The organism is Flavobacterium sp. XN-5, from assembly GCF_008033395.2.
GTDB lineage: Bacteria > Bacteroidota > Bacteroidia > Flavobacteriales > Flavobacteriaceae > Flavobacterium > Flavobacterium hiemivividum.
Genome location: NZ_VOGZ02000004.1, coordinates 230686 through 318511, shown reverse-complemented (window position 1 = coordinate 318511; position 87826 = coordinate 230686). Strand labels below are relative to the sequence as shown.

At 35.5% G+C, this 87826-nt stretch carries 63 protein-coding genes; 41 read left to right on the top strand and 22 right to left on the bottom strand.

What is annotated here, in order from left to right; all coding sequences use genetic code 11:
• Positions 1 to 391: 391 nt before the first annotated feature.
• On the bottom strand, positions 392 to 574 hold the full coding sequence (locus FQU23_RS09875; RefSeq protein WP_245181098.1) for a hypothetical protein: 183 nt from the start codon (positions 572 to 574) through the stop codon (positions 392 to 394).
• 480 nt (positions 575 to 1054) lie between these two features.
• Between FQU23_RS09875 and FQU23_RS09870 the strand changes: the two genes are divergently transcribed.
• Positions 1055 to 2077 (top strand): chemotaxis protein CheB, encoded by a 1023-nt coding sequence (locus FQU23_RS09870; RefSeq protein ID WP_147673660.1) that lies wholly within the window; start codon positions 1055 to 1057, stop codon positions 2075 to 2077.
• Between the two features lie 466 nt (positions 2078 to 2543).
• On the opposite strand, the gene FQU23_RS09865 is transcribed toward FQU23_RS09870, so the two are convergent.
• The 3 genes from FQU23_RS09865 to FQU23_RS09855 all read right to left on the bottom strand — a co-directional run bounded on the left by FQU23_RS09865 (position 2544) and on the right by FQU23_RS09855 (position 6699).
• Positions 2544 to 3056, bottom strand: a complete 513-nt coding sequence (locus FQU23_RS09865) for a PRC-barrel domain-containing protein (RefSeq protein ID WP_147673659.1) — start codon at positions 3054 to 3056, stop codon at positions 2544 to 2546.
• A gap of 118 nt (positions 3057 to 3174) precedes the next feature.
• Positions 3175 to 3330, bottom strand: coding sequence for a hypothetical protein (locus tag FQU23_RS09860; protein WP_165425753.1), 156 nt, complete (start codon positions 3328 to 3330; stop codon positions 3175 to 3177).
• Between the two features lie 1110 nt (positions 3331 to 4440).
• Positions 4441 to 6699, bottom strand: coding sequence for an acyl-CoA dehydrogenase (locus FQU23_RS09855; protein WP_147673658.1), 2259 nt, complete (start codon positions 6697 to 6699; stop codon positions 4441 to 4443).
• A 216-nt stretch (positions 6700 to 6915) separates the two neighbouring features.
• Here FQU23_RS09855 and FQU23_RS09850 point away from each other — a divergent pair, with 216 nt between their 5' ends.
• Positions 6916 to 7917: an LLM class flavin-dependent oxidoreductase gene (locus FQU23_RS09850; RefSeq protein ID WP_147673657.1), complete on the top strand. Its 1002-nt coding sequence runs from the start codon at positions 6916 to 6918 to the stop codon at positions 7915 to 7917.
• Between the two features lie 6 nt (positions 7918 to 7923).
• On the opposite strand, the gene FQU23_RS09845 is transcribed toward FQU23_RS09850, so the two are convergent.
• The 6 genes from FQU23_RS09845 to FQU23_RS09820 form a co-directional block, all read right to left on the bottom strand.
• On the bottom strand, positions 7924 to 8856 hold the full coding sequence (locus tag FQU23_RS09845) for a transglutaminase (protein WP_147673656.1): 933 nt from the start codon (positions 8854 to 8856) through the stop codon (positions 7924 to 7926).
• 21 nt (positions 8857 to 8877) lie between these two features.
• Positions 8878 to 9729 carry a substrate-binding domain-containing protein gene (locus FQU23_RS09840; RefSeq protein WP_147673655.1) on the bottom strand — a complete coding sequence of 284 codons (852 nt, stop codon included), beginning with the start codon at positions 9727 to 9729 and terminating at the stop codon, positions 8878 to 8880.
• Positions 9729 to 10256 carry a GNAT family N-acetyltransferase gene (locus tag FQU23_RS09835; protein ID WP_147673654.1) on the bottom strand — a complete coding sequence of 176 codons (528 nt, stop codon included), beginning with the start codon at positions 10254 to 10256 and terminating at the stop codon, positions 9729 to 9731. The genes FQU23_RS09840 and FQU23_RS09835 overlap by 1 nt, the downstream gene beginning before the upstream one ends.
• Positions 10257 to 10406: 150 nt before the next feature.
• Positions 10407 to 11279, bottom strand: coding sequence for a nucleoside phosphorylase (locus FQU23_RS09830; protein WP_147673653.1), 873 nt, complete (start codon positions 11277 to 11279; stop codon positions 10407 to 10409).
• 108 nt (positions 11280 to 11387) lie between these two features.
• Positions 11388 to 11717 carry a translation initiation factor gene (locus tag FQU23_RS09825; protein ID WP_147673652.1) on the bottom strand — a complete coding sequence of 110 codons (330 nt, stop codon included), beginning with the start codon at positions 11715 to 11717 and terminating at the stop codon, positions 11388 to 11390.
• A 163-nt stretch (positions 11718 to 11880) separates the two neighbouring features.
• Entirely contained in the window at positions 11881 to 12831 is a 951-nt protein-coding gene (locus FQU23_RS09820) for an isopenicillin N synthase family dioxygenase (RefSeq protein ID WP_147673651.1), read from the bottom strand.
• Positions 12832 to 13003: 172 nt separating this feature from the next.
• Between FQU23_RS09820 and FQU23_RS09815 the strand changes: the two genes are divergently transcribed.
• From FQU23_RS09815 to FQU23_RS09805, 3 genes are all read left to right on the top strand, one after another.
• Entirely contained in the window at positions 13004 to 14980 is a 1977-nt protein-coding gene (locus FQU23_RS09815) for a thiamine pyrophosphate-dependent enzyme (protein ID WP_147673650.1), read from the top strand.
• Between the two features lie 69 nt (positions 14981 to 15049).
• Positions 15050 to 16798, top strand: a complete 1749-nt coding sequence (locus FQU23_RS09810; RefSeq protein WP_147673649.1) for a DUF885 domain-containing protein — start codon at positions 15050 to 15052, stop codon at positions 16796 to 16798.
• Positions 16799 to 17238: 440 nt separating this feature from the next.
• Positions 17239 to 17463, top strand: a complete 225-nt coding sequence (locus tag FQU23_RS09805) for a hypothetical protein (protein WP_147673648.1) — start codon at positions 17239 to 17241, stop codon at positions 17461 to 17463.
• Positions 17464 to 17541: 78 nt separating this feature from the next.
• Here the strand turns inward: FQU23_RS09805 and FQU23_RS09800 are convergent, their stop codons facing one another.
• Positions 17542 to 19086 carry a hypothetical protein gene (locus tag FQU23_RS09800; protein WP_147673647.1) on the bottom strand — a complete coding sequence of 515 codons (1545 nt, stop codon included), beginning with the start codon at positions 19084 to 19086 and terminating at the stop codon, positions 17542 to 17544.
• 154 nt (positions 19087 to 19240) lie between these two features.
• Between FQU23_RS09800 and FQU23_RS09795 the strand changes: the two genes are divergently transcribed.
• From FQU23_RS09795 to FQU23_RS09730, 14 genes are all read left to right on the top strand, one after another.
• Entirely contained in the window at positions 19241 to 20416 is a 1176-nt protein-coding gene (locus FQU23_RS09795) for a 2-isopropylmalate synthase (RefSeq protein WP_147673646.1), read from the top strand.
• 12 nt (positions 20417 to 20428) lie between these two features.
• Positions 20429 to 21547: a 3-isopropylmalate dehydrogenase gene (gene leuB, locus FQU23_RS09790; protein ID WP_147673645.1), complete on the top strand. Its 1119-nt coding sequence runs from the start codon at positions 20429 to 20431 to the stop codon at positions 21545 to 21547.
• Positions 21548 to 21822: 275 nt separating this feature from the next.
• Positions 21823 to 23496, top strand: coding sequence for a dihydroxy-acid dehydratase (gene ilvD, locus FQU23_RS09785; protein ID WP_147673644.1), 1674 nt, complete (start codon positions 21823 to 21825; stop codon positions 23494 to 23496).
• Between the two features lie 38 nt (positions 23497 to 23534).
• Positions 23535 to 25229, top strand: a complete 1695-nt coding sequence (gene ilvB / locus FQU23_RS09780) for a biosynthetic-type acetolactate synthase large subunit (RefSeq protein WP_147673643.1) — start codon at positions 23535 to 23537, stop codon at positions 25227 to 25229.
• Positions 25230 to 25233: 4 nt separating this feature from the next.
• Positions 25234 to 25761 carry an acetolactate synthase small subunit gene (gene ilvN, locus FQU23_RS09775; RefSeq protein WP_132110944.1) on the top strand — a complete coding sequence of 176 codons (528 nt, stop codon included), beginning with the start codon at positions 25234 to 25236 and terminating at the stop codon, positions 25759 to 25761.
• A gap of 10 nt (positions 25762 to 25771) precedes the next feature.
• On the top strand, positions 25772 to 27241 hold the full coding sequence (gene ilvC, locus FQU23_RS09770; RefSeq protein WP_132110943.1) for a ketol-acid reductoisomerase: 1470 nt from the start codon (positions 25772 to 25774) through the stop codon (positions 27239 to 27241).
• Between the two features lie 522 nt (positions 27242 to 27763).
• On the top strand, positions 27764 to 29671 hold the full coding sequence (acs, locus tag FQU23_RS09765) for an acetate--CoA ligase (protein WP_147673642.1): 1908 nt from the start codon (positions 27764 to 27766) through the stop codon (positions 29669 to 29671).
• A gap of 103 nt (positions 29672 to 29774) precedes the next feature.
• A complete protein-coding gene (locus FQU23_RS09760) occupies positions 29775 to 30902 on the top strand; it encodes an NAD(P)/FAD-dependent oxidoreductase (protein WP_147673641.1) in 1128 nt (375 codons plus the stop codon).
• Positions 30903 to 30908: 6 nt separating this feature from the next.
• A complete protein-coding gene (locus tag FQU23_RS09755; protein ID WP_147673640.1) occupies positions 30909 to 31622 on the top strand; it encodes a methyltransferase domain-containing protein in 714 nt (237 codons plus the stop codon).
• Positions 31619 to 32671 carry a type III polyketide synthase gene (locus FQU23_RS09750; RefSeq protein WP_147673639.1) on the top strand — a complete coding sequence of 351 codons (1053 nt, stop codon included), beginning with the start codon at positions 31619 to 31621 and terminating at the stop codon, positions 32669 to 32671. Before FQU23_RS09755 ends, FQU23_RS09750 begins: the two co-directional genes overlap by 4 nt.
• A gap of 19 nt (positions 32672 to 32690) precedes the next feature.
• Complete coding sequence (locus FQU23_RS09745) at positions 32691 to 33119, top strand: 3-hydroxyacyl-ACP dehydratase FabZ family protein (RefSeq protein WP_147673665.1); 429 nt, start codon at positions 32691 to 32693, stop codon at positions 33117 to 33119.
• A 228-nt stretch (positions 33120 to 33347) separates the two neighbouring features.
• Entirely contained in the window at positions 33348 to 34622 is a 1275-nt protein-coding gene (locus tag FQU23_RS09740; RefSeq protein ID WP_147673638.1) for a beta-ketoacyl-[acyl-carrier-protein] synthase family protein, read from the top strand.
• A 10-nt stretch (positions 34623 to 34632) separates the two neighbouring features.
• On the top strand, positions 34633 to 34881 hold the full coding sequence (locus FQU23_RS09735) for an acyl carrier protein (protein ID WP_147673637.1): 249 nt from the start codon (positions 34633 to 34635) through the stop codon (positions 34879 to 34881).
• A 2-nt stretch (positions 34882 to 34883) separates the two neighbouring features.
• Positions 34884 to 35372 carry a 4'-phosphopantetheinyl transferase superfamily protein gene (locus FQU23_RS09730; RefSeq protein ID WP_147673636.1) on the top strand — a complete coding sequence of 163 codons (489 nt, stop codon included), beginning with the start codon at positions 34884 to 34886 and terminating at the stop codon, positions 35370 to 35372.
• A 4-nt stretch (positions 35373 to 35376) separates the two neighbouring features.
• On the opposite strand, the gene FQU23_RS09725 is transcribed toward FQU23_RS09730, so the two are convergent.
• From FQU23_RS09725 to FQU23_RS09715, 3 genes are all read right to left on the bottom strand, one after another.
• On the bottom strand, positions 35377 to 35973 hold the full coding sequence (locus FQU23_RS09725) for a PolC-type DNA polymerase III (protein ID WP_132110931.1): 597 nt from the start codon (positions 35971 to 35973) through the stop codon (positions 35377 to 35379).
• Between the two features lie 2 nt (positions 35974 to 35975).
• Positions 35976 to 37892 carry a DUF294 nucleotidyltransferase-like domain-containing protein gene (locus FQU23_RS09720; protein ID WP_147673635.1) on the bottom strand — a complete coding sequence of 639 codons (1917 nt, stop codon included), beginning with the start codon at positions 37890 to 37892 and terminating at the stop codon, positions 35976 to 35978.
• Positions 37893 to 38039: 147 nt separating this feature from the next.
• Complete coding sequence (locus FQU23_RS09715; RefSeq protein ID WP_209282335.1) at positions 38040 to 38249, bottom strand: hypothetical protein; 210 nt, start codon at positions 38247 to 38249, stop codon at positions 38040 to 38042.
• A 49-nt stretch (positions 38250 to 38298) separates the two neighbouring features.
• Between FQU23_RS09715 and FQU23_RS09710 the strand changes: the two genes are divergently transcribed.
• On the top strand, positions 38299 to 38538 hold the full coding sequence (locus FQU23_RS09710) for a hypothetical protein (protein ID WP_245181097.1): 240 nt from the start codon (positions 38299 to 38301) through the stop codon (positions 38536 to 38538).
• Between the two features lie 214 nt (positions 38539 to 38752).
• On the top strand, positions 38753 to 40240 hold the full coding sequence (locus FQU23_RS09705; protein ID WP_147673634.1) for an aminotransferase class V-fold PLP-dependent enzyme: 1488 nt from the start codon (positions 38753 to 38755) through the stop codon (positions 40238 to 40240).
• Positions 40241 to 40322: 82 nt separating this feature from the next.
• Here the strand turns inward: FQU23_RS09705 and FQU23_RS09700 are convergent, their stop codons facing one another.
• Together FQU23_RS09700 and FQU23_RS09695 are read right to left on the bottom strand one after the other, a co-directional pair.
• A complete protein-coding gene (locus FQU23_RS09700) occupies positions 40323 to 41888 on the bottom strand; it encodes a protein adenylyltransferase SelO (RefSeq protein WP_147673633.1) in 1566 nt (521 codons plus the stop codon).
• A 79-nt stretch (positions 41889 to 41967) separates the two neighbouring features.
• Positions 41968 to 42837 carry a lysophospholipid acyltransferase family protein gene (locus tag FQU23_RS09695; RefSeq protein WP_147673632.1) on the bottom strand — a complete coding sequence of 290 codons (870 nt, stop codon included), beginning with the start codon at positions 42835 to 42837 and terminating at the stop codon, positions 41968 to 41970.
• Positions 42838 to 42952: 115 nt separating this feature from the next.
• Between FQU23_RS09695 and FQU23_RS09690 the strand changes: the two genes are divergently transcribed.
• The 4 genes from FQU23_RS09690 to FQU23_RS09675 all read left to right on the top strand — a co-directional run bounded on the left by FQU23_RS09690 (position 42953) and on the right by FQU23_RS09675 (position 50000).
• On the top strand, positions 42953 to 43591 hold the full coding sequence (locus FQU23_RS09690; protein ID WP_147673631.1) for a rhomboid family intramembrane serine protease: 639 nt from the start codon (positions 42953 to 42955) through the stop codon (positions 43589 to 43591).
• Positions 43592 to 43644: 53 nt separating this feature from the next.
• On the top strand, positions 43645 to 44334 hold the full coding sequence (locus tag FQU23_RS09685) for an SIMPL domain-containing protein (protein WP_132110907.1): 690 nt from the start codon (positions 43645 to 43647) through the stop codon (positions 44332 to 44334).
• A 610-nt stretch (positions 44335 to 44944) separates the two neighbouring features.
• Entirely contained in the window at positions 44945 to 48067 is a 3123-nt protein-coding gene (locus FQU23_RS09680) for a SusC/RagA family TonB-linked outer membrane protein (protein WP_147673630.1), read from the top strand.
• A gap of 19 nt (positions 48068 to 48086) precedes the next feature.
• Positions 48087 to 50000, top strand: a complete 1914-nt coding sequence (locus FQU23_RS09675) for a SusD/RagB family nutrient-binding outer membrane lipoprotein (RefSeq protein ID WP_147673629.1) — start codon at positions 48087 to 48089, stop codon at positions 49998 to 50000.
• Between the two features lie 296 nt (positions 50001 to 50296).
• Here the strand turns inward: FQU23_RS09675 and FQU23_RS09670 are convergent, their stop codons facing one another.
• Positions 50297 to 51007, bottom strand: coding sequence for a LytR/AlgR family response regulator transcription factor (locus tag FQU23_RS09670; RefSeq protein ID WP_147673628.1), 711 nt, complete (start codon positions 51005 to 51007; stop codon positions 50297 to 50299).
• Between the two features lie 54 nt (positions 51008 to 51061).
• Positions 51062 to 51853, bottom strand: coding sequence for a sensor histidine kinase (locus FQU23_RS09665; protein ID WP_317165196.1), 792 nt, complete (start codon positions 51851 to 51853; stop codon positions 51062 to 51064).
• Between the two features lie 492 nt (positions 51854 to 52345).
• Between FQU23_RS09665 and FQU23_RS09660 the strand changes: the two genes are divergently transcribed.
• From FQU23_RS09660 to FQU23_RS09605, 12 genes are all read left to right on the top strand, one after another.
• Positions 52346 to 54613, top strand: coding sequence for a GH92 family glycosyl hydrolase (locus tag FQU23_RS09660; RefSeq protein ID WP_147673626.1), 2268 nt, complete (start codon positions 52346 to 52348; stop codon positions 54611 to 54613).
• A 6-nt stretch (positions 54614 to 54619) separates the two neighbouring features.
• Complete coding sequence (locus FQU23_RS09655) at positions 54620 to 56497, top strand: sodium:solute symporter family protein (RefSeq protein ID WP_147673625.1); 1878 nt, start codon at positions 54620 to 54622, stop codon at positions 56495 to 56497.
• Positions 56498 to 56501: 4 nt separating this feature from the next.
• On the top strand, positions 56502 to 57467 hold the full coding sequence (locus FQU23_RS09650) for a glycoside hydrolase family 130 protein (RefSeq protein ID WP_147673624.1): 966 nt from the start codon (positions 56502 to 56504) through the stop codon (positions 57465 to 57467).
• An 8-nt stretch (positions 57468 to 57475) separates the two neighbouring features.
• Complete coding sequence (locus FQU23_RS09645; protein ID WP_147673623.1) at positions 57476 to 58546, top strand: carbohydrate-binding family 9-like protein; 1071 nt, start codon at positions 57476 to 57478, stop codon at positions 58544 to 58546.
• A 41-nt stretch (positions 58547 to 58587) separates the two neighbouring features.
• A complete protein-coding gene (locus FQU23_RS09640; protein ID WP_147673622.1) occupies positions 58588 to 59709 on the top strand; it encodes a glycoside hydrolase family 18 protein in 1122 nt (373 codons plus the stop codon).
• A 24-nt stretch (positions 59710 to 59733) separates the two neighbouring features.
• Positions 59734 to 60846 carry a family 10 glycosylhydrolase gene (locus FQU23_RS09635; RefSeq protein ID WP_147673621.1) on the top strand — a complete coding sequence of 371 codons (1113 nt, stop codon included), beginning with the start codon at positions 59734 to 59736 and terminating at the stop codon, positions 60844 to 60846.
• Between the two features lie 86 nt (positions 60847 to 60932).
• The gene (locus FQU23_RS09630; RefSeq protein ID WP_147673620.1) at positions 60933 to 63179 is read left to right on the top strand and encodes a GH92 family glycosyl hydrolase; all 2247 of its coding nucleotides are present in this window, start codon (positions 60933 to 60935) and stop codon (positions 63177 to 63179) included.
• A gap of 88 nt (positions 63180 to 63267) precedes the next feature.
• A complete protein-coding gene (locus FQU23_RS09625) occupies positions 63268 to 65598 on the top strand; it encodes a family 20 glycosylhydrolase (RefSeq protein WP_147673619.1) in 2331 nt (776 codons plus the stop codon).
• Between the two features lie 3 nt (positions 65599 to 65601).
• Complete coding sequence (locus FQU23_RS09620) at positions 65602 to 66951, top strand: alpha-L-fucosidase (protein ID WP_147673618.1); 1350 nt, start codon at positions 65602 to 65604, stop codon at positions 66949 to 66951.
• Between the two features lie 4 nt (positions 66952 to 66955).
• Positions 66956 to 69277: a GH92 family glycosyl hydrolase gene (locus FQU23_RS09615; RefSeq protein ID WP_147673617.1), complete on the top strand. Its 2322-nt coding sequence runs from the start codon at positions 66956 to 66958 to the stop codon at positions 69275 to 69277.
• Between the two features lie 4 nt (positions 69278 to 69281).
• On the top strand, positions 69282 to 71507 hold the full coding sequence (locus FQU23_RS09610; protein ID WP_147673616.1) for a GH92 family glycosyl hydrolase: 2226 nt from the start codon (positions 69282 to 69284) through the stop codon (positions 71505 to 71507).
• Positions 71508 to 71589: 82 nt separating this feature from the next.
• Positions 71590 to 72771 (top strand): PNGase F N-terminal domain-containing protein, encoded by a 1182-nt coding sequence (locus FQU23_RS09605; RefSeq protein ID WP_147673615.1) that lies wholly within the window; start codon positions 71590 to 71592, stop codon positions 72769 to 72771.
• Positions 72772 to 72920: 149 nt separating this feature from the next.
• On the opposite strand, the gene FQU23_RS09600 is transcribed toward FQU23_RS09605, so the two are convergent.
• On the bottom strand, positions 72921 to 73076 hold the full coding sequence (locus FQU23_RS09600; RefSeq protein WP_165425752.1) for a hypothetical protein: 156 nt from the start codon (positions 73074 to 73076) through the stop codon (positions 72921 to 72923).
• Positions 73077 to 73272: 196 nt separating this feature from the next.
• Here FQU23_RS09600 and FQU23_RS09595 point away from each other — a divergent pair, with 196 nt between their 5' ends.
• From FQU23_RS09595 to FQU23_RS09580, 4 genes are all read left to right on the top strand, one after another.
• Entirely contained in the window at positions 73273 to 76389 is a 3117-nt protein-coding gene (locus tag FQU23_RS09595) for a glycoside hydrolase family 2 TIM barrel-domain containing protein (RefSeq protein WP_147673614.1), read from the top strand.
• A gap of 84 nt (positions 76390 to 76473) precedes the next feature.
• On the top strand, positions 76474 to 77721 hold the full coding sequence (locus FQU23_RS09590) for a glycoside hydrolase family 27 protein (RefSeq protein ID WP_147673613.1): 1248 nt from the start codon (positions 76474 to 76476) through the stop codon (positions 77719 to 77721).
• Between the two features lie 29 nt (positions 77722 to 77750).
• Positions 77751 to 80222, top strand: a complete 2472-nt coding sequence (locus FQU23_RS09585; protein WP_147673612.1) for a DUF4982 domain-containing protein — start codon at positions 77751 to 77753, stop codon at positions 80220 to 80222.
• 5 nt (positions 80223 to 80227) lie between these two features.
• Positions 80228 to 81832 (top strand): sulfatase, encoded by a 1605-nt coding sequence (locus tag FQU23_RS09580; protein ID WP_147673611.1) that lies wholly within the window; start codon positions 80228 to 80230, stop codon positions 81830 to 81832.
• A 96-nt stretch (positions 81833 to 81928) separates the two neighbouring features.
• Here the strand turns inward: FQU23_RS09580 and FQU23_RS09575 are convergent, their stop codons facing one another.
• The 3 genes from FQU23_RS09575 to FQU23_RS09565 all read right to left on the bottom strand — a co-directional run bounded on the left by FQU23_RS09575 (position 81929) and on the right by FQU23_RS09565 (position 87793).
• Positions 81929 to 83695, bottom strand: coding sequence for a DUF4091 domain-containing protein (locus tag FQU23_RS09575; protein WP_147673610.1), 1767 nt, complete (start codon positions 83693 to 83695; stop codon positions 81929 to 81931).
• A gap of 123 nt (positions 83696 to 83818) precedes the next feature.
• Entirely contained in the window at positions 83819 to 86113 is a 2295-nt protein-coding gene (locus FQU23_RS09570; protein ID WP_147673609.1) for a family 20 glycosylhydrolase, read from the bottom strand.
• Between the two features lie 48 nt (positions 86114 to 86161).
• Positions 86162 to 87793, bottom strand: coding sequence for a beta-N-acetylhexosaminidase (locus tag FQU23_RS09565; protein WP_147673608.1), 1632 nt, complete (start codon positions 87791 to 87793; stop codon positions 86162 to 86164).
• Positions 87794 to 87826: the final 33 nt, after the last annotated feature.

Sequence of the window (87826 nt, the reverse complement as noted above, 5' to 3'; positions counted from 1 at the left end):
TTTATACAAGAGATAACGACTCCTTGCCAGTAATTGTTTAAGAGTATCGCCATTAGAGAGTGTTTTAGATTTGAAATTTACTTTTGACTTCCTTACTCGTTCTATTGCGTCATTTTCTTGATCTATGGCTTCCCAACGATATTTGACCCGATAGCGCGGATTTGCAATCCGTGCCCACAAAGATTAGCAATTTCAATTTTACAAAAAAGCTACAGAGATTATTTTCTTGTAGCTTTTTTTATGTATTAACTTTATGGCTTATTGTTGCGGGCACATATTACTACGTCAGTTCACTTCACTCGTGTCTGCGTTATCTTACTAAGAAACTTTTTTTACCTATCCAAATCGGATATCTTATTCTGCTTCTAAAAGATCTCTATTATGAGTGGCACTAGTGATTGTCAAATTGGCTGCGTTTGTAAAAGCTGTCATCATCACTGTCATCATTATGACTAGAGTCATTTTCAGGGTAGTACGACTTCATTACACTTCGCTCATAATTTCTGTCAAAATTCTGCTGACTGTTAAATCGGTTCGTGTTTCTAAAAGTATGATACCCTATACTGTTCGCCATGAAAATCTTCGTGTCTTTATTTATGCTTACAGATCCAATGGGTATAATAATATGGCTGTCTCCGTCTTTATAGATGAACTCAGTTGTGAGAAGGCTATTAAAAACTTTTTTGAAGAAGGGGTTATTAACTATTTTAGTAGTTTCAATAATTTTAATGACAATTCTTAATTTAATAGTAATTGCACATTCAATCCTTTAGATAAGCTTATGGAAGCTATTGAAGAAAAAGAAAGACTTTATGAACGTTTACTAGCGGCAGAAAAGGACAAATTGGCTCTATTGGAGAAACTTCTAAATATATAGATTAAATATTACGAGATACGGAGGCTACTTTTAAGTAGCTTTTTTTTGTTGTATATGTAAAATACACAAAATTTAAGATCGCCAATTGGGTCAATAAAATCATCTCTTATTTACTTATTATCTAATATAGCTTTAAAACTGTATCTTTATAGATATTAATCTGAAAACAAAAAGCTGATGCCATATCTTCAAAAACAGAATGCTGAAAATCAGGTAATTGTGATTGGCACGTCGGCGGGGGGAATGACCGCCTTAAAAAAATTATTGTCCCAACTACAGCCAGAGTTTCCTGTTCCTATTTTGGTAGTCCAGCATATCTCAGCGGATGCGGCGGGCAATGCCCTGATCGACAGTCTGAACAAAGCGTCAACACTTACTTGTATTCATGCTACTAATGGAGCAGCTCTTTTACCCGGTCATGTCTATATTGCGCCGTCAGACCATCATATGATGATTGGTATAAATCAAAAATTATTGATCACCAAAGGGGCACACGAGAATCGATCACGCCCAGCAATCAATCCTTTATTTCGTTCTGCCGCCGTTGCATTTGGCTTCGGAGTGATTGGCATATTGCTTACTGGCTATCTTGACGATGGAACCGATGGACTGCAGGTTATTCATGAATGTGGAGGGATTTGTGTTGTACAGGAACCTGAAGATGCTGACTATCCTGATATGCCAAAAAATGCGATTAATCAGGTTCAGGTCGATCATGTTGTTCCGATAAGTGAAATGGGAGGGCTGATCTATCAGTTGATATCCAGAAAAATTAAAAAGAGTGCTCCGGTCCCAAAAAACATATTAATAGAAACAAAAATCGCCCAGCGTGTGACGAGCGATTTACAATCTGTCAATACGCTTGGGGTACAAGTACCATTTAATTGCCCGGGATGTGGTGGAGTGCTCTGGAAAGTTGAAGATGGTAAAGGAGCAAGATACCGTTGTCATACTGGCCATGCTTACACATCCTCTACGCTCCTGGCAGACCAGACAATGAAAATTGAAGAAACTATGTGGACTGCTTTAAGAATGTTTGAAGAAAGAAAGAACTTATTAATGACCATTTCGAAAGACAACAAAGGTGCTACTTCAAAGTCAGCCTTGGAGCGTGCAAAGCTGTCGCAAGTGCATATTGACCGAATCAGAAAAATATTGCTTGCTGACGATAAAGGATCATCCGGTGATGTTCCTACTTAATAAATTTTATAAATTCTTATTCAAGGCTTCGTCATGCTCTACAATCATACATTACAATAATGATAATCAAAAAGTTAATACTTTTTATTTTTTTAATATCTTTACTCAATCTTTAAATTAAAGGAATTCTATTTTGATTTTTACCCACTATTTCGAAAATAATTCTAATTGAATTAAAAGGGAAAGTCAGGAAGTTTTCTCCTCTGAAGGAATAACCCGATTGCGCGGATTAGTAATTCGTGCCCGCAAAGAGAATTAATTTCAATTTCATAAAAAAAAGCTACAGGAATTATTTCCTTGTAGCTTTTTGTGTGTATTAATTTTATGGCTTATTGTTGCGGGCACGGATTACTGCGTCAGTTCACTTCGTTCGTGTACAAATCTGCCTATCTTTCTAAGAAACTTTCTTTCACCTATCCGAACGATATCTTATTCTGCTTCTAAAAGATCTCTATTAAGAGTGACACTAGTGATTGTCAAATTCCCTGCGTTTGTAAAAGCTGTCATCATCACTGTCATCATTATGACTAGAATCATTTTCAGGGTAGTACGACTTCATCACACTTCGCTCATAATTTCTGTCAAAATTGTTCTGACTATTAAATCGGCTCGTGTTTCTAAAAGTATGATATCCTATACTGTTAGCCATGACAATCTTCGTGTCTTTATTTATGCTTACAGATCCAATGGGTATAATAATATGGCTGTCTCCGTCTTTATAGATGAACTCCTTTCCATTGTCGTTCGCTATCGCATCATGCACCTCATTACGGCCGTCCTCAATCAATGCTTTATCTACATTTACATCCAGATAGACAACGCGCTGCATATCTTTATTAACCCACAGATTATCAATTTTACCTATAGTCCGGTTATCAGCGTCCACTATTTTCCATCCTCTTATATCAGAATAATTTGAAGCAATCTTATAATCCGAAAGCTCATCCAGTTTGTATAAATTTCTATTTTTATTTTCCATAATTTCTTTTTTACTATTATATCTTCATTTTCTGTTGCGTACCAATGCGGGAAAATATAGATTGCATTTCATCAATAGGTAAAATAACACTATTATCCCGTTGTTTATCTGTTACTTTCTAACGTACACTTGTACTGTTTTCGATTTCTACGTTACTTTCACTTTGAGTTTCCGTATTACTCAAAAGGAGGAAGTATAAAAGTGCTGCGATTATCAGCCCTACAACAATCCACGGCCATACCGATTTTTTTTTCTCAATTTTAATTTCTGCCATGACTTTATTTTTTTTGATTATAAAATAGTTTTAATGCAATACTAAAGATACAAAGGAGACTAGACTAAGATTTATTTAATTTCAGAAAAAAGTTATATAATTCCCACCAGACTAATTATTAAAATGCGAATGGGGAACAGAGTATTAACACCCCCTCTGGTTTTCGTTTGCAACGAGCACCTACTTACTTGTGCAAAAGAAACAAAGCGTTTCCAACGGGGGTCTAATAAATAAATTACTCGATAGCGTAGAATTGCACACGAACGAAGTGCACTGACGAAGCATTCTTTGCCAACAAAGAGTAGTAATTTCAATTTTATAAAAAAATCACTTCCTCATAACTTGAAGCTAATTGACAACTATCTAAATAGCATTAGAAATGATGGAAGACAAGTTTTTATAGAAAATCCGCCTGATAATTTCAGTAGAATACTTCACGATTATTCCACCGATAGAAAAGGTTTTGTAATTTGGAAAGATTTGATCGAAGAGAGACTAACTTAAAAGGGACACAAAGTATAGATAAGGCATATCAAAGCCATGGATAGTGTATGGATAGTGTATGAAAAAGCGGGAAGTAATATTTTAATATAAAATCGTGACCACAGTGTGATTCGAATACCCGATAGCGCGGATTTGTAATCCGTGCCCACAAAGATTAGTAATTTCAATTTTATAAAAAAATCACTTCCTCATAACTTAAAGCTAATTGACAACTATCTAAATAGCATTAGAAATGATGGAAGACAAGTTTTTATAGAAAATCCGCCTGATAATTTCAGTAGAATACTTCACGATTATTCAGCTGACAGAAAAGGTTTTGTAATTTGGAAAAATTTGATCGAAGAGAGACTAACTTAAAAGGGACACAGAGTATAGATAAGGCATATCAAAGCCATGGATAGTGTATGGATAGTGTATGAAAAAGCGGGAAGTAATATTTTAATATAAAATCGTGACCACAGTGTGATTCGAAGTACTAGGCAACCTACTTTAAGTTATCAAAAAATGTCAAAATAGGTATCAAGTGTTCGATTGTAAACCCTGACAGCCCACAAAACTTCTCAAGAAATTGAGAAGTTTTTGTCTTATTTCTGTGAAATATTGCATCTAAACTGCAATTGGCGCAGCTAGACAACTATCAGGAATGTCAAAAGCTTTTACCAGAGAAACAGCATCCGGCCTAATTTCCCAGCATAGCTGATTGACTATTTTACGTATGGCTTTTGTTTTTACAGCTTCCATGTAGCCATCTTCTAGATACCATCCTTTATTTTTTTCAATCTGCGAAAGTGCATACAATTGATATAATCGTATAATGACTTCCTTACAATTTTCGTCTTCTATGGTTGGAATAGCCTTTTGAAACTGCTCTAATACAATTCGTTCGAGATAGGCTTGTGCTACATCAATCATTTGATGCTGTGCAACATTATATGCATCATAAGGATCTAGTCCGCTATCAATAAGTTTTTTTAATCGTTTTGCTGCAGATGCCAAAGTTGTTTTTTCTCGGTAATGGAAAGCTTGCAAATGAAACTCCTCATCAATTAAATGAGACTCATCCGTTTTTCTCGTTATAAGTGGATTCTTTTCAGAAAAAGCGGTTTTTGCATTCTCAAAAACATAATTTATTATTCCCATAGCATCCATTTTTCCAAAAGATTTTCGAAATTCTGACAGGCGGTTTTTAGCAACTAACTGCATTAATACAGTATTGTCACCTTCAAAAGTGGTGTAGATTTCAGTATCATTTTTCAAAGCATCAATACGATTTTCCGACAAATAACCTTTTCCACCGCAAGCCTCGCGACATTCTTGCAAAATATTAGTTGTGCTCCAAGTAGAATAGGCCTTCATTCCCGCAGCGAGCGCTTCAATTTCGGGCATTTCAGATTCGCTTTTATTAATGAATCGTTTCGTGACATATTGTAATGCAAAATGGGTTGCGTATGTTTTAGCCAGCAAGGGAAGGAGTCTTCGTTGATGAATACGGTAATTTAATATTGGAACTTCGGTTCCTCCTTCGGGGCCAAATTGCCTGCGTTGATTGCTATATTTTATAGCTATTGTTAATCCAGATTTGGCTGCAGCCAAAGCAGATCTCGGAATCCCGATTCTTCCACCAACTAAAGTTCCTAGCATGGTGAAAAATCGTCTATTATCACTTGGAATCGGACTTTCGAATTCTCCTTTGTCATTTACCGAAGCAAACCGATCGAGCATGTTTTCTTTTGGGATCACCACATTGTCAAAACTTATTGTTCCATTATCAACACCGTTAAGTCCCATTTTAAGTCCGCAATCTCCAATAGTTATGCCTTTTAGAATAAAATTGTTTGCATCGCGAAGCGGAACAACAAATGCATTAACACCATAATCAGTTTTGCCAATAATTAATTTAGCAAAAACCGTAGCCATTTGTCCGTGAACAGCAGCGTTACCAATATATTCTTTTTGTGCCTTTTCATGCGGTGTATGGATCGTAAAAGTTTGGTCTTCGTGATTATAGGTCGCCGTGGTTTCCAATCCTTTCACATTCGAACCGTGATTGGTTTCTGTCATTGCAAAGCAACCCGGAAGTTGGAGTGTTCCAATATCTCTTAAATACTTGCTATAATGCTTTTCTGTGCCAAGAGATTGTATGCTCATTCCCCAAAGCCCAAATTGTACTCCAAATTTGATTACTAAACTTAAATCGTGGTAGCTCAATGCCTCCATTATGGCAAAATAATCTTCAATGTTTTCGCCACCGCCATATTCTTTTGGATACGCCATGTTTCCGAGGTTCTCTTGTGCTAGAATTTTACACCAATCATAGACTTTCTCACGATACACAGCAGTGTCAGTCGATGTTTCAAAAGCAAACTCAGGTCTGCTGATAATAGATTTTACCTTTTTAATAATTCTCGCCTGATTTCCATCCAGAATTTCAGTCAGTTTTTCGACTTCAAAGCTGTCATTCGTTTGATAATTTGCGGTGAAGGTATTGGCAATTGTTTTGAAATCGGCTAAAGCCTCTTCGCCAGAAATTCCTAAGTCATTTTCGACTTGGACGAAAGCTGATCTGTTATCTTTGATCATTTCATCGTTTTCAGAAAGTAAAATTGAAATGTCAAAAATAGATTTTACCAAAGAGTTTTTCTGAATAATAGTTTCAATTTCAGATTTCCAATTAGCCACTACTTCTCTAGAAGGCGGTGATGAAATAGCAATTTTTGAAAGTATAGTTTCTTTTTCCTCTTTGTAAAGCCAGTTCTGGGAAATGATAAACTTTTGTAAAGTCAAAAATTCCTTTTTGCTCAACAGGTCGTCAGACCACACTAGATAGAAAAGAGGTATAAAGGCTTTAAGTTTTGAATTTTCCATATTAAATTTGAATTGTGTTTTAAAATTTGTTAAGATAACTAAATTTTACCATTGAAAAAGAGAGCCAAAAAGAAAATAGATAATGTTAGTAAGGATTAACACATGGAGCGAAATTGAATATGTCGAATGTACTCTTTTTAACTTCCTATTAGTATTTGTTTGTGTCATAAACGTTAATACAATCCTTACTTTTGCAGTCACAAAAAAAAGTAGTTTATGAGTACAAATAATCTCTCCCAAACAAAAATATCAGTTCTAGATTTAGCAATAGTTAGAGATGGAGGTACCGCAGCTGATACCTTTAAAAATAGTCTCGAACTTGCTCAGCAGGTGGAGAAATGGGGGTATAAACGCTTCTGGTTAGCTGAACATCACAACATGCCAGGAATTGCTAGTAGTGCAACTTCGATTTTAATAGGGCATATTGCTTCTGGAACATCGAAGTTGAGAGTGGGATCAGGAGGTATTATGTTGCCTAATCATGCACCGCTTGTCATTGCGGAACAATTTGGCACACTTGCTACACTTTTTCCTAATCGAATAGATTTAGGTTTAGGTCGAGCGCCTGGGACAGATCAGTTCACTGCTGCTGCTTTGAATAGAGATCAACATGCGGCTCAGGAATTCCCTGCTAATGTGGAAGAATTACAGATGTATTTCTCAGAAGGGAATAAAAAAGGACGTGTTCGAGCTATTCCTGGAGAAGGATTGGATATACCTATTTGGATTTTAGGTTCAAGTACAGATAGTGCTTATTTAGCAGCTGCAAAAGGATTGCCTTATGCTTTTGCGAGTCATTTTGCTCCTGCACAATTATTAACTGCTTTATCAATATACCGCAATAATTTTCAGCCATCAGAATACTTGAAGGAACCTTATGTGATGGCTTGTGTTAATGTAATTGCCGCCAATACTGATCAAGAAGCTGAGAGATTAGCGACTTCATTCAAGAGGTTGTTCCTCGGAATTATTACTGGAAACAGGCAGCAGCTTAAACAAGCAGTTGATCCTGGCGAAGGTTTTATGGATCCAATGGAAGAGGCAGCGTTGCAACAAATGATTGCTTATACTTTCATAGGCGGACCAGAAAAAGTAAAAAGAGAATTAGATTACTTTCTTGAAAAAACAAAAGTTGATGAATTGATGGTCGCTTCTGCTATTTATGATCACGAAGCGAGACTTCATTCTTATGAAATATTGGGACAGATCAAAAGCTAGTTGTATTTAATTAAGTGTAAGTGCTCCGAGGATTTCCTCAGACATAAATGGCCCTCCAGGATATTTAGCGGTATAATCTAAGTTTAGCCATACTTGACCTCGCTCATCAATATGGTAATGAAGTTGTTTTTTGTAGCTGTCTTTTTCGAATAATACATTTTTAATCAGGAAATTTATTGATTCCAAATCATTTACGGAACCTATCAAAATTTCAGGATAAATATGACCTTTGGTATGAATAAGTCGGGGAGTACCTCCAATAGCACGAACAGCGGCGGCCATAAGAATAGAATGGTCGTCACAATCTCCCGAAAAATAATCTAATGATTCACTCGCCGTGGCGATATAGTCACGGTCTGATGGATCACTTACATAGTTCCAACGCTTGTTTATTTCTTTAAATACTGCAAAACATTGTATTAATGTTCTATAATCAGCGTATCCTTTTATATCCTTAAAGTGTTTTGAAGTGGCCATAATCGCAAAGTTCCTCACTTTTGGGTTTTGATATTCTATTGCCGCAAGAATTTTAGATTTATTGGGAAATGGTAACAGTTTAGCAATGATAATATCTTGCGGAAATGGATTGTCAGACATGGTGTATAACATAGAATCATAATCTTCATAGATGCTATTAAATCCATAATTTCCAGAGGCTGACCCATAAAATAAAACTAGAACATATAAGAAGATGCATATAATGATAATGGTTCTTAAGAGCCTTAGTATTAATTGTATTACGATGATTATTAATAGAAAAAGCAGGATTCGATCCAGATTAAAAACCCAGTTAAACTCTATCAAATTTTGATGGACGATGATGAAAAGAGGAATCGCAATTAAAATATTTAGAATAAAAATAATAACGTCATCCCAGGGTTTTTTAACCCGAAGTTTTTGAATACTATTATTAAAAGAAAATTTTTTAATGTTTATCATAGAGCCCACAAAAATCTAAATCTAGATTTGTTTTACAATTTCATCAAAAGTACCTATTTTATTAATGAGTTTCAGTTGAAATAGTTGATTTTGAACATTGTTTAACATTTCTATAGTCAATGGCTTTGCTGACCATTCCGTTAAAGATAACCATTCTTGAATATCTGCATTTTTTTGGTTAAAAGTAGCAGCTAGGGATTGATCTATATTCGGAATATCCTTAAAAGTATTTGTAGTTTTATTGATGATGCTCAATATATTTTTAATGATCTCTGGATTCTTTTCTAATATCTCGTCACGTACGGCAATCACAAAACAAGGCCATGGCGTGGGACAATCATCAATTCGTCTGAATATTCCTTGATCTACCAAAGGTTTGGTCATAAAGCGCTCCCACATAAAATAATCTGCAGTTCCCGCGGTCAAAGCTTCGACTGCTCCGTCGATCGTATTTACAATTTCGAACTGAAGATTGTCTGTTTTCCAACCTTGATTATTTGCATTTACGTACGCCATTAACTGAGAGCCGGAACCCAAACGGGAAATCGCTGCTTTAGTATTTTCAATATCAGCAAGGGTTTTGTAACTGGAATTTGCTGCTACGTGAATTCCCCATATTAAAGGAGATTCTACATAAACTTGCACTATTTTACTGGAATTTCCAGCAACAATGTCTTTAACAATTCCTTCCGTTAGAATTACCGCAATATCAGTGGTTCCATCACGGAGCATCTGACACATTTTTCCAGTTCCTTCAGGAACACTAGTCCATTGTAAGTTTATATTTTGGGCTTCAAAATCGCCGTTATCTATGGATAGTTGCCAAGGCAAATTGAAATGTTCCGGTACACCGGCAATTTTCACTGTATTCATTATAAGTTAGGATTTTTTAATTCGTACCAATTCCAAGAAATGCCGTTTTCTAAATATTGTTCGGTCATTTTTAGTCCAATTTTTTCTAGTATTTTGTTTGAGCCAACATTATTAGTATGTGCTGCGGCTTCCATTACTTTGATTTTCATTGTATTAAAACCGTAATCTAGCCAAGCAAAACTGGCTTCACTAGCGTATCCTTTGCCCCAGAATTTTTCGCTGAATCGATACCCAATATCATAGAAATGAATTTTGTTATTTACCATTTCGGTGTTGTATTTTAATCCGGCCCAACCAATTAGTTCATTGGTTTCTTTCAAAACAACTACAAATCGGCCAATATTGTTTTGAATGTACTGTTCTCTTACGGATTTGATATACGACTGCACTTCGCTAATATCTGTCAATGGTTTCTTCCAAAGATATTGATGTACCTTTGGATTACTGTCCATTTCAAATAACGATTCGGCATCTGAAAGGAGCATTTCTCTTAGTAATAATCGGTCGGTTTCTAAAATTAAATTCATGATGTTTGTAAAAATGATAAATATGTACTGATTTAGCCCTGATCGAAACGGCATCCTTTTATGCTGTCATTGCGAGGAACGAAGCCATTTTTAGAAGGCATAAAAGATACAGTGGAGAGCAGGAAATAGCTCCAAAGTAAAATATATTTCCTAGTGTTGATTCGCTAATTTATTTAATGTATACGCAATCAATTCATCAACAGCTTTGTAGGGATCTGCGCTAAAAGTTCCCGAAGCACGATTAGCGATAATGGCGTTTAGTGATAAGGCATTATGACCTAAAAGTGCCGAAAGACCATATATTGCTGCTGTTTCCATTTCAAGATTTGTGATTCTATTATCTTCAAATTCAAAATTATCCATTTTAGAATTTAAAGCCGCATCTTGAATATTTAAACGCAGCACACGACCTTGTGGTCCATAAAAACCTCCGGCTGTAGCAGTGATTCCTTTGTGCATTTTATCACTTTCGATGATTTTTTCTAGTTTTTCTGAGCAGGCAATTACATAGGGTTTTCCTTTGCGTATATCCCAGTTTGTATGTTTTACAAAGGCATCTTCCATTGTTAAGTTTGAAACTTCGTCGATCAGATAAGAGCGAAGCATGTTGTCAAGTCCCAAACCAAATTTAGACAACACAAAGCTATCGACGGGAATATCAGCGTGTAAAGAACCTGAAGTTCCAATACGAATGATATTTAGCGAAGTCAGTTTTTCTTTTGGTTTACGCGTTTCTAAATCAATATTAACCAAGGCATCCAATTCATTGATTACAATATCAATATTGTCAGGGCCTATTCCCGTTGATATTACTGTTATTCTTTTTCCTTTGAATATGCCTGTTTGGGTTTTAAATTCCCTTTTTTGCGCCGAAAATTCGATACTGTCAAAGAATTGGGTAATTTTTTCCACCCGATTTTGATCCCCTACAAAGATGATGTCGTGAGCAATATGTTCTGGTCTTAGATTCAAGTGGTACACACTTCCATCTGGATTTAGTATTAATTCTGATGATTGTATCATTGAGTATTTTTTTTTTAAAATTTAAGGTTTAAAAGTTTAAAGTTTTTCCGTTCGATTAATATTCATTGCTTATTCTGAACACTACTTACTGAATATTGACAACTACTTTTATCCGCCGACGCGTTTTACTTTGAAGCCCTTCACTTTAAGTATTTCCATAATCTTATCACGATAATCACCTTGAAGGATAATCGAATCGTCTTTAAAAGTGCCACCAACGCTTAACTTGGTTTTAATTTCTTTAGCAAGAATCTTAAAATCGGCATCAGAGCCTTCATACCCTTCAATTATTGTTGTAGCTTTTCCTTTTCTTTTTTCGAATTTGCAAATCATAGGTTCTTTTTGAACGTATAATTCATGAGGAACTTCCTCTTTAGCTTCTTCTGGAGCTGGTTCGTGATCTGGAAAAAGGTTTTTTAATTGGTCTTGTAAGTCCATGTTGTATTTGATTTATTAAATGCTGATTGGCGAGAGTCGTTAAAATTGCATTTTATGTCTCATTAATCGTTTATCATTAATCGTTATTTTCTAAATGATAAAAAAGTAAAAAGACATTAAGCATACACCTAATGTCTTTTTACAGATAGGATAAATTTAAAGATTATTTTTTAATCAATCCTAAATCTACTAAACGTTCGTATAAATAATCACCAGCAGTAATATCTTCAAACTGTTTTGGGTTTTCTGCATCAATACAGTTTTCTAAACAATTTAATGGCATATCACTCACAGGGTGCATAAAAAACGGCACTGAATATCTTGAAGTTCCCCACAATTCTCTTGGCGGATTTACCACTTGGTGAATTGTAGATTTCAATTTATTGTTAGTGTGACGTGATAACATGTCTCCTACGTTTATTACTAATTCATCTGGTTCAGCAATGGCGTCAATCCATTCTCCGTTGTGGTTTTGAACCTGTAATCCTTTTCCTTGAGCTCCCATTAAAAGGGTAATCAAGTTAATATCTCCGTGAGCAGCAGCGCGAAGTGCATTTGCTGGCTCTGAGGTAATAGGTGGATAATGAATAGGTCTTAAAATAGAATTTCCGTCTTTGGCATAATTGTCAAAGTAAAATTCGTCTAAACCTAAACGCAATGCTAAAGCTCTCAATACATAAACCCCTGTCTTTTCTAGCATTTGGTAGGCTTCTTTTCCTACTGCATTGAAACGAGGTAGTTCTTTAACTTCTACATTTTCAGGATATTCAGAAGCATATTTTGAATTTTCACTCACGTACTGACCAAAATGCCAAAATTCTTTTAAATCGCCTTCTTTTCTTCCTTTGGCATGTTCTGTTCCAAAAGAAACATAGCCTCTTTGCCCTCCAATACCTGGAATTTCGTAGCTGCGTTTTGTTTCTACGGGTAATGCGAAAAAATTTCTTATTTCACCGTACAACTCTTCTACCAATTGATCATCTAAAAAGTGACCTTTTAGTGCCACGAAGCCAATGTCTTCAAATGCACTTCCGATTTCATTTACAAATTTTTGTTTACGTTTCGGGTCGTCCGAAAGGAAATCACGCAAGTCAACACTAGGAATGTTTTGCATAGTATACTTATTTTTTAATAACTTAGAAGGCGTTATAGGCCTGCAGTTACAAATATATTAAATAATTTTAGACTAGAATTTTTAAAGAGATAAACAAGTTGAAAAAATATAACAAATTTAATCAAAACTGTTATATTTTTTTATCTTTGGATGATCTATTAAAACCAACCAAATGAACTTTGACAGAAAAAGTCTTACTGACGAAACCTTATTAGATCTCTATAAAAGAATACTTAAGCCCCGGCTTATCGAAGAAAAAATGCTAATCCTGATTCGGCAAGGAAAGGTATCCAAGTGGTTTTCAGGAATTGGCCAAGAAGCCATTTCGGTAGGAGTGACCGCAGTTTTGGATAGAGATGAATACATTTTGCCGATGCATCGAAATTTGGGTGTGTTTACCGGACGCGATATTCCCTTGTACCGCTTGTTCTCGCAGTGGCAAGGAAAAGCCAATGGTTTTACCAAAGGAAGGGACAGAAGTTTTCATTTTGGTACCCAACAATATAAAATAATTGGGATGATTTCGCATCTTGGACCACAATTAGGTGTTGCTGACGGAATCGCATTGGCAAATAAACTAAAGAAAAACGGAAAAGTTACAGCAGTTTTTACAGGCGAAGGCGCTACCTCTGAAGGTGATTTTCATGAGGCTTTGAATATCGCTTCGGTTTGGGAATTACCTGTTATGTTTGTCATAGAGAATAACGGCTATGGTCTTTCGACTCCTACAAACGAGCAATATCGTTGCGAAAACCTAGCTGATAAAGGAAAAGGATACGGAATGGAAAGTCATATTATTGACGGTAATAACATTCTCGAAGTATATAATTTATTGTCTGAGTTGAAAACTTCGATGATTGAAAAACCGCGTCCGGTTCTACTGGAGTTCAAAACCTTCAGAATGCGTGGACATGAAGAGGCTAGTGGTACTAAATATGTTCCGCAAGAATTAATGGATCGATGGGCAGCGAAAGATCCTGTTGAAAATTACCGCAGATTTTTAAAAGAAAACAGTATACTAACGGATGACTTTGATGCCATGCTGATAAGCGAAATCAAAGTAGAAATTGAAGAAAACCTAGCTATTGCCAACGCAGAACCAGAAATCGAAGCAACATTAGAAGGGGAATTATGTGATATATACAAACCATTTGATGCTGAGTTAATCAGTCCTTCTGAACAAACGGAAAAAATAAGATTTATTGATGCGATTTCTAATAGTTTAAGGGAATCTATGGAACGTCATGATAATTTGGTTATTATGGGTCAAGATGTTGCTGAGTACGGTGGTGCTTTTAAAATTACCGATGGATTTGTGGCACAATTTGGGAAACAAAGAGTGATTAATACACCTATTTGCGAGAGTGCCGTGGTTTCTGCGGGAATGGGATTGTCTATCAATGGATATAAGGCAATTGTCGAAATGCAATTTGCTGATTTTGTCTCAACAGGTTTTAACCCGATTGTGAATTTATTGGCCAAGTCACATTATCGATGGTTAGAAAATGCGGATGTTGTGGTTCGAATGCCTTGCGGTGGAGGAACACAAGCCGGGCCTTTTCATTCACAGACTAATGAAGCTTGGTTTACTAAAACTCCGGGTTTAAAAGTGGTTTATCCGGCCTTTCCTTATGATGCAAAAGGATTATTGAACGCTGCTATCAACGACCCAAATCCTGTGCTGTTTTTTGAGCACAAACAATTGTACCGCAGTGTCTATCAAGAGGTACCAGAAGATTATTACACTTTACCATTAGGAAAAGCAGCTTTGTTGAAAGAAGGAAGCGAGGTTACTATAATTGCTTTTGGAGCAGCGGTGCATTGGGCATTAGAAACTTTGGATAAAAACCCAGCAATTTCAGCAGATGTTCTCGATTTAAGAACACTTCAGCCTTTGGATACCGAAGCTATTTTTGCTTCTGTAAAGAAAACTGGAAAAGTAATTATTTATCAGGAAGACTCCATGTTTGGTGGAGTTGCCAGCGATATCTCAGCGATGATTATGGAGGAATGTTTTAAGTATTTGGACGCTCCCGTAAAAAGGGTAGCGAGTTTAGACACACCCATTCCGTTTACAAAAGCACTCGAAGATCAATATTTGCCGAAAGGCCGCTTCGAAAAAGAATTACGGGAGCTTTTAGAGTTTTAGTTATCGATTTTAAAATGCTGTTCATTGAATAGCATTTTTTTTTTATCTTTAAAATCTTAAAAAATACCAATGAAAAAATCTATCGTCTCCATTTTGTTCCTTGTTTTACTTTTTTCTTGTCAGAAAAAAGAGGAAGCAGCCGCTCCGCAAGATTTGAATAAGAAGTTCGAAAATTACAAAGAAAACTTTGTCACTTCTCTATGGGAATTGTATCCAGATTGGGCTGCTAATCAAGGTTATCATAAGCTGGATAGTGTTTTGGTGGTTTCGGATTCAATTTACAAAAAGCGACAGTTAGATTTTGCTCACGCGCACCTGGATTCTCTTCAAAATTATCCTTTGAAAAATCTTTCGGATAATAATATCATAGATTTTTACATGATACAAAATCAATTAAAAAGCTCCATATTTTATATAAATAAACTAAAATCATACGAATGGAATCCCGCCGAGTATAATGTTAGCGGTGCTTTCGCTGAAATCTTAAATGGAAAGTATGATGATTTAGATGTTCGTTTGCATAATTTCAATATTAAAATGGATGCAATTCCTGCTTATTATGAAGCAGCAAAAGCAAACATTAAAAATCCTACTTTAGAGCATACTGCACTTGCGATTTCTCAGAATTTAGGCGGGATATCGGTTTTTGAAAAAAATTTGATTGCTGCTTTGGCAAAAAGTAAATTATCTAATACTGAGAAAAAGGAAATTAGAGGAAAAGCAAAAACAGCGGTGAATGCGATTGTGGTTTATACAAATTGGTTGAAAGATTTAGACAATAAAACACCACGTTCTTTTCGATTAGGCAGTAAATTATATGCTGAAAAGTTTGATTTGGATATTCAGTCCAGCTATAGTGCTGATACTATTTTTAAAAAGGCAGTGGATCATAAAAAAGATTTGCACGGAAAAATGTTTGTCTTGGCCGAAACTTTGTGGCCAAAATATATGAAATCAACGTCTAAGCCAGAGGATAAATTACAACTTATCAAAATGGTAATCGATAAGATTTCGCTTCAGCATACGACGCCAGCTAAATTTCAATCGGAGATAGAGAAACAAATTCCGGAGCTCGAGGCCTATGTGAAAGAGAAAGATTTACTTTATATCGATCCTTCAAAACCATTGGTTGTCCGTAAAGAACCAGCTTACATGGCGGGAGTTGCCGGAGCATCTATTTCGGCGCCTGGACCTTATGATAAAAATGCTAATACGTATTATAATGTAGGAAGCATGTCAGGTTGGAGTGCAGAGAAATCAGAAAGCTACTTAAGAGAATACAATGATTATATTTTACAAATTCTAAATATTCATGAGGCAATTCCAGGACATTATACGCAACTAGTTTATAGCAATCAATCACCAAGCTTAATTAAAGCGATTTTTGGGAATGGAGCGATGGTAGAAGGCTGGGCGGTTTATACCGAAAGAATGATGTTAGAAAGCGGATACAAAAACTCAGACGAAATGTGGTTGATGTATTACAAATGGAATTTGAGAACAACTTGTAATGCAATTTTAGATTATAGCGTGCACACAAAGAACATGACTAAGGAAGAAGCTATGAATTTATTGGTCATTGAAGCTTTTCAACAAGAAGCAGAAGCAGAGGGGAAATGGAATCGCGTGAATTTATCACAGGTTCAGCTTTGTTCTTATTTTACGGGTTATACTGAAATATATGATTTTAGAGAAATGCTTAAAAAAGAGCAAGGAGCTACTTTTAAGTTAAAACAATTCCACGAGAAATTCCTGAGCTACGGTAGTGCTCCTGTAAAATACATTAAAGAACTAATGCTGAAAGAGATAAAAAAGTAAATCGATGCAGCATTTAGTTGTTTTTTAATATTCTAAAACATCCCTAATATCCAATAGATGATTATAAACAGGATAATGGTTCCAATACATCCACCACCCATTTTTTTTGCTCCGTAACCAGCTATTATTGTTTTGAAAAATCCGTTCATGGCTTAAATTTTTTTAATTAGTTTTTCTTTTTATTATCTTTTATCAAAATTAATCTATTAAAACGGTGCAATTACTTTTACAGCAAAATCTTGAAACTAAAACTTTTAATTTTGAAAACCTAACACACTGTATCGATGTTAGTTTTTGGGAAAATTGTTGTAAATACTACATTCTCAGAAACGTTTCCTTTGTTGGGACGAATAAATAATTTCCTTTTACGATAATTTGGGAACTAGGCTTTGATCATGTAGTTTTGTAAAAAAAATAGAACCTTTTATTTTACTCCAAGAATGAAGCCTTTAAATGAAAAATTAATACTGAAAGACGCCACAATAAATAAAGTGCAATTTGATAGAGAATGGTTTTATAAACTGGATGATATGGCATTTTATCTAAAAGAAGATTTATCTGAAGTGGAGTTTATCTTTTTACCATTTACGATAGATGGCGAGCAAGAATTCGTAAAATGCAGTTCTTTTGAAGATATAATAAGGGCACGAAAAGAATTTAAATAGTCCTAAAAAACGAGTCCGCTTAAAATCAATTTAGGCGGACTTTTTTTTATTGTAAATATTTGCTATTCTTCTTAATTTTTAGCGGTTACTTAGTTTTGCTTTTTCTCTAATGATATCAGCAATTTTTCTATTTTCTATTTTACTTTCTAACCAAGAAATAATATCTAAATAGTTAAAGGCTCTTTTTTCATAGGTGTTTTTCTCTAATTCAATAAAGTGCGCTCTCATTTTTACAAATTCCTTCTTAATGTCACTTGGATAAAGCGAATTTAAGTTTTTCATGAAACGAATGATTTCTTTCTGGACTTCATGCATGTCATTCATTTTCAATAAGAATTTGTAGGTGCTTTTTAGTTGGGACTCTAAATTAAAATCATTCCCTATTTCATAATGTACAATTAAGTACAAGAGTCGGGCAAAACACATTAAATCCTCACGCATAATGAGGTTTTTGTTGTTTATAATTTTCTCTAAATAGTGAATTGATTCGGCATACTTTTCAGTTCCAAAATAGATACAGGCAATTTTATAGTAAAACATCATTTCGTGATGTTCGTCAAGATGCTCACTATGCAGTTTAATCTTCTCTAACACTTCTGGAATTAAGTATTCGCTTTCTTCGAATGTACCATCCATTATGTGGTAGTTTAATTTATTATTATATAGGTAAAGGAAAGACAATGACGCTATATTATCGTTAACTGGAAAACGTGGGTCTTGGATTGTCTCTTCGAGTTTGATAAGATACTTTTTAAATTTGGATTTGTATTTCAGCATAAATAAGGACTCCAGTAAATAGTGATTTCCTTTTATGAAAAATACAGGATTCAAATAAATCATGTTTGGATTGTCATAAAACAGCGTTACCCATTTGTAGGCATATTTGTAACTCCCTAAAAAGTCCTGAACTAAAAAACTATGCCATAGGTTAGCGTTGTAAAACCAATATTTCTCGCGAAAACCGAATTTATTTTCATCAAACTTAGCTATATGCTTATGGAAATAAGTGTCGATATACTGCTGGTCTTCATCACTCTTTACATAACCTGTTTTTAGCATGATGCCGTAAAGCTGCAGAGACAAATTAGATAGCTTACTTGAAATGGTGTTTCGATAATTTAATTCTTTGGCCTGAATTACTAATTCATCTGCACGTCCTTGAATACTTCGGGTGATGTATTGTGATTCAATTAATTTTTCGAATTCAACAATTTCAAAAGCGATATATTTTTCGTCGTTTTCTAATGCGATAATCTTTGTCTTGTCTAAAATTTTTAAACTCTGTTTATACAAGCCTTTATTGTATAAAATTGTCGCAAAATCAATTTGTTCTCGTAGTTGATAACGAACGTTTTGACTTGGAATATTCAATCGAATGCTTACTAGGATTTGTTTGTATAAATACGATTTTAGATTTGATAGCTGTACTTTTTTGATGATTCCACTCTTTAAAATAAGTTTCTCATCATAGGCTTCAGATTTGTCTAAGATATTAAATAATTCGATAAATTTTGTATTCGAACTTGCTTCAAGTCGGCTTGCAAAAATCTTAAATTGTCGTTTTTCTGACTTAGATAATGATTTAATTAATACGAATAAAAAATCTTTTTGATGGTTAGCCATTGTATAATATTGGAGCTTATTTGTATGTTTTTCAGTAGTTTACAAAGTTTTTACTGGCTTTATAAACAGTATATTTCATTAAATGGAGTTTTATTTCGCTCCAATGAAATCTAACTTTGTTATCGAGATGTGAAATTACATTAAATAAATGAAAATGAATAGAGAGAAAGTCCAAATATTTGATACTACTTTAAGAGATGGAGAACAGGTTCCTGGATGCAAATTAGATACCAAACAAAAACTCGTTATAGCAAATCGATTGGATGAAATGGGTGTTGATATAATTGAAGCCGGATTTCCTGTTTCAAGCCCTGGTGATTTTTTGTCTGTTTCTGAAATTAGTAAGATTGTAAAAAACGCTACTGTTTGTGGTTTAACGAGAGCTGTAAAAAACGATATTGACGTTGCTGCAGCTGCTTTAAAATATGCCAAAAGACCTCGCATTCATACAGGAATCGGTACTTCTGAGTCACATATTGTTCATAAATTAAATACAACACGAGAAGATATTATTGCCAGAGCAAAATTTGCAGTTTCTCATGCAAAATCTTATGTCGAAGATGTAGAGTTTTATGCTGAAGATGCTGGAAGAACTGATAATGATTTTTTAGCGCGAGTCTGTGAAGAAGCAATTAAGTCAGGAGCAACCGTTTTAAATATACCAGATACGACTGGATATTGTTTGCCAGAAGAATACGGAGCAAAAATTAAATATTTACGTGAAAACGTAAAGGGGATAGAAAATGTTATTCTTTCATGCCATTGTCATAATGATTTAGGAATGGCGACAGCTAATTCTGTTTCTGGTGCGATAAACGGAGCCAGACAAATTGAATGTACAATTAACGGAATAGGAGAAAGAGCAGGAAATACCGCACTTGAAGAGGTGGTTATGATTTTTAAACAACATCCTTACTTGAATTTATATACAGATATTGACACCAAACAATTGAATGAAATGAGTCGTTTGGTTTCTGAAAGTATGGGAATGATAGTGCAGCCTAATAAAGCAATTGTTGGAGCGAATGCCTTTGCTCACAGTTCAGGAATTCACCAGGACGGAGTTATTAAAAATAGAGCTACCTATGAGATAATGGATCCATTAGAAGTTGGTGTTAATGAGTCTTCAATTGTTCTTACTGCGAGAAGTGGTAGAGCTGCATTAGCTTACAGAGCTAAGAAAGTGGGTTACGAACTTACAAAAGTGCAATTGGATATTGTGTACATTGAATTTTTGAGATTTGCTGATGTAAAAAAAGAAGTGCTTGATGATGATATACATCAAATCATTGAAGTTTGTAAAATAGAAAGTGATTTAATAAGAAATTAATAACCGTACGCCATGAATTTAAAAATAGCAGTATTATCAGGAGACGGTATCGGTCCTGAGGTGATCTTACAAGCAAAAAAAGTATTACATGCTATTGGTGCTGTGTACGAGCATGAAATTGTTTTTGAAGATGCATTCATTGGAGCTATTGCTATAGATAAAACGGGAAGTGCACTTCCAGAGCAAACACTAAACCTTTGTCTTAATACAGATGCGGTTTTGTTTGGTGCTATCGGCGATCCTAAATACGATAATAATCCAGATGCAAAAGTGCGTCCTGAGCAGGGTTTATTAAAATTGAGAAAAGAATTAGGTCTTTTTGCTAACATTAGACCCATAAAACCATACACAGCTTTATTAGATTCTTCTCCTTTGAAAAAAGAAATTATTGAAGGAACTGACATTGTGATTTTTAGAGAATTGACTGGTGGTTCTTATTTTGGAGAGAAAAAATTAAATGATTCAGGAACTATAGCTTCTGATTTATGTGAGTATTCAGAAGTAGAAATTTCGAGAATTGCTCACTTAGCTTTTAAGTCGGCTCAAAACAGAAGAAAAAAATTGACTTTGATTGATAAATCTAATGTTCTTGAAACTTCCCGTTTATGGAGAAGAGTCGTGAAAACGGTTAGTGAAAATTATCCTGATGTAGTTTTAGACTTCTTGTATGTAGATAATGCCGCGATGCAAATTATTCTTAATCCAAGACAGTTTGATGTTATTTTGACAGAGAACTTATTTGGAGATATTTTATCAGATGAAGCTAGTGTAATAACTGGTTCTATTGGATTATTAGCCTCAGCATCATTAGGAACTACTAATGCTTTATTTGAACCAATACACGGATATAATCCGCAAGCTAAAGGGAAAAACACTGCAAACCCAATCGCTTCCATATTATCTGCAGCGATGTTGCTAGAGCATTTTGGTCTTCATGAAGAAGCTAAAAAAATATATGAAGGTGTCGAAATTGCTATAGGTTATGGCGTTTTAACAACTGATTTGAATGCGGATTCTAAATTTGGAACAAATGAAATCGGAGAGTTTATTTCTAATTTTATTTTCAATAAAGACGATTTACTGTATTTCAACAACGATAATGTACAAATAGGTCAGTCCACAATTGTTTAACGGTATAAATGTTAAATAGTTGCAATTAATAACAGAAAAACTGATAAAATATTGAATTTAAATTTTTTTAGAACTAAAGGTTTTTATACTTTTGCAGTATCAAAAAAAGAAAATGAAAAATTCAATTATTATAGTATCTGTCATTAATGTCATTGTTGATTCAACAACTGCATAGGGAAGGTATTAATATAATTGAAAGATAATATTATAAAAGCTCCCAAGAAATTGGGAGTTTTTTTTTGGAATAAAATTAAAGTTACAAAAATATATCATAAATGGAATTAAATAAATATAGCAAGACCATAACTCAAGATGAAACGCAACCTGCAGCGCAAGCGATGTTGTACGGAATTGGTCTAACTGAAGAAGATTTAAAGAAAGCGCAAGTTGGAATTGTAAGTATGGGTTACGAAGGAAATACCTGTAACATGCACCTAAATGATTTGGCTAAAGACGTTAAAAAAGGGGTCGGGAAAGAAAATTTAGTTGGACTTATTTTTAATACTATTGGTGTAAGTGACGGTATTTCTAATGGTACTGACGGAATGCGTTTTTCTTTAGTTTCAAGAGATGTTATTGCAGATTCTATTGAAACAGTAATGGGAGCGCAATGGTATGATGGTTTGATCGCGATTCCAGGTTGCGATAAAAACATGCCGGGTTCTGTAATTGCTATGGGTAGAGTAAATCGCCCTTCTATTATGGTTTATGGTGGTTCCATCCATTCTGGTAAATGGAAAGGGGAATCATTGAATATTGTTTCTGCATTTGAGGCTTTAGGGAAAAAATTTAGCAATACAATTGCTCCAGAAGATTTTAAAGGAGTAATTCAAAATGCTTGTCCTGGAGCAGGAGCTTGCGGAGGAATGTACACGGCAAATACGATGTCTTCGGCTATTGAAGCTTTAGGAATGAGTTTGCCTTATAGTTCTTCTAATCCCGCTTTAAGCGAAGAAAAGAAGCAAGAGTGTATTGATGCGGGAAAAGCGATCAGAATCTTATTGGAAAAAGATATCAAACCAAGAGACATCATGACGCGTAAAGCGTTTGAAAATGCGATCACTATGGTGGCTGTTTTAGGTGGTTCTACAAATGCTGTGATGCACTTAATCGCTATGGCACATTCGGTTGATGTCGAAATCACACTTAAAGATTTCCAAGATATTAGTGATAAAACACCTTTACTTGCTGATTTGAAACCAAGTGGTAAATACCTAATGGAAGATTTACATGAAGCTGGGGGAGTTCCTGCAGTAATGAAATATCTATTGAAACAAGGATTGTTGCACGGAGATTGTTTAACTGTAACTGGGAAAACATTAGCTGAAAACTTAGCTGCAGTTCCAGATTTGAACGATGGTCAAGAAGTGATTCACGAAATTCAAAAAGCGTTAAAATCTACAGGAAATATTCAGATTTTGTACGGAAACCTTGCAGAAGAAGGTTGCGTTGCAAAAATAAGCGGAAACGAAGGAGAATATTTTGAAGGAGATGCAATTGTCTTTGAAAATGAGCATGATGTGATAACAGGTGTTCGTAATGGTGACGTTAAACCAGGAAACGTAGTCGTCATTAGATACTGCGGACCAAAAGGAGGACCTGGAATGCCAGAAATGCTAAAACCAACATCGGCAATTATGGGTGCCGGACTTGGAAAAAGCGTCGCTTTAATTACAGATGGTCGTTTTTCGGGTGGATCACATGGTTTTGTGGTAGGTCACGTTACACCAGAAGCATTTGATGGAGGTGGAATTGCACTCGTCAAGAATGGAGATATAATTACCATCGACGCCGTAAAAAACACGATAAACCTGAAAATTTCAGAGGAAGAGTTCGCATCGAGAAAAGCAAATTGGGTACAACCTGATTTAAAAGTAAAAAAAGGAGTATTACTAAAATATATAAGATCAGTTTCAAGTGCCTCTACAGGTTGTGTAACTGATAACTAAAGCCAAGAGCGTTTGCGCTTTCGAATAAATAAATACCGATGGGAACAAAAAAAATATCAGGCGCCGAAGCCATTATTAGATGCTTATTAGAAGAAGGAGTAGACTTGGTTTACGGGTATCCAGGTGGAGCAATCATGCCAGTTTACGATGAATTGTATAAATTCAAAGACCAATTGCACCATGTTTTAGTTCGCCACGAACAAGGTGCTACACATGCAGCACAAGGATTTGCAAGAGCAACTGGAAAAGTTGGGGTGGCAATCGCAACTTCAGGTCCTGGAGCGACAAACTTGGTGACTGGAATTGCCGATGCGCAAATTGATTCCACTCCAATGGTTTGTATTACAGGCCAAGTTGGTAAACACTTACTAGGATCAGATGCTTTTCAAGAGACCGATATCATCGGAATTTCAACTCCGGTGACCAAATGGAATTACCAAATTACCGAAGCTTCTGAGATTCCAGAAATTATGGCAAAGGCTTTTTACATTGCCAGATCAGGACGTCCGGGACCAGTTTTAGTAGATATCACTAAAAATGCACAATTTGATGAACTCGATTTCAGCTATAAAAAGTGCACCAGTATTCGAAGTTATAATCCAAAGCCAACTTTAAACATTGAAAAAGTAAAGGAAGCGGCGGAATTAATCAACAGTGCTAAAAAGCCATTTATTGTTTTTGGTCAAGGAATTATTTTAGGAGAAGCTGAAGCTCAACTTAAAGCATTCGTTGAGAAATCAGGTATACCGGCAGCTTGGACGATTTTAGGTCTTTCGGCTTTGCCTACTGAACATCCTTTGAATGTAGGAATGTTAGGAATGCATGGGAACTACGGTCCTAATGTATTAACTAATGAATGTGATGTTTTAATCGCTTTAGGAATGCGTTTTGATGATCGTGTGACTGGAAATTTAGCTACTTATGCAAAACAAGCCAAAGTAGTTCACTTCGAAATTGATCCTGCTGAAGTAGATAAAAATGTAAAAACAGATGTGGCTGTTTTAGCAGATGTTAAAGAATCATTAACTGCTTTACTTCCTTTTATCGAAAGTAAAACGCATGAGTCTTGGCATAATGAATTCAAAGAGCTATACAAAGTTGAGTTAGAAGCAGTAATCAACGACGAGTTGAAACCTAAGAAAGAAGGTATTTCTATGGGTGAGACGATTGAAATGATTAATAAGCACTCAAAAGGAGATGCAATCATGGTTTCGGATGTGGGGCAACACCAGATGTTTACCTGCCGTTACTCTAAATTTAACCAGACCAAAAGTAATGTTACTTCTGGAGGATTAGGAACAATGGGATTTGCTTTACCAGCAGCCATTGGAGCTAAGATGGGAATGCCAGACAGAGAAGTGGTTGCTATCATAGGTGACGGTGGATTCCAGATGACTATTCAGGAATTAGGAACTATTTTTCAGACGAAAGTCCCAGTTAAAATTGTAATACTAAACAATGAATTTTTAGGAATGGTTCGTCAATGGCAACAATTGTTTTTCGACAAGCGCTATGCTTCAACTGAAATGATCAATCCTAATTTTGTTGCAATTGCCGAAGGCTACTATATCAAAGCTAAGAAGGTAACTAAAAGAGAAGATTTAGACGCTGCAGTTGCCGAAATGATGGCTTCAAAAGAGTCTTATTTCCTTGAGGTTATGGTAGAAAAAGAAAATAATGTATTCCCAATGATTCCAACAGGAGCTTCTGTTTCTGATATCAGATTAAGTTAATATTATGGAAAATCAAACATTCACGATTTCTGTTTATTCAGAAAATAACGTTGGTCTATTAAATAGAATATCGGGTATATTCTTAAAACGCCACATCAACATCCTTAGTTTAAATGTGTCAGAATCTGAGATTGAAAATGTTTCTCGATTTGTGATTGTAGTACACACTACAGAAAAATGGGTGCATAATATTGTTGGCCAAATCGAAAAACAGATTGAAGTTATTAAGACTTTTTATCACACCGATGAAGAAACTATATTTTTGGAAAATGCCATCTTCAAAATCGAATCTGGGTTGTTATTCGACGAAAAACAAATTCAGAATATAATAAAAGAAAGCAACTCCGAAATTGTAACTGTATCAAGAGACTTTTTTGTGATTTCAAAGTCAGGAAGACGTTCAGAGATTGAAGACTTATATAACAAATTAAAACCTTTCGGAATCATGCAGTTTGTGCGTTCAGGAAGAATATCGGTTTCCAAAGAGAAAATGGAAATATCAACACTATTAGAAGAACTAAAAAATAAATAAAAACGAGACAATGGCAAATTATTTCAATTCATTACCACTTAGATTACAATTAGAACAATTAGGAGTTTGTGAGTTCATGGACCAATCAGAATTTACAAATGGCATCGAAGCTTTAAAAGGAAAAAAAGTCGTTATTGTAGGTTGTGGAGCTCAAGGTTTGAACCAAGGTTTAAACATGAGAGACTCAGGTTTAGATATCTCTTATGCGCTAAGAGCTGAGGCAATCGCACAAAAAAGAGCTTCTTTTATGAACGCTGCCGATAATGGTTTTACAGTGGGAACGTATGAAGACTTAATCCCAACGGCTGATTTGGTTTGTAACCTAACGCCAGACAAACAACATACTGCGGTAGTTACTGCAATTATGCCTTTAATGAAAAAAGGTTCGACATTAGCTTATTCTCATGGATTCAATATCGTAGAAGAAGGAATGCAAATTCGTAAAGATATCACTGTCATTATGTGTGCTCCAAAATGTCCAGGATCTGAAGTACGTGAAGAGTACAAAAGAGGATTTGGTGTACCAACACTAATTGCGGTTCACCCTGAGAATGACCCAAATAATGAAGGTTTCGAACAAGCAAAAGCTTATGCAGTTGCTACAGGTGGACATAAAGCGGGAGTTTTAAACTCTTCTTTTGTTGCCGAAGTAAAATCGGATTTAATGGGAGAGCAAACGATCCTTTGTGGAATGTTGCAAACAGGATCTATTTTATGTTTTGATAAAATGGTCGAAAAGGGAATCGAACCTGCTTATGCTTCTAAACTAATCCAATACGGTTGGGAAACAGTAACGGAAGCCTTGAAACATGGTGGAATTACTAATATGATGGATCGTTTGAACAATCCTTCAAAAGTAGAAGCTTATAGATTAGCAGATGAATTAAAAGACATTATGCGTCCTTTATTTCAAAAACATATGGATGATATCATCTCTGGTGAGTTTTCAAAAAACATGATGATTGACTGGGATAATGATGATGTTAATTTACTGACTTGGAGAGCAGCGACTGCTGAAACTAATTTTGAGAAAACTGCGCCTACTGCTGATGCAATCTCTGAGCAAGAGTATTTTGACAACGGAGTTTTAATGATTGCAATGGTAAAAGCAGGAGTAGAATTAGCTTTTGAAACAATGACTGAAAGCGGAATTATCGAAGAATCAGCTTATTATGAATCTCTTCATGAATTGCCTTTAATTGCAAATACAGTAGCTAGAAAAAAACTATATGAAATGAACAGAATCATTTCTGACACTGCAGAATATGGGTGTTATTTGTTTGATCACGCTTGTAAACCGTTATTAACTGAGTTTATGAAAACTGTCGAAACAAATATCATCGGTAAGCCATTTTCTACTTCAAATGGTGTAGATAATGCTGTACTTATTGCTGTAAATAGAAGCATTCGTCAACATCCGATAGAAGAAACTGGTGAGTGGTTGAGAGAGTCTATGACAGCGATGAAAAAAATAGGATAATTAAAAATAAGGAAATTGCCACACAAGAGGGTGTGCTGTAATTTGCTCCATATCAAATCTCTTTTTGTATTTTGAGTTAGTTAACAAGGTATTTAATCATTTGAATTGGGTATGGAAGCGTGCTACATTCACTTAAGTTTTAGCGAGGGAAAATTAAGTGAAGTAGTTCCTTATTTTACATAGTGAAATTTGTACCGATTTTCAATTCGAAGATTGGTCGCAAAAAGGCTTTAGAGTCCGTAATATGTTTAACACGAATCTGTTAGTTCAAATACGTTTTATCTAATTCTTGGGTTGCTAAATAAATTGTTATAATTATTGTTAATGAGAAAAGGCGGGGTAGAAAATCTACTTCGTCTTTTTTGCTTTTTATCATTTTGTTGAAAAACAGCCAGTTTTTAAGGAATACGTAATTATTTTGCTGTATTGTTAAATAGTATTTGATTTATTGGGGTAATTAATCAATTTATTTTTTTTTGGAATAGGGGGAATTTTAATACTTTTATAAAAAATTTAAAAAGGATGAGCTACTACAAAATTCAAAACTTCGAACAATACTTCAAACATTATAATAAATCAGTTCGTGAGCCTAGAAAATTTTGGGGAAAAATAGCAGAGGAGAACTTCACTTGGTACCAATTATGGGATAAAGTGGTGGAATTTGATATGGCTGAAGCCGATATAAAATGGTTTACCGAAGCAAAAGTAAACATTGCTAAAAACTGTATAGACAGACATTTAAACAAACGAGGAGATAAAACGGCCATCATTTTTGAGCCTAATGACCCTAGCGAAGAAGCCTTGCATATCTCCTATAACGCGTTGCACCAACGCGTTTGTAAAATGGCAAATGTTTTGCGTGAGAAAGGCATCACTAAAGGGGATCGCGTTTGTATTTATTTACCTATGATTCCAGAATTAGCGGTTTCTATTCTAGCTTGTGCGAGAATTGGAGCCATCCACTCCGTTGTTTTTGCAGGTTTTTCAGCTTCGGCTGTTGCTAGCAGAATAATTGATAGCGAGTGTAAAATGGTCATCACCTCTGATGGTAGTTTTCGTGGAAATAAATCTATTGAATTAAAATCCATTGTGGACGAAGCCTTAGAAAAATGTCCTTCGGTAGAAAGTGTTTTGGTTGTAAATAGAACCAATATTCCAGTAAACATGCAAGAAGGAAGGGATATTTGGTTACAGCCGTTGCTGGACGAAGCCTCAGATAATAGTGTAGCCGAAATAATGGATTCTGAAGATCCTTTGTTTATATTGTACACTTCCGGTTCAACAGGAAAACCAAAAGGAATGGTGCATACTACTGCAGGATATATGGTGCATACGGCTTATACCTTCAAAAATGTATTTAATTATGAAGACAATGATATCTTTTGGTGTACCGCTGATATCGGTTGGATAACAGGACACTCTTATATTCTTTATGGACCACTATTAAACGGTGCTACGACTGTTATCTTTGAAGGAGTTCCTTCTTATCCTAATTACAGTCGTTTTTGGGAGATAATCGAAAAACATAAAATAACTCAATTTTATACGGCTCCTACAGCAATTCGTGCCTTGGCAAAAGAAAGCTTAGAATATGTACAAAAATATCAGTTGAGTACTTTAAAAGTGATTGGATCTGTTGGGGAACCTATTAATGAAGAAGCATGGCACTGGTTTAACGACCACGTGGGAGGAAAAAGATGCCCAATCGTTGATACTTGGTGGCAAACGGAAACTGGTGGAATTATGATTGCACCTATTTCATTTGTAACACCTACAAAACCAACCTATGCTACCTTACCATTACCAGGGATTCAGCCCGTATTGATGGATGAAAAAAGAAATGAAATTGAAGGAAATCAGGTAGTGGGAAGTTTGTGTATCAAGTTTCCGTGGCCTGGGATTGCAAGAACTATCTGGGGTGATCACGAGCGTTACAAACAAACTTACTTTTCTACTTTTCCAGGTAAATACTTTACAGGAGATGGTGCATTAAGAGACGAAGTAGGTTATTATAGAATTACTGGACGTGTAGATGATGTGGTAATCGTTTCAGGTCATAATCTAGGAACGGCACCTATTGAGGACGCTATAAATGAACATCCTGCAGTGGCCGAAAGCGCTATTGTTGGCTTTCCTCATGATATAAAAGGGAATGCTCTTTATGGTTTTGTCATTTTGAAAGAATCTGGAGAATACCGTGATAGAGAGAATCTTACCAAAGAAATCAACCAACACATTTCAGATCACATTGGACCTATTGCAAAACTAGATAAAATACAGTTTGTTTCCGGTTTACCAAAAACGCGTTCTGGAAAAATTATGCGTAGAATTTTACGCAAAATAGCAGAAGGTGATTATTCTAATTTTGGAGATACTTCTACCTTATTAAATCCTGAGATTGTAGACGAAATTAAAAACGAAAGAATTTAAGACCACGTAATATTAACCAATTGAAAACCGCTCTAGAATATGGAGCGGTTTTTTTGTTTTTCAGCTCTTTTCTTTGCAAGAAATTACCTAAATTAGCTGAACTATGGAAAAGGAAGCGTCTGTTATTATCGTTGGTGGTGGATTAGCTGGACTTACCGCAGCCATTCATTTATCAAAAATAGGCGTTGCTGTAATTGTGATAGAAAAGAACGAGTTTCCAAAACACAAAGTGTGCGGAGAATATATTTCAAATGAAGTGGTGCCTTATACCGAATGGTTAGATATAAATCTTTCTCTATTAAAGCCTACGAGCATTAACCAACTTCAGTTTTCGACAGAAAATGGAAAATCAATTACGATTGAATTGCCACTTGGAGGTTTTGGAATCAGTCGATACGCTTTAGATGCGTTTTTGTACAATAAAGCCGTGGAAAACGGTTGTAAAATTATTCAAGATACTGTAGAAAGTATTGATTTTAAAGAGAATGAATTTACAATAAGGACAGCTGGTAATACTGTGTTGCAAGCGGAGATCGTGATTGGTGCTTTTGGGAAACGTTCGAATATTGATCAAAAGTTGAATCGAAATTTTATTCAGAAAAAGTCATCTTGGCTGGCGGTAAAAGCGCATTACAGCGGAGATTTTCCAGACAATTTGGTTGGCTTACATAATTTCGTAGGCGGTTATTGCGGTGTTTCAAAAGTGGAAAATAATGCGATAAACATTTGTTACTTGGCCGATTATTCTACTTTTAAAAAACATAAAAATATACAGGAGTATCAGAATGAAGTGATTTGTAAAAATCATCATTTAAAAACGATTTTTGATAACAGCACTCTGATTTTTGACAAGCCTCTAACCATCAGTCAGATTTCTTTCGAGAAAAAAAGAGTTGTAGAAAATGGAATTTTAATGATAGGAGATACTGCCGGAGTGATCCATCCTTTGTGCGGCAACGGAATGGCAATGGCAATTCACAGTGCTAAAATTGCTTCTGATTTAGTTGGTGCTTATTTTTCGGGCGAAATTAAATCGAGGGCTTCATTGGAAAAAAAATATTTAGAGCAATGGAATTATAATTTTAATAAGAGATTGAGAATGGGACGACTTTTATCGAAAATCTTACAGCAGCAAAAACTGTCAGAAGTTGTTTTGAGTATAGTAGTTAGATTCCCTTTCATTTTAAAAGGAATAATTAGAAAAACGCATGGTAAACCTATTATACAGTAATCACTGATGATGCTAAATACTAAATACAGAACTGATGCATCGGAAATTATGGACGATTTTGCTCTCGAAGGCGAAGTTTTGCGTGAAGCTTTAGATAAAATCGCTAAAATAAATCAGCTATTGGGTGGAAACAAGCTAACTTTACTTGGAGTGCAGGAACTAATTGCCCGTAATCCTAAAACGACTGAATTTACGATTGTAGATGTGGGTTGTGGAAACGGCGATATGTTGAGAACGCTGGCAGAATATGGTGTGCAACATCATTTAAAATTCAAACTAATAGGTGTTGATGCTAATAAATTTACAGTGAATCATGCGATTGACTTATCAAAGAAATATCCAAATGTAACATACCGTTGTGAGGATATTTTTGAAAAGCCTTTTGGACAATTAAAATATGATATTGTCTTGTGCACCTTGACTTTACATCATTTTAAGGAGAATAAAATTATTGGTTTAATGAATTTGTTTTATAGGAATGCAAGTCTTGGAGTTGTAATTAATGATTTACATCGAAGTGCCGTCGCGTACCGATTATTCCAAGCTTTATGTTTTGTTTTTCGATTGAATGATATGTCAAGAGAAGATGGTTTAGTGTCAATTTTAAGAGGATTTAAGAAAGAAGATTTAGTTGGCTTTTCGAAAGAATTAAATTTTAATAAATATACAATCCAGTGGAAATGGGCTTTTAGATACCAATGGATAATTTCAAAAATATGAGTGTAAAAATACATACAGTTTCAAAACAACTTCCGAAATATTCCAGAACCACCGAAGAAATCATTCCTTTTCTAGATGCTTGGCTTGTAGGGCAGGACGAGCGCTTCATTAGAAAAGTGAAGAAAATATTTGAAGGTGCGGCAGTGGATAAACGCTATTCTATAATGGATCCTATTGAAGTTTTTACAAAAACCTCATTCGAAGAAAGAAACGATATTTATGTTCGCGAAGTAATTGATTTAGGAGAGAAGGTACTGGAAAAAGCCTTATTGAAATCCAAATGGAAACCAGAAGATTTAGATTATATCATTACAGTAAGCTGCACCGGAATAATGATTCCTTCGCTAGACGCTTATTTAATTAACAAGTTGAAATTACGTCAGGATGTTGTACGTCTACCGGTAACTGAAATGGGTTGTGCAGCGGGAATTTCGGGAATTATTTATGCTAAAAACTTCCTACAATCCAATCCTGGCAAACGCGCAGCAGTAATCGCAGTTGAAAGTCCGACAGCAACTTTCCAACTGAATGATTTTTCGATGGCTAATATAGTTAGTGCAGCGATTTTTGGTGATGGAGCGGCCTGCGTTTTACTTTCTTCTCATAAAGACGACGAAGGGCCCGAAATTCTGGACGAAGAAATGTATCATTTTTATGATAATGAGCACATGATGGGTTTTAAATTGACCAACACTGGCTTGCAAATGATTTTAGACATCGAAGTTCCCAATACTATTGCTTCCCATTTTCCGGCTATCATTCATCCGTTTTTAGAAAAAAATAATCTAAGTATTGAAGATATGGATCATTTAATATTTCATCCCGGCGGTAAAAAAATAGTGCAAACGGTCGAAGCTTTATTTTCTGATTTGGGTAAAAACATAGATGATACAAAAGAGGTGTTGCGTTTGTACGGTAACATGTCGAGTGCGACTGTATTATACGTTCTGGAGCGATTTATGGACAATATGCCTCCAAAAGGAGATAAAGGTTTAATGTTAAGTTTTGGCCCGGGATTTTCAGCACAGAGGGTTTTGTTGCAATTTTAGTTAAAGATGATAGAAAATGATGAAAAGCCAAGAAATAATATTAAAATTACCATATTCTAAGCCGTTTCTATTTGTGGATTATATCTCCAAAATCGATGAAAGCGGTGTGGAAGGCAGCTTTACTTTCGACGAAAATTTAGATTTTTATAAAGGGCATTTTAAAAACCATCCCGTGACACCCGGAGTAATTTTGACGGAGACTATGGCTCAAATAGGTTTAGTTTGTTTGGGGATTTTTTTACTAGATACTTCTTTTAATGAAAATACTTCAATAGCTTTAACATCAACAAATATGGAATTTATTAAACCAGTGTTCCCAAATGAGAAAGTTACAGTGGTATCAGAAAAAAAATACTTCAGATTTGGTAAACTAAAGTGCAAAGTAAGTATGAAAAATGAGAACGGAATTGTTGTTTGTACTGGGGAAATTGCGGGAATGATTGTTTAAATATTAAAAACGATATAAAGGACATTTTTCAAAATGTTTATGTCTGCTAAATAGTCATAAAAATTGTATTTATATTAGTTGTCAGTGAAAATTCGCTTACTGTCATTCCGAGGAGCGAGTAATTTCTATTAAGTCACTAGTTTGATGAGATTCCTCCTTCGTCGGAATGACAAAAAGTACTTGGTTACAAAAAAACATACTGATCTTAATTGTTCAAAAAACCGATAAATGAGTATAAGAGTAGTAATCACTGGACTCGGAGTCGTGGCTCCAAATGGAGTAGGGCTTGACGCTTTTACCAACGCCATTAAAAACGGAATTTCTGGTATTCGGAAAGACCCTGATTTGGAACGCCTACAATTCTCCTGCCAGATTTCGGGGAAACCAGAAATTTCCGAGGAGCTGTCATTGCAATATTTCACAGAATTAGAATTAAGAAACTTTAATTCTACTGGTATTTCATATGGCGTGATTGCCGGTATGGACGCTTGGAAAGACGCAGGATTAACGATAGAAAACAAGGAAGAACCGGATTGGGACAGTGGAACTATCTTTGGAACCGGAACTTCAGGGATCGAAAAATTTCGCGAAAGCATTTATAAAATTGATGATTTACAAACTCGTAGATTGGGAAGTACAGCGGTAGCGCAAACAATGAATAGCGGTATCAGTGCTTATCTAGGGGGGAAATTAGGTTTAGGAAATCAGGTATCTACAAATTCATCAGCTTGTACAACTGGGACCGAAAGTTTATTAATGGCTTATGAGAGGATTAAGTCAGGACTGGCTAAACGAATTTTGGCTGGAAGTACGAGTGACAGCGGTCCATATATTTGGGGAGGATTTGATGCCATGCGCGTTTGTACTTTTAAACACAATGAATCGCCAGAAAAAGCTTCAAGGCCAATGAGTGCAAGCGCTTCTGGATTTGTACCAGGAAGTGGTGCAGGAGCATTTGTGCTGGAAGATTTAGAATCGGCAATTTCCCGCGGAGCGCGAATATATGCTGAAGTTTTGGGAGGAAATGTAAACTCTGGCGGACAACGCGGTCTGGGAACAATGACGGCTCCAAATCCCATTGCGGTTCAAAAGTGTATCAAGGATGCGATTGCTAATGCTGGTGTTCAAGCATCCGATATTGACACTATAAATGGTCATTTGACAGCGACTGCAAAAGACAGCTTGGAAATTGAGAACTGGAGTGAAGCGCTAGGTAGAAGAGGAAGCGATTTTCCATACATTAACTCTTTGAAATCAATGGTTGGACATTGTTTGTCAGCAGCAGGAAGTATAGAAAGTGTCGCTGCGGTATTGCAATTGTATCAAGGATTTATTTTTCCAAATATTAATTGTGAAGATTTGAACGCTGATATCACAAATATGATTGACGTCTCAAAAATTCCGCAAAAAAGGATTGAAAAAGAATTAACGATTGTTGCCAAAGCTAGTTTTGGTTTTGGAGATGTCAATGGTTGTGTAATTTTTAAAAAATATGTAGTTTAAAAACCTAAATATGAACAAAGAAGAGATTTTAGAAGAATTAAGAGTTATCGTAAAGCCCTATATTAATAATGTAGAAGCTTTCGAAAATTTCACAGAAAACACTGATTTTATAACGGATTTAAATATCAATTCGGCTAATCTCGTTGATATCATTTTAGATGTGGAGGATTATTTTAAAATCCATATCGATAATGAGTCGATGGAAAAAATGGTGAATGTAAAAGCAACATTAGAAATAATAGCAACAAAACTAACTTAGACGTGATTGGAAATGATATTGTAGATTTGGCTTTAGCTCAAAAAGAAAGCAATTGGAACCGACGGGGATATTTGGATAAAATATTTACGGGAACGGAGCAACTGCTTATTTCAACTGCTCAGTATCCTACTATTATGGTCTGGAATCTGTGGAGTAGGAAGGAAGCAGCTTATAAAATCTACAATCGGCTAACAGGAATTAGGGGGTATTTTCCCTTGAAGTTGGAATGTGTTTATGATAATGCCGAGACTGGTTCTGTATCGTGCAGCGGTTATATTTTCTATACAAAAACTAAAATAGTTCAGGATAAAATACACACAATTGCAGTCACTAATATAATGGATTTTGAACGAGCAATGGAACTAGGTACAGAAATAAAAATCGTTAAAGAAAAGGGAATTCCGTTTTTATTCGATACCACTAGAAATATTTTAAAACCAGTTTCATTGAGCCATCACGGGCGCTACAGTGCATTGGTTGGGCTAAAATAGAACTTTATTTAATTCCCAATCTTGACTTTAATTTTAGAAATAACAAAGCCGTTTTATAAGCGTCGTTAATTGACGAATTTCTCTCGCTGTTTGGGATTTTATAAATTTCGGACAATTGGTCCAATGTGAATTGCTTGTCGGTAATATCGTTTAATTTTAAATGCATCATATCGATATCTAAGGCTTCATTTTTCAATCGGCCACAATCTAGTTTTTCTAAGGCTGCATTGATCATTTCGACATCATGATCTATGTGATGTCCTACTAAAATCGAATTCCCAATAAACTCAATAAAGGCTTTTATGGCCTCTGTTTCTCCTAGTTTAGTCATCTTGCTTTCAATAATAAATTCATTAGAAAGCTGATTATCATGTAGGAATATATATTGTAATAATATGGCTTCAAAACTATCTCCAATATAGATGCTGTCATCGACAACGGCAAATGCGCTGATCGAGAAAATGACATCTTTATGCGGATTTGTACCTGAAGTTTCAGTAGAGATCACCACATAACGATTCGATTTTTTATCAAATTTAGATAGGTAGGTCTTCCAGAATTCTGGAAGCTCTTTATTGATGTATTTCAGCCATTCGAGCATAGTTATGAAAATTGAGTCAGTTGAAACTTATTTTTAATTAATTCTTCTAATTCACGCATTGGAGCCAGCGCATTTTTCAGCTTTTCTCTATCAATTTTAGATAATTCTTCTAGATTGATATATTGTCCTGAATTTTCGTTTTTCAACCCCTCTACAGTTCTTAATTTCGATAAAGTTATGAAAGCTTCCGCACAATTCAGATATATTTCTGAATATTTAGGATCGCTAATTGCCAATTGTTTAAAGCGGGTGTAGGTGTTGTTAATTCCTTTGATACCTTGGCTTAGCGTAAACAATCGAGCTCCATCTATAAGCGGCATCAAAGCACGTGTCTTGATGTCAAATTTATCTTTATTGGGACCCGTTTCTTCAAGAATAAACTTTTTGAAAAAACTTAAAGGTGAATTTGTTCTTAAAGCATCATTTCCTAAAAAGTCAAAAAACAAAGTGTTGTTACTCGCGTTTTTGAATATTACATTACTTATCGCATCTTCGATCCTTTGTTCTCCAAAAACAATCTCATAGTCAAAGAATATGCTGCTCAAATTATTACTGTTTTCACCAGGAATTTTCATCCAGCTTTCATATTGTTTTATCCAATCAGTTAGTGATCTACACCACAACATGTTACTTGCCATATGTCCGTTTGGGCATAATTCATAGCCTATTTTTTCAAGTGTCAAGCTTGTACTTTTACCTAAATTCACAAAATAATCCTTTACCTCTCTGTGTTTTTCTGTAGCTACATCTTCAAAAACCAAGATACTATCTTGATCTGTAAGTAACATTTGCTCTTTTCTTCCTTGACTACCAATGCTCAACCAGGCAAAACGTGCAGGCGGCGAGCCCATTTCAAGTATAGAGAGTTCAATCGCGCGCTTTAAAAGGGCAAAATTAATCTCAGAGGTAATATTTGAAATATGAGTAAGCGGAATGTTTTTGTAAATGGAAGTTTGAACAAGATCTGTCAGTCTTACACGGATTTTTTTAAGCTCTTTCGGATTTTGAGCACGTTTAATTTCTCGGATCAAAACACCAGGATTACTGGCTTGAGCGACAATCAAATCGTGTTCAGAAATAACTCCTTTTACGTTCGATTTATTTGTACCATCTGCCGTAACGCATAAATGGGTGACATTATTTTTTAACATTAGTAGTTGTGCCTCTGCTAGCGAAACATTTTCAGGCACGGTTACTACTGGAGATGACATTATTCTATCTACTGAAACAGTGATTGGGAATCGACCTGTGGCAATTTTAAAAGACATATCTGTATTGGTAACAATTCCGATGGGAAAAGTAGCCTCACAAATGACAGCACTATTAATTCTCATTTCGGCCATGAGCTGCGCCACTTCGCTAACAATACTAGTTGCATTTGTTGTGAGTGGTGCAGTATTGTACGAAAGCGTTTGGAAATATTGCATTTCCGATTGTTGATCCGTGTAAAATACGGTATCGGAAATTATACTCCCACGTGAATTTTCATTGTCTTTAGAGCTTGGTGTATTTGTAGCAAAATTTTCTAATAAATAGTCTAAAACCGCGGTATTATTAGCTACAAATGGTCTGAAAACGGCGATAGGAATAGCATACACGATGCTTTCCTCTCGCGCTTTGGCTGTCATTCTATAATTGTTTTTTGCAAAAAATGGACGTAAACCAAAAATAGCACCTTCGTGACATTTATTTAAAATTGTTTCTTCGGCATCAGCTATCACAGACAAGTGAATCACTCCTGAAGCAACAACATAAAAACTGTCATGTAATACGTCGTTATACTGGAACAATGTTTTGTTTTTTTCCAAGTTTACAACACGAATACTGTTTGCAATTTCAGATAACTCGGGGTAAGTCAAATGATCAAATGGTGAATATTCCTTTAAAAAATCAGCAATGTGCTCTACAATCGTGTTCATGTTTTTGGGATAAAATCTAAGCGTAAAATTAATGAAATTATTAGTTATATATCAGCATAACTAATGTTAAATCTTGGTTTTATTGTATACATCTTATCCTCGTTTTTTATTGATTCTAATTAGTCAGAGTTACTTGAATTAAGGAAGTTAAAAGTGAACTCTAAAGATTATATTAGGAGTCATTCCAAGAGATTTATTGCTCACTTCAATAGTTTTGTTGGTATTGTTTGGATTTATCTTGCAATAGCGATTTATGACATTGTCTTCGTCAGTGATATTGATGACCCCGCCGCGCAAACTAGCTTTAATTGTAGGGATAAAATTGAAGGTGTAACTAAAAGAAGCATCAAAGCGCATAAAATCATCTAGATTCTTGCTGTTAGGAGCACCATAGTTTACAATAGTGTTGTTACGTCCACAAATTGGTTTGGCTATTTCTCATAAAGAAGAATATGATGGTTTATTTGGCGGTAGTCGTGAGTACGATCCCAATAACTTCGATTGGGGAATGAACTTTGGAGGCGGTTTTAAAACTAATTCTGGAATCAGTTTAGGAGTTCGTTACCACTTAGGTCTTGGAGATTTATATGATGAAGGAAAAGCACGAAATCGAGTTTGGCAATTTTCAGTTGGATTTGATTTGTAATTTCTGATTTTAATACTGTCAATACCCCTTTCAGAGTACTACTTTGAAAGGGGGTATTGTTTTTTTTCGAATAGAAGTATTTTCAATTTGCTTGCGCATTGGAATAAAAGCGAAAATTATAATTTTCCGAAAATGAGCACGCTGTTAAATGATATTTAATCGTAATTGCAAGTTCCCTAAAAATCAATATCTTTGAGGTCAAATAATGATTAGAATGATAATTAAAGAGAATCCAACGCAATTAGAGCAGTATTTCCAACAATTTCGCAAAAACATCATAGGTATCAATCAAGACTTTGAGTCTCCTTATGGGGAAAAACGAATTGTCTATACAGACTGGACCGCAAGTGGTCGTTTGTATCGTCCTATTGAGGAAAAATTGATGAATGAATTTGGTCCTTTTGTAGCTAACACACATACGGAAACTACCGTTTCTGGTACGGCCATGACCAAAGCATACCACCATTCCAGAATCATTATCAAAAAGCATGTAAATGCAAATAGTGATGATGTACTAATTACAGATGGAACCGGTATGACGGGAGTTGTAAATAAATTCCAACGTATTCTAGGATTAAAAGTACCTGAAAACCTAAAGGATTACATAAATGTACCTGTCGAGAAAAGACCAGTCGTCTTTATATCTCACATGGAACACCATTCTAATCAAACTTCTTGGCTAGAAACGATTGCTGATGTAGAAGTTATTCCTTCTACTGAAGACGGACTGTTAAGTATCGAAAATTTAGAAAATTTATTAGAGCAATACAAAGATAGAAGTTTTAAAATTGCATCGATTACCTCTTGTTCTAATGTAACAGGAATTCGTACACCATATCATGAGGTGGCAAAAATAATGCATCAACACAACGGACTTTGTTTTGTTGATTTTGCCTGTTCAGGACCTTATGTCGAAATTGACATGCATCCTGAAGATGCAGAAAGTTATTTAGATGCAATTTTCTTTTCGCCACATAAATTTCTTGGCGGACCTGGAACCTGCGGTGTATTAGTTTTTAGTAAAAAATTATATCAAAATTTAGTTCCTGATAATCCAGGTGGAGGAACAGTTTCCTGGACTAATCCTTGGGGTGGACATCAATATATAGAAAATATCGAAGATAGAGAAGACGGGGGGACTCCTGGTTTTCTTCAAGTGATTAAGACTGCGCTGGTTATTCAGTTGAAAGATCAGATGGGAATTGATAATATCTTGAAAAGAGAGCACGAACTTGTAGATTACATATTTGCTGAGTTAGAGTCTGTTTCGAATATTAAAATTTTGGCAGGCCAGCACCAAGATCGTTTGGGTGTAATCTCATTCTATGTAGATGACTTGCATTTCAATTTGGGTGTGAAATTATTGAATGATAAATTCGGAATTCAAACTCGTGGTGGATGTAGTTGCGCAGGAACTTACGGCCATTTTTTATTGCACGTAGATCAGGAAACTTCTCATAAGTTAATTGATGAAATTACCTTAGGGGATTTAATTAGAAAGCCGGGTTGGATTAGAATGTCTATTCATCCTACAACGACAAGTGCTGAAATTGAATACGTTTGCGATGGTATTAAAGCTTTGGCCGAAAATCATAAAACATGGGCTTTAGATTATACTTATAATCGGGATAGTAACGAATTTATCCACAAGGATGCACTGCCAGTAGAAGACGAATTAGTTAAGAGTTGGTTTTCAAATTAGCCAATAAAAATCTTTTTATATATCGAAAAAGCCCTTTAAAATATGTTTTAAAGGGCTTTTTGTTGGATTGATATTTTATGTTCTAAGAGCTACATGACAGCATAGAACTTCCAATTTTTTCTCGGGCCCAATCTGGTCTTTTAGCAAACCATTTTTGGTATTCGTCTTGCTCTTGGTATGGATTTTTTAATAAAAGGTGGAGCTCTTCAATTAGTGAATAATCCTCTTTTTCAGCCGCTTCAATGGCTAATTGCGACATGTAATTTCGCAATACATATTTAGGATTTACTTTGTCCATCGCTACTTTTCGATCAGTATCTGAGCTCGACTCTTGCTGCAGTCTATTTAAATATTGGGTAAACCAATACATCCAAGAATCCTCTGTTTTATCTGCAACTTCTTCGATTTTGTAGAAAGATTCTTTAACTAATTCAAAAGCATCTTCAACAGATTCTTCTTTCTTAATTAGACTTAATTTTCGAAAGAAAATAGTCATATCAGTTTCTGTTAGCTGAAGATTTTCGGTGAGCATATGAATTAGTTGGTTGTCTTGTTCTTCTGCGCTCGATAAGCCTAATTTATTTCGCATCATATTTAAATAGTCGCTCTCATACTGCGCTTGAAAAGCTTGTAAGATCGATTCAAGGGGAGCTGCTTCTTTAATTAGAGGATACAAGGCATTGGCCAACTGATATAAATTCCAAAGTGCTATTTCGGCTTGGTTGCCAAAGCGGTACCTGCGATTTTCGCGATCCGTTGTATTAGGTGTCCAGTTAGGGTTGTAATCTTCTAACCAGCCATAAGGTCCGTAATCTATTGTAAGCCCTAGAATGGACATATTATCAGTATTCATCACGCCATGTACAAAACCTACGCGCTGCCAGTGCACAATCATCTCGCGGGTTTTATTGGCTACAGCCTGAAAGAAATCAACATAACTAGTTGGAGTGTTTTCTTTAATTTCGGGAAAATGATATTTTATCGTAAAATCAGCAAGTGTTTTTAATGTTTTGAGATCGTTTTGAGAAGAGAATAATTCGAAGTTTCCAAAACGGATAAACGAAGGCGCTACTCTGCAAACTACAGCACCTTTTTCATAAGCGGGGTTTCCATCATACATTACGTCACGCAATACTTGATCGCCTGTAAGTATTAAGGATAGGGAACGGGTAGTGGGAACACCCAAGTGGAACATGGATTCACTACACAAATGCTCTCGAATAGAAGAGCGCAATACAGCTAATCCATCTGCTCTACGAGAGTAAGGAGTCATACCGGCTCCCTTTAATTGCAAGGTGTAAACTTGTTTCTGATGTTCTACTTCTGCTAGAATTATGGCTCTACCATCTCCTAGTTGTCCTGCCCAATTGCCAAACTGATGCCCAGCATAACTCATTGAATACGGACGAGAATCAGGCAAGAGTTCTTTCCCTGAAAATACGTTTGTGAATTCAGCAGATTGCGTTTCTTCACTAGAAATACCAAGCATCGCTGCGACTTCTTCCGAAAAATGAATTAATGTGGGTTTTGATGGAATTCTGGGGGTAACATAAGAAAAACACGCATTTTTGACTTGACGTGTAACATTCGTTTTATCAGTATCTGCGGGTAATTCTGTACTAAATCTATTATTGATTTTTAACTTCATTTTGTTTTGAATAAGAATCAAAATTAATCAAATATATTAAGACCTACAGTTAATAAAAACTAAAATTACAGCTCGCTTGTTAGCGTCTGTGCTTCCATCTTTTATGAGTCCAGAAATAATATTCGGGCGCTTCATGGATTTGTTTTTCCACTTCCTGAATAAAAGCATCGGTAATTTCAAAATCGGGAACAGAAGTTGGGTCCTCACTAAGGGGAATCAATGTAGCTTCATAATAACCTCTTCCTACTTTTTTTACTTTCGCAAAAACAACAGTAAGATCATATCTTTTTGCCAACATTTCTGGACCAGTATGTACTGGTACTTCAACTCCCATAAAAGATTTCCAATGAAAAATTCGATCTGCTTTTGGGGATTGATCGCTTGCTAAAGCATAAATGGAAAGAATGCTTTCTTTTTGATTGCGGGCGATATAGGGTATCGTTTTGCTTGTGGAAACCAGTTCAGTATTGTATTTTGAGCGAATGTCTCTGATGAGCTTATCAAAATATTTATTACTTAACTTTTTATAAACAGCGACACCTTGATAACTAATTTTTTGATTAAGTGTAATAAGCCACTCCCAGCTTGCATAATGCGAAGCTATAAGCATAATACTTCTTTCTTTTTGCTCATATTCTTTCATTAATTCGAGATTTGTGATTACAAATCTTTTGTTCATCTCTTCTGATGATATGGTCATGGTTTTTATCATCTCCATAAACATATCACATAAATGATGGTATGATTTTTTCTCGATTACCAATCTCTCTTTGTCGCTAAGATGAGGTAATGCCAAAGCGATGTTTGCTCTAACTACTTTTTTTCGATAGCCAATAATGTAATAAACTAAAAAATAGACACCATCTGACAACCAATAAAAAATGCGAAATGGAAGAATGGAAATGACCCAAAGAAAAGGATAAGCTATTATAAAAACGAGAAATTGCATGCGGTACTTTTTCTTGCAAATATAAGTCAAAAACAAATAGGCATAGATATATTGAAGAGGTACTAATCGTGTCTGTGAGAATTAGTACATTTGTAAATAACAATAAACAGACTTTATGAATACCATTTTAATTGCAATAATTATTGCAAATGCATTGTTTAGCTTTAAAGGCTTTAATGACTTATCTTTTTTTAGAAAATATGAATTCCATATGGGAAGTGTTCGCGCTGGTGAGCAAATACGACTAATCTCCTCCGGTTTTCTTCATGCTGACATAGCTCATTTAGCTTTCAATATGATCACGCTTTACTTTTTCGCTCCCGTAGTTATTGGTCATTTAGAAAGTTTGTCATTTGTAATTATCTATTTTGGAAGTTTAATTTTCGGAAGTTTATTGACCATATTATTTCATAAAGACGATTATAATTATAGAGCAGTAGGAGCATCGGGAGCTGTTACGGGTGTTTTATATTCGGCGATATTATTACAGCCCGATATGATGTTAGGCATCTTTTTTATAATTCCAATGCCAGCTTATCTTTTCGGAATCCTTTATTTACTGTATTCTATCTACGGAATGAGAGCTAAGAATGACAACATTGGACATACAGCACATTTTGGAGGCGCTATCGGAGGGTATTTGATTACTCTGATTTCTAATCCAAGTTTAGTGGTTGATCATACTTTTATGGTGGTGTTACTTACTATTCCAATAATTATTCTTTTTGTGATGGCAAAAATGGGAAAACTATAGTGGCACAACTTTTGAAAGGTAAATACTTCATAAATTAATTAAAATAAATCAAAATGAAAAAAGCGCTAATAGCTCTGTCCATGATGTTGATGACCATGTCATACGCACAAGAAATCAAACAAGTTCCGCAAATCAGTGTTGCAGGAGAAGGAAAGGTAAAAGTTGTTCCAGACCAAGCTACTATTACAGCGACTGTGGAAACAAAAGGGAATAATGCTAAGGACGTAAAAAAGCAAAATGACCAACAAATGGAAGCGGTTCTTAAAATCATTAAAAAGATGAATTTGGCACCAGCTGATTATAGAACGCAGCGTGTTTCATTGAATCCAGTTTATGATTATGAGAAAAAGAAAACGAGTTATAATGCGACGCAAACCGTTGAAATTCTATTGAGAAATTTATCGCAGTACGATGAGTTGATGGAAGGACTAGTGAATCAGGGAATCAATAGAATTGATAATGTGGTTTTTCAGTCTTCAAAATTAGCACAACACCAATCAGAGGCTAGGAAATTAGCGATGAAAGACGCTAAACTCAAAGCAGAAGACTATGTGTCTGTATTAGGGCAAAAAGTAGGCAAAGCGATGACTGTATCAGACAACTCTCAAAACTACCAACCACAGCCTATTTATGCAAGAATGAAGTCGATGGCTATGGAAGACAGCTCTGCTCCAAGAGAGACGCTAGCTGAAGGTGAAATCACGATAACTGCAAATGTAAGCGTGAGTTTTATATTAGAATAAATGATGTTTTTTTAATTTAAAACAAAGCCATATACGAAGCATTAGTAATCAGATAGCTAAAATGAAGTTCGTTTCATAAAACATCTTTTCGTTTGTCGGGTGCTCAAAACAAAAAACACTTGTGATTAAAAATTGCAAGTGTTTTTTTTGTTTGAAATTCGCTCTAAAACAGCAAGAAACATAAAGAAAATAAAGCGTCATTTTGCCGTTTTATTTTATGTTTAAGTATCTGTTAAAATTGTTAAAATTGGTTTTATTTTAGATGTAAAATAAAAAAAGTAGTTCCGGTATTTAAATTTAACTAACGAATTTATAACCGTTTGCTTTTCTATTTTCAGACAACATCTTTCATACGTATCACGCATGCCATCTGTTTCTGAGCTAGCTCGTTGTAATGTTTCAATTTAAATGTTTGTTACAATTGAATTTTCACTTACTATTTTAAATGATTTTTTAAGTTAATTCTATGTTAAGAATAAAGCTGGTATTTTAACATAATTAACAAAATTTGAACCAACTCATCTTGAAAATTGTTGTTAGTCGAAAATATTTCATCAGATAATGTTTAATGTTGTTAATTTAACTTAACTAATCAAAGAAATAACAAATTATGACAAAAAAAGTAATCAGATTGCTGTTTGTACTATGTATGGTATGTACTTATGGTATGAATGCACAAACAACTGTAAAGGGAGTTGTTGTAGATTCGGCTACGAAGGTTGCACTGCCAGGTGTAAGTATCGTTATTAAAGGGACATCAAATGGGACTACTACAGATTTTGATGGGAATTATAGTATAAATGTTCCTAATAATGAGACGGCCTTAGAGTTTTCTTATATAGGTTTTGTGTCGCAAGTAGTTCAAGTTAATGGAAGAGGTACTATTAATATTTCACTTATAGAAGATATTAGTAAGCTGGATGAGGTTGTCGTAACGGCACTTGGTATTAAGAGAGAACGTAAATCTTTAGGATATTCTGTGCAAGAATTGAAAGGACAGAGTCTTACTGAAGCAAGAGAAACTAATGTAGCAAATGCTTTGTCTGGAAAAATTTCTGGATTACAGGTTATTAAGGGAAGTAATGGTCCTGCAAGTTCTTCAAAAATTGTTTTAAGAGGAAATAGTTCGCTTACAGGTGATAATCAGCCGCTTATTGTTGTGGATGGAGTTCCTATGGATAACTTTACTGGAGCAGATAATAATGACTTCTTTAATCCTTCTCAGGATTTAGGTAACGGTTTAGGTGATTTAAATCCAGACGATATTGAAACAATGACCGTTTTAAAAGGAGCTTCTGCAGCAGCCTTATACGGCTCACGTGCAGGAAATGGTGTGATTTTAATTACTACAAAAACCGGTAAATCAAGAAAAGGTCTAGGTATTACTTTTTCTGTAACAACAGGATTTGAACGATTGTTTTTAGAGCCAGAAACGCAAAGATCTTTTGGTCAAGGTAGTGAAGGCGTTTTTAGAAATGATTCCCGTACAAGTTGGGGGCCTAAAATTGCTGGACAAGAAGTAGTTGACTTTAACGGTAATACTACAAGATTAAGTTCTCATGATAATATAGGAAACTTTTATACAGGTGGTTTCAATCAAACTTATAGTTTGTCGTTTCAACAACAAGTTTCAGATGCTACATCACTTTATTCATCAGTTAACTATCTAAAAGATGATAGTAATATTCCTGGAGCAACTTTACAAAGACTGAATTTGATGACCAGAGCAGTTTCAAAATTTGGTGCAGATAAAAGATGGACTACAGACGTCAAGGTGCAGTACATTAATATGGAGGCTGGTAACAGACCTTTAAACGGTAGTAATGTAAATAATGCGTTTGGTACTATTGCTCAAATGCCAGCGTCAATAGATGTTAATGAGTACAGAGATGCTAGTGATGAATTCGGAAAAATGAGATGGTTTGTTGCCGAAAACTCTGAAAATCCATATTGGTCTGCAAAAAATAGATTAAGTACAGATACAAGAGATCGATTCTTATTAAATGGTTCATTAAAATACCAAGTTAACGATTGGTTGAGTTCTGAAGTTAAAGCGGGAGCCGATTTATACGACACTACAAATGAAGCTAAATTGTATTCAGGTAGTCCAGGAAATAATACAGGTCGCTACAGTTTTGGAAAAGATTCGTTCATCGAAACAAATTATAGTTTCTTGTTACTTGCAAACAAAGATGACGTTGTAGGTAAATTTGGTACTGCTGCAACTCTTGGAGGAAATTTAATGGCAAGAAAATCTAATTACCTTAATGGTAGTTCTGGAGATCTTGTTGTTCCGAACTTGTTTTCATTAAACAATGGCGTAAATAGCCCGTCAATAGGACAAGGTTCAAGCGAAAGAAGAACAAATTCTATCTATGGAACTTTCCAAATTAATTATGATGGATATGCCTTCCTTGATTTTACAGGGCGTAATGACTGGTCTTCTACTTTAAGTGAAGAAAACAGATCATTCTTTTATCCATCTATAAGTGCTTCATTTGTAGTAACTGATATGTTGACTAAACAAGGTGCTGAGTTACCTGTTTGGTTGAGTTTTGGTAAACTTAGAGCGTCTTATGCGTCTGTAGGTAATGACTTGAATCCGTACCAATTGTATAATTATTATTCAATAGGAAACGATGCAAATAATAATACTACTGCAGGATCCAATAAAACACTTTTCAACCCTGAGGTAAAAAGTGAGTTAATTAAATCTAAAGAACTTGGTTTAGAAGTTCGTTTTTTCCAAAATCGTTTAGGATTAGATTTTGCTTGGTATCAGTCTAACGCTACTAATCAATTAATCGATTTGCCTTTAGATCCATTGAGTGGATATAACTTTAAAAAAGTTAACGCTGGAGATGTTCAAAATCAAGGTGTTGAATTGTCAATTGTTGGAAAAGTAATTCATAATCCAGAAGGATTCAATTGGGAGTCAAGTTTAAACTATTCTCACAACAAAAACACAATCGAAAGTTTAGCAGATGATGTAACACAATTCCGTTTAGGTGGTTTTGATAATTTAGCTGTTTTGGCAGTTGAAAGAGGTGGTTATGGTGAAATTTGGGGAACTAAATACTCAAGAGTGGAAGATAAGACAAGTCCTGATTTTGGAAAAATCATTGTGGATGGTAATGGATTGCCTATCGCCTCAAGTGAGAAATTTAAATTAGGTTCACAACAACCAGATGCTATGCTAGGTTTTTCTAATACATTTACTTATAAAAACTTTTCTTTTGGTTTCTTGATTGACGCGCGCTTTGGTGGTGAAATATTTTCAGGATCAAATCATGCACTACAAGAATCTGGAAATGCTGCCGTTACTGTTGTTAATGGAGAACGAAATGATCTTATTGTAGATGGAGTTGTTAGTAATGGAACTGGAGGATTTACAGCAAATACTTTACCAGTTTCTGCACAAAGATACTGGGAGGCAATAACTGCTAGAACAGGTAACTTAGGTATTAATGAGGCTAATATATATGATGCGACTAATATTCGTTTGAGAAATATTAACGTAAACTTTGCCATGCCAAAAGACTGGTTAGGAGCTACAGGTATTCAAAGTGCTAAGATCGGATTGTCTGCAAATAACGTTTGGATGATAAAAAACAGCTTAAACGGTATTGATCCAGAGTCTGTTTTTGCAACAGGTACAAATGCAACAGGTTTTGAATATTTGTCATCACCTACAACAAGTAGTGTGTTTTTTAACGTATCATTAAGTTTCTAAAATTTAAAGCAAATTAGTTATGAAAAAAATATTAAGAAATATAGGCTTGATGGGTGGTGTCTTAGTGACTTTCCTATCTTGTTCCAATTTTGAAGAGGTTAACGTAGACCCGACTGCAGCAAATGCGGATCAAGTACAAATAGAATATTTTATCAATAGTTCTATTGGAGGAGCACAGCAAGACCCAAACATCGCAGAACGTGTTTTTGTATTGTATTGGGATGATGCAGGAAGAATGACTCGAGTAGGAACTTTATCTGAAGGTTCTTCAAATGATGACTGGACCAGTCAATATTATAATAATTATGTTTCTTCTTGGTTAAGAAATATTAATGCAGGTATTAAAATTGCAGATGAGCAATTGGAAGCTGGTAAAGCTAGACCTTATACTGCAAATCTTAAACAAGTTGCTAGAATTTGGCGAGCCTATATGATGAGCGAAATGAGTGATAATTTCGGACCGATTCCGGTGAATGGATTTCAAGGTTCAAATCCAGAATACAGTGATCTGAAAGAGGTATATTATTACATGTTGCAAGAATTAGCAGAAGCTACTACTGCGTTAGATCTTAGCGTTGGTAATGCAGACAATTCGTTAAAAAAATTGGATCCAGCTTACGGCTACGATTATGTGAAATGGAAAAAATATGGTAACTCTTTAAGAATGCGTTTAGCTATGCGTTTATCTGAAGTAGATGCAGCTAAAGCAAAACAAGAGTTTGAAGCTGCTGTAGCTGATCTATACATCAAAGATGCTTCTGATAACTTCGCGGTACAGGAAGTTGCAGGTTACAACGATTATACTGGTGTAATGACAAGAGAATGGTGGGATCATGAAATATCAGCAACCCTAAACAACTTAATGATTGGTTTAGGTGGAGTTCCTTCTGCAAATATGTTGTCTGCAGATAAACTCTCATATATTAAGCCTGCAAATTATATGGGTCTTAAATTTGAGAACCATTTTACATCAATGACAAATGATCCTTCAGCTGGATTTTTCTTTGACGGTTTGCACAATACTATGGATCCAAGAGCTTACGATTTGTATGCAATCCCAGGTGATTTTAACAACCCACAATTTAATACTTACCCATCTTGGACGAACGGGGCGAAAACGACTAAAAGAACGTTAGTGGATGCTGATAATAAAGTTGTGAAAGAAATTGACGCTGCTTACAGTTGGAATGCTTATGTTGGTGGAAATTGGGGGTCTAAAGGAGTTAAAAATAATATTTATGCCTACACAGGGACATTACCTCGTTTAGCCGACAAATATAGAAATAGCTCTAATAAAAGAATTTTCTTTGCGTCATGGGAATCTTATTTCTTAATTGCTGAAGCAGCAGTAAGAGGCTGGAGTGTACCTATGAGCGGACAATCTGCTTACGAGCAAGGAATTGCAGCTAGTTTTGCTTACAATAATGTTTCAGGACAATTAAGTACTTATTTAACTTCACAAGATTACAATAGAGTTGGAACTTCTGTTAGTTGGGGACATACAGCAGAGCCACCAGCAACAGTAGTAATGACGTATAAAGATGGATATACTAATGCTACAGGAACTTATAACATGAAGTATCCTGTAAATAATATATATAAAAATGGAACTGTGAAAAATGACCTTTTGACTAAGATTATAACTCAGAAGTTTATTGCTCAAACGCCATGGTTGCCATTAGAAACTTGGAGTGATCATAGAAGACTTGGTTTGCCATTTTTTGAAAACCCAGCTATTGAAACCCCGTTGACAGACATGCCTGCTTTAACATCGGGTAATTACATGACTAACAGTGTTAAGTTTTATGGACAGCGTTTAAAATATCCTTCTAACTTTGGTAGCAATATTCCTGGTGGATATCAGCAAGCTGTAGGTAAATTAGGTGGTCCTGATTCTGTATTTACTCCATTGTGGTGGGCAAAACAACAGTAAGTTAGTTTTTTATAGATAATTATTAAAAATACATACTAGCTTTTCTAAGTTGCTATGTATTGAATTTGAAGAAGTTTTATGAAATTAGTTTCATAAAACTTCTTCTCATTTTCAGAAGATCGAGTTAAAATATTTAAGCACTTGCATCTATAATTTCCAAGTGTTTTTGTGTTCGAAAATTATCACTAAAGTCGAAATAAGACATCAGGGGCTACAAAAAAAAAACAGCAATTAATTGCTGTTTTTTTTTTTGATGATTTATAAAGTAAATGAATTAATAGAATCGTGTTGTAAAATTAAAGAGAAGAATTTAAAATCGTTTCCTTGACCTCTTCCAGATACGATCTTCCAATGGTGTAGCGCATTCCATCTATTTCAAGGCTGTTACCCTCTACTGTATCAATTTTATTAATGGCAATCGTGTACGATCGGTGAATTCTTATGAATTCTCCAGACGGCAGTTGGTCTGTAAAATCAGATAGGGTGCTGTGAATAAGGAATTTACCATTAGTGGTATTTATTTTTAAATAGTCTTTAAGGCATTCGATAACTAATATTTCGTCTAAAAAAATCTTCTTCATTTTTTTCTTATCGATTTTAATGAAAATAAAGGGACGTTTTTTATTAGTGTCTACTGCAACTTTATTGCTTTCTAAACGGCTATATACTTTGTTTAAAGCCTTCATGAACCTTGGGAACTCTATTGGTTTTACCAAATAATCAAGAACGTCAAGGTTAAAACTCTCAGATGCATACTCGGTGTAGGCACTTGTAATGATGATTAAAGGTGGTTCTTTTAAACTTTTAATAAAATTAAGTCCATCCAAAATAGGCATATTAATATCAAGGAAGATTACATCAACAGTATTGTTATTTAAAAAGTTCAATCCATCAATAGCATTATTAAAAGTCGCTACTATTTCAGCGTTTTCTATTTGTTGTAAATAATTCTTTATGACATTAACAGCTAATGGCTCGTCGTCAATAATTAAAAATTTAAGTTTCATACGTATTAATTTAAAAAATGAGAGCCTAATCTGTGTGAAATAACGGTATACTCTTTAACTTACTTTTATTTTTAATATGACGGTAAATATGTTATTATCAGTACTTATTTTAAGATCATAGTCTTGCTGATCGTAGCCTAATATTAATCTTTTTTTTACGTTTTCCAAGCCTATTCCGCTAGATTGATCTAGACTGCTCTTGATCTCTGATACGGCAGGTAGTGGATTTGTAATGGTAAAGTAAAGAAAATTTTTAATGATAGTAAAGTCAATATCGATTTTAACAATTCCGATGTTTTTATTTACGCCATGTTTGAAGGCGTTTTCGACAAAAGTCAGCAATATAATGGGCGCTATTTCCTTATCCAATATATCACCCGAAATAGTCATATTGATACGTAATAAATCATCATGGCGAATTTTTTCTAAATCTAAATAATTCTGAATGCAAAGTATTTCATTTTCTAAAGATTGTCGTTCTAGTTTTGTTTCATAAAGTAGGTATCGCATTAACTCTGAAAGCTTTAAAATAATTTTTGGTGTTTTGTTAGACTTTTCGAGCGCTAAGGAGTGAATGTTATTGAGTGTGTTGAAGAAAAAGTGTGGTGAAATCTGTGATTTTAAAAACAATAGTTCTGTTTCTAATTGGGCTTTTTCAAGATCGGCAACCCTTTTATGTTCCTTAAGAAAATCTAAGGTTACTTTAATGGCGGTAACAAAAGTGATGACATACAGCTCGCCTAACATCATATCAATACTGTAATTTAATGATAGCTTGGTTATGGTGTGCGGTCCCTCGGGCCAGACATTAGTGCTTATTAAGAAATAAGTAAGATTAAACTTCATAACCACCATTAAAAAAAGCGCAGATATCATTAGAATTAAATACAAAAAATATTTTCTGTTGAACAAGAATTTTGGCATCAGGAAATAAATATTGAAATAACATAAAATAATATGAATAGGGAATCCCAGAAGATTTGTTTTTAAAGAATATAAGTAGTCATTAAAGTAACTTCCCCATCTAAAAGTATTGAAAAGAAAATAGACAGACCAAAAAATAATGTGATGCCAAAATGATATTTTGTGTAATCGATTAGATGTATAGTTCATTAAAAAATATTTTTTATGATGTTCAGGAGACTTAAGGTGTCGTACGTCTAAATTTATTTTAATTTCGGCTAAATTTATGAAAATTTATCAATTGAAGTTATTTTGAATTTATTTTTTGCTGAAAAACGCTTATTACCCGAGAAGGAGGAATAGCTGATAGATTCATTATTATTTTAGAATTTTTATACACAAGAAGCATTTAATAAATCAGATTAAAATAGAATCATGAAAAATAAATATCTAATTATTCTAGCCGCTGCTCTACTAATAAGCTGTAATAAAACTGCAGAAGAAAAAGAGAATGAGATTACAGACCTAAGTAGTTATGTGGATCCATTTATTGGAACCGGAGGACACGGACATACTTATCCAGGTGCGACTGTTCCTTTTGGAATGTTACAAGTAAGTCCGGTAAACGGAGTGAGTGCTTGGGACTGGTGTTCAGGTTACCACTATTCAGATGATGTAGCGATTGGTTTCAGTCATTTGAGCTTGAGCGGAACGGGTATTGGAGATCTAGCGGATATTATTTTTATGCCAGTAAACAAAGAGGTAGATTTATCTGTAAAGGCAACTTCGCGAGATAGCATCGCTTACAAATCGTCTTACAGCCATAAAAACGAAAAAGCGACCCCAGGTTACTACCAAGTTTTCTTACAGGACCACAATGTTAATGTAGAACTTACTACTTCGACAAGAACTGCTTTTCATAAATACACCTTTAAAGAAGGTGATAAACAAGCGGTAGTTATTGATTTAGGGTTTGCCATCAACTGGGATAAAGCTGTTGAAACTTCCTTAAAAGTAGAAGATGATTATACGATAAGCGGTTACCGTCACAGCAAAGGTTGGGCTAACAACCAAAAAGTATTTTTTGTTGCCAAATTTTCAAAACCAATAGCAACTCATAATTTGTATCAAAATGGTGCAATTACGAAAGAAGCTTCAGTCAAAGCACCTAAGACTTCGGCGCAATTATTTTTTGACGCTGCTAATACTAAGGAGTTAAACGTTCAAGTAGCGCTTTCTTCTGTAAGTGTGGCTAATGCCAAAGACAATTTAGTTCCAGCAGACGCTACTTTTGAAGACACCAAGAAAGCGGCTAATAAATTATGGAATTCGGCTTTGTCGCAAATTGTTGTCGAGACTCCGGTAGATTCTTTAAAAACTATATTTTACACTGCATTATACCATGCACAAGTAGCGCCAGTAACTTTTAGTGATAAAAACGGACAGTTTAGATTAGAAAATGACAGTATTGTCACTGCCAAGAATTACACGGCTTATTCGACACTTTCACTTTGGGACACCTTTAGAGCGGAGCATCCTTTGTTAACGCTTATCGCTCCTGATAGAGTTTCTGATATTGTTAATTCGATGTTAGCCTATTACGAAACTAAAAAAACATTACCGGTTTGGACATTATACGGAAACGAAACTAACACGATGACAGGGTATCATTCGATTCCAGTAATTGTAGAAGCATATAAAAAAGGAATTCGTGGCTTTGATGCTGAAAAAGCTTTTGAAGCGATGAAAAACACCATGATGAAAAACGACCGCGGACTTATCTATTATAAAAAATACGGGTTTATACCTTATAGTTTAATAGATGAATCAGTTACTATTACTTTAGAATATGCTTATGATGATTGGTGTGTGGCTCAAATGGCCAAAGAACTAGGTAAAGAGGCTGATTATCAGTATTTCTTAAATCGATCTAAAGCGTACCAATATCTTTTTGATAATGAAAGTGGGTTTATGCGCGGAAAATCAGTTGATGGAAAATCGTGGAATACACCTTTCGATCCTAAACATTCGAACCATAGAGAACAAACTGATTATACTGAAGGTAACGCTTGGCAACACAGTTGGTTTGTACCTCATGCAGTGGATAATTTAATTGAAATTCATGGTGGTAACGATCAATTTGCAGGTCGTTTAGAAAAACTATTCACAGAGAGTTCTGAAATTACAGGTGATAATGTTTCTGCTGATATTACAGGACTTATTGGTCAATATGCGCATGGTAACGAACCGAGTCACCACATCGCTTATATGTTCAATCATGCTAATCAACCTTGGCGCACACAATATTGGGCGCGTCATATTATGGATACCCAATACAATACAACGCCAAATGGATTAAGTGGTAATGAAGACTGCGGACAAATGAGTGCTTGGTACGTTTTGAGTTCTATTGGTTTATATCCTATGAATCCTGCCTCGGGTGAGTATGAAATAGGAAGTCCAATTTTCGAAAAATCAACTATTAATCTTCCAGAAAATAAAATGTTTGTGATTGAAGCTAAACATGTTTCGCATAATAATTTCTACATACAATCAGCTACATTAAACGGAAAACCTTTTAATAAAACGACATTGTCACATCAAGATATTTTAAAAGGCGGTACGTTGCATTTTGTTATGGGGAATAAACCCAATAAAAATTGGGGAATAAGAGACAAAGCGCAACAACAAACTAAAAACTAAAGGAAAATGAATATAATTGATGTTGCAATTATTGCGATTTACATCGCCTTAACCTTGGGTGTTGGAATTTGGATTTCAAAAAGAGCTTCCCAAGGATTAGATTCTTATTTCCTGGGTGGGAAAAGTATCAAATGGTACTACTTAGGGCTTAGTAATGGATCGGGAATGTTTGATGTCTCCGGAACAGCCTGGATGGTTGGTATCCTTTTTTTATATGGCGTAAAGAGTTTTATGTTCATGTGGATGTGGCCTATTTGGAACCAAATTTTTATCATGATTTTCTTAGCAGCCTGGATAAGGCGGTCTAATATTATGACGGGATCTGAATGGATTTTAACACGTTTTGGTGATGATAAATCTGGTCGGGCTTCGCACTTAGTAGTGGCTATTTTTGCTATTATTGCATCCATAGGATTTATAGCATACTTCTTTGAAGGTGTAGGTAAATTTATGACCATCATTTTGCCATGGGATTTAACGCTGATGCTAAACGATGCTGTGTTTCTAACATCAGATCAAAATTATGCGCTCCTTATTATATTTTTGACAACAATCTACACCATTAAAGGCGGAATGTTTTCTGTAGTAGCGACAGAAGTGTTACAATATGGAATTATGGTTATAGCAGGTGTTTTAATCGCCGGCTATGCCTTTGTCACCGTAACTGACGTTCAGATAAATAGTGTTATTTCGGCAGAATGGTCTAATGTCTTATTTTCTAGTCAACTAGAAGGTTCGTGGACAGGCAAGTTTGAAGCGTTTAATAATCTTATTGACACGCAAGGATATAAAATGTTTGGCGCTTTTATAGGTATGTCTTTGTTTAAAGGTTTTTTTGCAAGTATTGCTGGTCCAACACCTAGTTATGATATGCAGCGCATTTTATCCACACGATCAGTAAAAGAAGCAGCATACATGAGTGGTTTTACAAACCTAGTGCTTTTTATTCCGCGTTATTTATTAATTGGTGGTGTTGTAGTTCTTGCGTTAGTGCATTTAGCGCCAGAAATGGCGGTCTCAAATACCTTGAGTTTAGCCGATTTAGAAATTATTTTGCCAAAAGTAATTAATGAATATGTGCCTGTAGGTCTAAAAGGATTATTGTTAGCAGGGCTTTTAGCGGCATTTATGTCTACGTTTTCAGCATTTGTTAACTCAGGACCCGCTTATATTGTTAACGATATTTATAAAAAATATTTTAAGCCAGAAGCGACAGACAAGCATTATATAAAAGCAAGTCATGTTGCCTCATTTGCTATAGTTATATTGGGAGTAATTATGGGGTTCTTTGCGGGATCTATTAACTCGATAACTTTATGGATTACTAGTGCGCTTTATGGCGGTTATGTAGCAGCAAATTTTTTGAAGTGGATTTGGTGGCGTTTTAATGGATGGGGTTATTTCTGGGGAATGACCGCCGGTTTATTTATAGCAACATTACAATTTTTATTAGATAATAATAAAGATAGTTTCGAGCCAGGATCTTGGCTTTATGAGGTATCACAAATTCCAGCAATTTATATGTTTCCTTTCATATTTATAGTGTCATTGTTAGGTTCGTTTCTAGGAACACTGCTTACACCAGCAACCTCAATGGAAACCTTAAAAGAGTTCTATAAAAACGTGAGACCTTGGGGGTTTTGGGGGCCAGTTTATAAAGCGTTGCACGCAGATGACAATACGGTTGATAAAAACAATGATTTTGTAAGTGATATGTTAAATTGTTTGGTTGGAGTGGTATGGCAATCCAGCATGATTTTATTACCTATTTATTTCTTGATAAGAGATTATCCAAAAATGTGGTTGGTGTTATTGGTTTTTATAATAACTACAGTTATTTTAAAATTCACTTGGTTCGATAAAGTTAAAAAATATAAAGATTAAAACGATGAATACAATTCCATGGCAAGACAAGCCCGATAATTGTCAAGATGTGATGTGGCGATATACTGAAAATCCTATCATAAACAGATATGATATTCCATCATCAAACAGTATTTTTAATAGTGCAGTTGTACCTTTTGGAGACGGTTTTGCAGGTGTTTTTCGATGCGATAACAAAGCAGTCCAAATGAATATTTTTGCTGGTTTTAGTAAAGACGGAATCAATTGGGACATTAATCACGATCCTATCGTCATGCAAGCTGGGAATACTGAAATGATTGAGTCTGATTATAAATATGATCCACGTGTGGTTTTTATCGAAGACCGCTATTGGATTACTTGGTGCAATGGATACCACGGACCAACAATTGGAATTGGGTATACTTTCGACTTTAAAGAATTTTTTCAGTGCGAAAATGCCTTTCTACCTTTCAACAGAAACGGAGTTTTGTTTCCACAGAAAATAAATGGAAAATTCGCGATGTTAAGTCGTCCAAGTGATAATGGTCATACTCCTTTTGGAGATATTTACATCAGCTATAGCCCAGATATGAAATATTGGGGAGAGCACCGTTGCGTTATGAAAGCAACTCCTTTTGAAGATAGTGCTTGGCAATGTACCAAAATTGGAGCTGGACCAATTCCTATTTTAACAAAAGAAGGATGGCTAATGATTTATCACGGTGTTATAAATACATGTAATGGTTTCCGTTATGCAATGGGAGCAGCATTGCTTGATGAAAATCAACCTGATAAGGTCAAATATAGAACGCAACCCTATTTATTAGGTCCTGCAGAAATTTATGAAACAACAGGAGATGTGCCAAATGTAGTATTTCCATGTGCGGCATTACACGACGAAAAGGAAGATAAATTAGTCGTGTATTACGGAGCAGCAGATACTTCGGTGGCTATCGCATTCGGTAAACTGAGCGAAGTGATTCAGTTTACAAAAGATAATAGTTTATAAAATTAAGTATGTATTCGAAATATAAATATTTGGCAATTTTGTGTTTGGGTGTATCAATAATGGTTTGTGCGCAATCAAAAAAAGGCGCTATTCCTGAAAGTTACATCGCCTACCACACTTTAGAAAGCATTGTGGTTGATGGCAGCGATACCGATGTTTCTTGGAGCAAAGTAAATTGGTCGGATCCTTTTATTGATATCGAAGGGGTTAAAAAACCTGCTTATAAAACGCAGGTCAAAATGCTATGGGATGATACTTATTTTTACATATTAGCCAAAATGGAGGAACCCCATGTTTGGGCAGATATTACAGAGCACGACGCGATCATTTTTCACAATAATGATTTCGAAGTTTTTGTAGATCCAAGCGGTGATGCTCAAAATTATTACGAATTAGAAATCAATGCGATTAATACCGTTTGGGATTTGTTTATTTCAAAACCATATCGTGAAACGAATGTTGTTTTAAATGATTGGAATGCCACGGGACTAAAATCTGCAATAAAAATTGACGGTACTTTAAACAATCCTAAGGATGTAGACAAAGGTTGGGTAGTTGAGTTAGCGATTCCTTGGAGTGTTTATAAAACGTCTTATTTCCATAAGAATGTGCCTAAAAATAAGTTTTGGCGCGTTAATTTTTCGAGAGTTAACTGGGACTTTCAACTTAACGATGGCAAATATGAGAGAAAAAAAGATGCTAAAGGCGCCTACCTTCCAGAGTACAACTGGGTTTGGTCGCCACAAGGTGTAGTCAACATGCACGAACCAGAGAAATGGGGTTATGTTTATTTTTCTTCGAAAGAAGTAGGAGCGAAGGATAGTTTTGAAATTCCGAATGATGAGAAAATCAAATGGAAATTATTCGAATTGTATCGTGCTCAGAAATCTCATTATGATAAAAGACACACCTGGTTTACTTCTATTAGTTCTTTCGCGGGAGCGCCAATAACTATAGAAGATAAAACAATAAAGCCAATCCTTGAAAATCATAGTTTTGGATGGACAATTTCAGTTAAAAGTCCGTTTTCAAGTAAATTATTGATTATAAACGAGGACGGGAAATTTGTAATAAAATAAATTGTAGAGAGAAGGCTAAAAGCTTTGAAAATAGACCTATTATGAAATTGATAAAATTAATTTTTCTTTTACCCTTGTTTTTTTCTTGTGGTAGTGCAATTGATAAACAAGTAAAGTCGAATACAGATATGAAGATCATTGGCTATGCCGCAGGGTATGAGAAATATGATTTTTCGCTAATTGATGCAACGAAACTTACACATATTAATTTTGCATTTGCAAATATTGTGGAAGGAAAGGCAAAATTTGAGTTGGACACTGATGCTGCTAAAATTGCAACTTTGATGTCACTTAAAAAGCAAAATCCAAATTTAAAAGTGCTGTATTCTGTTGGTGGTTGGGTTTGGTCTGACCAATTTTCAAGTATGGCGGCTTATGAAAGTACTCGGAAGAAATTCGCAGCAAGCTGTGTTGAACTACTATTAAAACATGGTTTTGATGGCGTCGATCTTGATTGGGAGTATCCAGGACAACGTGCAGAAGACAACGTTTTCCGTCCGTCAGACAAGGATAATTTCACCTTGCTATTGGCAGATATACGTAGAGCTTTAGATGCTCAAGGAGAAAAAGATAATGCTCATTATTTACTGACCATTGCTACCGGAGCAGATCAGGTATATATTGACCATACTGATTTAGGGAAAGCACATAAATATCTTGATTTTATCAATGTGATGTGCTATGATTTTTATCAAGGATGGATGTACCAAACTGGACATCACGCAAATTTGTATCCTTCTAACAAGGAAAAATATGGCGGAAATAGCGGTGTTGAAGCTATTGACAGGCATATAAAAGCGGGTGTTCCTGTGAATAAATTGGTTATGGGGATTCCTTTTTATGGAAGACAATGGGAGAAAGTGGCGTCTGCAGATGCGGTTTTATATGGCTCGGCAAATGAAGGAGGGATGATTGTATCCTATTGGGAAATTCTTGATAAATTAAAATCAGGAAAGTATGAAAAACGGTATGATGAGTCTGCGAAAGCATCGTATCTCTGGAATGCTATAGATAAAATTTTTGTGTCTTGGGAAACACCAAAAGACATCAAGTTAAAAGCAACATATATTAAAGAAAATGGACTCGGAGGGGCTATGTTTTGGGAATATAGTCTAGATAAAGATCAAGAACTATTGAATACACTTTTTGAGAGTTTAAAGTAAATTGTAATTAGTAAATACATTCCTATGCAAGCAAAATTTCTGTTAGTTCTATTGTCTATTTTAGTTGTGGTAGGTTGCAACCAAAAAGAAGAGAAAAAGGATGCTTCTGAAGCTACAATCGATGGTTCAGATTTTAAATTTGGAACCTGGATTACTTCAAGTAAAGATAAAACGAATGAGGCGTATACAGCCGAATTCAAAAGATACAAAGCAGCTGGTATTGATGAAGTTTTGATAAACACATCAACTGATCCAAAAGAATTAGCCCGTTTAGTGCCAATAGCTAAAGAAGAAGGTTTAAAAGTACATGCATGGATTATGGCTGTGAATCGTCCTGGCGATTCCATTGCATTGCAACATCCGGAGTGGTATATGGTAAGTAGAGAGGGGAAATCGTGCTTTGATACCCGTCCTTATGTAGGGTATTACCAATGGTTATGTCCGACAAGAACAGAATCTAGAAATCATATTTTAGGTTTAGTAGAAGGTTTAGCAAAAGTAGAAGGGATTGAAAGCGTTCATTTAGATTACATCCGTTTTCCAGATATTTTCTTGCCTATCGGCTTGCTTCCTACATACAATTTAAAACAAGAAACTGAAATGGCAGAATATGATTTTTGCTATTGCGATGCATGTGTAAGTGCGTTTGAAAAGGAACATCATAAAAATCCAAGAGATAGTAAAAATACATCTATCGACATGGAATGGAAGCAATTTAGATTAAATGCTATAAAAGCGTTGGTTGCTGATGCCTATAAAATTGTCCACGACAACAACAAAAAATTAACGGCGGCCGTATTTCCTTATCCAGAAATGGCAGATCATATGGTGCGTCAGCGTTGGGATAAATGGGATATTGACGAAGTGTATCCAATGATTTATCATGGGTTTTATAATGAAGAAATTGACTGGATAGGTTTCGCTACTAAGCAAGGAGTGGAGGATGTCGCTTCAAAAAACATTGGCGTGAATACTGGAATTTACATTCCACCATTTAAATCTGCTGAAGAATTGAAACAAGCCATTCGCTACGCAAAAGAGAATGGAGCCAAAGGTGTTACGTTTTTTGATGGTCCCACATTAACAGATGAATATTTGAAAGCAATTAAAGAAACTAAAGAAAGCTTTAAGAAATAATTCGTTTTCAACTAATTATAAAAATGAATTTGCAGCAATGTATTGACTTTGATTGCGTATTTAATAAATATTTTAAATAAAAAGTAATGAAAAAATTTGGTTTCATAATTCTATTTTGTTCTGTTTTCTTGATTAATTGTCAAGGAGCAAAAGAAGCGATCAGCCAAGTTAAATTAACAACTTTTGTAAACCCTTTTATTGGAACAGATGGACCAGGAAATACTTATCCAGGAGCTACGGTTCCTTTTGGTATGGTGCAATTAAGTCCCGATATTGGTATTCCAGGTTGGGATAGGATTGCTGGTTACTTTTACCAAGATTCCATTATTTCTGGATTTTCTCACATGCATTTATCAGGAACAGGAGCTGGAGATTTGTACGATATTTTAGTAATGCCAACAAACAGCCGGTTTTCAAAACGAGTAGCAGCTAATAGTTTCAAGCCATTCTCCAGCTTTTCGCATGAAAAAGAAACGGCATCTCCAGGATATTATGCGGTGGATTTATTGGATTACGGCATCAAAGCAGAGCTTACTGCAACCGAAAGAACGGGTATTCATAGATATACTTTTCCAAAGGACGATAACAGCCAAATTCATATCGATTTAGGGTATGCTCTAAACTGGGACAGTCCTACGGAAACGCATTTAAAAGTGGTTGACGATAATACTATTGAAGGTTATCGAAAATCATCTGGCTGGGCAAAAGACCAAAGGGTATATTTTGTGATCAAATTATCGAAGCCATTTAAGAGTTACCAATTATTTAAAAACAATCAGGAAACAAGTTCACCAGTTACCGACAAAAACACGAAAATCATTCTGAATTATAGTACTTCAGAAAAGGAACAAATTGTTTTAAAAACAGGAATTTCAACGGCTAGTATAGAAGGCGCTTACAAATCTTTAGCTGTAGAAGCCCCTAGTTTTGATTTCGACGCATTGAAAAAAGAAGCCGAAAACAAATGGGAAAAGCAGCTTGGTAAAATTGATATTACAATAGCCGACGAGACGAAAAAGAAGATTTTTTACACGATGTTGTATCAGTCTATGTTAGCACCTACTTTATTAAGCGACCACGATGGAAATTATAAAGGGGCTAATGATAAAACCATGAACGCAAAAGGATTCAATAGATACGATACTTTTTCATTGTGGGATACTTACAGAGCGGCGCATCCATTGTACACGATTATTCATCCTAATCGAGTTTCAGATATGGTGAATTCGTTATTAGCCCATTACAAGGAAACGGGTTTACTTCCGGTATGGTCCATGCAAGGCAATGAAACGAATATGATGATTGGTTACCACGCGGTTCCGGTTATTGTCGATGCCTATTTTAAAGGAATCGAAAATTTTGATACTGAGTTGGCTTATGAAGCCTGTATTAAAAGTGCCATCGATCATTCCAGACAAATTGATACGTACATGAAATTAGGCTATGTTCCTGTGGATGAACACCACGAAAACTGGTCGGTTTCTAAAACTTTAGAATATGCTTATGACGATTGGTGTATTGCACAATTTGCAAAAGCTGTGGGGAAAACCGAAGATTACAATACCTTTTTAAAACGCTCTGAAAACTGGCGAAATGTTTACGATTCGCAAAGCACATTTATGCGTCCGAAATTGACAGATGGTAGTTTTTTGAAGGATTTTGTGCCAAAAGAGTATTCGGCTTATTTCTGCGAAAGCAATGCTTGGCAGTATTTTTGGTCAGTTCAGCACGATATAGAAGGGCTAACCGAAATTATTGGTGGAAACGAAAAACTTTCAGAAAAACTGGATACCATGTTTAGTTTAAATCCGCTTCCAGAAGACAAATTGCCTATTTTTAGTACCGGAATGATTGGTCAGTATGCGCATGGAAATGAGCCTAGTCATCACGTGGCTTATTTGTACAATTACATTGGAAAACCTTGGAAAACACAAAAGCTTGTTCGAGAAATTTTAGAAACTCAATATAAAAACGAACCTAACGGACATTGTGGAAACGAAGACTGCGGACAAATGTCGTCTTGGTATGTATTCAATTCTTTGGGCTTTTATCCAGTAAATCCTGCGCAAGGTGTGTATGCCTTTGGATCACCTTTGGTTGATTCGGCTGTGATTAATTTAGAAAACGGAAAAACGTTTGCCGTAAAAGCGAAAAATAATAATTCAGAAAACATATATATTCAGTCCATTACATTAAATGGAAAAGAAATAAATAGAAATTACATTACGCATAAGGAGATTATGCAAGGCGGAAATTTGTTGTTTACTATGGGGAAAACTCCAAATAAAAATAACAAAAACACGATGGCGACGTCTTCAAAAATATATAAATAATAAAAGCCTGAGTGTCAGGCGGAAGCTGAGTCATTAAAAACGTCTCGCAAGGAATAAAAATAAAGATTGATAATAAAAATTTAGAAAAATGAATGTATTAAAAAAGGTTGCGGTAATGGCTTTAGTTGCCATCACAGTTTCTTGCCAAACAACGAAACAAACTAAGGTTTTTACAGAAAATGATGTTGCTATTATTCCAAAACCGGCAGAATTAAAATTAGAACAGGGTTCTTTTGAATTTAGTAAAAACACAAAATTTGTGCTTGCTGACGCTTCTCAAAAAGCGATCACTTCTATTTTAATTGATAAATTTAAAAATACATCAGGATGGAACTTAGAAGTTACCGATAAAGCACCTTCAAAAGATTTTGTTCAATTTGTTATTGATGAGAAGTTAGCTGATGAAGCTTATAAACTAGAGGTCAATTCTGATAGAGTACTTATTACTGCCAAAGGAAATGCTGGTTTTTTATACGGAATAGAAACACTTCGTCAATTACTTCCTACAGGTATTGAAAGTGCAGCAAAGGTTGCTGATGCTGAATGGGTTATCCCAAATGTAACCATCAGTGATCAACCTCGTTATAAATACAGAGGATTAATGCTTGATGTATCTCGTCATTTTTTTAAAATGGATTATGTGAAAAAAACGATTGATCGTATGGCAATGCTTAAAATGAATGTGTTACATTTTCATTTAGTAGACGATCAAGGTTGGAGAATCGAAATTAAAAAATACCCAAAACTAACAGAAATTGGTGCTTGGAGAGTAGATCAAGAAGACAAACATTGGGATGGAAGATATACTCCCGCTGCCGATGAAAAAGGTACTTATGGTGGTTTTTATACACAAGAAGAGTTAAAAGAATTAGTGGCTTATGCTGCGACTAAGAATATCGAAGTTATCCCTGAAATAGAAATGCCAGCGCATGTATCGTCTGCAATTGCAGCGTATCCAGAATTATCTTGTCATGAAACACCAATAGGTGTACCTTCAGGTGGAGTATGGCCAATTACAGATATTTACTGTGCTGGAAAAGAAAATACATTCCAATTCCTAGAAAATGTTTTAACAGAAGTGATGGATATTTTTCCATCAAAATACATTCATGTTGGAGGTGATGAAGCAACAAAAACCAACTGGAAAGTTTGTCCACATTGCAATAAAAGAATGGAGGCAGAAGGTTTAAAAAGTGCCGAAGAATTGCAGAGTTATTTCATTAAAAGAATGGAGCGATTCATCAATTCGAAAGGAAAAAAATTAATTGGTTGGGATGAAATATTAGAAGGTGGTATTGCTCCAGAAGCTACTGTAATGAGCTGGAGAGGTGTTGCAGGCGGAATTGAAGCTGCTAAACAAGGTCATGATGTGATTATGACGCCAGGTACGCATTGCTATTTTGACCATTATCAAGGACCACAAAACGAAGAGCCGTTGGCTTGGGGAGGTTACACGCCGTTGAGTAAAGTGTACACATTTGATCCAGTTGTAGATTCAATGACTCCAGCTGAAGCGAAACATGTGTTAGGTGGTCAAGCCAATTTATGGTCGGAGCAAATAAAAACAGAAGCACATTCTGAATACATGATTTTCCCAAGATTAGCAGCCTTATCAGAAACATTATGGTCGCCTAAAGAATCTCGCAATTGGGAAGATTTCTCTACTCGTATCGAAAGTATGTTTAGCCGTTATGATTTCTTAGGTATCAATTACGCAAAAAGTGCTTATTTAGTTATGCATGATGTTCAAATTGATATGAAAACCAAAGAGGTTTCATTAGCATTGAAAAATGAATTCACTAATGCAGACATTCGTTATACTTTGGGAGATAAAAAATTAACAGATCAAGCGACAAAATATACGGAACCGTTAAAAATTGATAAAACAACTAAGGTACATGCCTCTCTATTTAAGGATGATCAACCAGTGGGAGTTTCATTCAATACAACTATTGAATTTCACAAGGCAGTAGGTAAAAAAGTAACATTCAAAGAACCCTATAGCGACCAGTACAAAGGGGAAGGTGAATTTGGGTTGACAAATACTTTGCGTGGTACAAAAAATTTTACTGATGGACATTGGCAAGCATGGTTGGGCAAAGACATGGATGCAGTAATTGACATGGGAGAGACTACTTCGATTCAAGAGGTAATCTTAGGAACTTTAGAGAATCAAGGGCCTGGTATTTATTTCCCAACGGCAGTTACGGTATATGTTTCTAGTGATGGTAAAAATTATAAAGAAGTAGGTGTTCAAAAAAGAGCGTTTGCTAAAAATCCATCTTTCGATTTAAAAGAATTTAAAATTTCTTTTGAGAAGCAATCAGTACGCTATGTGAAGGTGGTTGCTACGACTTTAAAAACACTTCCTAACGGTGGAAAAGCTTGGTTATTTGTTGATGAAATTTTAATTAAATAAGATATGAAGTATTTAAAAATTATAACGGTTTTGGTTTGTGCGTGTACACTTCAATTGTCGGCACAAGAGAAATTTACTAAAGAACAGCGCTTGGAATGGTTTCAGGATGCTAAACTCGGTATTTTCATTCACTGGGGATATTATGGTGTAAAAGGTATTGGTGAATCGTGGTCGATGTATCATAAGCGCATCACTTATGATGATTATATGGCGCAAGGCAAAGAATTTACAGCCAAAAATTACGATCCTGAGTCTTGGGCAAAATTGTTCAAAAAAGCAGGCGCTCGTTATGCGGTATTAACTACTAAACATCATGATGGTGTAGCATTGTGGGATACCAAATTTAGTAAATTAAATGTCGTACAAAAAACACCTGCCAAACGTGATTTAGTAGCACCTTTTGTCGATGCCCTTCGAAAAGAAAACTTAAAAGTAGGTTTGTATTATTCTATAATCGACTGGTCACATCCTGATTATGATGTGGTTTTTCCACGTCCTGATACAAGGAGGAATTACCCTCAAAAGAATCAAAATCAATTGTCACCGTGGCAGCGTTTTCTTAAATTCAATGATGGTCAGCTGAAAGAGTTAAGCACGACTTTCAATCCAGATTTATATTGGTTTGATGGAGATTGGGAAAAATCAAGTGAACAATGGCAAGCACAGTCTTTAAAAGATTCGTTGTTATCTTGGAATCCAAAAGTGATTGTAAATTCTCGTCTTAAATCATATGGAGATTATAGCACGCCAGAGCAAGGTGTACCAGTAGTTAGACCTGAAGGTGCTTGGGAATTTTGTATGACTATGAATGACAATTGGGGTTATTTCCCTTCTGATACAAACTACAAACCAGTGTCGCAAATTATCAGAACTTTTGTAGAAGTAATTTCTTCAGGAGGAAATCTTTTGTTAAATATTGGTCCAAAACCAGATGGAACTATCGCTGCTGAACAAGTAGAACGCTTGGAAGCTTTAGGCGAATGGGTTAGTAAGCATGACTCGGCAGTTTTTAATTCTAAAGCTGGTTTGCCTTACGGTCATTTCTTTGGTCCAACCTTATTGAGCAAAGACGAAACTAAAATTTATTTGGCATTATTTGACAATCCTAAAAACTATATTTTATTAAAAGGGATCCAAAATAAGGTGAAATCTATAAAAGTAGTGGGGACGAATCAAGAGTTAAGTTTCGAAAGAAATGGTGGTGCTGAATGGAACAATATTCCTGGGATTTTAAGAATCGAAATTCCAGAAGAAAAGAATTTAGATCCAAATGCTACACTTGTGGAAGTGACATTAGAAGATGCTTTGGTTTTATACCGAGGTCATGGAAATGCTGTTGAATTAAACAAATAACTAAATGCAAAATCTTTTTTTTAAATATTCGTATTTCCTTTCTATTGTTTTTTTATTAGCAACGATCAATGTGGCTGGGCAAAAAGCGCAACAAGATGAAAATAGTTCTTTAGTCGATTACGTCAATCCACTAATGGGGACAGATTCTTCATTTGATTTATCCAATGGGAATACCTATCCTGCGATTGCAACACCTTGGGCGATGAATTTTTGGACACCTATGACCTCAAAAATGGGCGATGGTTGGACTTACAAATACGATGAAAATAAAATTAGAGGCATCAAGCAAACGCATCAACCAAGTCCTTGGGTTAATGATTATGCAGCGTTTTCATTAATGGCGGTTACAGGCGAACTAAAATTTCAGGAAGACGAAAGAGAATCTTGGTTTTCGCATAAAGCAGAAACTGTAAAACCGCATCATTACTCGGTTTATTTAGCAGATTATGATGTAGTGGCAGAAGTTTCTCCAACAGAAAGAGCAGCGCATTTTAAATTCACTTTTCCAGAATCGGAGAAATCTTATATTATACTCGATGCTTTTTACAAAGGATCGATGGTGAAAATTTTACCGAAAGAACGCAAAATTATTGGCTATTGCCGCAATAATAGTGGCGGTGTTCCAGACAATTTTCACAACTACTTTGTCGCAGAATTCGATAAAGATTTTGAACTCAATCATACTTGGAAAGATGGATGGCAATTAGTCGAAAATTCTACCAGTAGTGAAGGTCAACATGTGGGTGCTATCATCGGTTTTAAAACCAAAAAAGGAGAAACAGTTCATGTAAAAGTAGCGTCTTCGTTTATTAGTCATGAACAAGCACAGTTAAATCTTTCAAGAGAAATAGGCACAGATAGTTTTGAAGTAACTAAAGAAAAAGCAAAAAAAGCTTGGGAGACAGAATTAAGCAGAATCGAAATTGAAGATGATAATATCGATAACTTAAGAACTTTCTATTCTAGTTTGTACCGTGTTTTATTGTTTCCAAGAAAATTCTATGAGTTTAATGCCGCTAACGAGGTGGTGCATTACAGTCCGTATAATGGTAAAGTATTGGCTGGTTACATGTTTACTGATAATGGTTTTTGGGACACTTTTAGAGCGGTTTTCCCATTCTTTAATATGATGTATCCAGAACTGAATGGTAAAATTATGCAAGGTTTAGCAAACACTTACAAAGAATCAGGTTGGTTGCCAGAATGGGCAAGTCCAGGTCATCGCGATGTGATGATTGGATCTAATTCGGCGCCTATTATTGCAGATGCCTTTCTAAAAGGAGCCAAAGGTATGGACGCAGAATTATTGCTTGAAGCCATGTTGAAAAATGCAACAGTAGCCGAAGGAAGACCAGTAAATTCTGTAGGTAGAGAAGGATTAGAGTATTATAATAAATTAGGATACGTACCTTATGATGTCAAGATCAATGAAAATGCCGCTCGAACTTTAGAATATGCTTACGCCGATTTTACCATTGCACAAATGGCCGATAAACTAGGCAAAAAAGCGATTGCTAAAAAGTATTATAAGCAATCCATGAACTATAAAAACATGTTTGATCCTTCGACTAATTGGATGCGCGGCAAAAACAAAGATGGCCGTTTTCAAACTCCGTTTAATCCTTTAAAATGGGGTGATGCATTTACAGAAGGAAATAGTTTACATTACACCTGGTCTGTATTTCATGATGTTCAAGGATTAATTGATTTAATGGGTGGTAAAGAACAGTTTGCTTCAAAATTAGACGAAGTTTTTGAGATGCCTCCAAAATTTGATGCTTCTTATTATGGGTTTACCATTCACGAAATTAGAGAAATGCAAATTGTAAATATGGGGAATTATGCACACGGAAACCAACCGATTCAGCACATGATTTATTTGTATAATTATGCTAATAAACCTTATAAAGCGCAAGAAAAAGTTAGAGATGTGTTGACCAAATTATATTCAGCAACGCCAGATGGTTATTGTGGTGACGAAGACAACGGACAAACATCGGCCTGGTACGTTTTTAGCTCCTTAGGATTTTATCCAGTTACACCAGGAGTGGATGAATATGTAATAGGAAGTCCGTTGTTTAAGAAAGCAAAGCTTCATTTAGAAAATGGAAATACTTTTGAAATTAATTCGAAAAATAATTCAAAAGCGAACTTTTATATCCACGGAGCCCAGCTAAATGGAAAATTGTATAATAAGACTTTTTTGAAATTTGACACCCTTCAAAAAGGAGGCGTTTTAGAATTTGACATGGGTGATACCGCAAATAAAAATTGGGGAAGCACCGCCGAAAGTGTACCGTATTCCTTAAGCACTTCAAAAAAATAAAGCAATGAAACATATTAAGTTAATTCTTCTTTTTGCAATTTTTTGCAATCAATTTACAGCGGTGGCACAACAGCCTGCCGATTTTGTAAATCCATTTATTGGTACCTCTAACTATGGAGCCACTTTCCCGGGACCTATTGCCCCCAGAGGTACGGCAAGTATTAGTCCGTTTAATGTGGCGGGAGCTCCAAATAAATTAGAGAAAGACAGCCAATGGCTTTCCAATCCGTATGTGCACGAAAATACATTCTTAACAGGTTTTAGCCAAGTTAATTTAAGTGGCGTGGGCTGTCCAGAATTAGGCGTTATATTGCTAATGCCAACCACAGGAAATCTAGTAACCAATCATTTAAAATACGGTTCGACTTATACCAACGAAGTAGCAAAAGCGGGTTATTACAGCACGCAAATTGACAAATACAATGTTAAAGGGGAATTTACAGCTTCGAAACGGGTAGGGGTAAGCAAATTTACTTTTCCAAAAGGACAGGCAAATGTGCTATTGAATTTAGGATTAGGATTGACAAACGAGCAAGGAGCGATGGTTCAAGTGGTTTCTTCAACAGAAATTCAAGGAATGCGTTCTGTGGGAACCTTTTGTTACAACAGTCCCGAAGCGGCTTATCCAGTTTATTTTGTAGCTAAATTTTCTAAACCAGCTGATCGTTTTGGAGTTTGGAAAAAACCAGATACTTATAAAGGAGTAGAGGCACAGTGGATGCCGTACAATGGAAAAAATAGGATGATGGAGCAATCCACAAAAATGGTTGTGGGTGATAGCATCGGGAGTTATTTCAGTTATAATTTCGAAAAAACAGAAACGGTCGAAGTTAAAGTTGGTGTAAGCTATGTAAGTATCGAAAATGCTCGTGAAAATTTAGAAAAGGAAACGGGTAATAAATCCTTCGATGCAGTTTACAAAGAAACGTACAACGAATGGAATGAATTGCTTTCGAAAATTAAAGTAGAAGGTGGAACGAGAGATGATAAAACAGTTTTTTACACTGCTTTGTACCATACTTTAATTCACCCAAATACGCTTAACGATTTTAATGGTGAATATCCTGAAATTAAAACGGGTAAAATAGGTAAGACTGATGGTACGCGTTATACAGTATTTTCTCTATGGGACACCTACCGAAATGTACATCAGTTGATGTCGTTAGCGTATCCAAAGCAACAATCTGATATGGTAAAAAGCATGTTGGATATGTATGATGAAAACGGTTGGTTGCCCAAATGGGAATTGAATTCCACCGAAACTTTTACCATGGTAGGAGATCCTGCAAGCATTGTTATCACGGACACTTATCTAAAAGGAATTCGTGATTTCGATGTGCAAAAAGCGTATCGAGCCATGCTGAAAAGCGCTGATCAAATAGAGAGCAATCCGTTGCGACCAGGATTAAAAGATTATATCGAGAAAGGATTTGTCACCACTGAAAACGGAGGTTCGGTTTCTACTACACAAGAGTACAATGCCGCAGATAATGCGATTGCTTTATTAGCAAACGAATTAGGAAAAAAAGACGACTATAAGCGTTTTAAAAATCGTTCTTTATCCTATAGAAAATTGTTCGATAAAAATTATAAACTACTACGACCTAGAGTCAAAGACGGGAGTTTGTACGAACCATTTGATCCAAATGCGGGAGCTAATTTCACCGAAAACGTAGGTTTTATTGAAGGAAATGCGTGGCAATATGCGTTTATGATTCCGCATGATATTATTGGATTAAAAAAATTAATGGGCGGCGACAAAGGATTTACAAATCAATTGCAAAAGATTTTTGATACCAATCAATTTGATATGGCGAACGAACCTGATATTGCCTATCCTTATTTATTCAATTATGTAAAAGGAGAAGAATGGCGCAGCCAGAAGCTGGTTGAAGAATTAGTTAGAAAGCATTTTAAAAATACGCCAGCTGGGATTCCAGGAAATGACGATACGGGAACCATGTCTGCTTGGGTAGTTTATTCGATGATGGGCTTTTATCCAATTGCGCCAGGAGAACCAAAATATACCATTACAAAACCATTGTTTGATAAAATTACCATTCAATTGGATTCGAAATATTATAAAAAAAGTGAATTGGTTATCGAAAAAGAGACCAATTCAAATGGTAAAATCAAACAAATTGAAGTTGACGGAAAAACTCTCAAGGGGTATTTTATAGATCATAGTGATTTAGTAAATGCCAAAACATTAAAAATTATTTTAGAATAAATTATAGTGACTTAATAGACCTGTCAGATTTTGAAAACGTGACAGGTCTGCAACCAACCATAAAAATACAAATACAATCAAAATGAAATCAATTCCATTATTACTTACTTTATTTTTTGCTGCTATTGTTTCAGTAAATGCGCAAGAACCGATACGCCACACGGTTTTTAAAAAGCAACCTATAAATTTTGGTGGTCAAAAAGGAACAGACTCCGAAGCAGTCAGTTTAATGAGTGGCCGTCTTGCATATAAAAAAGTGACAGTACCTACGTTCCGCAAAGGAACTGATGTGAAAGTAAAACTGACGGTACGCTCTAATGGCGATCGATGGGATAAATCAGGTTCTTGTTTTGTAGTTTCTGATCCTAAAAAATTGTCCATCCTTTCGATCACAGAAAAGGAAACGAAATTTCCAAAAGATTCTTATGTAGATGATAAATATGCAGGATTTGTTGCTGGTGAAAACTACAATCCTACAGTAGAATTGATGCGATTTATGACGCCTTTTGGTGTTGGGTTTTACAGTGATAACAAAGTAAAAAATAGAAGACCGGTTTATATTCCAACTTGGGAAAAACAAGTGGTTTGGGAACACGATATAACTGATTTAGAAAGCTTGGTGACGGGTACATTTTATGTAGGTGTATGGATCGATTCCTGGACTGCAGAAGGATATGACTTCGATTTAGAATTAATTTATTCGAATAGAAAACAACAAAAAGTTACTGTTTTACCATTGGTGAACACAATTCCTTACGTTGGCGGACAACAGATTCCTGATAATTTTGCGCATAAAGATTTGGAGAAAATCTTTAATTTAAAAAAGAATGTAAAAAATGTAAAATTACATTACATCACTACTGGACACGGTGGACATAGTGGTGGAGATGAATTTATCAAATTAAAAAACAGTGTTTATTTTGACAACAAACTAGTATTAGATACTATTCCTTGGCGCGATGATTGTGCTTCGTTTAGACGATTTAATCCCACTTCAGGTGTATGGGTAAGAAAAGATTCAGCTTCTTACATCAATTCTAAAACGAATAAATACGAGATCAAAGAAATCGAGGAACGCATTGCGTCATCAGATTTATCAAGATCGAACTGGTGTCCAGGTTCTTCAGTTGAGCCAATGGTAGTGAAGTTAAGCGACCTGAAAGCCGGTTCACATGCTTTGAAAATTAAAATTCCAGCAACTCCTGTAGATGGAGATAAGCTAAACCACTGGTTGGTTTCGGCATATCTTACGTATGAGGAGTAAAATTAGAAAGGATATTTTATTTTGGTAAAATCAAGTTGTTCCGCTGAAGCTGTAGCTTGTCTGCATAAAAGATAATATGTCTTTTTTGAAAGGAAATGTCTAGCAGGGGAAATGAAGCAATAATACCAGATTGTGCTTTCTAAAGGATTTTAGAAAGCAAAAGCATAAATTAAAATTAAATTTAGAGTCGGAACGGTTGTTTCTGGCTCTTTTTTTATGGCAAATTTCAAAATAGCATTGGTTAAAATGTTTAAGAACGATGTGTACTCTAAGAGGCTAAACACATCTTCGGATTTAGTGTTCATTTAAATAAGTTGTTTTTTTAGATATCGTAAAATAAACTGGTAGGTACTGGTGTATAAATTAAGAAAACTGTTATATTTTTGAGAATCGCTATTAAAAGAAAAATATTTATATCAATTTGGCATTTTTCGAATGTACTTATGGTGTGAGGTAAAATTATAATAGATCAAAAATAAAATCACGTTAAACTAGTTAAAAATGAAACAAACAACCCATTTATTGCAAGTGTTTTTCCTATGGTTTATAGGAATAAATGTAGTTCAAGCCCAAACGCTTGATCCTGTTATTGAAAATCCAGATGTTATAGGAATTAATAAATTAGATGCAAGAGCAACTTTTTTTCCATACAATTCAGTTGAATTGGCAAAAGCGGATAACCTTGCAAAAGCTGAAAATTATTTATTGCTAAACGGGATTTGGCAGTTCAATTACGTTGATTCACCAGAACAAAGACCAACTGATTTTTATAAGGACAATTATGATAGCTCTAGATGGAGCACAATAAAAGTTCCAGCAAACTGGGAAGTAGAAGGTTTTGGAATTCCTATTTATGTGAATGCTTCTTATCCTTTTCAAAAAGGAGAATTAAATCCGCCTGATATCCCAGATGGAAACAATCCAGTAGGATCATATAAAAGAACTTTTGAAGTTCCAACTAATTGGAATGGAAAAGATTTGTTTATCCACTTTGGAGCTGTAAAATCGGCTTTCTATATTTGGATCAATGGAGAAAAAGTGGGCTACAGCCAAGGTTCTAAGCTTCCGGCGGAATTTAACGTAACGAAGTTTGTTAAACCAGGAAAAAACACTATTGCATTAGAAGTGTACCGCTGGAGTGATGGTAGTTATTTAGAGTGTCAAGATTTTTGGAGAATTTCAGGAATTGAGCGCGATGTATATATGTATGCTAGACCTAAAGTGCAGTTAGCAGATTATTTTGCAAAGGCTGGTTTAGAAAATAATTACACTGATGGTGTTTTTGATTTAGCAGTAGATCTTAAAAGTATCGATTCTAGAAAGCAAAAAGGAAGTGTTTTTGTCGAAATTGTAAAAGACAATCAGTCCGTTTATAGTAGCTCTTCTGATTTTGAAATAAATGCTAATGCTGCAAATACAATCAAATTTAAGAAAAGCATTCCACAGGTAAAAACTTGGTCTGCAGAAATACCGAACTTGTATCAATTAAACATTGTTATCAAGGATAAAAAAGGAAATGTATTAGAGGCGATTTCTAAGAAAATTGGATTTAGAACTTCTGAAGTTAAAAACGGAAATTTTTTGGTTAACGGAAAACCTATTTTATTTAAAGGGGTAAACCGCCACGAGCACGATCCAAACACGGGTCACGTGATTTCTCGCGAAGACATGCTAAAGGACGTTAAAATCTTTAAAGAGTTTAATATCAATGCAGTGCGTACAGCACATTATCCTAACGATCCATACTTCTATGAGTTATGTGACGAATACGGTATTTATGTGGTTGATGAAGCCAATATAGAATCACACGGAATGGGATATGCCTTAGATCGAACTTTGGCTAACAATCCTGCTTGGTTAAAAGCACATCTATCTCGCGTTGAGAGAATGATAGAAAGAGATAAAAACCATCCATCTATCGTTATTTGGTCTTTAGGGAACGAATCAGGAAATGGTTATAACTTTTATGAGTCGTACTTATTAGCCAAAAAGCTAGATGAGACTAGACCAACACAATATGAACGTGCCGTACACGAATGGAATACAGATTTATTTGTACCAATGTATGATACACCAGAACAGGTAGAAGCGTATGCTAAAAATCCAAAAAATACTAAACCGTTAGTGCAATGTGAATATGCACATGCTATGGGAAATAGTATGGGAGGATTTAAAGAATACTGGGATCTGTATGAGAAGTACGATAAATTACAAGGTGGTTTTATTTGGGATTTCGTTGATCAAGGAATAAAAACCGTAAAAAATGGTAGAGAGATTTTTGCTTATGGTGGTGATTATGGTCCAGAAGGAACGCCAAGTGATAATAACTTCTTAAATAACGGATTAGTACAACCAGACCGTAAACCAAATCCTCATATTTATGAAGTAGCACACATTCACCAAGATGTAAAATTTTATGAAAATGATCTTGCCAACGGCATTATAGACCTTAAAAACTGGTATTTCTTTAGAGATTTATCAAACTACAAATTAAATTGGGAAGTGATTGCCAATGGTGAAGTAGTAGACTCAGGAACGATAGATAATATTGTGACTGCACCACAAGCGAAAAAAGCAATTAAGATTCCTTTTACAACTACATTTAAAAAGGATGTAGAATATTTCTTAAATGTTGCTGCGATCTTAAAAACAGACGAGCCTTTATTGAAAGCAGGTTACAAAGTGGCTTATGAGCAATTTAAATTGCAAGCAGCAAATGTTCAGGTTCCGCAAAAAGCGATTGATGCTGTTAGTTATAAAACAAAAGGAGACGTTATTAGTGTTATAGGAAAAGAGTTTGAAGTCACTTTTGATCAAAAAACAGGAACTTTAACAACGTTTAATTTTAAGAATAAAAGTCTTGTAGAAAGTGGTCCGCAAGTGAACTTCTGGCGTGCACCAGTAGATAATGATTATGGTGCTGGTACTCAAAAAAGATACAAAGCGTGGAAAGACGCTGGGAAATCCGAAAAAGTAACTACTACTGTAAAACAACTTTCGAAAACTGATGTTCAAATTAGTTTCACTAAAGACTTGTTTGGTGGAGACGCTAAATTAATGGAGACTTTTGTAGTAGACGGAAACGGTGCTGTAAAAGTGACTAACGAATTGAAAGCAATAAAAGGAAAACATCCAGATTTTTACAAATTCGGAAATAAATTAGTTTTACCAGAAGCCTATAAAAATATTACTTTTTACGGTAAAGGACCTTTTGAAGCTTATGCTGATAGACAACATGCGGCCAAAGTAGGTTTGTATAAGCAAACCATTGCTGAACAGTATTTTCCATACATCCGTCCGCAAGAGACCGGAAATAAATTAGAAGTGCGTTGGGTATCTCTTACAAAAGAAGATGGTTCAGGAATTAAAATTGTAAGTGAAAAACCACTTTCAGTTTCAGCGCTTAACTACAGTGAAGACGACCTACATTCAGGTGACGAAAAAGGGCAACACCACGCCGGAGAAATAGATCCTAGAAAAGAGGTTTTTGTAAATATTGATGGATTCCAACAAGGATTAGGAAGTATTAACAGTTGGGGAACATTGCCATTGCCGCAATACCGATTGCCTTTCAAAGATTATTCGTATTCGTATTGGATGATTCCTGTAGCAAAATAAAATATTTTATAATTGTTAAAACCCCGCAGTATCGACTTTTTATCAAGCATAATCAGTCGATACTGTTTTTTAAAATAAAACGAAATGGTGAAATATTGTCTATTATTATCGCTGATAATTTTATCTTCTTGTAAAGTTCAAGAAACACAGCAAATTGCATTAAATCCTGCAAAATCTTTAGAAGTAACCAAACCACAAACACCTATTATGGGATGGTCGAGTTGGAATAACTTTCATGTTAACATCAATGAAGAAGTAATTAAGGCGCAAGCTGATTTTATGGTTTCGTCTAGTATGGCTGCAGCAGGTTATTCTTATGTTAATATTGACGATGGTTTTTTTGCGGGTAGAGATAAAAAAGGAGATTTAATTGTGCATCCAGAGCGTTTTCCTAATGGGATGAAAGTAATTTCAGATTACATCCATTCTAAAGGTTTGAAAGCTGGTATATATGCTGATGCAGGAATCAACACCTGCGCTTCACATTGGGATAAAGACACCATTGGCGTAGGTTCTGGGCTTATGGGTCATGATCGAAAAGACCTGAAGTTGATGCTAAAGGATTGGAATTACGATTTTATAAAAGTAGATTGGTGTGGCGGAGATTGGTTGGGATTAGATGTAGAAACTCGTTATACTCAAATTGCTAACGTCATCAAAGAAATTAAACCCAATACAGTCTATAACATTTGTAGATGGGAATTTCCAGGAAAATGGGCACTTCAAATCGCTGATTCTTGGAGGATTTCTGGAGACATTACTAATACATTTAGTTCGATTTTACATATTATTGATTTAAATGCTGATCTATGGAAATATGCCTCTCCAGGTCATGTGAACGATATGGATATGTTGCAAGTTGGACGAGGAATGAGTTATGAAGAAGATAAAACGCATTTCACAATGTGGTCTATGATGAACTCACCACTTTTAGCGGGTAATGACTTGAGAAGTATGACTAAGCAGACTATTGAAATACTCACAAACAAGGAAATTATCGCATTAAACCAAGATCCACTAGTCTATCAAGCCCGAAGATTAGTTGATAATGGGGATTTAGAAGTATGGGCCAAACCATTGGTTTCAACCATGAGTGGCAAAGTTGCGGTGACGCTATTAAACAGATCCGATAAACCAGCAACCATCAGTTTAGACTTAAATACCGTTGGTATCGATGCCTCAAAAGGATACAGTTACCGTGATTTATGGGCTAAAAAAGATTTTGATCGCTCTGAAAAAAGCACATTGAGTTTTGAAGTTCCTAAACATGGAGTTGTTGTTTTAACTCTTGATGGGACAGCAAAACCGTTCAATGTTTTTCAGAATAAATAATTAACCATTAGCGATCTAAGGGCATGAAGATGACTAAAATAGAATTAATTAGAAAAAACGGGGTGAAATACAAGCTCTTTAGTGCTGTTTTATTCGGTTTAATTTTTACAACATCCACTTTTGGACAGCAGTCCACAAGGGAAGTTTTGACTTTAGAAAAAAATTGGCGTTTTCATAACGGAGATGTTGCTAATGGTTCTTCTATATCGTTAAATGACTCCAAATGGGAAAAAGTAACGGTGCCGCACGATTGGGCAATAAAAGGCCCTTTCGATAAAGAAATTGATATACAGAACGTAGCTATTGTTCAAAATGGTGAGAAAGTTGCGACCGAAAAAACAGGAAGAACAGGAGCATTGCCATACATTGGAGTTGGTTGGTATCGCAATAAATTTTCTATACCAAATTTTAGTTCAGACAAAAAGGTAATTCTTCTTTTTGAAGGCGCCATGAGTGAGCCGGAGGTTTTTATTAATGGAAAAAAAATAGGCAGCTGGAATTATGGTTATAGCTATTTTTATTTTGACGTAACACCACATATTTTGGGCACTTCAGAAAATACTATGGCAGTCAAATTGACTAATAGAGAGTTGTCTTCCCGCTGGTATCCTGGTGCTGGTTTGTATCGAAATGTAAGGCTTATTGTTAAAAACAACGAAAGTATCAATCAATGGGGAACTTTTATAACCACGCCAACAATTACTTCAGATTTAGCCAAAGTAAACATCAAAACTAAAGTTTCTGGAGAGCAACTTACACTAGTAAGCCGCATTAGAGATGCTTCTGGAAAAACTGTAGCTATTGATAGCACCGCTGCTATTTATGGCAATGAGTTTGAGCAGAATATTGCCGTAAAGAACCCAAATTTATGGAGTCCAGAAACGCCATATTTGTACACGTCTGTTTCTCGACTCTATGTTGGTAATACCTTAAGAGATGAAACTTCAACCAAATTTGGAATTCGAAAAATAAAATACGAAGCTAATAAAGGATTTAGCTTGAATGACTCCATTATCAAGTTTAAAGGGGTGTGTTTGCATCATGATTTAGGTCCAATAGGTACTGCAGTAAATAAGGCTGCTTTGCGCAGGCAACTAACAATTTTAAAAGATATGGGTGCTAATGCAATCCGAAGTTCGCATAATATGCCTTCTTTGGAACAACTTGAATTGTGCGACGAAATGGGCTTTTTGTTTTTAGCCGAAAGTTTTGATGAGTGGGCAAAACCAAAAGTTGAAAATGGCTACCATCGCTATTTTGAATCGGATGCCGAAAAAGATATTGTAAACTTAGTTCATGCTACACGCAATCACCCTAGTATCGTCATGTGGAGTTCCGGAAATGAAGTGCCTGATCAATGGGGAAGCCTAGGTGCTAAACGCGCCAAATGGTTGCAAGATATTTTTCATAGGGAAGATCCTACCAGACCTGTAACCGTGGGTATGGATCAAGTGGAAGCAACGATGAAATCTGGATTTGGTGCAGTGTTAGACATTCCGGGATTAAATTATAGAGTGCATTTATATGATGAGGCTTATAAGGCTTTTCCGCAAGGAATGATTCTAGGTTCAGAAACCGCTTCTACAGTGAGCAGTAGAGGAATTTATAAATTTCCTGTTGTGGAAGCAAAGATGAAAGAATACGATGATTTTCAGTCTTCTTCTTATGATTTAGAAGCTTGCAGTTGGTCTAATATTCCAGATGAAGATTTTGTGTTACAAGATGACAAACCTTGGGTAATTGGCGAATTTGTCTGGACAGGTTTTGATTATTTAGGCGAACCTACACCTTATGATACGAAGTGGCCTTCGCGCAGTTCTTACTTTGGAATCAATGATTTGGCAGGTTTACCAAAAGATCGTTATTATCTGTATCGCAGTCGCTGGAATATAAAAGAAGAAACGTTACATATGCTTCCGCATTGGAATTGGGAAGGACGCGAAGGCGAGGTAACACCTGTTTTTGTTTATACAAGCTATAACAGCGCCGAACTTTTTGTGAATGGAAAAAGTATAGGTATTCAGAAGAAAAACAACAGCTCACCTACAAACAGATATCGATTAATGTGGATGGATGTTAAGTATGAACCAGGAACTATAAAAGTAGTGGCTTTTGACGATGACGGAAAGGCTGTTGCTGAACAAGAAACACATACTGCAGGGAAACCCTATAAATTAGTGTTAGAAGCGGATAAAACACAAATTGAGGCAGATGGCAAGGATTTATCGTTTGTAACGGTATCTGTGGTAGATAAAAATGGTATTCCATGTCCCACAGCTACCAATCAACTGCAATTTAATGTGAAAGGAGACGGTGTTTTTCGAGCAGCTTGTAACGGTGATGCGACTTCACTCGAAATGTTTCATTTGCCAACTATGAAATTGTTTAGTGGTAAACTAGTTGTTTTGGTTCAGTCAGCTTCCAAAGCTGGTGAAATAGAATTAAAAGTTACAGGAAAAGGATTGCAAACCGCAAAAATAAAAATTGATACTAAAAACTAAATAATATGAACAAAGTTAAAGTCTTCGCTGCTCTTATTTTTACCGCTTCTTTTTTTGGATGCCAAATTAAGAATACAACAAAGAGAGTACAACAGAAAACCGCCGAAAAACCAAATATCATTTTCATCATGTCTGATGATCATGGGTATCAGGCCATAAGTGCTTATAGTGATAAACTGATCAATACACCTAATATTGATCGAATTGCAAAGGAAGGAATGTTGTTTACTAACGCAAGTGTAACCAATTCTATTTGTGCGCCATCTAGAGCTGTTATTCTTACTGGAAAACACAGCCACATCAACGGAAAAATTGATAATTTAAGTCATTTTGACACTACGAATGTAACCTTTCCGCAAATCTTACAGAAAGCGGGCTATCAAACTGCCATGTTTGGAAAACTGCACTTTGGTAACAACCCAAAAGGTTTTGATGAATTCAAAATTTTGCCAGGGCAAGGTGAATATTATAATCCAACTTTTATTACTCAAAAAGGTGACACCATTATCAAAGGTTATGTTACTGATATTACCACCGATCTTACGCTGGACTGGATGAAAAACCGTAGAGATAAAAACAAACCCTTCATGTTGATGTACCTGCATAAAGCGCCGCATCGCGCATGGTTACCAAGTGAAAAGTATTACAAGGAATTTACCAAGAAAACATTTCCCTTACCAGAAACTCTTTTTGATGATTACAATACACGAGGTACTGCAGCAAGAACTGCCGAAATGGGTATTCTAAAACATATGTCCTTAGTTAATGACAATAAGCTTACCCGAAAAACAATGAAAGAACTGGGATTAGAGGATTGGAATAATCTAGGTGAAAGTCTGGGTCGAATGACAGCCGATCAACGCGCTAAATGGGATGCTGTTTATGGACCTATCAACGAAGATTTCAAAAAACGATATCCTACGATGAATGATTCTACACTTACCGTTTGGAAATACCAAAGGTACTTGCAGGATTATTTAGGAACTATTGCTTCTGTAGATGATAATGTGGGAAGGTTGTTGGATTATTTGGACGAAGAAAAAATAGCCGATAATACAATTGTTGTTTACACCTCTGACCAAGGATTTTACCTAGGAGAACACGGCTGGTTTGATAAGCGATTTATGTATAATGAGTCATTTAAAACGCCATTGTTGATTAAATGGCCAAATAAAATAACTCCTGGAACTACCGAAGATGAGATGGTACAAAATTTAGATTTTGCACAAACTTTTCTGGAAGCTGCAGGTGTAACTGCACCTACTGATATGCAAGGTAAAAGCTTGGTGCCATTACTAACTGGTAAAAAAGAAACTTGGGACAGAGAAGCAATTTACTATCATTACTATGAGTATCCTGCAGAGCACGCGGTAAAAAGACATTATGGTATCGCTACTAAAGAGTTTAAAATAATCCATTTTTATCACGATGTGAATGAGTGGGAGTTGTACGATCGAAAGAAAGATCTGCAGGAAGTAAATAATGTGATTAATGATCCTGCTTATGCCAAAGTCGTTCAAGAAATGAAGCAAAAACTAAAAGACACACGTAAAAAATATAAGGATTCAGAGAAACTAGACAATCACTATATAGAAATTTACAAAAAGTAATATAGTTGGTTTTTAGGTAAAAAAGTCACTGGATAGATTATTCATAATGAGTAATCTATCCGTGACTTTTTTTATTGAAGTATTTCTAGATCAGGATTATTTTTCTGCTAACACATTGAGTGCTTTTTTTGCTTCTTTAAGCATGCTTTCTAAATTTTCTGGCTTTGCAGTTATATTAAATTGCGCTACAATTTGGTTTAGACGATTTAGGTCGTCTAATCTATTATCCCTTAAAAGATCCTCTCTAAGAATCCTTATTTTTTCGGCATCTTGAATCCCTTCGCGAAGTGTTTCAAATCGAATGGACGTTCGGTTATCTGGGTACACAATGTACGTATCTCCCGCTGGCCAAGCTCTAAAACGGGAATCATCTAATGGCTTTTCGGTCCAACTATTGTATGCCCAACGAAGAAAGCCATCAAAGTTTGCTGCCATAGTGTACCAGCCTATAAAAACGCCCTCTGCAGGAGGTGAAAAAGTAAAGGTATTTGGAAAACTATCCGAACAACAAACATAATGAGTGCTTATATAATCATTAGCTCGTCTTTGTTCTAAATCAACTGCATCCACAGGGTGTCCAAATGCTACAGACATATCTTTTAAGTCGTTTGGATATAACTTATAACTTTTATGATTATCGGCAAAAGAAACGCCAAATTCAGGCGCATATTTATTTAATAATTGCAGCATTGCTTTCATTTCTTCCGGTCCACGTTCGTCCATCGCAATTCGCGTGATTTTATTCCATCCTTTTTGTTCTAAATGCGCTTTAAATTGCTCTAAAAACGGAATCCATAAATCCTCATATTCCTTATTTCCTGGCGCTGCTTTTATTTTTATTTCTTTGTTTTCCTTTTCATCGAAATAGTAAAATTCATTACCCCAAGGAACCATCGAATAACAACTAATTTGGTTTTTCACACCCAAATCCATCATCAGTTGGACCCAAGTGTCAAAAATGCTATAGTCGTATTGCCATGTGCCATCTTTTTTCTTTTTCCATTCAATCATAGCTTCAAATTGATCGAATGTTTGACCGCCCCACGGACGTTTGTTAAGGGATACTGTAATTACTTTTTGTCCAGCATCAGCAAGGCGTTTCATGATTGGTTTTAGCAAAGCGATGTGTTCCGGTGACCACGGCTTCACATCATGGAAACGAGATACTGCATAAGGATTTTGCCATAAATCTAAGTGGAACTTCCAGTTGGTCGCTGCGGGTAAAACTTTATCGACAACCTTTAGATTCAAATTAAATTGCTTTTTCTCTTGGTCTTCAATATTTAATGTAAAAATACTGTTGTACGATCCAGCTACTGCATTTTCGGGGATGTCAATTGTGATCCAAATAGGTCTTGCTTCTTGTCCTTTTATCGAATAAGAATTCACAGGTTCCAAAATATCGGCGGCTAATGAAGAGGCGAAGTCTTCGGGTTTTCTGTAGCCACAACCTGCTGCAAATTCGTCTGTGATTACATATTTTACGAAATTAATTGTTGCAGCTGTAGATGGCAATTTATGCCCAGAATCTGATTTGAAGTCGGTGATTTTGGTATTTACTTTTGTGATAGAGTCGTTACTCCAGAGAACTAATTGTAACGAAATGCGCTCGCCTTTCCAAGCCGTTCCAGTCCATGAGTTTTGTTGTTCTACTTTTGGAACTTCACTTCGTACAAAGCGGATATCAGTTGTCGTGATCGACGCTTGCAAACCTCTTGAATCTGCTGACCAGTTTTCACTTTGAGATGGAGTAGGGTCTTGAGGTTCTTGGTACGTTTGCTCAACTATAAAGTTTTTCTGATTTTGACAAGCAAAGATCAAAAAGATAGAAAAAACGAAAAAAGACTTAGCGAATAGTTTCATTAGATTTGTTTTAATAGTGACTTTTAAGAATTAATGCTCCTGTGGTGAAACAGGAGCATTAATTTTTTAGTAGGAATGACTTTCGACATTCAAGATTAATTTATGTTACGTTAATAGGATCTATTATTCTCCAATAAATGCTCCCTTTAAAACTTGTTTATCACCACTTGGAGCTTTAAACCAAACATCTAATGCACCACCACCAGTTGCCTCATGGTATTTTATAGTAAGTGGGTGCCATCCTTTTTTTAGAGCTACCATTCCATTTTTTTCGATAGCCGAATGATTTCCGCCATTGTCCACCGCAAATTTATCACCGATGTAAAGTAAACTACCATCATCAGACTTTGTAGCAAACTCAAATAAACCTTCTTCTGCGGCATAAAAATAACCTTTGAAAACCATAGAAAGCTGTTCTATTCCCTCTTTTCCAGCTAGACTAATTTCGTTAACCGATGTAAATTCGGCGTTTTTAGGCAATGAAATAGAATCAACAACTGTGAACTTTTTAACAGCGGTCCAGCGTTTTATCGACCCTAATTTTGGACTAATAGTTACAGGTTCTAAGTACGTTTGCTTTTCAATCAGTGCCATTCTTGTATCGCTTGCCACATTGCCTCTGTAGGCGATAGTGTTCAAAGTAGTAGTTTCTGAAAATTCTATCGGTCCTGTATACTTTTTAGAAGCCTTCGTAGGAACACTTCCATCTGTCGTATAATAAATCGTCATACCATCTATAGGAGCGTTTAATTTGATAATAGCCCTGTCTAAGAAGGCTACTTTATCTTTAAAGCCAGTTACGGCAGGGATGTGGTATTGAATATCCAAAGCATCTAATCTATTGTACTGAATTGCCATTCTTTTCTGAAAATCATCATGATTTTTATCTTCTTTCGAAGTCCATGCAGTTTCGGCTAATGCCAAAAATCTTGGGAAGGCTTGATACTGTAAACGTTTAAAATTCGGTATCATTTCAGACCATAAATTGGCTTGAATACCTAAGATGTGCTTAGCTTGTTTTTCTGTAAATTTTTCCGGAATTGGTTCGTAATTATACACTTTTTCGAAAGGAGTAACCTCGTGCTTTGCATCAAAGTAGTATTCGAAACAAGGTGTTATAACCATGTCATTGCCATTATTAGCGGCAATATCTCTCATTGTTGGAGCCCAGTTTCTCCACCACATCATTGTAGCATCTTTAGACAAGCCACCTTCAACAATTTCATCCCAACCAAAAAGACGTTTTCCTTTAGAATGTAAAAAAGCTTCAATATCTCTGTTGAAAAATGATTGCAGTTCGTGTTCGTTTTTTAGTTTGTTGTCTTTTATCGCTTTTTGACAAAGCGGACATTCTTTCCATGATTGGATATTCACTTCGTCACCACCAATATGAATGTATTTTGAAGGAAATAAATCAGCAATTTCAGACAAAATATTCTTTGTGAATTCATAAGAAGTTTCTTTTCCTAAACAGGCCGGACTTGAGAAAATTTCTCCCCATCCCGCTTCATTCGTACAAGATAAATACGGATAATTATCGATCGCTGATTTTAAATGTCCCGGCATGTCTATCTCAGGAATCACCTCAATTTGTCTTGCTGCAGCATAGGCTATGATTTCTTTAATTTGTACTTGTGTAAAGAAACCTCCATACATTCTCTGACCATCACGATTGTGGTAATGTTGCGGATCGATTATAAAAGACGGATCTGTTTTTGCTAATTCATTGCAGGTTTTGTCGTGCGAACTTTCAACACGCCAAGCTCCTTTTTCAGTCAGTAAAGGGTATTTTTTAATTTCGATACGCCAGCCTTGATCATCTGTAAGATGCATGTGGTAGGTGTTGAGCTTGTATAAAGCCATATAATCTAAAAAGGTTTTCACCTCTTCGATGCTAAAAAAATGACGGCTAAAATCCATTTGCATACCACGCCAAGCAAAACGAGGTTGGTCAGTAATAACAATACTAGGAACAGCCCAGTTTGCAATGCCGTTATTTGCTGTCTCGATAGCAGGAGGAAGCAATTGACGAAGGGTTTGAACGCCATAAAAATAACCTGCAGCATCACTCGCTTTAATACTTATTTTTTTTGGAGTCACTTCTAGATGATAAGCCTCCGGTTTAATACTGTCGTCTTTTAGAAAAACGATTGTTGTATTGTTTTTGTTCTCCAAAATTGAAATAGGAAAACCAGCGGCTTTTTGAAACAAATCTGATAAATATTTAGCAGCGGGTTTCTGAGATTCATTCTGAACCGAAATAGTTGTTTCTTTCGAAAATAAAAAAGAACCCTGAGAAAGTACTAAAGACGAAGGCTTCGGAACGATCGATATTTCAGCATCCGTAAATGTTTTTGAAGTAGTCTGGCATCCGATGCATACGGCAAGCAGCATCAAGATTAGCGAATAATATTTCATGTTTTAATTGTTTGATCGTTTAATAGCTTGCTAATTTTTCGTTTTAATTTAGTTCTTTTTCGCGTCTTTGAAGGAATTGATTCCTAAAGTATCCCAATGATCCTGCATTTTTTTAAGTGCTATTTTAAAACTGTCATAATTTTTATTTTCAAATGCTGTCCAGCCCACTTCAGCATAAGCTGCGATTCTCGGAAAAACTTGTCGCTCTACATCCTTATTTGTTGGCGTCCACTCACTCCACATTTGGCAACCTAAGCCATAAATGTTTTTATGATATTGTTGCTCTAAATCCTTCGGAATTGGGTTGAAGCTGTATGCTTTTTCCAGGGAAATTGATTCATGGCTGTAATCTAAATACGTTCTATCGTGCAATGAATTTACAATGCCATAACCCTGTTTTGCTGCATCAGTCAATAATTTAATGTCACCTTTCCAAAAATGTACAATGACGTTTTTGGCTAATTCTGTTTCCGCCTCTTTATCCGCTTTTTTTTCTGCAAAATCCGTGTGGATGTTCTTTCCTAAAATTTCATTCCATCCCATCATTCGGCGTCCGTTGGACTCAATATAATTCGAAATCTTATTAGTGAAATCGATCTGTAAATCTGCTGGAGTATTGATGTTGTGTTCTTTCATATATTTTTGAACAGATTTAGAGTTTTCCCAAACTTCATATCCTACTTCATCACCACCAATATGAATTACCTCAGAAGGGAATAATTCGAAAATCTCACTCAAAACATCCTTGATAAATGTGATAACTTCAGGTTTTGTAACATCGTAATTATCATATAAACGACCAAATTTTACTGGTACATCGATTGCAACGCCTGCAGTTCCTAACCAAGTATAAGCTGCAATAGCCGCACTTGAATGACCTGGCATTTCAAATTCAGGAACTATATTTATGTTGCGAGCTGTCGCATAAGCAACAATATCTTTTATTTGTTCTTGAGTATAGAATCCGCCGTGAGGTTTACCAGATGTTTTTCCGCTTTTCCAAGTGCCAATTTCGCTATCCGTGCGAAATGCACCTACTTTGGTTAAAAGAGGGTATTTTTTAATTTCGATACGCCAACCTGCATCATCAATTAAATGCCAGTGTAAGGTGTTCATTTTTAACAAAGCCATTTGGTCAAGCATTTGCTTAACAAAAGCTTCACCATGAAAATATCGTGATTCATCTAGCATGAATGCGCGCCATTTAAATCGAGGGTTATCTTGAACGTTAACTGATGGAATTAAGTAGCTCTTTTTTTGTGCGTCTTTTGAAATTTCAATAGACAGCAGTTGTTTTAATGTTTGCACACCATAAAAATAGCCCGCTTTACTGCTTGCTGAAACGATTATTTTTTTTGGAGTAACTGATAGCTCATAAGCTTCAGCATCTAATCCTTCTTTTTTCTCGAAAACAATAGCTGCCTGCTTGTCATTGCTTACCTCAAAATTAAATTTTGTTTTTGTAGCGATGTAATTCTGTAAATCTTTAGCTGCTGATTGTTGTTCGTCAATGTTTGAAAAAATAGCTTGCCCTTCTTGTAAAGCGAAAGAAGCCTCATGTACATCCATAGACATTGGTTTGGGTAGAATTGCGATTTCGGTAGCAGAAAATGTCCTGTTCTTTACGGCACAATTTGATAATGTTGCAAGTGCTAGGAAAGCAAATAAGAGAAATTTCATAGTTAATAGTTTAGGTTGGACTAGATTTTAGAT

Coding starts and splice junctions, on each gene's coding strand:
- FQU23_RS09875 (WP_245181098.1), bottom strand. CDS start 574: ATGGCGAACAGTATAGGGTATCATACTTTTAGAAACACGAACCGATTT.
- FQU23_RS09870 (WP_147673660.1), top strand. CDS start 1,055: ATGCCATATCTTCAAAAACAGAATGCTGAAAATCAGGTAATTGTGATT.
- FQU23_RS09865 (WP_147673659.1), bottom strand. CDS start 3,056: ATGGAAAATAAAAATAGAAATTTATACAAACTGGATGAGCTTTCGGAT.
- FQU23_RS09860 (WP_165425753.1), bottom strand. CDS start 3,330: ATGGCAGAAATTAAAATTGAGAAAAAAAAATCGGTATGGCCGTGGATT.
- FQU23_RS09855 (WP_147673658.1), bottom strand. CDS start 6,699: ATGGAAAATTCAAAACTTAAAGCCTTTATACCTCTTTTCTATCTAGTG.
- FQU23_RS09850 (WP_147673657.1), top strand. CDS start 6,916: ATGAGTACAAATAATCTCTCCCAAACAAAAATATCAGTTCTAGATTTA.
- FQU23_RS09845 (WP_147673656.1), bottom strand. CDS start 8,856: ATGATAAACATTAAAAAATTTTCTTTTAATAATAGTATTCAAAAACTT.
- FQU23_RS09840 (WP_147673655.1), bottom strand. CDS start 9,729: ATGAATACAGTGAAAATTGCCGGTGTACCGGAACATTTCAATTTGCCT.
- FQU23_RS09835 (WP_147673654.1), bottom strand. CDS start 10,256: ATGAATTTAATTTTAGAAACCGACCGATTATTACTAAGAGAAATGCTC.
- FQU23_RS09830 (WP_147673653.1), bottom strand. CDS start 11,279: ATGATACAATCATCAGAATTAATACTAAATCCAGATGGAAGTGTGTAC.
- FQU23_RS09825 (WP_147673652.1), bottom strand. CDS start 11,717: ATGGACTTACAAGACCAATTAAAAAACCTTTTTCCAGATCACGAACCA.
- FQU23_RS09820 (WP_147673651.1), bottom strand. CDS start 12,831: ATGCAAAACATTCCTAGTGTTGACTTGCGTGATTTCCTTTCGGACGAC.
- FQU23_RS09815 (WP_147673650.1), top strand. CDS start 13,004: ATGAACTTTGACAGAAAAAGTCTTACTGACGAAACCTTATTAGATCTC.
- FQU23_RS09810 (WP_147673649.1), top strand. CDS start 15,050: ATGAAAAAATCTATCGTCTCCATTTTGTTCCTTGTTTTACTTTTTTCT.
- FQU23_RS09805 (WP_147673648.1), top strand. CDS start 17,239: ATGAAGCCTTTAAATGAAAAATTAATACTGAAAGACGCCACAATAAAT.
- FQU23_RS09800 (WP_147673647.1), bottom strand. CDS start 19,086: ATGGCTAACCATCAAAAAGATTTTTTATTCGTATTAATTAAATCATTA.
- FQU23_RS09795 (WP_147673646.1), top strand. CDS start 19,241: ATGAATAGAGAGAAAGTCCAAATATTTGATACTACTTTAAGAGATGGA.
- leuB (WP_147673645.1), top strand. CDS start 20,429: ATGAATTTAAAAATAGCAGTATTATCAGGAGACGGTATCGGTCCTGAG.
- ilvD (WP_147673644.1), top strand. CDS start 21,823: ATGGAATTAAATAAATATAGCAAGACCATAACTCAAGATGAAACGCAA.
- ilvB (WP_147673643.1), top strand. CDS start 23,535: ATGGGAACAAAAAAAATATCAGGCGCCGAAGCCATTATTAGATGCTTA.
- ilvN (WP_132110944.1), top strand. CDS start 25,234: ATGGAAAATCAAACATTCACGATTTCTGTTTATTCAGAAAATAACGTT.
- ilvC (WP_132110943.1), top strand. CDS start 25,772: ATGGCAAATTATTTCAATTCATTACCACTTAGATTACAATTAGAACAA.
- acs (WP_147673642.1), top strand. CDS start 27,764: ATGAGCTACTACAAAATTCAAAACTTCGAACAATACTTCAAACATTAT.
- FQU23_RS09760 (WP_147673641.1), top strand. CDS start 29,775: ATGGAAAAGGAAGCGTCTGTTATTATCGTTGGTGGTGGATTAGCTGGA.
- FQU23_RS09755 (WP_147673640.1), top strand. CDS start 30,909: ATGATGCTAAATACTAAATACAGAACTGATGCATCGGAAATTATGGAC.
- FQU23_RS09750 (WP_147673639.1), top strand. CDS start 31,619: ATGAGTGTAAAAATACATACAGTTTCAAAACAACTTCCGAAATATTCC.
- FQU23_RS09745 (WP_147673665.1), top strand. CDS start 32,691: ATGAAAAGCCAAGAAATAATATTAAAATTACCATATTCTAAGCCGTTT.
- FQU23_RS09740 (WP_147673638.1), top strand. CDS start 33,348: ATGAGTATAAGAGTAGTAATCACTGGACTCGGAGTCGTGGCTCCAAAT.
- FQU23_RS09735 (WP_147673637.1), top strand. CDS start 34,633: ATGAACAAAGAAGAGATTTTAGAAGAATTAAGAGTTATCGTAAAGCCC.
- FQU23_RS09725 (WP_132110931.1), bottom strand. CDS start 35,973: ATGCTCGAATGGCTGAAATACATCAATAAAGAGCTTCCAGAATTCTGG.
- FQU23_RS09720 (WP_147673635.1), bottom strand. CDS start 37,892: ATGAACACGATTGTAGAGCACATTGCTGATTTTTTAAAGGAATATTCA.
- FQU23_RS09715 (WP_209282335.1), bottom strand. CDS start 38,249: ATGCGCTTTGATGCTTCTTTTAGTTACACCTTCAATTTTATCCCTACA.
- FQU23_RS09705 (WP_147673634.1), top strand. CDS start 38,753: ATGATAATTAAAGAGAATCCAACGCAATTAGAGCAGTATTTCCAACAA.
- FQU23_RS09700 (WP_147673633.1), bottom strand. CDS start 41,888: ATGAAGTTAAAAATCAATAATAGATTTAGTACAGAATTACCCGCAGAT.
- FQU23_RS09695 (WP_147673632.1), bottom strand. CDS start 42,837: ATGCAATTTCTCGTTTTTATAATAGCTTATCCTTTTCTTTGGGTCATT.
- FQU23_RS09690 (WP_147673631.1), top strand. CDS start 42,953: ATGAATACCATTTTAATTGCAATAATTATTGCAAATGCATTGTTTAGC.
- FQU23_RS09685 (WP_132110907.1), top strand. CDS start 43,645: ATGAAAAAAGCGCTAATAGCTCTGTCCATGATGTTGATGACCATGTCA.
- FQU23_RS09680 (WP_147673630.1), top strand. CDS start 44,945: ATGACAAAAAAAGTAATCAGATTGCTGTTTGTACTATGTATGGTATGT.
- FQU23_RS09675 (WP_147673629.1), top strand. CDS start 48,087: ATGAAAAAAATATTAAGAAATATAGGCTTGATGGGTGGTGTCTTAGTG.
- FQU23_RS09670 (WP_147673628.1), bottom strand. CDS start 51,007: ATGAAACTTAAATTTTTAATTATTGACGACGAGCCATTAGCTGTTAAT.
- FQU23_RS09665 (WP_317165196.1), bottom strand. CDS start 51,853: ATGAAGTTTAATCTTACTTATTTCTTAATAAGCACTAATGTCTGGCCC.
- FQU23_RS09660 (WP_147673626.1), top strand. CDS start 52,346: ATGAAAAATAAATATCTAATTATTCTAGCCGCTGCTCTACTAATAAGC.
- FQU23_RS09655 (WP_147673625.1), top strand. CDS start 54,620: ATGAATATAATTGATGTTGCAATTATTGCGATTTACATCGCCTTAACC.
- FQU23_RS09650 (WP_147673624.1), top strand. CDS start 56,502: ATGAATACAATTCCATGGCAAGACAAGCCCGATAATTGTCAAGATGTG.
- FQU23_RS09645 (WP_147673623.1), top strand. CDS start 57,476: ATGTATTCGAAATATAAATATTTGGCAATTTTGTGTTTGGGTGTATCA.
- FQU23_RS09640 (WP_147673622.1), top strand. CDS start 58,588: ATGAAATTGATAAAATTAATTTTTCTTTTACCCTTGTTTTTTTCTTGT.
- FQU23_RS09635 (WP_147673621.1), top strand. CDS start 59,734: ATGCAAGCAAAATTTCTGTTAGTTCTATTGTCTATTTTAGTTGTGGTA.
- FQU23_RS09630 (WP_147673620.1), top strand. CDS start 60,933: ATGAAAAAATTTGGTTTCATAATTCTATTTTGTTCTGTTTTCTTGATT.
- FQU23_RS09625 (WP_147673619.1), top strand. CDS start 63,268: ATGAATGTATTAAAAAAGGTTGCGGTAATGGCTTTAGTTGCCATCACA.
- FQU23_RS09620 (WP_147673618.1), top strand. CDS start 65,602: ATGAAGTATTTAAAAATTATAACGGTTTTGGTTTGTGCGTGTACACTT.
- FQU23_RS09615 (WP_147673617.1), top strand. CDS start 66,956: ATGCAAAATCTTTTTTTTAAATATTCGTATTTCCTTTCTATTGTTTTT.
- FQU23_RS09610 (WP_147673616.1), top strand. CDS start 69,282: ATGAAACATATTAAGTTAATTCTTCTTTTTGCAATTTTTTGCAATCAA.
- FQU23_RS09605 (WP_147673615.1), top strand. CDS start 71,590: ATGAAATCAATTCCATTATTACTTACTTTATTTTTTGCTGCTATTGTT.
- FQU23_RS09600 (WP_165425752.1), bottom strand. CDS start 73,076: ATGAACACTAAATCCGAAGATGTGTTTAGCCTCTTAGAGTACACATCG.
- FQU23_RS09595 (WP_147673614.1), top strand. CDS start 73,273: ATGAAACAAACAACCCATTTATTGCAAGTGTTTTTCCTATGGTTTATA.
- FQU23_RS09590 (WP_147673613.1), top strand. CDS start 76,474: ATGGTGAAATATTGTCTATTATTATCGCTGATAATTTTATCTTCTTGT.
- FQU23_RS09585 (WP_147673612.1), top strand. CDS start 77,751: ATGACTAAAATAGAATTAATTAGAAAAAACGGGGTGAAATACAAGCTC.
- FQU23_RS09580 (WP_147673611.1), top strand. CDS start 80,228: ATGAACAAAGTTAAAGTCTTCGCTGCTCTTATTTTTACCGCTTCTTTT.
- FQU23_RS09575 (WP_147673610.1), bottom strand. CDS start 83,695: ATGAAACTATTCGCTAAGTCTTTTTTCGTTTTTTCTATCTTTTTGATC.
- FQU23_RS09570 (WP_147673609.1), bottom strand. CDS start 86,113: ATGAAATATTATTCGCTAATCTTGATGCTGCTTGCCGTATGCATCGGA.
- FQU23_RS09565 (WP_147673608.1), bottom strand. CDS start 87,793: ATGAAATTTCTCTTATTTGCTTTCCTAGCACTTGCAACATTATCAAAT.